Below are 113,940 nucleotides of genomic sequence, written 5' to 3'. Positions count from 1 at the left end.
CCTTCGTTGTCTATGTGTTTGCCCTGCTCATGTCTATCGTCTACTACGTGAAGCAGTCCCAGGTACTGCTTAGAGATGAGCCTGCGCGTGAGCTGGTTGGCTCCGGTGGGCCCAATGTGGCCACGGGCGTCGAAAAGCAGCAGCCTAATCCTTCGGCTGAGAAGTTTGCGGGTATGACCCAGTCCCTGATCTGGCTGGCTATTATTATCCACGCTGCCTCGGTGGTGCTGCGCGGGATGTCCGCCTCCCGTTTCCCTTTCGGCAACCTGTATGAGTACGTCGCGATGGTGACCCTCGTTGCCATGTCCATCGCTGCCTGGGTGATTCAACGGCGCGAGCTACGAGCTATGTGGCCGTGGGTGCTCACCCCGGTCATTGCATTGCTGTTCTACGGTGGCATGAAGCTCTACGCGGAATCTGCGCCAGTTGTCCCCGCACTACAATCCTTCTGGTTCCCGATCCACGTCTCCACAGTGTCCATCGGCGCTGGTGTGGGCATGATCTCCGGCATGGCGTCCTTGCTTTACGTGCTGCGTATGTATCAGCCGAAAGGCTCGGAAAAGGGTTTCTTCGGTGCGATTGTGCGTCCGCTGCCATCGGCGAAGACTCTTGACGGCCTCGCCTACAAAGCCGCAGTCTGGGCGCTTCCGATATTCGGCCTTGGTGTCTGCCTGGGTGCCATCTGGGCGGAATCTGCCTGGGGGCGTTTCTGGGGCTGGGACCCCAAGGAGACCATCTCCCTGGTCACCTGGATCCTCTATGCCGCCTACCTCCACGCCCGTGCGACCTCCGGCTGGAAGAACACTGCCGTAGCGTGGATCAACATCGTGGCCTTCGGCATGATGGTGTTCAATCTCTTCTTCATCAACATGGTCGTGTCCGGCCTGCACTCCTACGCAGGGCTAAACTAGCGACACAGCCGGGGCGGCGGGACTGGTGCACCGCTGCTAAAATTCGTACCCATGTCTACTGACTGACTAGTTTTCACCTACTTGCACGGCGGTCCACGGATTCCCCGCGCCGAAGAAGCATCGCTGAAGGCGCGATTTTAGTTTTCAGTTTCCTGATTTTCTTTTTTGGCTTGATGATCACGCTTGATCTATAGAGGCGCAATGGTCTGACCAGGTCAGTGCATGGACGGCCTTCATCGCTTTCCTTCCTGCACTCTACTTAGCCACACGTCTCGGTGGCGGTAGGAAAGTTCGGCAGCTCCTCGACATCACCGGTCGCTTCAACTGGCGAGCAGCGCTCCGCGCTCTTACAGTGACTCTGCCGGTCGCAGTGCTCGTTTATGTTGGGTGCGCAATTGCTTTTGATCCTTCCGAAACTCCGGAGGTAGGTTTACTTGCGCTGACCCTGTTATCTGCCCCAGTGATGGCATGGGCGGAGGAGCTAGTCTTCAGGTCATCGGATACTGGACATCTAACCGGTGGGTGGCGTTCCTTCTTCCTGTGCCACTCTTTGCCCTTATCCACGCGCCAAGCAACGTCGTACCTTGGCTGGGCTATCTAACTTCGGGTTTGTGCTTTGCGCTGGTAGCGATGTTCTCGCAAGGAATTGCTGCTTCTACTGTGCTCCATTTTGTTTCTAAAATGACGTTGATCTTGTTAAGCACAGTCATGGATCTGGAAAATCAGGGGAACGTCTCCCTGATTCTTATCAAGAGTCTGCTGCTTGTCAGCGTTACTGCGCTATTCTGTTGGCGCGAAGTCCAAAGCCGCGGCGCAGACCGCTGAACATTGATGGTTCATTACACTAGGTAGCCATGCGCATAGTGGTAACCGGCGGCGCCGGCTTCATCGGATCCAATTTTGTTCACCGCACTCTGGCCCAGCGCCCAGACGCGAACGTTACGGTCCTGGATGCCTTTACCTATGCAGCCAATCCTGCGAATCTGGACGGTCTGGATATTGAGGTTGTGAAAGGGGACATCACTTCGGACGTCGATAAGCTTCTTGCTCGCGCCGACCTAGTGGTGCACTTCGCTGCCGAAAGCCACAACGACAATTCCCTGCGGGACCCGATGAAGTTCATCAAGACCAACGTCGAAGGCACCGCGAACCTGCTGCAGGCCGCCGCGCGTTACGACGTCCGTTTCCACCACATCTCCACGGATGAAGTCTTCGGCGACCTGGCTCTCGACGATCCAGCCCGCTTCACCCCGACCACACCCTATAACCCGAGTAGCCCTTATTCGGCTTCGAAGGCTGCCAGCGATCACCTGGTGCGGGCGTTCGTGCGGTCGTTTGGGCTGGCGGCGACGATTTCCAACTGCTCCAATAACTATGGCCCGCGTCAGCACCCGGAGAAGTTCATTCCGCGGCAGATCCTTGGACTATTGGCCGGAGAAAAGCCTCGGCTGTATGGCGACGGCTGCAACGTCCGGGACTGGATCCATGTGGATGACCACAACGATGCCGTGTGGCACATCATTGAGCAGGGTGAAATCGGCTCGACATATCTCATTGGTGCTGATGGGGAACGCTCCAACAGGCAGGTCGTAGAAGCATTGAATGCAGCTTTCGGGCGGGAATCCGGCGATTTTGTACACGTGAGTGACCGGCCGGGGCATGACCGACGATATGCAATCGATCCTTCTTCTACGCGGGCTCTCGGGTGGCGAGCGGAGCGGTCTTTCGCGGAAGGCCTAGCGGAGACCATTGATTGGTACCGGGATAACCCGACCTGGTGGGCCGGTTCGCGTGCGGAGGCAGAGCAGGCCTACGCGAAGATTGAGCGCGTATTAGACTAAGACCCATGTTGCGCGCGATTGCAGATATCCCCGGCCTATTCGTCTCCGAGCCGAAGGTCATCGTCGATGAGCGGGGCGCCTTTAACGAATGGTTCAAGGCGTCGGAGTTCGAGGAAGCGTTGGGATTCCCCTTTGATCTACAACAGTCCAACATCTCCACCTCCAAGAAGGGCGTGCTGCGCGGGTTCCACTTCGCCGACGTACCGCCGGGGCAGGCGAAGTTTGTCTCCTGCCTGAGCGGCGCGATCCTCGACGTGGCGGTGGACGTGCGTGTCGGCTCGCCCACCTACCTGAAGTGGGCGGCCGTGGAGCTGACCGCTGCGAACCGCAAGAGCCTTTACCTGCCGGTCGGCATCGCCCACGGCTTCTTGGCACTGGAGGATTCCACCGTCGCGTACCTGACCTCGGCGGAGTACCGCCCGAACACGGAGCACGGTTTCGATCCCTTCGACCCGACCGTCGGGGTTGAGTGGCCGGAGGCGGACTATATCCTTTCCGAGAAAGACAAGACCGCGCCCGCCCTTGCGGATGCTCCGCTGCCGTCCTTTGAGGCATGCGAGGAATACGAAAACATGCTGCGTGACGGTTGGGCGCTCGCCAACATGGAAGCCGGCGCGTGAAGGGCATAATTCTCGCCGGCGGCACTGGCTCCCGGTTGCGCCCGATTACCCTCGGGCTTTCTAAGCAACTGGTTCCCGTCTACGACAAGCCGATGATCTACTATCCCTTGTCCACACTGATGCTGGCCGGCATCCAGGACATTTTGATCATCACCACGCCGGAGGATCGCCCACAGTTTGAGCGCTTGCTTGGCGACGGCTCCCAGTTCGGCATCCGCTTGACCTTCAAAACACAGGATGCTCCGCGTGGCTTGGCGGAAGCTTTCATCTTGGGCGCTGAACACATCGGTGATGATTCAGTGGCGCTGGTGCTTGGGGACAACATCTTCTATGGGCCGGGCCTGGGCACGCAGTTGCGACGCTTCGAACACATCGATGGTGGGGCAATCTTTGCTTATTGGGTCGCAGACCCGAGCGCCTATGGCGTGGTGTCCTTTGATGAGCGCGGTCGGGCGACTGGCTTGGAGGAAAAACCAGCTGATCCGAAATCCAACTATGCGGTTCCAGGTCTGTATTTCTATGACAATGACGTGGTGGAGATCGCGCGGACACTGGAACCGAGCGCGCGCGGGGAACTAGAGATCACGGACATCAACAATGTCTACTTGGAACGGGGCAAGCTGCAGGTGCAGGTGCTGCCGCGTGGTACGGCGTGGTTGGACACCGGAACGGTGGATATGCTGATGGCTGCGGGGGACTATGTTCGGGCCATTGAACAGCGACAGGGACTTAAGATCAGCGCACCAGAAGAAGTGGCGTGGCACATGGGGTACATCACCGATGCGCAGCTGCAGGAGCGGGCACGGGAACTCCAGTCCTCAGGATATGGGGACTATCTGCTACAGGTGCTTAATCGCTCCTGATTCGGCTGCCGGCGGCGCGGTTTGCCGCAGGGGAATTGTTCCGGTTCCACTGGCCGTTTTCATCCACCCAGTGTGATTGGCCGCTCCATTTTTCAATATGGGCTCCGAACCAGTCGTCGTCGACAAGGCGGTGGTGTTTGCGGCAGAGCAGGGCAAGGTTGTTGAGGTCGGTACGCCGGTTCTTCGACCAAGGGTGAATATGGTGGACATCGCATCTACCGGCGTGCACATCGCAGCCGGGGTATTGGCAGACCAACTCTTGGGCGATCAGCGCGATCCGCTGCCAGAAGTTTGCGTGCCGGCCACAGTGGTAGAGGGTGCCTGCGGCTCCCTTAGCGTCATGGACAACGATGTAATCGGAGACCCGGTCGCCAGCGAGCATCTCGATGTCGAAGAGCGAGAGATCAATGTCAGTGTTCGTGGCGAACTTGGTACGCCAATCCATCTCGTCCGAAGTGGTCGCCGAAATGATGAGGGAAGCGTGCCCAGTGTCGGAGATTCGTTTGCTGCTGGCCATCTTGAGTACTTCGGCGAAAGCATCAGCGTTGCGTTGATCTACAGTACGTAGATCATCCGCGTCACTGTGGTCGGCGGCATGCTTGAAAGCGATATCCATCAGCGAGCGCATCAAGGCCGCGGGAGCTGCAGGCAGGTAGCCGTTCAACCGGCAGCCCCCGTGCTCGTCCTGCGAATGGAGCCGCAGCTTGCGTTGCCGAACTGCCTCAAAGGGATCCTTGGACAGGCGTTCGTTTTCCCGGCGGACGAGCTCACGCGTGTATTTGAGTGTTTGCCACGGGCTGTAGTCTTCTGCCGCATCGGCTGCCAACTCGTAGATGGCATCTCTGCGGGTGGAGGCTGCAGATAGCTGATGGAGGGCGCCGAGGATGTTGTCCTGGTGGGCTACTGGAACGCTGTCTCGCCAATCATGCTCCGAGCGCAGCACAGTTACCCGGGCTTGATCTCTCGGGACTCCCGCGCTGCAGAGCTCGTGCACCTCATGCCCCCGTGCTAACTGTGTTTCCAGTCGTGCAATTTTTTCCTTCAGGTCAATGAGATCAGGGAAGTTGGAAAGGTCGGTGGCGTCGTTAAGCGCTGCATCAATAGCCACTGCTGCCGAAACGATATGGCTCATGCTTTCCCCCTGTTCTACCTCCTATTTTACCTCAAAAAATATAGAACACAAGAGCTAAAGCAGATTTGGTGGAAAGCAGTAAACGCACTCGAATAGAACACTCGAACTAGTGAAGTGGCCTACTTGATAATGTCTGAGGCAAGGGTCTCAATGCACGTGAATAGTCGCTCGTTGACGCTGTATTGCGCCCACTTGCCCTGTTGTTCACGCTTGACCAAATTGACCGCGATGAGCTTCTTCATGTGATGCGTGACGGTCGGTGCGGATACCCCGAGAGCTTCGGAAAGCTCCAGGCCGCACACGTTTTCACACCCCTTTTGGGCCACCAGGTGGAGGAGTCGGAGTCGAGTGGGGTCAGCCAGCGCCTTAAACACGTCCACGATGTGGTCGAAGTCAGGGTTATCAGACACTGGGCGAAGCTCACCAACATTGTTAGTGGTATTGAGCGGATTCATGGCGGTAGCCAGTGTTGTCATATTTAGATCCTACTGTGGAAATGTCTGCGAAAAAGAATCGATCAAGCAGGATCTAAGGTTCGCGCTCATCTTCCGGGCGTTGTTCCTTTTCACGCCGACGCTCTTCTTCGCGGCGCTGCTTAAAGCGCTCCTTTTCCAAACGCCATAGGAAGTCTTCGTCGTCGTCCGGGCCCTTAATCATCGGAGGCTGTGGACGCTGCTGCGCACCACCCAAAGCGGTAGGGGCGAAGGCCTTCCATAGCAGCACGACGGCAGCCACGATCAAAAGGAAAAGTAACAGGCGTCCCATCGGATAACTCCCTACCGCGCCTCTAGTATGGTCAAAGCTGTGACTGCAGAAGAAAGATCCACAACCGGAGAGCCAACTCTCGACAGGGATTTGCGCAACCGAGCCTGGCGAGACATCGCACTATATGGGCTTGCACGCCTGGCGCTGTTCGTCGTGCTCACCCTTATTATTCAATACACGGCCTACTTTATCGGAGCGCCTGTCCCGCTGCTAATTTCCTCCCTGCTGGGCCTCTTGCTGGCATTCCCGCTGTCCATGTTCGTATTCAAGAACCTGCGACTACGTGTCAACGATGAAATCGCGCAGTGGGATACCCAGCGGAAAGCGCACAAAGCTTGGGTGAAAAAGGAACTATCCGAACGCTAACGCCAGCCCGGTCAACACCGACCAAGCCAGCATTGCCCGGCCCGTGAGCCCTAAAACGGGAATCAAGGCGGGGCCCGTCGCTCCCGAGCGGATGGGCTGCGAGGCTGGGATCAATAGGGCAAATGCCAACACTCCGGCCAATGCCCACGGGGTGGCTAATGCGGCCAGAACTACCGAAGCGAGCAAAGGCAAGCTCGCGAGAAAGAGCCACAGCCTCCGCGTTCCCGCATCCCCGAGGCGGACGGCGAGCGTAATCTTGCCGGCCTCGGTGTCCGAAGGGATGTCGCGCAGATTGTTGGCCAAGTTGACGGCCGCAGAGATGGCTCCGACGGCAATCGACGTCGCAAAGCCAGCCCAACTGACGCGGCCCGCCTGGGTGAACTCCGTACCGCACACCGCCACCAGACCGAAGAACGTAAACACCGCCACCTCGCCGAGGCCCCGGTAACCATAGGGGTTCTTCCCGCCGGTGTAGAACCAGGCAGCCACAATGCACAGCGCGCCGATAACGATGAACCACCATGCTGAAGCCAGCGACAACGCAATTCCAGCAACCGCGGCGACGCCGAAGGAGAGAAAAGCCGCGCGCTTAACGGAAGCCGGCGCCGCTAGCCCGGAACCTGTCAGCCGCAACGGGCCAGTGCGGTCTTCATCGGTGCCTTTGATGCCGTCAGAGTAATCATTGGCGTAATTCACACCGATGATAAGCGCCCAGGACACCACAGCTGCGAGCAGCGCCCGCCACCAACTGAAACCCCCATGGTAGGCAGCAGCGCCGGAACCGGCGATGACCGGCGCAAACGCATTAGCCCACGTGTGCGGGCGGGCGGCTTCCCACCAGTCGGAAGCGGTTGCGGAATGAGAATCATGCATGGCTTCTATCATGCCTGCCCCCTGGCAGCCAGGCAGCGTTGAGGGGTGGGTTTCGGGTCAAAGCGGTAGGGTGAGAAAAATATCAGCACTAAAAACAGTTAAAGGACGTGGCGCCAGTAATGATGTGGGTTGGATACGTAGTTGGGCAGATTGCCAGCTTTTTCCTGACGTGTTTCCGCATCATTCCGCTGTGGCTCGCGAATCATCTTTCCCGCACTAGGATCCCGCAGGAAGGCGAGGTCATCATTTCTTTGACCACGCATGGCAGGCGACTCAGCAAGGTGTATCTGACGCTGGAGTCGATCGCTCGGGGCTATGTGAAAGCCCCGATAGTGCTGTGGCTCGACGAGCCTGACTTTCATAGCGAGTACCCCGAATCCCTGCAGCGCCTGATTAAGCGTGGACTGCAGGTCAAGTGCTCGGATGGGCGTTATGGGCCGCACACTAAGTACTGGGGGCAGTTTCGCGAAGTAGTCGGTAGTGGCAAGCTCGTCGCGACAGTCGACGACGACATGATCTACCCCGAATGGTTTTTGCAAAACCTGCTGTTCATCGGCGAGCTGCGCAATGACGTGGTGATCGCTTACCGGGCGCACCGCATTGAACTGCGAGATGGCGCAATGATGCCCTACGCAAAATGGAGTGCTGTAGACACGTGCAACGCTAGCTACCTGCATTTTGCTACCGGAGTGTCGGGAGTGCTCTATCCGCCGACGTTCATCTCTTATGTCGTCGACAAGGGCGATGAGTTCATGAAGCTCACCCCACGCGCTGATGATGTGTGGCTGCATGTTTGCGCGCTACGCTCAGGGCACCCAATTCGTCAGGTGTACGCCCAGCCGCGCCACTTCGCAGTCATCCCGTCCACACAGGTTGGGGCGCTAGTAGTGGGAAACACCCTGATGGGTGGCAATGATGAGCAGATCAAAAAGGTGTACACGGAGCAAGACGTACAGCAGCTGCGCGAAAGCTCTGCGCAGGAGGACTAACCCAGCAGGCGTTCGACCTTCTTTCGGTCCACCTTGCCAGGCCCGATCAGTGGCATCTCATCGAGGTGGAGCAGCTGCCGTGGCAGTTGCCAGCGCTGTAAGTCATCGAGTCCCTCAATCACCCCGGCTGGGGAGAGGTCGCCTGTATAAGCTGCCACGATTTGCTGACCAAGTCGCGCATCCGGCACGCCCACCACACACGCGCCAGTTACTCCAGCAACGTTGAGCAGAGCTTCCTCCACAACCTCGGGGTGGATCTTGAGTCCGCCGGTGATGATGGCATTATCGAGCCGCCCGGTCACTTTCAGAATGCCATTGTCCAGTACTCCGGAGTCCGAGGTGGAAAACCAGCCTGGTTCGGCGAAGGCTTCATGATCCGGGGCGTTCCGGTAACCTGCTGCGATCATCGGCCCACCGAGGTGAATCCTTTCGCCAACGAGGCGGATGTGCGCGCCGGGGATCGCGCGCCCGTTGTATACGCAGCCCCCGGCAGTCTCGGAGGATCCGTAGGTAGTCACCACGTTGATTCCCAGCTCGCGAGCCGCGCGCAGCGTATCTTTGGTCACCGGCGCGCCCCCTACCAGCACCGCGTCGAAAAGTCGCAGTGCCTCGATGCCCTGGAGGTGCTCCATTGCTTTGGTGAGCTGATTCGGGACCAGAGAGGTGTAGCTACGGTCCCCGGTCCGTGCGAGTTCATCAGCTGCAACGGCGAAGTCGGTGAGGTCAAAACCTTGGCTGACATCCTGGTAAGAGGGTTCGATCCCAGCGATCAGGCTGCGTACCAGTACCTGAATGCCCGCGATGTGGTGTGCCGGCAAAGCTAGGTGCCACTGTCCCGCGCCCCCGAGGAACTGGTGGGTCGCATCGGCCGAACTGACAAGGTTCACCGGGGTCAGCTGGGCACCCTTGGGCACGCCTGTGCTGCCGGAGGTGGCCATGACCAGTGCGGTAGCTGTGATCGCTTCGCCAGCGCGTTGCGACGCCCGGAGCGTCGCCTGCCTGCCAAGATCCTTCTCCGGCAGCGGCAGCAGCGATCGCTCACCCGCGATGGCGCTTTCCAGGGCATCAAGAACAGGGAGAGGATTGTCTGCCGGGATGACGAGGGGCTCGAGGATCTGGGTGCTCACCGCTCCAAGTTTAGGCTGTGGCTGTATTGTCCTTCGCAGCTACCTGGGGACTGTTTCGGTTAACGTTGGGTAACATTTGTGAATTTGACCTATAAAGGCAGGAAATTTCCAGCGTTGGCCCAGCTAATGGAACTGGCGGTTCGAGCTAAAACCCCAGGTACGTTACCTGTTTGTGACGTATCAAATGTGCGTGAGGAAATAGCTAATCCTATTGTGGAATGTGATCTGTGGCGCAATGTCCGGATAAGTCCGGAACATCTGTACGTCACCCTACAAAAGGAATAGTTGTGCTTAAGAAGTCCATTAGTATTGCAATGGCATTCGTTGGAGTGGTGGTCGGTGCCGGCTTCGCGTCGGGGCAGGAAGCCATCCAGTTCTTCGCGGCTTTCGGAGGCTACGGCATCGCTGGCGCAGTGATCGCAGCGATCCTGCTGTCCATCACCGGCATGATCGTGCTGAAGTTCGGTTCCTTCTTCTTGGCGAACGAGCACACGGCGGTCTTTAACAAGGTGACCTATCCGGTTTTGGCTAGGCTTCTCGACGTCGGCATCATGCTCACTCTCTTCTCCGTCGGATTTGTCATGTTCGCAGGTGCAGGTGCCAACTTGGAGCAGCAATTTGGACTGCCGATGTGGGCGGGCGCGCTCATCATGTTGGTATTGGTGATTGCTACCGGATTCCTCGACGTAGACAAGGTGAGCCAAGTAATTGGCGCCTTCACGCCCTTCATCATTATCTTCTTGGCCTTGGCCATGTTCTTCGCGCTCCGCGACGCTCCGGCGGACCTCAGTACTCTCCAGCCGTACTCCGCGCAGGTGGAAACCGCCTTGCCGAACTGGTGGGTCTCCTTCGCGAACTACGTCGGCTTCACCATCATCGTGGGTGCCTCTATGTGCATCGTTATCGGCGGCGCACACTACGACACCAAAGCGGCTGGTTGGGGCGGACTCATCGGCGGCGTGATCTACGGCGTCCTCCTGGTTGGGCTGGTTGTCTCCCTGTGGGTTTCCCTGCCGATCGTGGGTAAAGAGGACATGCCGACCCTCGCGTTGGTTGACCACGTCAACCCGATGCTCGGCAACATCATGGCAGTGGTCATCTACGGCATGATCTACAACACCGCTATCGGAATGTTCTACTCCATGTCGCGTCGCATCACCGCCAACAAGCCAGAGAACTTCCTCAAGGTGTACATCGCGATGAGCTTGATCGGCTTCGTCCTCAGCTTCGTCGGCTTTAAGACTCTGGTCTCCTTCCTCTACCCGCTCCTCGGCTACCTGGGCATACTGCTTATTGTGGTGCTGCTGGCAGCCTATGCACGCGGGCGCTCGCGCATCGACGCTGAAATCGAGCGTCGTGACACCATGCGCTCCCTTGTGGCGCGCAAGCTGCATCCAGGAAAAGTGTTCACCAAGAAGCATGCCCGCAAGCTGAAGAAGGTGGTGGCAGAATCCCCTGCGGAGGAAGACTCCCTGCGGGAGACCATCGTCCTGGATGTTGCGCAGGAACTGGTCGAGGATGAGTCGGTCGATTTCACTGAAGAGCAGGCCGAAGAAATCCGGGAGCAGCTGGCTGATGAAACCTCAAAGGAAGTTGTAGTTGAGATTGCGGAGGGGGACTTGCCGTCGAAAAGCACGGAGCCCCCAGCAGGTTCGCACCGTCCGCTCGCCAAGCACTAATAGTAGTAAGGGAACTCTGACCAGTCCGGATCCCGCTTCTCCAGGAAGCTGTTCTTTCCTTCCACGGCCTCATCGGTCATGTAGGCAAGGCGGGTGGCCTCACCTGCGAACACCTGCTGACCCATGAGCCCGTCATCGGTGAGGTTGAAAGCAAACTTCAGCATGCGCTGGGCGGTGGGGGACTTGCCATTGATTTCGCGGGCAACTTGGATTGCCTCAGCTTCCAGTTCGGCGTGATCGGCAACGATGTTGACCGCGCCCATGCGCTGCATCGTCTCAGCATCGTAGGTCCGGCCGAGGAAGAAGATCTCGCGGGCGAACTTCTGCCCGACCATCTTTGCCAAGTAGGCGGATCCATAGCCGGCATCGAAGGATCCGACATCAGCGTCGGTTTGCTTGAACTTTGCATACTCACGGGACGCGATGGTGAGGTCACACACTACGTGGAGTGAATGTCCACCGCCGGCCGCCCAGCCATTGACCACTGCGATAACCACCTTCGGCATCGTGCGGATGAGTCGTTGCACTTCAAGGATGTGCAGTCGGCCGCCTTCGGCCTTGGTACGCATCTCATCTACAGTTTCAGCGGTCTCGCCACTAGCGTAGCGGTAGCCGGAGCGGCCGCGAATGCGCTGGTCACCACCGGAACAAAATGCCCAGCCGCCATCCTTTTCAGAAGGTCCATTGCCGGTGAGGAGAATGCTGCCAATATCGGGTGTGCGCCGGGCGTGGTCAAGTGCGCGGTAGAGCTCGTCCACGGTGTGGGGGCGGAAAGCATTGCGCACTTCGGGACGGTCAAAAGCAATGCGGACGATGCCGTCGGCACGCTTCGTGCCAACATGGCGGTGATACGTGATGTCGGTGAGGTCCTCGAAGCCCGCTACGGGCTGCCATTGGGTCGGGTCAAAAGGATTGCTTGTCATGGTGTCCACTTTAGGTCAGGGAGGTTCCTGGCTTGCCGCGGGAGCATCCCTGCCATCGTGACCCCCTCTATCCGAGGCGGGGATGCTCCCGCGGGTAGTGTGTGTCAACCGGCGAATCCCCCAATCTCGCCTGCCGGCCGACGATGCAGCAACGCGAAACCCCCGTTTTTCGCGTGGCATCGGCTCGGCGGATATCTGCGCTGAACGCTGCGTGATGCCTGTAACCAGTATCACCGGGCTATTACTTTCAGATCGGGGCTGCCTGAAAAGTTACAACGATGTTATTTAAAAAAGGATTGCGGAGCTGCGCAAATTTGGGCTATCAGGCTGCATTGTTCAACAATGTTCCCGGGGTAGTGTTGGAGTTCATTCCCCTTAACGGGTGTGGTGCGGGGTGTGAAGTTGAAAACATGTGAAAATGGTGGACATGACAATAGATGCGCATCCAGCCGACCAACACGACATCATCAAAGTGCGTGGTGCCAGGGTAAACAACCTGAAAGATGTGGACGTAGACATCCCGAAGCGTCGCCTGAACGTGTTCACCGGTGTCTCCGGTTCCGGCAAATCGAGCTTGGTGTTCGGGACTGTAGCGGCGGAGTCGCGCCGGCTAATCGACGAAACTTACTCCACTTTCATCCAGGGATTTATGCCGACCCTGCCGCGTCCTGAGGTTGATTCCCTGGAAAACCTCAGCCCAGCGATAGTTATCGATCAAGAGCGCATGGGGGCAAATTCGCGTTCGACGGTCGGCACTGCGACCGACGCTCATGCGATCTTGCGACTGCTGTTTTCTCGCCTCAGTGAGCCGCATGTGGGAACCTCGAGTGCGTTTTCTTTCAACCTGCCCGATGGTTGGTGCCCAAGCTGTGAAGGCTCCGGTCAGGCGGCAACGCTTGATGAATCAAAGATCATCGATGAAGCTAAGTCCTTGCAGGACGGTGCTATCAGCGCCCCGGGCCACAGTGTGGGGGAGTGGTACTGGAAGACCTATGGTGAGACCGGACTTTTCAAGACTGATCTCCCCATCAGGGACTTTAGCGAGCAGGACCGAGACCTGTTGCTCTATGCCCCGCAACAGAAGATCAAGGTAGAGGGAAAGAATGTCACTTACGAAGGGTTGATCACTCGCGTCCGCCGGTTGTGGATCGACCGACCGGATCCGCCAAAGGCGAAACAGATTGTGAATTTTGTGGCCGATATTGCCACCACGAGCACCTGCCCAGATTGTGCCGGTTCCCGCCTGAAGCTAGCGGCGCGCACCGCAACCGTGCACGGCAAGACCATCGCCGAGCTTTCCGCGATGCAGGTAGACGAGCTGACCGGATTCGTTGCGGGCCTTGATCTCGCCGTGGGACCAGCCCGCGATAACCTGCTTGGGATTTTGCGCTCCATGGTTGAGATCGGTTTGGGGTACCTATCGCTAGATCGAGAGGCGGGCACCCTCTCTGGAGGCGAAGCTCAGCGGGTGAAGATGATTAGGCATTTGGGTAGCCCGCTTTCCGACGTCACTTACGTCTTCGACGAACCCACCATCGGGCTGCACCCGCACGACATTGCTCGGATGAATTCCCTGCTGCATAACATCCGAGACAAAGGAAACACTGTCCTTGTGGTGGAGCATAAGCCTGAGGTGATCAAAGCTGCTGACAATATTATTGACATCGGCCCTGGCTCCGGTACCGATGGTGGCAACGTCGTGTTTTATGGCACTCCCGCAGAACTGGCTACGTCTGATTCCCTCACTGCGCAGTACCTCAATACCTCCCTCGAACTGGCGCAGCCACGAGTTGCTGCCGGAGAGCTCACAGTGGAGCATGTCTCCCGAAACAATGTGCGCGATGTTGACGTGACGTTCCCACTCGGAGTCCTCACCGCGGTTACCGGTGTCGCGGGTTCCGGAAAATCATCGCTCGTAACCGCCGCCCTGGCGGGGAGAAATGATGTGCTTGTGGTGGATCAATCCGCGATCCGCGGTTCGCGACGCTCCAACCCTGCCACCTACACCGGAATTCTGGACAAGATTCGGACCAAGTTTGCTAAGGACAACGGTGTCAAACCTGCGCTGTTTTCCGCTAACTCGGAGGGCGCTTGCCCAACTTGTAAGGGGTTGGGTGTGGTGTATGTGGACTTGAGCTTTACAGCAGGCGTTTCCACTACCTGTGAGGAATGCGGGGGAAAGCGTTTCAAGGAAGAAGTGCTCCAGTACAAGGTTGCCGGACGAGACATTTCGGAAGTGCTTGACATGTCGGTAGCTCAGGCCGTGGAGGTGTTTCGTGCCGGTGAGGTGAACAAGGTTCTCAAGAGGCTCATTTCTGTTGGTCTGCCCTATCTTAAGCTTGGTCAACCATTGACAACCCTGTCTGGTGGGGAACGCCAACGCCTCAAGCTTGCGGCTAAAATGACTGAAAAGGCCCCGATCATCGTTCTCGACGAACCTACTTCGGGACTGCACCTTGCAGATACCGAAACCCTTATAACGATGATGCATGACTTGGTCGCATCCGGACGAACCGTGATCGCGATTGAACACAACCTGGCCGTCATGGCTGCAGCTGACCACATCATCGATGTTGGCCCCTCGGCAGGCCATGACGGCGGCAGCATCGTGTTCTCCGGCAGTCCAGCGGATATGGTGAAGGCGGATACCATCACTGCGGAGTACCTAAGGAAAGCGACACTATGATTCCGGACCTGTCCGAGCTGCTCGATCGCGTGCACGTCGTGTCACTACCCATGCGTGTGCCGTTCCGTGGAATCACTACCCGCGAAGCTTTGCTGATTGAAGGGCCCGCGGGCTGGGGCGAATTTAGTCCCTTTAAGGAGTACACCGCAGCGGAAGCGAAAAGCTGGTTGGCCTGTGGCCTTGAGATGGCCTACCAGGGGCCGCCACCAGCCCTAAGGGATCAGGTAGAAGTCAATGCCACGATCCCGGCTATCCCGCCTGAGCAAGTCGCCGAGCTATTGGAGCGTTACCCCGGCTGCATGACCGTGAAAGTGAAGGTCGCCGACCAAGGACAGACATTGGCGGAGGATTGCGCGCGAGTGCAGGCAGTGCGTGATGCTCGCCCCGGAGCTCGGATTCGAGTCGACGCGAACATGGGGTGGACGGTTGCTGAGGCAGAAGAAGCCGCTAAGACCCTCGGCCCGCTGGACTACATGGAACAACCGTGTGCGAGTCTGGGCGAATTAGCGGAGCTGCGCAGCAGGCTCACCCGACAAGGAATTTTCCAACGCATCGCGGCGGACGAATCTATCCGCAAGGCGGAGGATCCTTATCGGGTTCTTGAAGCCCGGGCCGCCGACGTCGGCGTGGTTAAAGCTGCCCCCTTAGGAGGAGTGCGTCGCCTCCTCGAAATCGCGGCGCATCTGAAACGCCACGGAATGGATGTCACCGTTTCCAGCGCCCTAGATACAGCGGTAGGCATGAACGCTGGCATTGCGGCCGTCGCGGCGCTCCCGCTTCACGACGACGATGACTTCATTCATGTCCCACCTGCGCCAGCGGGCCTCGGTACATCCACATTGTTCCTAGAAGACGTGGCAGCGCCGCGCGATATCATCGAGGGATTCGTGAGCGCCACACCGGTAACCCCAGATCCGGATCGGATTGCTGCGCTGGTGGCCGACCCAGCGACTAGGGACTGGTGGTTGAGGCGCTTGATCGACGTGCATGCGGAGCTTAGCCGACTGAGCAATTAGGATTGGCAGCTATGAACGCTGTGGATGTTGCATCTCGAGTTGTCGCCGAACTAGTTGCCTCCGGCATGACGGACGTAGTGGCCAGCCCTGGCTCAAGAAACGCGCCACTGCTCATGGCTTTGGCTGATTCTCCCTTGCGGCTGCATATGCGTATCGACGAGCGCAGTGCCGCCTTCTTGGCGCTGGGCATGGCTCGCGTCCAGCGCAGACAGGTTGCGGTAGTGATGACCTCTGGCACTGCAGTGGCAAACACATTGCCGGCTCTCATTGAAGCGCGGCTATCTGGCACCCCGCTGTTGATCCTTTCCGCAGATCGGCCTCGCTATTTCGTAGGTACTGGTGCCAGCCAAACAATCGAACAATTCGGGCTATTTGAGCCATATGCGAAGACCTTTGGGGTGGACGTCGATACGCGCGCGGAAACTGCGGCTGCGACGTTGCGGCGCGCCTTGGCCTACCCGCAGGCTCACGTCAACATTGCTTTCCGCAATCCACTGGTTGGGCCAGCGGTGACAACGGAGGCGGGGGAGCATGCCATCGAGCTACGTGCCGCGGATTGGGGAGTAGCGGACATCGATGTGAGCGAAGATACGCTTGTGATCGCCGGTGACGGAGCCTGGGCGGTGCCGGGTCTGGAAGACGTGCCCACCATTGCGGAGCCGACCGCTCCGGCACCCTATAACCCGATCCATCCGCTCGCGGCCACCGTGTTTTCAAAGGAACAGATTTCCGGCGAAGGGCACGTTGTCAGCACTCGGCCCAAGCAGATCATCCTGGTGGGCCATCCGACGCTGCATCGTGGGGTGCTGCAGCTCGCGCAGGATGCAGATGTGGATATCACCGTGTTGACGCGGACCAAGGACTACCACGATCCCACCGGTGTAGCCCGCCGAGTCGCGTCGCGTCTCAACGTGACGGGTGAGCCAACAAAGCAATGGCTGAAGATCGCTGCTGCGGCTTCCGAACTGGCGGCGGATGCGGTTCGGGATGGGCTGGAAAAGTCCGAAGAATTCACCGGCCTTCATGTCGCTGCCGCCGTAGCCGATACGCTAGCCGTCGGCGACAGCATCCTGATCGGCGCATCAAACCCGATCCGCGACCTCAGCTGGGTCGGAATGCCTTTCGACGGCGTGGCTGCCTATGCCCCGCGTGGCGCTGCGGGTATCGATGGCACAGTGAGCCAAGCCGTGGGTGTGGCATTGGCAACTCAGGCTGCACACCCCACGGAGATTCGAGCCCCGCGTACCGTGGCGCTGATGGGAGATGTGACTTTCCTGCATGACATCGGTGGCTTGCTCATTGGTCCTGAGGAGCCACGCCCAGAAAACCTCACCATCGTGGTGGCCAATGATAACGGCTGCGGCATTTTTGAAACGCTCGAGCAGGGGGCCCCGGATTATCGCGATCGATTCGAGCGCGTCTTCGGTACCCCACATGATGCTCAGCTGGCTGAGCTATGTGCCGGCTACGGTGTGGCCCATACCCAAGTGGAGAGTGTGCCGGAGCTAATAGCTGCGCTCGTCGATGCCACGGACGGTCCGCCGTGCTTCCAAGTGATTGAAGCGAAAACCGGGCGATCCTCGCGTCGTGAACTCCACGAAGCGATCACCGCTGCGGTGGCGTGGTAGTAGCCGTATGAATGTGCATCGTCGGGTGACCCAATTAGTACTTGCGCTGTATATCTGCGCGGTGATTGGTTGCGCCGCCATGGTGCTTGGGCCGCTACTCAACGATCGGGATATCGCGGAGAATCGCGGGCGCGCCCTAGCTCGTGTGACTTCAGTCTCTAGTTTCCGGACTACGGTGGATTACCAAGACGAATCCGGTATCTTTCATACACCCCGCGCTGGCGTGCTCTATCCAGGCGGCCTGGGGGCGGGACAGCGCGTCTGGGTGGAATATTCCAAAAGTAACCCTGAACTGGTCAAAGTGGAAGGGCGTGCCTGGACCTTGGCATTGCTGCCAGCCTTGAGTATTTGGGCGGTTGCAACGGGGATTTTCGCCGCGCTGCTCGCCCTACTCAGCTGGTGGCGTCGCCGCCTTGGGATCACAGTTTAAGCCTGCGCTCAGTGCGAGTCGTTTGCGGGAGGTCTAGGATCTCACACAGTGAGGTGCGAAACGTTCGCTTGAATGTTTCCTAACCTTAACCTTGCGACAAGGTATTGGTGGTTTTCAAAGGAGAGTATTGCTCACATGCGAGTAGCGATTGTGGCGGAGTCCTTTCTTCCAAACGTCAACGGCGTAACCAATTCCGTGCTGAGGGTGTTGGAACACCTTAAGCGTGAGGGGCATGAGGCGCTGGTTGTTGCCCCGGGCGCACGAGACTTTGAAGAAGAAATTCCGGATTACCTAGGTTTTGAAATCTTCCGCGTACCCACCATCATGGTGCCTCTGATCAACTCCCTGCCGATCGGCATTCCGATACCGGCAGTTACCCAGGTACTGCGGAACTTCCAGCCGGACATCATTCACTTGGCATCCCCATTCGTCCTGGGTGGGGCAGGAGCGCTCGCTGCACGACAGCTCCGCATACCTGCCATCGCGATCTACCAGACCGATGTCGCCGGCTTTGCCACCAAATACAAGCTCACCCCGTTGGCGGCAGCTAGCTGGGAATGGACCCGCACTTTGCACAACATGTGCCAACGCACCCTCGCCCCATCCTCAGTGACAATCGCCGAGTTGGAGTCACACGGCATCAACGAGATTTACCACTGGGGCCGAGGCGTGGATACAGAGCGCTTCCACCCTGGGAAGCGCTCCGAAGAGCTGCGTACCGCGTGGGATCCCACGCGCTCAAAGCGTATCGTCGGCTTCGTGGGGCGCTTGGCTGCAGAGAAAGGCGTGGATCGGCTGGTCTCTCTGGCGCATCGGGAAGACCTGCAGCTAGTGATAGTCGGCGATGGCCCCGAGCGTTCCAATTTGGAGAGGTTGCTTCCCACCGCAGTGTTCATGGGGGCACTCGGCGGCGAAGAACTATCCAGGGCTTATGCCAGCCTTGATCTGTTTGTGCACACCGGCGAGTTTGAGACCTTTTGTCAGGCTATTCAGGAGGCGCATGCTTCCGGGGTGCCCACCATTGGGCCTCGTGCTGGCGGGCCGATCGACTTGATCACACCAGGCGTCGATGGTGATCTGCTAGAGGTAGCAACATTCTCCGCAGATCTTCCGGCTGCTGTGGACACTATCCTGGATCCGCGACGCTATGACCGCTACGCTGCGGCCTCTCTCAACAGTGTGCGCTCGAAGAGCTGGGAGAGCCTGTGTGAGCAGCTCCTCAAGCACTACGACGAAGTTATCGAGCTTTCCAAACGCGTACCGCTGACCTTCTTTGGGCCACGGCCAGAGCTGCCGCTGTGGGCTGCGAAAGCACTAGGCGCACGCATTCACTAGGAGCGCGTTCCGCTAGTCTGAAGAGCGTGGCTAAAAAAGGAATCAAGGCAACGCTGGACAAGCAACCAATCGACGTCGCGCGGATGTTTGACCAGGTGGGCAAAAACTACGATGTGACAAACACGGTGCTTACCCTGGGGATTGACTCTTATTGGCGTCGCCGTACCCGGGAGCGTCTCGCGCTTAAGCCGGGCGAGCTGGTCTTGGACTTGGCCGCCGGCACCGCGGTGTCCACGGTTGAACTGGCAAAGTCGGGTGCGGACTGTATTGCTTGTGATTTTTCTCTCGGTATGCTGGCAGCTGGCCAGCATCGCGACGTGCCGAAGGTCGCGGGTGATGGCATGCAGCTGCCCTTCCCGGACAACACTTTCGATGCCGTCACCATCTCCTACGGTCTCCGCAACATACATGATCATGAAGCCGCAATCCGGGAACTGGCGCGAGTTACTAAACCAGGGGGCCGCCTGGCTATTGCCGAGTTTTCCACGCCAATCGTGCCAGTATTCTCGCAGGCCTATCGACTCGTATTGCGGGTGCTGCCAGCGATTGCGCGGGCTGTTAGCTCGAATCCAACGGCCTACGAATACTTAGCGGATTCCATCCGCGCTTGGCCCGAACAAGCAGCCCTGGCGCGCAAGATCAATGCCAACGGCTGGGAGAACGCAGGCTGGCAGAATCTCACCTTCGGTATCGTTGCTCTGCACTCAGCGAAGAAACCCGCCGCTTAGCTCCATAACGGCGCCGCGCCCCGCGTGCCTGTGAGGACGTGCCCGGCCCCTCGCCATACCCGGGCCACTACATCGCGGTCGGCCTCCGTGACGAGATTGCCCATCAGGCGCGCCGCTGAACGCATGATGATCGGGGTGCGCAGCCCCAGTGGGCCCACCAGCGGCAGGAACTGTGGGTACGTTAGCGCGCGCGCCAAGGTGCGCGCGAGGAGGAATGCCTCGCCGTAGCGTTCCCGCAACTGAAATGGCCACAGCAGGGTGAAATCCTTCTCTGTGCTGCATAGCTGTGCTGCCATGGCGGCGGTTTCAAGCGCGTAGTCGATGCCTTCCCCGTTGAGCGGATTCACGCAGGCTGCGGCATCGCCGATGAGGAGCCAGTTGGGGCCGGAAACCTGTGACACGGCACCTCCCATCGGGAGCAATGCGGAAGCTACCTTTGTGGGCTCGCCCAGCTGCCACTGTGTTCGCACTGAGCTGGCGTAGGAGTGTAGAAGCTTCTTAGTGTTGACCTTTGCTGGTCGCTTGTCTGTGGAGAGCGCGCCACAGCCCACGTTTGCTTCTCCTGTGCCGAGTGGGAAGATCCAGCCGTATCCAGGCTGGGCCACGCCGCTGTCATCGCGCAGCTCCAGGTGAGAGTGAATCCACGGTTCTTCAGAGAATGGCGTGGAGCAGTAGGACCTAGCGGCGATGCCGTATACCTCTCCGCGGTGCCACTGGCGTCCAAGCAGCTTGCCGAAGGTGGAGCGGACGCCGTCTGCGACAACGACGTGGCGGGGCCGCACCTGCTTCTCGACGCCCTCGTGCAACACCGTCACGGAACTAATACGGCCGCCTTTGAGCACCGGAGCCTCCGCCTGTGCCCCCAGCCACGCGGTGACGGATTCTTGGGCGAGCGCATGTTGCAGCAACAGGTGGTCGAAGTCAGTGCGTTTGCAAGCGGAACCGATCTGCCCGAACTCTGAGTCTGGCCAGGGCGCGGCCACTGAACCACCGAAACCATGCAGCTTGAGACCATGCGAGGTGTAAGTGGCGGCGAGTTGCTCCGCCAGGTGCATTTGGCTTAGCTGGTGCATAGCGCGCGGAGTGAGGCCATCGCCGCAGGTTTTGTCGCGCGGGAACTCTTGGGCGTCGATAAGCAGGACGCTCAGGCCGCGTTGGGCCGCGAAGAACGCTGCGGCGGAGCCAGCGGGGCCGGCGCCGATGATCAACACATCCGGGGTGAGGGAAGAAGTCACACACCCATTGTGGCAAGGAGCGCGAAGAAACACTCACCCGGGGTGTGTATGCGAGAATTGTTTGAGCTACCGTATAGAGCTAACTAGTCATTTTCTGACCCCACACCGTTAGGGGCAGCGACCAAGATCGAGGACAGCGACCAATGAGCAACGGCCAGGCCTCCGCGCCGACCTCTGGCTATCAGCCAGAACAGCTAGTCACTCAGGTGACCGCGGCGGATGGAAACGTCCCACAGATATCGCTAGGGGATCCAGAGCTTAGTGAAGCTGTGTCGAAGGGCCTTGCCCAGGTTGAACAGCTGCTTCAGGATGAGCTCTCCCGTGGCGAAGACTTCGTTATTGACAAGGTGCTCCACCTTACCGAGGCCGGTGGCAAGCGTTTTCGCCCCATGTTCGCCCTAATTGCGTCCCAATACGGTGTGCGCCCCGGCTCCGATGATGTTATCCAGGCTGCCACCGTGGTGGAAATGACCCACCTGGCGACCCTCTATCACGACGACGTGATGGATGAAGCCGACAAGCGTCGTGGCGTGGATTCCGCAAACGCCCGCTGGAACAACTCGGTAGCAATCCTCGCCGGCGACATTCTGCTGGCCAACATTTCGCGCATCATGGCCAACCTGGGTGTGGAAACCGTTGCGCACTTCGCGGAGACGTTCCACGACCTAGTAACTGGGCAAATGCGGGAGACCGTGGGGGCGCGTGGTGGCGATGAAATCGAGCACTACATGGCTGTTATTCGCGAAAAGACGGGCGTCCTCATCGCATCCGCTGGCTACCTCGGGGCATTGCACTCTGGGGCACCTGATGAGATTCGGGATGCGCTGTATCGCTACGGCTATGACATCGGCATGGTGTTCCAGATTGTGGATGACATCATCGATATTTTTTCCGACTACACCCAGTCTGGCAAGAACCCCGGCACCGACCTGCGCGAAGGCGTGTTCACCCTGCCAGTGCTCTACGCACTTGCGGAGCAAACCTCGGTCGGCGAGCAGCTGCGAGCCAAACTCACCGGGCCCATCGGTGAAGACGATGCTTTGCTCACTGAGGTGCTGGCGCTGCTGGAGCAGTCCACCGGCCGCGAGCGGGCGCTTGCCGACGTCCATGCGCTCCTCAACAATGCTGAAGAGCAACTCGCACTGTTGCCGGCTGGCCCGGCCACAGAAGCATTAGCGACATTGGCGCGTATGACCGTGGCTCGTGTCGGCTAGTTTAAGGTTGTTGACCAGCTGATTTGCTCTTTGGTGTGGGGTTCATAGTAATGTATCTATCGCACCTTGGTGCATGCCAGATTGCCCGAGCGGCCAAAGGGAGCGGATTGTAAATCCGTCGGCATTGCCTACGTTGGTTCGAATCCATCATCTGGCACCAAGTAAGAACCCGCCTGACTCACGTGTGAGGGAGGCGGGTTTTGTGTTTCACGCGCTCGGTGATCATGATTTCACCATCATGATTAACTGAGTGGCGGCGTGTTTGGGATCGAGGTAGCACGACTGCCACTCTCACAATCATCATCGTGAAATCATATTCGCCGAGTGATGTGAAAAACTAACCCTGACCACCTGATTTGTGTTAGCGCAAACAATGCGGTTATTCTACTCAAGGCTTCAACGAGAGCAGGCAGGTAATACTGCCACGGCACAAGAAGAAGCTGTGCCCCCTTAGCTCAGTCGGCAGAGCGTTTCCATGGTAAGGAAAAGGTCGACAGTTCGATTCTGTCAGGGGGCTCTGTTCTTTTTCTAGGCTTCAGGCCTTAGGAAGATGAACGTGGCGGTGTAGCTCAGTGGTAGAGCAAACGACTCATAATCGTTGTGTCGCGAGTTCAATTCTCGCCATCGCTACCGAGACTGGAAAGAATCTGTCCTTGCGCCGAGCGCAGGGACTATTTTTGCAAGGTCTCAACGCTAAGTCACCTTGGTGGCTGCACCTGATGGTTTGAAATCGGGGCGGCGTAAGCTAAAGTGGTTCCGTACTGCTCATCAAGAGTGGTGCATGAAGGGGCGTAGCTCAATTGGCAGAGCAACGGTCTCCAAAACCGTAGGTTGCAGGTTCGATTCCTGTCGCCCCTGCAAGGAAACCTTCATTGGATCAAGGAGCTTAAGTGACTGAAGATCGTCAGCCAGACAATGTGGCGGCAGCTGCTCGCCCAACTGGTAAGCGTCAGCTCACTGGGGCATCCACCTCTTCCACGCAGGTTGCGGCTAAGAAAGCTGCGCGCAAGGAAGCGGATAATGAGAAACTTGGCGGTGGCGTCGTAGCTTTCATGCCTGAAGTAGGCACGGAGCTGAAAAAGGTCATTTGGCCGACCGCCAAGCAAATGGCCGTGTACACCGCTGTGGTGTTTGTGTTTCTGATCCTGATGACTGCCCTCGTATCAGGGGTAGATTTCCTCGCAGGCCTCGGAGTTGAGAAAGTCCTCGTTCCGTAGTTAGAATCTAAAAAGACTTAAAACATCCCGCCGATATCCCGCAAGGGTACGGCGGGATAATTTATTGCATGAAGCCGCGCGGTAGGATGGTTGGAAGGCCAGACCCGCTGAACTTAACTTGGAGCGAAAGTACACAATGAGCGACGAATTTACGCCTGAGGCTGACGTCAACACGGACCTGAACGAGGCAGCCCAGGTTGCCGACGAGAAGGAGCAGGCTGCCGACGCCCAGCTCGCACAAGCCGCTGAGGCTCTGGGTGACACTGAAGGCTCTGCAGAGGACATCGCGCTGGCAGAATACAAAACCCGCTTGCGTGCCTATGTGCGCGAGCTGAAGAAGCTGCCCGGCCAGTGGTACATCATCCAGTGCTACTCCGGTTATGAAAACAAGGTGAAGACGAACCTCGACATGCGTGCTCAGACGCTTGAGGTAGAAGACTCCATCTACGACGTTGTTGTTCCTATCGAAGAAGCAACCGAAATTCGCGATGGCAAGCGCAAGCTGGTCAAGCGCAAGCTTCTTCCGGGCTACGTATTGGTGCGCATGGACATCAATGACCGCTCTTGGTCTGTGGTGCGCGATACCCCAGGTGTTACCTCCTTCGTTGGCAACGAAGGCAATGCGACCCCTGTGAAGCACCGCGACGTGGCTAAGTTCCTTATGCCGCAGACCGCACCGGCCGAGGGCGACGCCGAGGCTAACAACGCCGAAGGTGAAAAGGTCATTGCGCAGCCGATCTCCGATTCCGCCAAGGCTCCACAGGTTGACTTCCAGGTGGGCGAAGCTGTCACCATTCTCACAGGTGCCCTCGCATCGGTTTCCGCGACCATCTCTGAGATCGACGCTGAAAATGGCAAGCTCCAGGCATTGGTCTCCATCTTTGGTCGCGAGACCCCAGTCGAGCTCACATTTGACCAGGTGGAGAAGATCTCCTAGCACTGGATTTCTTGCAGCCCGCCGTCGAAAAGCGCAATTTGTTTCGAGGGCGGGCTGTGGCGTAGGGTAGTACCTCGCGCGTCTATTCTGATGCGCTCACATTCATCTCCCCGGTGGCTTGGTAAGGCCAGGCATCCGGACGCAATCACAGCAAGCATCGAAGGCTGTGATTATGCGGTACCACGGAAAGTAGGTAATTCGATGGCTCCGAAGAAGAAGGTCACTGGCCTCATCAAGCTCCAGATCCAGGCGGGCGCTGCTAACCCAGCTCCTCCAGTTGGCCCAGCACTTGGTGCGCAGGGTGTCAACATCATGGAATTCTGCAAGGCTTATAATGCTGCAACTGAATCCCAGCGTGGCAACGTTGTTCCTGTTGAGATCACCGTTTATGAAGACCGCTCCTTCACCTTCAAGCTGAAGACCCCTCCTGCTGCAAAGCTGCTGCTGAAGGCTGCTGGCCTGCAGAAGGGCTCCGGCGTCCCGCACACCCAGAAGGTTGGCAAGGTCACCATGGATCAGTGCCGCGAGATCGCCACCACCAAGAAGGAAGACCTCAACGCTAATGACGTCGAGGCAGGCGCAAAGATCATCGCCGGCACCGCCCGCTCCATGGGTATCACCGTCGAAGGCGCTTAATTCGCAGCACTAACCGTGGAAGGGCCAGCTTACGGCCCGTTTCACCACAATTTTTCGCAAAGGAAAAATCCAAATGAGCAAGAACTCTAAGGCATTCAAGGCTGCTGCCGAGCTTATCGACGCCGGCCGCATCTACTCCCCAATCGACGCTGCAAAGCTCGTCAAGGAGACCTCCTCTAAGAACTACGACGCTTCTGTCGACGTTGCTATCCGCCTGGGCGTAGACCCACGCAAGGCTGACCAGCTGGTCCGCGGCACCGTAAACCTGCCACACGGCACCGGTAAGTCCGTTCGCGTTGCAGTCTTCGCTGCAGGCGAAAAGGCTACCGAAGCTGAGGCAGCAGGCGCAGACATCGTTGGCACCGACGAGCTGATCGAGCAGATCAACGCAGGCACCATCGACTTTGACGTCGCAATCGCCACCCCAGATCAGATGGCAAAGGTCGGCCGCGTAGCTCGCGTCCTCGGCCCACGTGGTCTGATGCCTAACCCTAAGACCGGCACCGTCACCAACGACGTAGCTAAGGCTATCGAAGAAGTCAAGGGCGGCAAGATCTCTTTCCGCGTCGACAAGGCTTCCAACCTGCACGCTTTGATCGGCAAGGCTTCCTTCGATGCTGAGAAGCTGGCTGAGAACTACGGCGCTCTCATCGACGAGATCCAGCGCCTCAAGCCTTCTTCCGCAAAGGGCATCTACATTCAGAAGATCACCCTTTCTTCCACCTCGGGCCCTGGCATCCCAGTTGACCCATCGGTTCAGAAGAACTACGCAGGCTAGTCTTTAGCTGATCCGCGCTACCGCCATTCCCTTACTGGGGGAGGCGGTAGTTTTCGTTTTGGGCAAAAGTAGTTTTCCTTGCCTTGCGGCGAATTTGCGTGGATTTGCTCATAGGCAATGGACGTTCTGCAAATGTTTCCGATTTGTTACTCACTGTTTTGAGGTGCAGAAACATGTCGAACCTACATCGAAATACTTAGTCCCGCCTAAAAGATACGAGGACACGGGTTAGCAACCTTGCTAATGTGTCGCTTGCGTGAAAAATTAAATGACTGACGTTTCAACTATTTAGGATTAACCAATGACCACACCGCAGAACCCGTTCAATGGCGACAACAACAACTCGGGCCAGGGAGACGCAACACCATATGGTGGCGCCTCCTACGGTCAGGATGCAACAGGTGCGGCTAACAACAACGCCTATGGTGCCGCAGGTAGCTACCCAAATGCTAGCTACGCAAACCAGCAGCCAGCGGGCGAGCGTCCCCAGAATTACCTGGTGTGGGCGATTCTCTCCACCGTCTTGTGTTGTCTGCCAGCGGGCATCGTGTCCATCATTTTTGCCACCCAGGTGAACAGCAAATACGACCAGGGGGATTATGCAGGCGCTCTTGCATCCTCTAAGAAGGCCAAGAATTGGGCCATCATCTCCGCTGTAATCGGCGTCATTCTGATCATCATCAGCATCATCTTGCAGGTTGTTGCAGGCGGCCTCGCCGGTTACGATACATCTTCGATGTAATTTGAAATCTCTCGCAGCTCATCCAGTAGCGCCGCTGTTAGTAGGGGGTGTTGCGGTGTGTAGCTGCATGGCCATCGCGGCTGCAGACCCCGCCACTCCAGGCGGGGTCATTCCTGTTTGCCCTACCAAAGCCCTCCTGGGTATCAACTGTCCTGGATGCGGTTCAATGCGCATGATCCAGTGCATCTCACAGCTGAGGTTTAATGATGCGCTGCGGTACAACGCACTCGGTTTTCTGTTCGTCCTGCTTCTGGCCTGGAGCTGGGGGGCGTGGATGCTGAGAACCCGCGGCTATATGGTCGCAGACTGGTTGAACTGGCGTTTTGCGCCACAATTCGTGCTCCTGTTGACCATTGCCTGGTTTGTCATTCGGTTGCTCCCATTCGAGCCGTTCCTGCATCTCAGGGTCTGAATTTGTTTTTGCAGTATTGGGAAGATAAAGTATCCCAAGAAGTTTGAAACGTCGCGATGCGGCGTATCTCAAGTTTCACCGAAGACCGTCGGTCACCTTCCAACAGGAAGGTCGAAGGAGTTCTTAACCGGAACCGGCCCACGCAGGAGTAACTAGAGTCCATCCTCAAGTAATTGAGTGTTGTGCCCTGTGCTCTTGCACGGGGCTTTTCTTATGGGAAAGCCTCGGCGGACAACGTTCATATACATGAGGAAGGAGGCGAAGTAATGGCAAACGCAAAGAACACTGCTGCTCTGGCAGAGCTGAAGGAGAAGTTCGAAGGTGCTAACTCGATCGTTTTGACCGAGTACCGCGGTCTAACCGTGGCACAGACCACCGAACTGCGTCGTGCTCTGGGCTCTGATGTTCAGTACTCCGTCGCCAAGAACACCATGATCAAGCTGGCTGCTAAAGAAGCTGGCGTTGAAGGTCTTGATGATCTCCTTACCGGTCCTACCGCTGTTGCCTTTATCAAGGGCGAGGCTGTAGATGCTGCTAAGGCACTGAAGAAGTTCGGTGGCGACAACAAGGCATTCGTGGTCAAGGGTGGCTACATGGATGGTAACGCTCTGAGCGCAGCTCAGGTCGATGCTATCGCCGAGCTGGACAACCGAGAGACCACTCTCGCGAAGCTGGCAGGCGCCATGAAGGGCAACTTGGCAAAGGCTGCAGGCCTGTTCAACGCTCCTGCTTCCCAGGTCGCACGCCTCGGCGCTGCGCTGCAGGAAAAGAAGCAGGGCGAATAATCTGCTCCGGCAGATTCGCATTTAAACCACATACTTCACCACCGGCCCTTCACTACTAGGGCTGACAAACGAAAGGACTTGCCATCATGGCTAAGCTCACCAAGGACGAGCTCATTGAAGCTTTCAAGGAAATGACCCTCATCGAGCTCTCTGAGTTCGTTAAGGAATTCGAAGAGGTCTTCGAAGTTACCGCTGCTGCTCCAGTTGCAGTTGCTGCTGCAGGCGCTGCAGGCGGCGAAGCTGCTGCTGCAGAAGAGAAGGACGAGTTCGACGTCGTTCTCGAGGACGCTGGCGCAAAGAAGATCGGCGTTATTAAGGCTGTCCGCGAGCTCGTCTCCGGCCTGGGCCTGAAGGAAGCTAAGGAGCTCGTTGAGGGCGCACCTAAGGCTATCATCGAGGGCGCAAACAAGGACGACGCTGAGGCTGCAAAGGCTAAGCTCGAAGAGGCTGGCGCAAAGGTTACCCTCAAGTAATCTCGCTTTAACTTCGCATTACCCGCTGTCCCTGGTTTCAGGGCGGCGGGTTTTGTCTTGCCTTTTGGTTTTGTGGACTATTGCTTCCTCGGGAATGGCGTGAGGCGGGGAGTGGGGCCCTGCCAAGATCCGACTTTCATATTTCGACCACAGCACTTCACACTCCGCACTGTCCTGGGCAAATGCAAACGCTCCCAGCTGAAAGTCGGATCATGAAAGTCGGAATTCGGCGAAAACCAAGGCCAGCCCGTCTTTGTGGAATCAAGGGCCGCGCTGTCAGCATTCCATTGCGCAAACCCCGCCACGTGTGGTTCGACATCCCAAGTAGCCCAGGTAACATGTTCAGCATGCTTCCTAAGTCCCGAATTTTTTCCGCGCTTCTAGTGGGCCTGGGTGCCATGCTGCTTGCGTGGGGACTGCTCTCTCCCTTTTTCCTGCATTTTGACGGCAGGATGCCACTTGACCTGCGAAACACCACTTTCACGTTGCAGGATGAACAGGCAAAGACTCGCATCCCGCAGCAGGAGCGGACGGTGACAGCACCTGTTACTCGTCAGTATCACGCGGAGTTTATGGATCCGGTGGATACGAATTCGGTTACGGCGCGGATCGGCGTGAGTACGCTGCGCGAAAGCAATCAGGCGGATCTGGATCGACTCATTGAGGCGAGCGTGTGGAGCTACCGGCTGGATCGCTACACCGGTGATGCTATGACGGAGGCCACGATGTCGGACCAGCCGGCGAGTGCCGCTAAGCAGGTGCCGGTTGATTCGTTGTGGGTGAAGTTTCCGGTGAAGTCCCAGCAGACCACATATCAGGTTTTTGACGTCACCTTGCGCAAGCCGGTTGCGGCTGAGTTTGCTGAGGAGATGGAGATCGACGGGCGCACTGTCTATCGCTATCGGCAGAATATCGAGCCGACTAACGTCGCGATGAGCTATGCGGGCCCGTTTAATACCATCACGCTCCCGGACGGGGAAAAGGCCTACCTGTTCCATTCGGGTACCCGAGACTATTTTGTGGACCAGAAGTCTGGCCTCGTGGTGGACATCCATGAGCAAATCGACGACTTCTACGGTTCGCGCTCCGGCGAGAAGAAAGAGCAGCAGTTGCTTTTCGACGGCCAACTGAGCGAAGAATCCCGTAGTCAGATGCTCGCTCAGGCAGCGGACATCAAAGATGGATCGGTTGCGAGAATGCTGAATTGGGTGGCGATTGGGGCCGGCATGCTATTCCTTGTCATTGGTTTGGCAGGGGTGTTTGGCATCTTTAAACGCCGGAAAAACGTGACGGGCAGAGCCTGACTTGAGGCGTGTCTGATGTGCGTGCTTGGATGCTGTGTTACAGTGCCCGCAACGCATTCGGATTGCAGCACCACAAAGGTTGAGCGTTCGCCTTTACTTCCAGCGGTTTCTGATATAGGCTGTTTCTTTGCACTGGAATCTTTGGCCAGTTTTTTAGAAAGACCTTGACAAGCGGAACTAAAAAGCCGATTTGACAAGGTCATTCCGTGCTATCTGGATGCGAGTTGCGTTCAGGGCTCGAACTGGCTGATTCCTTAAGCAGACCGAATGCTCAAAGTAAGTGATTAGCGCCCTTTACCCACTTTAGGGGTGCTAGTTGCGTGAGGTGCTGGAAGGACGCATCTTGGCAGTCTCCCGCCAGACCAAGTCTATGGCCGAAATCCCTGGAGCTCCGAAGCGATACTCGTTCGCTAAAGTTACGGAGCCAATCGAGGTCCCTGGTCTTTTGGACCTTCAGCTCGAATCTTTTGCATGGCTCGTCGGCACGCCGGAATGGCGTGAGCGTATGCAAGCAGAAGTCGGCGAAGGCCAAAAAGTAACCAGCGGTCTCGAAGACATTCTTGATGAGTTGTCCCCGATTCAGGACTACTCCGGAAATATGTCGCTTTCCTTGTCTGAGCCTCGTTTTGAAGAGGTTAAGCACTCTATTGATGAGTCCAAGGACAAGGACATTAATTACTCCGCGCCGCTGTACGTCACCGCGGAATTCGTCAACAACGAAACCGGTGAGATTAAGTCTCAGACCGTTTTCATTGGCGATTTCCCGATGATGACGAACAAGGGCACGTTCATCGTCAACGGCACCGAGCGTGTCGTTGTCTCCCAGCTGGTGCGCTCCCCAGGCGTGTACTTCGATGAGTCCATCGATAAGTCCACCGAGCGTCCGCTGCATGCTGTGAAGGTGATTCCTTCTCGTGGTGCATGGCTGGAATTTGACGTCGATAAGCGCGACACCGTTGGTGTGCGTATTGACCGCAAGCGTCGCCAGCCGGTGACCGTCCTGCTGAAGGCTTTCGGCTGGACCACCGAGCAGATCAAGGAGCGCTTCGGCTTCTCCGAGATCATGATGTCCACCCTGGAGTCCGACGGTGTGAGCAACACCGACGAGGCACTCCTGGAGATCTACCGCAAGCAGCGCCCAGGCGAACAGCCTACCCGCGACCTTGCGCAATCTCTGCTGGACAACTCCTTCTTCCGTGCGAAGCGCTACGACCTGGCGAAGGTTGGTCGCTACAAGATCAACCGCAAGCTAGGACTTGGCGGCGACCACGACGGTCTGATGACGCTGACCGAAGAGGACATCGCCACCACCATCGAGTACCTGGTGCGTCTGCACGCCGGTGAAACCTCCATGACCAGCCCAAACGGCGAAGTCATTCCGGTGGAAACCGACGACATCGATCACTTTGGTAACCGTCGCCTGCGCACCGTTGGCGAACTGATTCAGAACCAGGTTCGTGTTGGCCTGTCCCGCATGGAGCGCGTCGTTCGCGAGCGCATGACCACGCAGGACGCTGAGTCCATCACGCCTACCTCCTTGATCAACGTTCGCCCGGTTTCTGCTGCGATTCGTGAGTTCTTCGGAACTTCGCAGCTGTCTCAGTTCATGGACCAGAACAACTCCCTGTCGGGCCTGACGCACAAGCGTCGTCTGTCCGCACTGGGCCCAGGTGGTCTGTCCCGTGAGCGTGCTGGCATCGAAGTGCGAGACGTGCACCCATCTCACTACGGCCGCATGTGCCCAATTGAGACTCCAGAAGGCCCGAACATTGGTCTGATCGGCTCGCTGTCTTCCTACGCCAAGGTCAACCCATTCGGTTTCATCGAGACGCCATACCGCAAGGTAGAAAACGGCGTGCTGACTGATCACATCGATTACCTGACCGCGGACGAAGAAGACCGCTTCGTGGTGGCGCAGGCCTCCACGTTGTATGACGAGAACGGCAAGATCACTGAAGATCGCGTCGCAGTTCGTCTGAAGAACGGCGATATCGAGGTCGTACAGTCCACTGATATCGACTACATGGACGTTTCTCCTCGTCAGATGGTTTCCGTGGCAACCGCCATGATTCCATTCCTCGAGCACGACGACGCTAACCGTGCCCTCATGGGTGCGAACATGCAGCGTCAGGCTGTGCCACTGGTTCGTTCCGAGGCCCCATATGTGGGCACCGGTATGGAAAAGCGCGCCGCTTATGACGCAGGCGACCTGGTCATCTCCAAGAAGGCCGGCATTGTAGAGAACATGGCTGCGGACTTCATCACCATTATGGGTGATGACGGCATCCGTGACACCTACATGCTCCGCAAGTTCCAGCGCACTAACCAGGGCACCTCTTACAACCAGAAGCCTCTCGTTGACATGGGTCAGCGTGTGGAAGCTGGCCAGGTGCTCGCAGACGGTCCTGGTACCGCCAATGGTGAAATGGCCCTCGGTCGCAACCTGCTCGTGGCATTCATGCCATGGGAAGGCCACAACTACGAGGACGCTATCATCCTGAACCAGCGCCTGGTGGAAGATGACATCCTGACCTCGATCCACATCGAGGAGCACGAGATCGATGCTCGCGACACCAAGCTTGGTGCCGAAGAGATCACCCGTGAGATCCCAAATGTTTCTGAAGACGTGCTCAAGGATCTCGACGAGCGTGGCATCGTCCGCATCGGCGCCGACGTCCGTGACGGCGATATCCTCGTGGGTAAGGTTACGCCGAAGGGCGAGACCGAGCTGACCCCTGAAGAGCGCCTCCTGCGCGCCATCTTTGGCGAGAAGGCCCGCGAAGTCCGCGACACCTCCATGAAGGTGCCACACGGTGAGACCGGCAAGGTCATCGGCGTGCGACGCTTCTCCCGCGAGGACGATGACGACCTCGCGCCAGGTGTCAACGAAATGATCCGCGTCTACGTGGCACAAAAGCGCAAGATCCAGGACGGCGATAAGCTCGCCGGCCGTCACGGCAACAAGGGTGTCGTGGGCAAGATCCTGCCGCAGGAAGATATGCCATTCATGCCTGACGGCACCCCAGTGGACATCATCCTGAACACCCACGGTGTGCCTCGTCGTATGAACATCGGCCAGGTTCTGGAAGTCCACCTTGGTTGGCTCGCAGCTGCGGGCTGGCACGTTGACCCTGAGGACATCAAGAACGCCAAACTGTTGGAGACCTTGCCAGAGGAGCTCTACGACGTTCCGGCTGGTTCGCTCACCGCAACACCAGTGTTCGACGGTGCTTCTAACGATGAACTGGCAGGTCTGCTGGCTAACTCGCTGCCAAACCGTGACGGCGAAGTCATGGTTAATCAAGACGGCAAGGCAGTGCTGTTCGACGGTCGTTCCGGCGAGCCATTCCCGTACCCAGTCTCTGTCGGCTACATGTACATCTTGAAGCTGCACCACTTGGTTGACGAGAAGATCCACGCTCGTTCCACCGGCCCTTACTCCATGATCACCCAGCAGCCACTCGGTGGTAAAGCCCAGTTCGGTGGCCAGCGCTTCGGTGAAATGGAAGTGTGGGCGATGCAGGCATACGGCGCCGCCTACACCCTGCAGGAGTTGCTGACCATCAAGTCTGATGACGTGGTTGGTCGTGTGAAGGTCTATGAAGCCATCGTGAAGGGTGAAAACATCCCTGACCCTGGCATTCCAGAGTCCTTCAAGGTGCTCCTCAAGGAGCTGCAGTCGCTGTGTCTTAACGTGGAGGTTCTCTCCGCCGATGGCACCCCGATGGAGCTCGGCACCACCGACGACGACGAGTTTGACCAGGCCGGTGCCTCCCTCGGCATCAACCTGTCCCGCGACGAGCGTTCCGACGCCGACATCGCGTAGCTCACGGTCTTTGCCGCTTTTCGACGGCCACTGGTTTGCACACTGTGGCCGTCGAAAAGCGAAAAGGCAAACACGCATTAGTTCTTTAGAAACCCAAGACATTTAGGGAAAGGGAGTTACGTGCTCGACGTCAACTTCTTCGACGAGCTCCGCATTGGGCTCGCCACTGCCGACGACATCCGTCGTTGGTCCAAGGGCGAGGTCAAAAAGCCTGAGACCATCAATTACCGTACTTTGAAGCCAGAGAAGGACGGCTTGTTCTGCGAGCGCATCTTCGGTCCAACGCGTGACTGGGAATGTGCCTGTGGCAAGTACAAGCGAGTCCGCTACAAGGGCATCATCTGTGAGCGCTGTGGCGTTGAGGTCACCAAGTCCAAGGTGCGACGTGAGCGCATGGGACACATTGAGCTCGCCGCTCCGGTAACCCACATTTGGTACTTCAAGGGCGTTCCGTCCCGCCTGGGCTACCTGCTGGACCTCGCTCCAAAGGACCTAGAGCGCATCATCTACTTCGCTGCCAACATCATCACCAGCGTTGATGACGAGGCACGCCACAATGACCTGACCACTCTGGAAGCAGAAATGCTCCTGGAGAAGAAGGACGTTGAGGCAGACATGGAGTCTGAGATCGCCGACCGCGCGCAAAAGCTGGAGGAGGACCTTGCTGAGCTCGAAGCAGCAGGCGCCAAGGCTGACGCACGCAAGAAGATCCAGAACGCGGCTGAAAAGGAAATGCAGCATATCCGCGAGCGCGCAGAGCGAGAGATCGCCCGCCTCGAGGAAATTTGGCAGACCTTTGTCAAGCTTGCTCCAAAGCAGATGATCATCGACGAGACCATCTACACCGAGCTCGTTGACCGTTACGAGGATTACTTCACCGGTGGAATGGGCGCTGAGGCGATCCAGAATCTCATCCGGGGCTTCGACCTCGATGCAGAAGCTGAAGAGCTGCGCACCATCATCAACGAGGGCAAGGGCCAGAAGAAGATGCGTGCCCTGAAGCGCCTGAAGGTCGTCGCGGCCTTCCAGCGCTCTGGCAACGATCCTGCTGGCATGGTGCTTGATTGCATCCCTGTGATCCCGCCAGAGCTCCGCCCAATGGTGCAGCTCGACGGTGGTCGCTTCGCAACCTCCGACCTCAACGACCTCTACCGTCGTGTGATCAACCGCAACAACCGTTTGAAGCGCATGATCGACCTGGGTGCCCCAGAGATCATCGTCAACAACGAAAAGCGCATGCTGCAGGAATCTGTGGACGCGCTCTTCGACAACGGTCGTCGTGGACGTCCGGTCACCGGACCGGGCAACCGACCACTGAAGTCCCTGTCTGACTTGCTGAAGGGCAAGCAGGGTCGTTTCCGTCAGAACCTGCTCGGTAAGCGCGTGGACTACTCCGGTCGTTCCGTTATTATCGTCGGCCCACAGCTGCGTCTCCACGAATGTGGTCTGCCTAAGCTGATGGCACTGGAGCTGTTCAAGCCATTCGTGATGAAGCGTCTGGTGGAGAACGATTACGCCCAGAACATCAAGTCCGCCAAGCGCATGGTGGAACGTCAGCGTCCAGAGGTGTGGGATGTGCTGGAAGAAGCCATCTCCGAGCACCCAGTGATGCTGAACCGTGCACCTACCCTGCACCGCCTTGGCATCCAGGCCTTCGAGCCTGTGCTGGTGGAAGGTAAAGCTATTCAGCTGCACCCGCTGGCCTGTGAAGCATTCAACGCCGACTTCGACGGTGACCAGATGGCAGTTCACCTGCCACTGTCCGCCGAAGCGCAGGCAGAAGCACGCGTGCTGATGCTTGCCTCGAACAACATCCTGTCTCCGGCATCCGGTAAGCCACTGGCTATGCCACGTCTGGACATGGTGACCGGCCTGTACTTCCTGACCCTAGACAAGAAGGAAGACGAGTTCGGCGGCCAAGGCGCTTACCAGCCAGCAACCGCTGACGGTCCTGCCCAGGGTGTTTACTCCTCGATGGCAGAAGCCATCATGGCCTATGACCGCGGTGTACTTGGGCTGCAGGCTGAGATCAAGGTGCGTATTTCGCACCTGCGTCCGCCAGCAGACTTGGAAGCTGAGCTCTTCCCAGAGGGTTGGAACAAGGGCGACCGCTGGTTGGCCACCACCACCCTTGGCCGCATCATGTTCAACGAGCTGCTGCCATGGAACTACCCATACCTTGAGGGCGTTATGGTCCGTAAGGGTGGTGGCAGTGACAAGATCATGCTCGGCGACGTCATCACTGACCTTTCCGCGCGTTACCCAATGATCACCGTGGCGCAGACCATGGACAAGATGAAGGACGCTGGCTTCTACTGGGCAACCCGTTCCGGTGTGACCATCACCATGTCCGACGTTTTGGTGCTGCCGAACAAGGACGAAATGCTGGACCGCTACGAGGCCGAGGCCCGTACGATCGAGACCAAGTTCCAGTTCGGTAAGCTCACCGCCCGCGAGCGCTACGATCGCCTGGTTGAACTGTGGAAGGACGCCACCGACGAAGTCGGTAAGGCAGTCGAGGAACTCTACCCAGATGACAACCCGATTCCTATGATCGTGAAGTCCGGTGCTGCAGGTAACATGCGTCAGATCTGGACGCTTGCTGGCATGAAGGGCATGGTTGTGAACTCGAAGGGTGACTACATCACCCGACCAATTAAGACCTCCTTCCGTGAAGGCCTTACGGTGCTCGAGTACTTCAACAACTCTCACGGTTCCCGTAAAGGTCTGGCCGATACCGCGCTGCGTACCGCAGACTCCGGCTACCTGACCCGTCGTCTGGTCGACGTCGCACAGGACGTTATCGTTCGCGAAGAAGACTGTGGCACCCGCCAGGGCGTCCGCGTACCAGTGTCCGAGAAGTCTGGCGATAAGTTTGTGCGCCATACCCTCGTGGAGACTTCCGTTTCTGGTCGCGTGCTGGCAGCTGATGCCACCAACGCAGCCGGCGAGGTTGTCTTGCCAGCGGGCACTGACCTGGGCGAGCTTCAGATCGACGCGCTTGTCGACGCCGGTGTGGAAATGATCAAGGTTCGCTCCGTGCTTACCTGTCAAACGCCTACCGGTGTATGTGCGAAGTGCTACGGCAAGTCCATGGCCTCCGGACATCAGGTAGATATCGGTGAGGCTGTCGGCATCGTTGCTGCACAGTCCATCGGTGAGCCTGGTACTCAGCTGACCATGCGTACCTTCCACCAGGGTGGTGTCGGTGGCGACATCACCGGCGGTCTGCCACGTGTGCAGGAACTCTTCGAGGCCCGCGTTCCTAAGAACCGCGCCCCGATCGCTTCTGTCGCAGGTAAGGTACACCTCGATGATGAGGGCAACTTCTACACCCTGACGATCGAGCCAGAAGACGGCTCGGACAATGTTGTGTACGAGAAGCTCTCCAAGCGTCAGGGCTTGGCGATGATCAAGGTGCCAATGGAGTCGAATCCAGACGCCATGATCGAGCGCACGCTGCGTGAAGGCGACCGCGTCGAGGTGGGCGACCGCCTCCTGCGTGGCCCAGCCGATCCACACGACGTGCTCGAGGTCCTCGGTCGCCGTGGAGTGGAGCAGCACTTGATCGACGAAGTGCAGGCCGTGTACCGCGCCCAGGGTGTGGCTATTCACGACAAGCACATCGAAATCATCATCCGTCAGATGCTGCGTCGCGGTACCGTCATCGAATCCGGTTCTACCGAATTCCTGCCGGGTACCCTTGTTGATCTCTCCGAAGCAAAGCGCGCCAACGCCCAGGCAATCGCCGACGCTGGTCAGCCTGCCGAGCTGCGTTCCGAGATCATGGGTATCACGAAGGCTTCGCTGGCAACCGAGTCGTGGCTGTCTGCGGCTTCCTTCCAGGAGACCACCCGCGTGCTTACCGACGCCGCAATCAACAAGCGTTCGGATAAGCTCATTGGCCTCAAGGAGAACGTGATCATCGGTAAGCTAATCCCAGCTGGTACCGGTATCTCGCGCTACCGCAACATTTCGGTCAAGCCAACCGAAGCAGCACGTAACGCCGCGTACTCGATCCCAACCTATGGTGATTCGATTTACGGCGATGACGGCTACGGTGAGTTCACCGGTGCCTCCGTGCCTCTGGATGAGACTTACTAGTCTCCTTCTGCGGTCTGCATAACAATCAGCCCCGCTAGTCATAACTCCCAGTGGGTGGGAGCGACTAGCGGGGCTGATTCTTTAGCTAAAAGAATGTTGGCGCTGAATCTCAGATGCGGGGCACTCGCCTCACATCCACGCCACCCATGAGTGCGAGGCCCGTTATTCGCACGGTCGGGGCATCATGTGGGATATCAGCCATTGCTAGGCGAACCTGCTTGTCATCGATGACCCCAAAACCGCCCATGAGCGCAACGCCGTCGCAAATGATCCGAACGTCTTCTGGAACAATAATGTCCACACCACCCATAACAGCGAAGGCGTTGATGGTTACCTTTTGTGCGGCAAAGCGAGCCTGGCGCAGGTCCAAAGAGGTACCACCCATGACTGAAATCGACAGGTGGCTTGGAGCTATGGTCCACACACCCTTCTTTTCGGTGCCGGACATCAGCGCAACACTGAAAGAGTTTCCGGCATCACCAGCGCTAATGGGCTGCCGACTTGGCACCACTGCGTGCGTCTGGGGGACAGCAACTTCACGCCCCAAGAACAACTCCGGATTGGGCATGAGATCTTGTAGGGGAGTAGCAAGCTCATCTCGGTAAGTTGCACTAGTAACTGCGTGTGAGCGTTCGTCGAACTCGGCGAAATTCAATTGCCCGTTCGTCATCGCCTCACTGAGGTAGGCAAGAACCTTGTTGCGTTCGGCATCGGTGGCACGGATTCGAGGGTTGTTCATAACCCTAAGTCTATGCCGGGCTGCCGGACTATTTCTCGCGTGTGTCCTGCCCGGTGCCCGGGTTGTTCAGTACGACGAGGGGAATCAAAACCTCGTTGGCATCCTGGTGAAACCAATTCTTGACGATGGTTAACATTGCTTTTGCCTCCTTCGAGGTAGTTCGGTGTTAGAAACGATAACACCAGAATAGCAAAGAATTAACGCCTTGTTAACCGTTTGTTCACTGTACTTCATTTCGGTGCCAAATAAGTCGACCCCAAAGTGGTGGAAAACTACTGCCTTGGCGATCCAAAAGATGCCCACTATCACGGCTGCGATGATGATTCCGAAGATCACTACCGAGAGTGCGCGCTGCACGGGGGTGGCATCCTTCGTGTGTGTCACGCTGCCGTCCTCGTTGATCACGCCCGTGCCGGAGGCGAAGCGAATCCCCAGCGCAAACAGGGCGGGCAGTCCCGCGCCGAGCACTAGGCCACCCAGCAGTACATTGAAGATATCGGCGAGCATAGTCTGAAAGCTCATGGCTACTTGCCTTCCCAATCGGCGTTGACGTTAGAGGCGTTCACCGGCTCCTTAAAGGAGCGGATGAGGATGGCCGTGGTCATAGCCAGCAGCACTGCGAACGCGGCGATGATGCCCACCAGCTCAGTGGACAGTGCCCCCACATAGTGGGCGATGGCCCAACACAGTGCCCCCACGGCGGCGGCAGCGGGCAGTGTAATGACCCAAGCGATGGCCATTCGTCCCGCCACACCCCAGCGGACCTCTGCCCCGGAACGGCCCAGTCCCGTGCCCATGATCGAGCCCGTAGCAACGTGCGTGGTAGACAGTGCCATACCAAAGTGAGAGGAGGTCAAAATGATAGCGGCAGAAGACATCTCCGCGGCCATGCCCTGTGGCGGATCGATCTCTACCAACCCTTTGCCCAGGGTGCGAATCACGCGCCAACCGCCGGTGTACGTGCCAGCGGCAATGGCAATGGCACAAGCTGCCTTGACCCATAGCGGGACCTCGGCGGCGGCGTCGATATGCCCGGTGGCGATGAGCGCGAGCAGGATCACGCCCATGGTCTTCTGGGCGTCGTTTGTGCCGTGGGCCAGGGATACAAGGGCTGCCGAGCCGATCTGGCCCAGGCGGAAGAAGTGGTTCTTGCGTTCCTCCACCACGTGGTTCGTCAGCTTGTATACGATCCAGGTGCCCACGGTGGCCACGGTGCCCGCCACTACGGGGGCCGCGATCGCCGGAATGGCCACCTTTGCTGCCACTCCGGACCACAGCACGCCGTCCATGCCCAGTGATGCGACGGCGGCACCGATGAGGCCGCCGAACAGGGCGTGTGAGCTAGACGAGGGGAGCCCCAACAGCCACGTGAACAGGTTCCAGGTAATCGCGCCGATCAAGCCAGCGAAAACTACGATAAGGAGCTGGTGCGCGTCGTAGCTATCGGCGAGGTTAAAGCGCTTCAGGTCCACGATGCCCTTGGCCACGGTAGCTGCCACTTCCACCGAGAGGAACGAGCCGACCAGGTTCAGGCCAGCGGACAGCATTACGGCCGTTTTCGGGCGCAGTGCGCCCGTTGCGATCGAGGTCGCCATGGCGTTGCCGGTGTCGTGGAAGCCGTTGGTGAAGTCAAACACCAGGGCCGTGATGATAACAATGAGTAGGACGATTAATTCAGTCACAAGATTCCAGCGTGCAGAGTTGGGAGAGGTGTGAACCTATTGGCAACGCCGAGTTCACCCTTAATTAACCTCTAATGTTACAACCTCGCGCGCGAGGAAATGTAACGCAGGCGGCCAACTGCACTATTGGTGAGGAAATTCGGCGCGCCGAATGGGCGTTTCCTGGCGTCGAAAAGCGTGGCGGAAGCGTATAGGGGAGCGGTTTTTGTTTTTGGATGCGGGTGGGGTAAGGTTTGCTATCAGTCCCACGTCTAGATGGTGGGAGCCCAACTTTCCCAGTAAGCCAGCGAGAGCGGCTGACTGGGTTACGCACGTTTAAAAACGAACCGCGCACCTGTTGGGCTGTGAACGAGAACAATTCAATCTTCGGTCGGCCGCTAGGCCAAGACGGCCGACTTATACAGAAAGACGGTTCATGCCAACTATTCAGCAGCTGGTCCGCAAGGGCCGCCACGACAAAACTGCCAAGGTAGCTACCGCGGCACTGAAGGGATCTCCTCAGCGTCGTGGCGTGTGCACCCGTGTGTACACCACCACTCCAAAAAAGCCTAACTCTGCACTGCGTAAGGTTGCCCGTGTGCGCCTGACCTCCGGCATTGAAGTTTCTGCCTACATCCCAGGTGAGGGCCACAACCTCCAGGAGCACTCCATGGTGCTCGTTCGTGGTGGTCGTGTGAAGGACCTCCCAGGTGTTCGCTACAAGATCGTGCGCGGCTCCCTCGACACCCAGGGTGTCAAGGACCGCAAGCAGGCACGTTCCCGCTACGGCGCAAAGAAGGGATAAGAGGAATGCGTAAGGGAAAGGCTCCAGTACGCCCGGTCGTCAAGGACCCGGTATACGGCTCTGAAACTGTTACCCAGCTGGTTAACAAGGTGCTGCTCGACGGCAAGAAGTCTACCGCAGAGCGCATTGTGTACAACGCGCTTGAGGCTTGCCGCGAGAAGACCGGCACTGACCCAGTGCTGACCCTCGAGAAGGCACTTGGCAACATCAAGCCAGACCTCGAGGTTCGCTCCCGCCGTGTTGGTGGCGCTACCTACCAGGTTCCTGTTGAGGTTCGCCCCGGCCGCGCTAACACCTTGGCACTTCGTTGGTTGGTTAACTTCACCCGCCAGCGCCGTGAGAACACCATGGTTGAGCGTCTTGCTAACGAGATCCTCGATGCCGCAAACGGCCTCGGTGCTTCCGTGAAGCGTCGCGAAGATACCCACAAGATGGCGGAAGCAAACCGCGCCTTCGCGCACTACCGCTGGTAATAATTGCGTTAAGAAATGGCCCCGTCGCCGACAATCCCGATGCTGGCTCCTGCAAAGGTCCGCAGCGCGGCGACTCATCGGTACGGGGTCATATCTGTATCTAAGTCCACTGCGGGCACTACAAACCGAAACTTCGGGCTGTAATTCGCGAGAAATAGTGGCAGAATTAACCGAGTACATATATTCATCGGCGGATTTGGTGACCTGATCGCTACCCAGCGAAATATCCGGCACCAATAACGCCCACAACTGACGAGTTGGGGAACCACTGTGGCACAAGAAGTGCTTAAGGACCTGAAAAAGGTTCGCAACATCGGCATCATGGCGCACATTGATGCTGGTAAGACGACCACCACTGAGCGTATCCTGTTCTACACGGGTATTAACCGCAAGGTTGGCGAGACGCACGATGGCGCATCGACTACCGACTGGATGGAGCAGGAGAAGGAACGCGGCATCACCATTACCTCCGCTGCTGTTACCTGTTTCTGGCACGATAACCAGATCAACATCATCGATACCCCGGGCCACGTTGACTTCACTGTTGAGGTTGAGCGCTCCCTGCGCGTCCTCGACGGCGCAGTTGCTGTCTTCGACGGCAAGGAAGGCGTTGAGCCACAGTCCGAGCAGGTGTGGCGTCAGGCTGCGAAGTACGACGTTCCACGTATCTGCTTCGTGAACAAGATGGACAAGATGGGTGCGGACTTCTACTTCACCGTGCAGACCATCATCGACCGCCTTGGCGCCAAGCCTTTGGTTCTCCAGCTTCCTATCGGTGCTGAAGATGACTTCGACGGCATCGTTGACCTCGTCGAGATGCGGGCATTGACCTGGCGCGGCAAGGTTGAGGTCGGTGCCGACACAACCATCGAGGAAATCCCAGCCGATCTCGTCGATAAGGCTAACGAGTGGCGCGAGAAGCTGCTCGAAGCAGTTGCAGAGTCCGATGAAGCTCTCATGGAGAAGTACTTCGGTGGCGAAGAACTCACCATCGAGGAGATCAAGGGCGCCATCCGCAAGATGACCGTCAACTCTGAGGTCTACCCAGTTCTTTGTGGCACCGCATACCGCAACAAGGGCGTACAGCCACTGCTCGACGCCGTTATTGACTACCTGCCTACCCCGCTGGACATCGGCGAGGTTCACGGCCACAAGGTGAACGACGAGACCGTCGACTTGATCCGTAAGCCTTCTGACGAAGAGCCATTCTCTGCTTTGGCATTCAAGATTGCTGCACACCCATTCTTCGGCAAGCTGACCTTCGTCCGTGTCTACTCTGGCATGGTTGAGCCAGGCGCTCAGGTGATGAACTCCACCAAGGGTAAGAAGGAACGTATCGGCAAGCTGTTCCAGATGCACGCCAACAAGGAGAACCCTGTTGACGCAGCACACGCTGGTAACATCTACGCCTTCATCGGCCTGAAGGACACCACCACCGGTGACACCCTCTGCGATGCAAACGATCAGATCATCCTCGAGTCCATGGACTTCCCGGATCCGGTTATTGAAGTTGCCATCGAGCCTAAGACCAAGGCAGACCAGGAGAAGCTGGGTACTGCTATCCAGAAGCTCGCGGAAGAGGACCCAACCTTCACCGTGAAGCTTGATGAAGAGACCGGCCAGACCGTCATCGGCGGCATGGGCGAACTTCACCTCGACGTTCTTGTTGACCGCATGAAGCGTGAGTTCAAGGTTGAGGCTAACGTTGGTGCTCCTCAGGTTGCCTACCGCGAAACTATTCGTAAGGCAGTTGAGAACCTCGACTACACCCACAAGAAGCAGACCGGTGGTTCCGGCCAGTTCGCAAAGGTCATCGTTTCCATCGAGCCTTATGCTCCAGAGCTGGAAACCCTGGAAGAGGGCGAGTCCCCGATCTACAAGTTCGAGAACGCCGTCACCGGTGGCCGCGTGCCTCGCGAGTACATCCCGTCTGTGGACGCTGGTATCCAGGACGCCATGCAGTACGGCTTCCTTGCTGGTTACCCACTGGTCAACATCAAGGCAACCCTCGTAGACGGCGCATACCACGACGTTGACTCTTCGGAAATGGCCTTCAAGATCGCCGGCGCTCAGGTCCTCAAGGCTGCCGTCGAAAAGGCAAAGCCAGTTCTGCTGGAGCCTTTGATGGCCGTTGAGGTCACCACTCCAGAGGAGTACATGGGTGACGTTATCGGTGACCTGAACTCCCGTCGTGGCCAGGTCAACGCAATGGAAGATCGTTCCGGCGCAAAGGTCGTCAAGGCCAAGGTTCCACTATCTCAGATGTTTGGTTACATTGGTGACCTGCGTTCCCGCACTGCGGGCCGCGCAAACTTCACCATGATCTTTGATTCCTACGCGGAGGTTCCAACCAACGTTGCGGCTGAGATCATCGCTGAGCGTAACGGCACCAAGTAATCCCAGGTCAAGTGTTCGTGGAGGGCTAGTTTTGCCAGAACAATTAGCCCTCCTATAATGCGAATGAGCCAATGAGTAGTGGCCTGCTGAGCACCCGTTTGAACGGTTGTTGAGTTGGCCATTACTCTAGGCAAAAGCTAGGAGTACTTGAAAGGTTTGTTTTCTCAGGCCTTGGACCCTAGTATCATGTAACTGGCAGAAATAAAGCCGTGTGCTTCCTCACCTTAACTGCGGGGGAGGTGCATGGATACAAACCACCAAATGTGGCTGCGAAGGTCGTAGCCACCATGAAGTCCAGGAGGACATACAGTGGCAAAGGCGAAGTTCGAGCGCACGAAACCGCACGTAAACATCGGCACCATCGGTCACGTTGACCACGGTAAGACCACCACCACCGCGGCTATCACCAAGGTTCTGGCTGACGCTTTCCCTGAGCTCAACCAGGCTTTCGCTTTCGACGCCATCGACAAGGCACCGGAAGAGAAAGAGCGTGGCATTACGATTAACATCTCCCACGTTGAGTACCAGACCGAGAAGCGCCACTACGCACACGTTGACGCTCCAGGCCACGCCGACTACATCAAGAACATGATCACCGGCGCAGCTCAGATGGACGGCGCTATCCTCGTCGTTGCTGCTACTGATGGCCCAATGCCACAGACCCGTGAGCACGTTCTCCTCGCTCGCCAGGTTGGCGTTCCTTACATCCTCGTTGCTCTGAACAAGTGCGACATGGTTGACGATGAAGAAATCATCGAGCTCGTTGAGATGGAAGTTCGTGAGCTGCTCGGTGAGCAGGAGTACGACGAAGAGGCTCCTATCGTTCACATCTCTGCTCTGGGCGCCCTGAACGGCGAGCAGAAGTGGGTTGACTCCATCCTCGAGCTCATGCAGGCTTGTGATGATTCCATCCCAGATCCAGTACGTGAGACCGAAAAGCCATTCCTCATGCCTGTCGAGGACATCTTCACCATTACCGGTCGTGGCACCGTGGTTACCGGTCGTGTTGAGCGTGGCTCCCTGAAGGTTAACGAGGAAGTTGAAATCCTCGGTATCCGTGAGAAGTCCACCACCACCACCGTTACCGGCATCGAGATGTTCCGCAAGCTGCTCGACTACACCGAGGCTGGCGACAACTGTGGTCTGCTGCTTCGTGGTATCAAGCGCGAAGACGTTGAGCGTGGCCAGATCGTTGCTAAGCCAGGCGCTTACACCCCTCACACCGAGTTCGAGGGCTCTGTCTACGTTCTTTCCAAGGATGAGGGCGGCCGCCACACCCCATTCTTCGACAACTACCGCCCACAGTTCTACTTCCGCACCACCGACGTTACCGGTGTTGTGAAGCTTCCTGAGGGCACCGAGATGGTTATGCCTGGCGACAACGTCGACATGTCCGTCACCCTGATCCAGCCAGTTGCTATGGACGAGGGCCTGCGCTTCGCTATCCGCGAAGGTGGCCGTACCGTTGGCGCTGGTCGTGTAACCAAGATCAACAAGTAGTAACTACTTGATGCTCAGCGCTTAGGCGCAAAACACAAGGCGTGGCCCGTAACCATCATGGTTACGGGCCACAGCCTTGTTTCTAGCGAGTCTTACGTTCGACTGGAGCGAAGTGAAGCTGGAATGCGAGCGCGATGGAATCGTCCTGCAGAGCTGCAGAAATGTCCTTCTGGGATTGCTCGGCATGTGCTATCAGTGCGCGCAGAGGGGCGCTGGGCTCTGCATCCACTTTGATGATCATCACTCGTTGACCATGGTCCCTCCGCACCACATCACGAGTGCGGATTACGCCCGGGACGATTTTGAAGCTAGTTGCTACCGCTGCTGCTACTTCGCTTAAGTCGACCTCAATCGCTCCAGCAGAGTTGGAAGCTACGGTGGCTACCCGGCGAATCCGATTACGTTGGAAGTTTCCGACGATAATCCATGCGGCCAAGAAGAACAGCACAATGCCGGCCATGGCGACAGCTGGCAAGAACCACGCGTGTCCAGGGATCGTGCCCCAGGCATGCGGCTGCAATAGATCGACAAACCTTTGCGCCACCGGATAATTCAGGTACAACCCTATGGATAGCATTCCGGCAAGAGTAAGAAGCAGCCCGACTGCGCAAACAAATACGCGGTCGAGGACATCAGTTAACGTATTCATCGATCTTCTCCATTCCGCGGGGAAGTGCGCAGCACCAACTGGGGTACCGTAGCCAGTTCCGCAATCAGCGGAGTGATGCTGGCGGAGACGCGCTCAGTGACATCATCGTCGTGACTGCTACAGGTGATAGTGACGGTGACGGTAGTGCGGGTGACATAGGTAGAGGCACGTCGGACCCCAGGTACCTTCTCTGCGGTCGCAGTGCATTGTCGTGCAATGTCGACATCACGAATCCAGATGTTGGCAGCTGAGGCAACTGCTCGGTGAGTCTTTCGCCGCGGCTTGATACCGATTGCCACCAGGACTAATCCGAGCAGCAATGCGAAGATGCCGGCGTAGAGCATCCAGTCTTCATAGGTGGCACGTCCGATGATCTCAAAGACTGGAACTAGCCAGCTTTCTAGCTGCGTTCCTGTACGTTTGGTCCACAACTCGCGGGCCGCGACGAAAGCCAACCCCAGGAGACTGAAACTGAGCAGCACTGCGACCCACCGCGCGGCTGGATGTGAACGCGGAATGTAGTTCTTCATCGCTGGCCTCGAATCTTAACTGGAATCGGAACCAGTGCAGGCAGCTGGAGATCTTCACGGTCGATGCGCCGGCTGGTAGAAATTACCGGGCCCACCACAACATTGCAAGTATCCACCTTTAATCCGGCCAATACTCGTACATGCTCGATGATCGTGCGTTGTACGGCGGCAGCTACCTCATTAACGGGACTAGGCCAGGTCACTGCGATGAAAACCTCGGCGCTCATGGCGGTGGCAGTGTCATCGAGTTGGACGTCGCAGCGTGGAAAGGCTCTGCCCGTGAGCCGCCCCATCCCAGTAGAGAAACTGACAGTCCCGGGTACTGAGTCCACTGCGGCCTCTACGATCTTGGTCAGCGCGCGTTCGGTAACAACTACAGACATCAGCCGCGACGTCCCCGTCCGATGTTGTCCCACGCGCTACGAAGATCAATGATGCCGTCGAAATGCGCTCCGATAGCTGCGCCGATCGCGGAAAACAGCAGGGCCCAAAATAGGCCGAGCCAACCGCCGAGAATCAGCGCGAAAGCACAAGCGAGCCCCAAGAAAAGGCCAGTGCGTAAATTAGTTGGCATGGTGGGGTCCTTAGTCGATATCGCCGATAGTTACGTGAACTGGGAGGTTGCTCAGGGGCTGTGTGGCGGCCACGATGACGTTGCCAAGCATGCGTAGATCGCCTGCATCGCGCGTGGCGACGACGTGGATTTCCAAACAGTGGTCGGTGACCCGCACACCCGGGACACGCTCGCCGGGGTAGAGCAGTGCGACCTCCCCGAACAAGCCGGGATGCATGTCGTGCACACCCGGAATGCTGCGGACAATGCTGAGCAACTCCAGCGCGGCTGCCTTGGAAAGCTGCGCTGACATCTATTTGACTCGCGGAGGACTGGTCGGTTCCTCGGAATCCTCCTCGTCCCGGGCGAGGAAAATGTCATGGACCGTAATATTTACTTCAGCCACCTCGAGACCTGTCATACGCTCGAGCGCAAGGATGACATTGCGTCGAATTGCTTCGGCAAGCTCGTGGATGGCTACGCCGTATTCGGCAACAATGGCAATATCAACGGCTGCCTGTGTGGCACCAACTTCCACAGAGACGCCCTGTTGCATATTGGTTCGAGATCCGGGAATGTTCTCTCGAAGCGCGCCGACCATGCGGGCAGTTCCGCCGCCGAGCGCATGAACCCCGGAAACCTCACGAGCGGCCATACCGGCGATTTTAGAAACAACCACATCTTCGATCTGAGTGCGACCGCGACTGTCTGGCGTGGGTACTGGCAATGCTTCGGACATGTCGATGTCTCCTCTAGGTAAAAACAGCAGGTCTCACTCAATCCTAGGTGCATTTTCATCTTTGGGAAATGCTGATTGTGTACTTGCTAACATTTCCTGCGGACAGGGCTTGTATTTTTGTTTCCTGCGTGCTTTACTAGTCAGGTTGCTTTAACAACGCGTTAATTCTGTGTGTCTAACACCGGAGATCGTGATGGTAGGGCAAACATGAACTTCCTTCTTAAAGGTGGGAGGTTGTTCGTACTCTGGAGCCCGGCTCAGGAGTGCGGAGGACCGAAGCATGAAGGGGCATGGCAAATAAACAGCGGCAGTCGGCAAGGAACACGCTTATCGCGAGATAAGATCCCTTCCACTTGATGAAGATGCGCAGAGTATGGCGTGGATAACACGGTGCTTTCCTCTTCAGTTCAAGGCCCGAGATGCAGGTGCGTTTGCAATGCAACTTCGTCTCTTCGGACCTTAACTAGTAAGTCAAGTAACTGGCGTTGGACGCCAAGCCCCAACAGGCTCGGACAACGTTATAGAGAAATCAGCGATTCCCACCGCTCAAGAATTGATGTGGGACAGCGAGGAAGAGGATAAGCGTGGCGGGACAAAAGATCCGCATTAGGCTCAAGGCCTACGACCACGAGGCGATCGACGCATCTGCGAAGAAAATCGTCGAGACGGTCACCCGTACCGGTGCCCGCGTTGTCGGCCCTGTGCCACTGCCTACTGAAAAGAACGTTTACGCCGTTATTCGTTCTCCACACAAGTACAAGGACTCTCGTGAGCATTTCGAAATGCGCACTCACAAGCGTCTGATTGACATCCTCGACCCGACGCCGAAGACGGTTGACGCGCTCATGCGCATCGACCTTCCGGCTAGCGTCGACGTGAACATTCAGTGATCGACGGAAATACTTGGCGGAGAATAGATAATGAGTGAAAACGAAGTAAAGGGCATTCTGGGCACCAAGCTCGGCATGACCCAGATCTTCGACGAGGATAACCGCGTAATTCCGGTAACCGTCGTCGAAGCTGGTCCATGTGTCGTAACCCAGATTCGCACCGTTGAAACCGATGGCTACAACGCCATCCAAATCGCCTTTGGCGAAATCGACCCACGCAAGGCAAACAAGCCTGCTGCCGGCCACTTCGGCAAGGCTGGTGTCACCCCACGTCGTCACGTAACCGAAATCCGCATGGATGATGTTTCCGGTTACGAAGTTGGCCAGGACGTCACCGTTGACATCTTCGAAGGCATCACCTTCGTTGACGTCACCGGCACCTCCAAGGGCAAGGGCTTCGCTGGTGGCATGAAGCGCCACGGCTTTGCTGGCCAGGGCGCATCCCACGGTAACCAGGCAGCTCACCGCCGCGTCGGCGGTATTGGTGCTTGTGCTACCCCAGGTCGCGTCTTCAAGGGCACCCGCATGGCAGGTCGCATGGGTAATGACCGCGTCACCACCCAGAACCTGAAGGTTCAGAAGATCGACGCCGAGGCAAACCTCCTGATCATCAAGGGTGCTATCCCTGGTGTTCGCGGTGGCCTCGTAACCGTTAAGACCGCAGTGAAGGGCGGTGCACACGCATGACCAATCTAAAGTTGGACGTCCACACCGCTGACGGCAAGACCTCCGGCACGGTTGAACTACCTGCCGAGATCTTTGACCGCGAAGCATCTGTTGCTCTCATGCACCAGGTTGTCAACGCACAGCGCGCAGCTGCTCGCCAGGGCACCCACGCAACGAAGACTCGTGCGATGGTCTCCGGTGGCGGCAGGAAGCCGTTCCGCCAGAAGGGAACCGGTCGCGCTCGTCAGGGCTCGATCCGTGCTCCACACTTCGCTGGCGGCGGCATCGCGCACGGCCCACAGCCTCGCAACTACGAGCAGCGCACCCCTAAGAAGATGATTAAGGCTGCACTGTACGGCTCCCTGTCTGACCGTGCACGCAACGATCGTATTCACGTGGTAACTGAGCTCGTACCGGGTCAAACCCCATCTACGAAGTCTGCACGTGCATTCCTCGAGCGTCTGACCGAGCGCAAGAACGTACTCGTCGTCCTCGGCCGTGAAGACATCACCGCATGGAAGAGTGTTAACAACCTCCCAGGCGTACACACCCTGGCAGCTGATCAGCTGAACACTTACGACGTCCTCAAGTCTGATGACATCGTGTTCTCTGTTGAGGCTCTTAACACCTTCATCGACCGCGCTACCGGCGCGGCCAAGGAGGAGGCTAAGTAATGGCTACCATCGCAGATCCACGCGACATCATCCTCGCACCGGTCGTATCTGAAAAGTCTTACGGCCTCATGGAGCAGGGTCAGTACACCTTCCTGGTGGCTCCTTCCTCCAACAAGACTGAGATCAAGATTGCTATCGAGCAGATCTTTGGTGTCAAGGTTGCTTCCGTTAACACCATCAACCGTGAGGGCAAGCGCAAGCGTACCCGCACCGGTTATGGTCAGCGTAAGTCCACCAAGCGCGCCATCGTCACCCTGCGCGAGGGCAGCGATCCAATCGACATCTTCGGCGGTTCCGCCTCCTAAGCGGCGGCGGAAAGTTAAGGACCAGAAAAACTATGGCTATTCGTAAGTACAAGCCGACAACCCCGGGTCGCCGCCAGAGCTCCGTTTCGATGTTCGAGGAGATCACTCGCTCGACTCCGGAGAAGTCTCTGCTGCGCCCGCTGTCCAAGTCGGGCGGCCGTAACGTACACGGCCACATCACCACCCGTCACAAGGGTGGCGGACACAAGCGTCAGTACCGTGTCATCGACTTCCGTCGTGCAGACAAAGACGGTATCACCGCTAAGGTCGCTCACATCGAGTACGACCCAAACCGTACCGCTAACATTGCTCTCCTTCACTTCCGTGATGGTGAGAAGCGATACATCATTGCTCCTAAGGGCCTGAAGCAGGGCGCTATCCTCGAGTCCGGCGCAAACGCCGACATCAAGGTTGGCAACAACCTGCCACTGCGCAACATCCCTGCTGGTGCAACCATCCACTGCGTGGAGCTGAAGCCAGGTGGCGGTGCCAAGATGGCCCGTTCCGCAGGTACCTCCATTCAGCTGCTCGGTAAGGAAGGCACGTACGCAATCCTGCGTATGCCGTCTTCTGAAATCCGTCGCGTTGACATTCGTTGCCGTGCAACCGTTGGTGAGGTCGGCAACGCTGACCAGATCAACATCCGTTGGGGCAAGGCCGGCCGTATGCGCTGGAAGGGCGTTCGCCCAACCGTCCGTGGTGTCGTTATGAACCCGGTCGATCACCCACACGGTGGTGGTGAAGGTAAGACCTCCGGTGGTCGTCACCCAGTTTCTCCTTGGGGTCAGCCAGAGGGTCGTACCCGCAAGCCAAACCGTCCGTCCGATCGCCTGATCGTTCGTCGCCGCCGCTCCAACAAGAACAAGAAGCGCTAAGAGGAGGTAGAAAATGCCACGCAGCCTTAAGAAGGGCCCGTTTGTCGATGAGCACCTCCTCAACAAGGTCGACGCTCAGAACGAAAAGGGCACCAAGCAGGTCATCAAGACCTGGTCTCGCCGCTCCACCATTCTCCCTGATTTCATCGGTCACACCTTCGCCGTCCACGACGGTCGCAAGCACGTGCCGGTATTCATTGATGACTCCATGGTTGGCCACAAGCTCGGCGAGTTCGCACCAACCAAGACCTTCAAGGGTCACATCAAGGAAGACAAGAAGGGACGTCGATAAGCGATGAGTGACCAAATCACCACCGCCCGCGCGACCGCGCGCTTCGTCCGGGTCACCCCGATGAAGGCACGCCGCGTCATCGATCTCGTTCGCGGCAAGACCGTGTCCGAGGCAATGGCTATCCTGAAGTACGCCCCACAGGCTGCTGCAGAGCCAGTTGCAAAGGTCGTTGCATCCGCAGCAGCAAACGCTGAGAACAACTTCGGCATGGAGCCACGCACCTTGGTCATCTCTGAGGCATACGCCGATGAGGGACCAACCATGCGTCGCTTCCAGCCACGTGCTCAGGGTCGCGCATTCATTATCCGTAAGCGCACCAGCCACATCACCGTGGTTGTTGAGAGCCAGAAGGAAGGGGCCAAGTAGTGGGCCAGAAAATCCATCCACACGGCCTACGCTTGGGCATTACTTCCGACTGGAAGTCCCACTGGTACGCCGACAAGTCTTACTCTGACTACATCGCAGAAGACATCAAGATCCGCGAGTTCCTCGCTAAGGGCCTCGACCGCGCCGGCGTTGCCGACGTCGTCATCGAGCGCACCCGCGATCGCGTCCGCGTTGACATTCACACCGCCCGCCCGGGCATCGTGATTGGTCGTCGCGGCTCCGAAGCTGACCGCATTCGCGGTGAGCTGGAGAAGCTGACCGGCAAGCAGGTCGCACTCAACATTCTTGAGGTCAAGAACATCGACGCTAACGCTCAGCTGGTGGCACAGTCCATCGCCGAGCAGCTCACCAACCGTGTGGCATTCCGTCGCGCTATGCGCAAGGCAATCCAGGGCGCAATGCGTCAGCCACAGGTCAAGGGCATCAAGGTTGTATGTTCCGGTCGTCTCGGCGGCGCCGAGATGTCTCGCACCGAGCGCTACCATGAGGGTCGCGTTCCGCTGCACACCCTTCGCGCCGAAATTGACTACGGTACCTACGAAGCTCACACCACCTTCGGACGCATCGGCGTCAAGGTGTGGATCTACAAGGGTGACGTTGTTGGTGGCCGTCGCGAGTCCGAAATGAACGCACCAGCTGCCGGCCGTGGCCGCGGCGATCGTCGCGAGCGTCCACGTCGTGGTGGCCAGCGTCGTCAGCGTGCAGAGCAGAAGCAGGAGGGCTAAGAATGCTTATCCCTAAGCGCGTCAAGTACCGCCGTCAGCACCGCCCACACCGCACTGGTGTTTCCAAGGGTGGCAACCGCGTTACCTTCGGTGATTACGGCATCCAGGCTCTCGAGCCTGCCTACATCACCAACCGTCAGATCGAGTCCGCTCGTATCGCCATCAACCGCCACGTCAAGCGTGGTGGCAAGGTATGGATCAACATTTTCCCTGACCGCCCACTGACCCAGAAAGCACTCGGCGTGCGTATGGGTTCCGGTAAGGGTGGCGTGGAAAAGTGGGTCGCCAACGTCAAGCCAGGTCGCATTCTCTTTGAGATGAGCTACCCAAACGAAGAAACCGCTCTCGAAGCGCTTCGTCGTGCTGGCCAGAAGCTGCCTTGCAAGGTCCGCATCGTTAAGAAGGAGGACCAGTTCTAATGGCATCTGGTATCCCTGCACACGAGCTCCGCGAGCTCAATGCTGAAGAGCTGACCAACCGTCTGAAGGAAGCCAAGGAAGAGCTCTTCAACCTGCGCTTCCAGATGGCAACCGGCCAGCTGACCAACAACCGCCGCCTACGCGTGGTCAAGCAGGACATTGCCCGTATCTACACGGTTATCCGTGAGCGCGAGCTGGGCCTGTCCGTTGTCCCGGGAGCTGAGGCTTAATCATGAGTGAGGCAACTGTGAACAACACTGAAAAGAAGGAAAAGGGCGGCCGCAAGGTTCGTACCGGCTACGTTGTTTCCGACAAGATGACTAAGACCATTGTCGTCGAATTGGAAGACCGTAAGCAGCACGCACTGTACGGCAAGACCATTCGTTCCAACTCGAAGGTCAAGGCTCACGATGAAGAGGAGATCGCCGGCATCGGTGACCTCGTCAAGATCGAGGAGACCCGTCCGCTGTCTAAGGACAAGCACTTCCGTCTCGTCGAAATCGTCGAGAAGGCCCGCTAGTCTGGCCGAGTTATCAGCTCCACTCAGTGGAGTGTGGTAATTCAGCAAGGGCAAGCCCCAGCCAAGTTTTTGGCCGGGGCTTGCCCTTTTTGCACGTCTACGACACTCTTCCCAACAATACTGAGCAAACAAGGGGGTAGGGTAAACCCTGATATTTGTCAGGGTTTGTTGAATCTATTTTTCCGTAGCTCCTATTCTTATAATATTGGCTACCAGAAACTATACAAAGGAATCGCGGAAATGCGGAAAAAGCTCGTTGCAGGCATCGCAGCGTTGGCCGTCGTTGGCGGAGGGGGTGCCTGGGCTGCTGCTTCAATGCTGGGCAAAGATTCCTATCCCGCGATCGCGGCCTCTGAGGTCAAAGAGGTAGAGAAGAAGGACGTGGTGGCCAAGGTCGCGACTACGGGCGAAGTCATGGCGGACAAGTACACCTCGGTGACTACGCGTCTGACTGGGCCAGTGCTAGAGCTGAAGGTGCGCGCAGGCGACAAGGTACAAGCGGACCAAGTCCTCGCCCGCATGGACACCACAGAACTCCAGCGTCAGGTCGAACTACAAGCTGCGCAGCAAGCGGAAGCAGCCGCAGCTGCTCAACAACAACTCGCTACGGCTCAAAATGCGTACCAGCAGTCGCGGGACCGCTACCAGATGGGCATGAACCCGGAGATCAACAGCGCTACGGCTGCGCTGCGCCAAGCTGACTCCGAACTAACCTTGGCCCAGAAGCAATATAACGACCTGCAATCCGACCGCCTCCAAGGCGCAGATCCGCGCATCGCTGAACAAGACCGGGCTCTCGTCGCAGCGCGTGACGAGAACCGAGATGCTGCTATCGAGCTTGCCCGGATTACTGCGACCACAATCTACGGGGTACTGGTGGAAGATACCGCCTCGCCGGTGGCAACCCTAGACATGGCGACTGCCGAGGATCGCCTCGACCGAGCTGAGCGCGACGCCGACCTCAAGCAGCAAGAAATGCAGCGCACCCTCGTGGCAGTGGATCGAGATCTCGCGGTAGCACAAGCCAAGGTCGCGGATGCTGCGGCGGCGCAACAAGAAGCTGAGTTGGCCGTGGAGTCCGCTCGACTCGCCACCCTGCAACAAATCGACGCCGAGAGAATCGCCGCTGAGCAAGCCGCGGCGGGGGTGGACGCAGCCGGTGCTAGCCAATCAGTTACTTCGCGACACATGCAGGTGGATATGTCAGAGGCTGAGGTGCGTGCACCGCATGCCGGGGTGATCTCAGAGTTGGGCGCGATAGAAGGAGCGGCCCCTGAAGGCGTGCTGCTTACTGTCGCCGATACTGATCGGCTCACCGTGACGGCGAAGGTGAAGGAATCTGAGGTCGGCAAGCTTAAGGCCGGCGACGAAGTCACGTTTACTACGCCGGCAACCGGGGATAAGAAGTTTAGTGGCAACGTGGTCCGGATTTCCCCGGTAGCGCAGACTCCACAGGCGGAAGGCGAGAAGCAGCCGAGTCAGAAGGCAGAGTTCCCGGTCGAGATCGCAGTAACCGGGGACAAGGAGGGACTCCGGCTCGGAGCTAGCGCGAAGCTGCAGATTGTCGTCGATAAGCGCCCCCAAGCTCTCGCCGTGCCGCGGGAAGCCGTGATCAAAACCGAGACTGGTCATGACGTGCTCATCTTGGCGGAGGAGTCAGATGCCTGGCGGGTCAAGCGAGTCCCGGTGGACCTGGTCACAGAAAGCAACTTTGATGCGGTGATCACAGGGCTAGAAATTAAAGCTGGCACCAAGGTGGTGACGTCGGTAAGTAAGCACGAGGCGGACGTCGATAAGCTCGTATCGATTGAGGGGTAGCGCGATGACGCACCTCATCGACTTACGCGGCATCGTCCGCACTTTCAACGCCGGGCTTGACAGTGAATTAACCGTGCTGCACGGGGTGGATTTTCATATCGATCCGGGGGAGTTCGTGGCGGTGATTGGTGCCTCGGGATCCGGTAAATCGACACTGATGAACATTGTCGGGATGCTGGATCGCCCCACTGCAGGCAGCTACAGTTTCGACGGCGTGAACGTGCTGGAATCCGACGACGATGAGCTCGCGCGCTACCGGAGCGAAAACATCGGCTTCGTCTTTCAGAACTTCAACCTCATCGGAAGGATTGACGCCCTGAAAAACGTGGAGATGCCGATGATGTATGCCGGAGTCAAGGTCAATCAGCGACGTGAACGCGCACAAGAGCTACTAGAAATGGTGGGGATGGCAGACCGCATGGGGCACCTGCCGAATCAGCTTTCTGGTGGGCAGAAGCAGCGCGTAGCTATTGCCCGGGCATTGGCGAACAACCCGGACCTCATCCTGGCTGATGAACCTACCGGTGCGCTCGACACCGCGACCGGAAGGATGGTCATGGACCTGTTCCATGAGCTCAACCAGGAACATGGGACAACGATCGCCTTTATTACGCACAACCCCGAGCTTGCGGCAGAAACACAGCGCACCGTCATGATGGTCGACGGCAAAATCATGGCGGCGGAGGACGAGACAACCGATGTCCATTAGAGAGGCCATTTCGCTAGCGCTCGGCAGCCTAAAGACTGCGAAAATGCGCTCCATGCTGACACTGCTCGGCATCATCATCGGCATCGCTTCCGTGATTACCATCATGACGCTTGGCCACGCCCTCAAAACCCAGACTTTCGGAAGCCTGGCTGCATTCGGGGCGAGTGACCTGTCAGTCTCCGTGACCCAGCGCAGCGAAGCTGCGGAAGAGGAACAAAACTACTTCAACGAAGCCGTGGCCGACCCGGATTCCCTCATCACCGAAGCACAAGTCGAGGCGCTCCGAGAACATTTCGGGCCGCAGATCAGTGGCGTCGGGATCGGTAACCCCAGCTATCAGCGAGGTGAAGTACACCGCCTCAGCTCCATTGGAGCCAGCCTTGCTGCGAAGGACCAGAAAGTGTCTTTGGCTCCCGTGAACGCAGATTTCCTGTGGATGAACAGCGTTGATATCGAAGCGGGACGCCCCATACTGGAGCAAGACCTTTCAGAGGAGCGGCATGTAGCGGTGATCTCGCCCGAAGTCTCCGATGCGCTATTCGAAGGCGATGCGAATGCTGCCTTGGGCTCCGAAATAGAGTTCACCGCTGAGGGTGAATCGCAGGTGTTCAACGTGGTGGGAGTGGCGAAGAAAGCGAAGCAAGGGCTGCTAGTCGGCTCGATGGAAACCGCCTCTGTATATATTCCTTATGCTTTGCTGCCCGCAGAAGTTGATTCGGATTCGGGGGTCCTGACGCCCGACGCGTACTCCAGCATCAGCGTTCGGGTTGCCGGGACTGGTGACAGTAATCAACTTAAGCAGGATATCCAGTCCTACTTCGATCAGCTTTATGAGAGCAATGATGACTACCGGGTCAAAGTGTCGGACTTTGGTAGCGAACTGGAGTCTGTCAATAGCGTGCTGAACTCGATCAGCATGGTGGTAGCGGCTATCGGTGGCATTTCCCTCCTCGTTGGTGGCATCGGCGTCATGAACGTCATGCTCATCACCGTGACTGAACGTACCCGAGAGATCGGCGTGCGGAAGGCCCTTGGGGCGCGCCGTCGGGACATCAAATGGCAGTTTGTGATCGAGGCGATGATTATCGGACTTGTCGGCGGAATGATTGGCGTGGTGATCGGTTCCGTATTCGGCATGATCGGTGCCCAACTGTTGGGTACTTTCGTGTTCCCTCCGCTCGGCGTGGTGCTGGTATCGCTGTTGTTCTCGCTGGCTACCGGCCTGTTCTTCGGCTACTACCCCGCAGCGAAAGCTGCGCGGCTGAACCCGATCGATGCCTTGCGCTACGAATAGCTCGCCTAGACTCAGGGGAGTGAAAGACCCCACTCGAATACCAAAACTGCTCGGCCAGGTTCAGGACCTATGGGAGGCGCTGCCGCAGCTCGACTTTGCCGACCTGCTCCGGTTACTGGACAACAGTGGCGTGGGTGGCTTGGATGATGCGGACGCGGCAGAGGCACTCCAACAGCTCTGCCAGCGCTATCCGCGCACCGTGCAGCACACTTCGGTGGCAGTGACGGTGCGAACACAAGAACATCTTCTTAGCCTAGATGCAGAAACCGTGGTTGTTCGAAGTTCTCACGCGCGCGCAGCGCAACGCCCCGTGACTTGGGCCTTGGACGAGGTCATCAAAGCTGAGGTGGGTGCACCGCTCATCCTGAGGGACACCACAGGAATACGCCGCCGCTTCGGGGTAGTCGAGCAGATCCGCCCGCTTATCGACGCCCCTAAACTTTCACTTACCCACTTACCAGCACTCGACCGACGCACGCTCGGCGAAGATAGCTTCGTGGTGTCCTGCGAAGGCGACGTCACGGTTTCGCTTGCCCACGCGCTGCGGACGTTTCACCAGCAGCGCCGCAACACCACCATGACTGAATTGCCGTGGGACTTAGTACTCCCCACCGCAGTGGGAGAGCAGCTGGTGGTGCAGCTGCGCGATGGCGGTGGCAACGTGGATTTAGGCCGGATCACGGCCATCACACGGGCGTCCTAGACGGCTAACTCGCAGTGGCAATGGCGAGCTGCTTGTGGAAGTCGAGGTAGCGGCTCCGGACGTCGAGCAGCGGTGCGGTGACCTGCTCTGCACTAAGCTCCTGCACTTCGCGACGCAGCGCCCTGCGGGTCCGTGATTTGATACCCGCACCGATCGCTGCGCCAAACACCGCGGTGAACAGGCCGAGCAGTATGCCCAGGAGGAGACCTCCCGCGATGAGTAACGTCGGCAGCGGCCAGCCCTCAATGTGAGGGATGAGGGGGCCGTCAACCAGTGGGTCAATGAGCCCAGGGAAGAAGGCTACGGCCAGGTACCAGCCGATGCCAGCCAGAGCAGCGAGCAAAGCAAGCCACTGTACGAAGGTGAACAGCCCCCAGACCTTGCTGGGCTGTGCGGGCAGCTCAGTACGGGCAGCGGTGCGGTCGAGTTGCTCGGGCAGCGCCTCGATAATGTCCTCAGTGCGATCCGAGATCTGGTTTGCCCACCGTTCTGGCAATCCGCTGGCTACCGACGTAGCGTATTCGCGCACGCCCCGGTTGGCTACCGCGCGCCGGGATGCGTCGATAGGCGGGAGCGAGCTACGGTGAACGCCGACCTCATCGGACTTCTCCTGAAGGCCGAGTCTACGCAGCGGGTCTGGGCGAAGCCGCAGCATCCACGAGGTCAGCAGCCACCCCGTTTTGAGGCCGAGGCGCTTCCGGTATGCGGCTGCGGTGACGCCGGAGATGTATTCGGTACCAGCGGCCTGAGCGAGGGCATCATCCAGGGCCTTCTTCTCAGAATCGGTGACCTTCTTTAGCTTCTCACTCCCCAGCAGTGGGGCTGTCACGGCAGCTATGTCTGCCTCCAGGCGCGCCGTCTGGGCGGAATGCGCGGAGGCAACCTTTGCGATGGCGCCCCGGATGTCTGCCACGCCGGCGCCCGTCTTGGCGCTCGTGGCAATGACTTTAACTTTCTGCAGCCCGTCTTCCACTAGCAGTTGCTCCAAGGATTGCGAGACGGGACGCAAATCCTCCGGGCGCAGTTTGTCTGACTTGTTGAGCACCGCTAGTGTCACCGAGCTGTGCGCGGCATGAGGCCGGATGAAGTGATCATGAATGATCGTATCCGCGTACTTTTCGGGATCGGTGACCCAGACCAACACATCAACTTGGCCAGCCAAGCGGCTAGCGATCTCTCGGTGGATCGGCTCCACGGAGTCAAAGTCGGGCAGATCCAGCAGGATCAGCGGACCCGCATCGCGTGCGAAATCCCCACTGCGATTGCGACGGTCCTCCACCTCCAACCAATCGAGTAGCTCTTCAGCGCCTTCGGGATGCCACACCGCCGCCAGGGGAGAGGAGGTAGTAGGGCGCCGCGCAGCGGTCTTACCTAGGTCTTCCCCAACGACGGCATTGAACAAAGAAGTCTTGCCGGAGCCGGTGGCGCCGAAAAAGCCCACGACAGTATGGTCCGCGGACAAGGCACGACGCTGCGCCGCACTATCGATGACGTGCCTGAGAGCCTCTTCCTCTGCAGGGCTGAGCATGCCTTGGGCGAGTTCAGCCGCGGTTTCTAAAGCCGCCAGGCGCTGGCCTAAGGTTGCCTTGGACTTGAAAACACCCATGTCTTAGGCACCTGCTTCCGCATTAGCGTGGTCGCGGGCCACGGTGAGGTCTTGTGAGCTCGAGCCACGCACAAGGTCGTCAGTAACCTCGTAATAACGGCTACGCTCTGCCCCGAACAACGTTTCAATGCGACTATCCAGGTCAGTGCGGGCGTGCTTGGCCATCCGCCGCACAGCGTCCTCACCAAAGATCGTCTCCAACATCTTTTGGCCGAGCACTGCGGAGCCGCCAGCGATCGCGATCTCGCCTCCAGTCAGCCCAGCGGTAGAAGCAAAGACAACCAGCATCAGCGCTACGGTGACCACATTGAGCCCCAAAGACATGATGCGGGCCTGCATCCGTTTGTCGCCCGCGCTGTTTTGAATAGTGTCCACGAGGCTTGCCTGCCAGTCGCGTACCAGCTGGGCAGTAGCCTCTGTGATGTCGGCGCTGGCATGAGCCAGCTCTGGGCTTGCCGACGCCCGCAACTCCGGAGTCGCAGTACCCAGATGAGACCAGCTGCGCGTCGCTGCAGTTTCTGCGGCATCCACGACGACCGCATGCAACCCGGCTTCAATTTCAGTCTCCACTTCCCGCACCGGCGCCGGCTTGCCAGTGAAGAAGCTACCGAGGCGATCCACTGACAGGGAATACCACCGTTCCATGGTTCGGAAGGCATCCGAGGTTCCCACGAAGTCTTGCCAGCGCTGCATAACCTCTTTGCGCAGCAGATTGCCGTCCTGGGTGGCATCAATCACCTGGTCGCGGGCGCGTGCATAGGTGTCATCGATGGCGCCGTCGAGCTGGGCGGCGAATTCTTCCTCACGCGCCTTAATCTCAGCGAGCCCGGTTACCTTTGCCGTGATCTGTCCAACCACGCCTTGCACCGTCTTCGCTGCCATTGCTCTGCGGGCGACAGAATCCGCAGCCAGCTGCGCCAAATGATCGCGCAGCGGAGCAACAAGGTCGAGTGCAAGCAGCCCAGAAAGATGCTCAACATAGGGTACCGTGATGAGCTTCGAATCACCGAGCTGGGCGTCGAGCATCATGCGCCGGAGATCCTCCGGGACAGTCCGCATCGCTTCCTCGTCGACCCGGTTGAGCACCACTATGACCTCGATGTTGCGGGATGCCGCATCGTGCAGGAAATTCCAAACCAGCTGATCTGCGTACCGCGCCGGGGTGGTGACAAAGATCCACAGGTCCGCCGCCGCAAGGAGCTGCGAGGCGAGGGCCCGGTTCTTATCATCGATGGAATCGAAGTCGGGGGCGTCGAGAAGCGCGAGGCCCGGCCGCAGAGTCTCGGTGGTTACGGTGCGTAGTGAGGTGGCGGTGGGATTCGCAGCAGCCGCGCCGTGTTCGCGGGCGAGGCCTGGTAAAACCTGTCCAGCGGCGAACCACTCGGCATCCTCCGGATTGGCCACCAGAACCGGTTGGCGGGTAGTCGGCCGGATCGCGCCGGAAACACTCACTTGCGAGCCCACAACGGCGTTGACCAGCGTCGATTTTCCGCTGCCGGTGGAACCGCCGATCACGGCAAGTAGCGGTGCATCGATGTTTGTCAGCCGCGGCAGAACATAGTCGTCTACCTGGTGGACGAGGGCCTGGGCAGTCTCCTGCGCGGAAGGTTCCAACACGAAGGTGGTGTCGGAGAGTACGTCGCGCAGCTGAGTGACTGAGGCGGAAGTGTGCTCGATCATTTCTCTATTGTTCCACTGTTTAGGCGCTGCCGGTGTAAATCGTGCAAAGACTCAACACGGTGAGAAGCGCAGGAGGGGCCTTAGGTTTGTCGATAAGACTTGAAGCACGCAATCGCAGTCAGCAGAGCGGCAGGGATCCACGTAACGGGTGACAGCGCCACAGTGAGGAAGCCAATCACTGCAATGATGCTGGACATTAGAGACAGGTCGCGCGCCGGCGACGGCAGTACCGCGAGAGTTCGTGTCAACTGCAACACGCCGACCATGGCGGGGACGGCGAGGAGCTGCGAAATGACCCAATCCTGTGAGAACGGGTACAAAGAGCAGAGCAGCCAACACGGCCCTGCCAGCGCGTAGCCGAGAAGGAACGCTAGCGGCCAGGGGCTTTTCGCCGCAGCGGAGGCGTGCTTAGTGAAGCGAGTTGAAGTTGCCGCGAAGAGCGCAACACCGAGAGCGAATACGGTGAACAGAGCGTAATGGATGTGCAGGCCAGGAGAAAGCACGTCATCACCCGGATCCATGGTGTCAAGGGCCGCGATGATCCACAGCAAAATCCCAATGACTGCACTTAGGGAGCCAAGAATGCGGCTGGAAAGCAACTCGCTGCGGTAACACGCTAGGCCGATAACAGCACACGTGACGAGCCCTAGGATTGCCACCAATGGTGTTCGGGTTGGCAAAAGAAAAACGAAACCAAGAATCAGCAGACTAAACCAGCCTGCGATCAGCATCGGCCCCGGCGGAACTGAGTTCAGAAGCTTTGAATTGAACATAACTCCGCTACTCTTCGCGTGCCGAGCGTTCTTGCCGGCCCCGGCGCCAGGGGCGCAGCTCGAACGATTCAACGACCGCAGCAGCAAAAGTACTGAGTAGTGCCAATTCGCTACCAAAAAGCCCGAAGAAGGGAATGGCCCCCAGCATGCATAGCACCGCGCCAATGGTGGACAAGATCTTCGCGTGCGGGTTGTGCTTGACGTTAGTGGCCACCAGCAACTGGATGCCGCCGATGAAAACGGGCACCAGCAGCAATGGGATGAACCAGTCCTGGAGAGCCGTATCTAACGCCTGGTTTGAGTATCGGTACCACGTGAAGGCCTGAGCTGCTAGCTGCAAAGCCAGGAACAGTGCGGCCCAGGTGAAGCGGTATTGTGCCCGCTCTAGCCACGGTTGGACAATCGCTCCGAACAATGCAAAGGCTGTGATCACAAATCCCACAACGGCCAAAAGACCAGTGATGTTGATGACGGGATCGCCTGGTTCTGAGGTGAGCGCAACAAGCAGCCAACTGCCCCAACCTGGCAAATTGAGCAGAGAACCGACGATCGCTAGCGCCTTGGGTGTTCCCACCGTGTGCTTGCGGTATACGCTGAACAGGACTACGGCAGAGCCGAGTAAGGCTAGAACGCTGGGGACAATGAGACGTGCCGGCCAGGAGAGGCCAAATCCGCTGCCGAGGAAAACTAACGCAGCGATCGCCTGCAAGGTGAGGCCGGCTAGCAGTAGGCGATAGGTCATAGCTTTAGAGCTTAGCTGGCGTGGAAAGCTTTATCGGAAACACGGATTTTGAAGCGAAACTCCAGCGTGTTAGGCTACTTCAGTTGCACAACCCGCGAGATCCATAATCCCAGCTTTGGCTAAGGAAATGGGCCCGGAACTTTTTCGTGTTTTACCTTGTGCAACACCGACCGCGTGCGCTCGGGACGGAAATCCGGCGCACATCAAGTTTCAACCAGGTCAGGAGACCCTAGTGATTCAGCAAGAATCGCGTCTGAAGGTTGCCGATAACACCGGTGCACGTGAAATCCTGTGCATCCGCGTTCTCGGTGGCTCCACTCGACGCTTTGCTGGCATTGGCGACGTCATCGTCGCTACTGTCAAGGAAGCTGCCCCAGGCGGCAACGTAAAGAAGGGCGAGATTGTCAAGGCAGTCATCGTCCGCGCCAAGAAGGAAACCCGTCGCGCAGACGGCTCCTACATTCGCTTCGATGAGAACGCTGCAGTTCTCATCAAGAACGACAACGAGCCAAAGGGCACCCGTATCTTCGGCCCAGTCGCTCGTGAGCTTCGTGACAAGAAGTTCATGAAGATCGTTTCTCTCGCACCGGAGGTGATCTAACCCATGAAGATCCATAAGGGCGATAACGTACTCGTCATCTCCGGCCCAGACAAGGGCGCAAAGGGCAAGGTCATTCAGGCTTTCCCAAAGACCAACAAGGTCATCGTTGAGGGTGTCAACCGCATCAAGAAGCACGTTGCTAACTCCGCACCAGAGCGTGGCGCAGAGTCCGGCGGCATCGTGACTCAGGAAGCCCCGATCCACGTTTCGAACGTCATGGTTCTCGACGCCGACGGCAACCCAACTCGCGTTGCCTACCGCGTAGACGAGAACGGCAAGCGCGTTCGTATCTCGCGTAAGAACGGGAAGGACATCTAAAATGAGCGAAAACTACACTCCGCGTCTCAAGACCCGTTACCGCGAAGAGATCCGCACCAAGCTGAATGAAGAGTTCTCCTACGAGAACATCATGCAGATCCCTGGCGTAGTCAAGGTTGTTGTCAACATGGGTGTCGGCGACGCCGCTCGTGACTCCAAGCTGATCAACGGCGCACTCGAAGACCTCACCCTGATCACCGGTCAGAAGCCAGAGCTTCGTCGTGCGAAGAAGTCCATCGCTAACTTCAAGCTTCGCGAAGGCATGCCAATTGGCGCTCGCGTTACCTTGCGTGGCGACCGTATGTGGGAATTCCTCGACCGTCTGCTGACCGTCGCCCTCCCACGTATCCGCGACTTCCGTGGTCTCTCCGACCAGCAGTTCGACGGCCACGGTAACTACACCTTCGGCCTCACCGAGCAGACCATGTTCTACGAAATCGATGTTGACAAGGTCGACCGCCCACGCGGTATGGACATCACCATCGTCACCACGGCTACGAACAATGACGAAGGCCGCGCGCTGCTGCGCGAACTGGGCTTCCCATTCAAGAAGCCAGGCCAGGCTGAGCACTAGCCTTTCTCGGTTCTAAACCCGCTACCTTGTTTTAGGTAGCGGGTTTTCTGCTGGGATAAGAGGATTCTAGCGGCTTAGAAGGCTGCGACCATGATTTCGCCCCCATGATTTTGTGAATGGTCGTTCAGAATGCTGACTAGTAGCGCTCTTGTTACCTGCAAAATCATGGGGGCGAAATCATGATCGTGTTGTCGCCGACTGGTGGGTGGCTATCGGATTCCGTCGACGCGTAGAAGAGAGTACAGAATTGGCTCACTACCGCCATGTGATATGCCTGAGACAGAAAACGGGCGAGGTCTAGTGGAACTGCTCTTCCTCAGTCGAGCCCTTCAGGGCAGCAGTGGAGGTATTTGGATCCACGGTGGTGGCGATCTGATCGAAATAGCCTGCGCCCACTTCGCGCTGATGCTTGACGGCGGTGAAACCACGCTCTTCGGCAGCCTGGAACTCGCGGTTCTGCAGGTCAACGAAGGAGGTCATGCCTTTGCGGGCGTAGCCGTGAGCCAGATCGAACATGCCGTAGTTGAGGGCATGGAAGCCAGCCAGGGTGATGAACTGGAACTTGAAGCCCATGGCGCCGAGTTCGCGCTGGAACTTGGCGATGGTGGCGTCGTCGAGGTGCTTGGACCAGTTGAAGGATGGGGAGCAGTTGTAGGACAACAGTTGGTCTGGGTATTCGGACTTGACGGCTTCAGCAAACTTCTTGGCGAGCTCCAGATCCGGGGTGCCGGTTTCCATCCAGATCATGTCGGCGTAAGGCGCGTAAGACTTCGCACGTGCGATACATGGTTCGATGCCGTTCTGAATCTTGTAGAAGCCTTCTGCGGTGCGTTCGCCGGTGATGAATGGGCGGTCGCGCTCGTCGACGTCGGAGGTGATGAGGGTGGCTGCTTCGGCGTCGGTGCGGGCGATCACCACAGTCGGGGTGTTAGCAACGTCGGCTGCTAGGCGGGCAGCGTTCAGGGTGCGGATGTGCTGCTGGGTTGGGATGAGGACCTTGCCGCCGAGGTGACCACACTTCTTCTCGGAAGCGAGCTGGTCTTCCCAGTGGGTGCCAGCGGCACCGGCAGCGATCATTGCCTTCTGGAGCTCGTAGACGTTCAGCGCTCCACCGAAGCCGGCTTCGCCGTCGGCGACGATCGGAACGAGCCAGTCTTCAACGGTAGTGTCACCCTCGGCGCGTGCGATTTCGTCGGCACGCAGTAGCGCATTGTTGATGCGGCGAACGACGTTAGGGACGGAGTTTGCTGGGTATAGGGACTGGTCTGGGTAGGTGTGCCCGGAAAGGTTGGCATCACCTGCGACCTGCCAACCGGAGAGGTACACCGCCTGCAGTCCAGCGCGTACCTGCTGGACAGCCTGGTTACCGGTCAGTGCGCCGAGTGCGTTGATGTAGGAATCATCCTTGCGGCTGACCTTTTCCCACAGGATCTCGGCTCCGCGACGCGCAAGCGTGTGCTCTTCGACGACGTTGCCCTGCAGCTCAGCTACCTGCTCGGCAGTGTAGTCACGGCTGATGCCTTCCCAGCGGGGGTTGGTGTCCCAATCCTGCTGGATCTCGGCTGCGGTACGTGGCTTGCCTACGTTGCTCATGGGATTAGCTCCTTAGTGTGTGCAAAAGGTGGGGTGTCGGAGCTGTTGGATCTCCAGAAAGGGGAGTGTGTTGCTCGACATGTCCCCAAGCATGTGTGATTTAGGTCTCGCCGTCAATGGCTTTGCGGGGTTAAGATTTGCTTGGGGGTGGGAGGGGGTTTTGTGAAAACTGCAAAATGTTAGCTTGCAAAGTTCTCTGTGACTTTGATCTCAAAAACGGCGCGGCCTGCAGGGATTGCGGGCGTATTTTGCAAACGTAGGACGCTGAGAGGACGTGAAATGAATCACTACTGTTGTAAATTTGTAAAGTTGGTAAAGGGGTAGTTTTCAAAATTTCCTTCACTTTGTGATGGGCGTCACCTAGGGTGGCTGTTACCTCGCTAACACACTTCCACTCCGGCTCGCTGCCGGATCAGCGAAGTTTGTGACGGACCAACCAAACATCGAAAGCTTCCCGAGGAGTAACCATGAGCGCGCCCATCACGATTGATTTCCAGGAACCGCACACCGAACGCGTAGAAATTGGTGGCATGAACGTCGCCCGTGTGCTGTATGACTTTGTCAATGCGGAGATTCTGCCTCACGTCGGCAAGGATGCGGACCACTTCTGGAGTGGATTTGGCCGCATCGTGCGCGACTTCACCCCTCGCAATAAGGAGCTGCTTGCCAAGCGCGATGAGTTGCAAGCCAAGCTCGATCGGCACTACGCCGAAAATCCTGGTCAGCCAGATCTTGCGGAGCATGAAGCATTCTTACGCGAGATCGGTTACCTGGTAGCACAGCCCGATCCGCAGCCAATTCGTACCGCAAACGTCGATGAGGAAATAGCCAGCATTGCAGGCCCGCAGCTCGTGGTTCCTGTCCTGAATGCCCGCTTTGCCCTCAATGCTGCGAATGCTCGCTGGGGTTCCCTCTACGACGCCCTATACGGAACTAACGCTATTTCTGAAGAAGGAGGCGCTGAGAAGAAGGGCGGCTACAACAAGGTTCGCGGTGACAAGGTCATTGCGTGGGGTCGAGACTTCCTCGACCGGGCAGTGCCTCTCGACGGCATTTCCCACAAAGACGTAGAGAAGTACAAGATCATGAGCGGCGAGTTCGTCGCAAAGGCTAAGGGCGATGAATACCGCCTGAAAGATTCCAAGGCGTACCGCGGCTTCCGGGGCACCATCGATCATCCGGAATCCATCCTGCTACGCAACAATGGTCTGCACATCATCCTGGAGCTGGACCCGATGTCCCCAATCGGCTCCACCGACCCGGTTGGCATGAAGGATATCATCCTGGAATCCGCAGTCACCACCATCATGGACTTTGAGGACTCCGTCGCCGCCGTCGATGCAGAAGATAAGGTGCTTGGCTACCGCAATTGGCTGGGTCTGATGGATGGCACTCTCACTGAGGAGGTCACGAAGGGTAACGAGACCTTCATTCGTGCGCTGCACAAGGACCGCATGTTCATGGGGCGCAATGGTGCGGAGATTCGACTGCATGGACGTTCCCTGCAGCTGGTTCGAAACGTAGGCCACCTGATGACAAACCCTGCGATCCTCATCGATGGTGAGGAGATCTTTGAGGGCATCATGGACGCCATCATCACCTCGGCCGCCGCCATTCCGGGAATGGAAAAGCGCAACCAGCTGCGCAATTCACGCACCGGTTCCATCTACATCGTGAAGCCGAAACAGCATGGTCCAGAAGAAGTAGCATTCACGAATGAGCTTTTCGGTGCCGTCGAGCGACTGCTCGAGCTGCCAGAATTCACCATCAAGGTTGGCGTGATGGATGAGGAGCGTCGTACCTCTGTCAACCTCGACGCCTGTATCCAGGAGGTTGCGGATCGCCTGGTATTCATTAACACCGGATTCCTGGATCGTACCGGCGATGAGATCCACACCTCCATGAACGCGGGCGCCATGGTGCGCAAGGCTGACCTGCAGACTTCGCCGTGGAAGCTCGCCTATGAGGACAACAACGTTGATGCGGGCATTGCGAACTCGTTGCCGGGCAAGGCTCAGATCGGCAAGGGCATGTGGGCAATGACCGAGCTCATGGCAGAGATGTTGGCTGCGAAGGGAGGCCAGCCACGCGAAGGTGCGAACACGGCATGGGTGCCATCTCCAACGGGAGCTACCCTCCATGCGACGCACTACCACGAGGTCAACGTGGCGGCGGTGCAGGAGCAACTGCGTAGCGACGGCCGTCGCGATGCATTCCACGACCTGCTCACGGTTCCGGTCGCACCAACTACGGGCTGGTCCGAGGAAGAAAAGAAGGAGGAACTGGACAACAATTGCCAGTCCATCCTGGGCTACGTGGTGCGTTGGGTCGAACAGGGCGTCGGATGTTCTAAAGTGCCGGATATCCACAACGTGGACCTCATGGAAGACCGTGCCACGCTGCGTATTTCTTCTCAGCTGCTGGCCAACTGGCTGCATCACGGCATCGTGACTGAGGAACAAATCGTTGACTCCCTGCAGCGCATGGCTGTGGTCGTCGATAAGCAGAACGAGGGTGACGTCACCTACCAGCCGATGGCCGCGGATTACAACGAATCCATCGCCTTCCAGGCCGCCAAGGATCTGATCCTGCTGGGGACGAAGAGTCCGGCGGGCTATACCGAGCCGATCCTGCACATTCGCCGTCGCGAGTTTAAGGCGAAGAATGCTTAAGTTTGCGCAGTAAAAGAGCCGGTCTGAGATTATCCCCAGGCCGGCTCTTGGGCTTAATTGCTCATAGCTGCATGGACCGCGCGGAGCATTGCAATGCGCGTTGCGATGTCGGAGTCCTTGGGTACTTGGATCTTTATTCCTCGGTAGGCCTCTGCCCCCTTCGCTGCGCTGCAGAATTCGGCCACTGTACTTGGTGTCATCCAGCTCGATGGTTCGTCAGTGCTGAGCGGTAGGTGTGCATCGGCCCATGCCGGGCCGTACTGAGTGGCATCGGGGCCAGCTCCGGAACACATGATGCCGCCCAACAGTCCGGACTCCCTTAGCTGGTTCACCTGCTTTGTGGGCTGATCGGTGTTGTGTGATTCCACCACGCTGCGTCCCCAGTTGATCGTGATCGGGGTCTTGGTATCGGCGCATGCTGCGATTTCCTCTTCGAGAGTGAGGAACTCCTTTTCTCCGGGGCCGATTCCATCATGGGCATCGCAGTGCTCGACGATGAGGGTAAGACCGAGGCTGGTCGCAATCGGAACTAGCTCAGCGAGAGACTCACTCAGTGCATTGCAGAGGGGAGTGTGGCTCGGTGCAGAGTGAACCGCTACCCGAGAAATGGTTTGCTCGCCGGTGGCTTCGTTGAGTTGGGCTGCCTTCTGCAAGACCTGGGTGGCAAAAGTCACGCCCTCTGCTCGGCCGGTCGGATCGCCGGAAGCAATTCCGAAAAGGGGATTGTTTCCCAGCGTTTTCATGGTGCCTGGGATTGCGGTGACGATGCAGCCGCGGAATCGACCAGATAGCTGCTCGGCCAGCCAGCCCCAGTCTGGGTCGGGTGCAAACGCTGTGCCGAGCCAAGGGACCTCGATGCCAGTGACGAAACCGGAGTCCGCGAGCGCGTTATAAAACTGTTCGCTTTCTACCTGTGTCGTCGGCATAGCGGCGTAGGCACCCACAATGTATTCAGGGATACTAGTCATGCCTTAAAAGTTTAGTCCTCTGAGCGCCTTCGTTCTTCGGCGGCAAAAGTCTCTGGGATCACCCAGGCAAATTGGTTTAGGAAGCCTGGTTCTGTGAACCTCAGGTAGTCCTGCCCGTGTAGCGCGACCTTGTAGATTTCATTTTCGCGAGGAAAAGCGCAGTTCTTGAGGAAGCTGCGGCCCACGCCAATCTGGTACCCCGCCAGTCCGGCCTTTTCTTTGTGAGTCCAACAGCGGAAACCGCGGTCGCTGAACTTGTGCGGGATGCTCACGGTTTTGAAGTAAGTGAAAGACAAAAAGAACAAGGCCAAAGTGATGGTGAAGTTAACGGGCCCGTCAGTATTCCATTCGGTGATTTTGTACACATAACAGAGGTTGATTCACCAGCTGACCATGCTTAGGGCAAAACCGCCCACAGTGAATACTGAATTGATGAACGAGCAAACGCCCAATGGCAGACTGACGTCTTTCAGATGAATGCCCCAGAGCTTGTGGGCTTCCAGCTCGCGAACCGCCAGTGACATTTCAGTGGGCGAGTTGGGGCGCCAGTGTATGTCATCGGAGTTGCCTTTGCGAAGCATCTCGATGAACTGACGGACGAAAGGGGAGTGGATGGCGGTCGTGTTAGAGAGGAAGAACTTGCCCTGCTGATCTTAGGTTAAGATGCCGAGCTGGCGGAGTCGAAAAAGCATGACCCAAATAAAGTTGTGTCGTCCACCGCTGAGTATCGCTATGGCCTCTGGAGATAGGCGGGGGATTTGTATGTGGTCCACGCTGCGACGGTTTTCTACAACCCACGCCAGCTTGCCGAAAGTAGAAGTAAGTACCATGCCCAGCAAGCAAGCGACATAGATTGCGTTGACCGAAAACAAAAACTCAATATCTGACATCCTTTGTCCCTCTTTATACGTCTTTTGCACGTGAAATGTGCGCGGGGATAGGAATGTTCCCAGCTGAGCGCCATTAACCGCCCCTTAGGGGTAAACGGCGTTTTCTATCACACTTTTGCTTCCAGTGTGACCCACCTCTCCGTATGGTGTGCTTTAGAACACATCAATCTGCGTGAGGAGAAGCTCCATGGTTAATACTGTCCCGCACTTCATCGGCGGCAAGAAGGTCGAAGGCTCTGCCGAGCGCACGGCCGACATCATGAACCCATCTACCGGCCAGGTCCAGGCCAAGGTCCGCCTGGCGAGCAGCGTAGAGGTCAATCAGGTCATCGAGAACGCTGCCAAGGCCCAGATCTCCTGGGCAAAGACCAACCCACAGAAGCGCATCCGCATCATCATGAAGTGGATCGCCCTCATCAACGAGAACATCGATGAGATTGCCGCCACCCTGTCCCTCGAACACGGCAAAACCCACGAGGACGCGAAGGGCGACATCATCCGTGGCACCGACGTCCTCGAGTTCGCCCTCGGTGCGCCGCACCTGCTCAAAGGGGAATACACCACCTCTGCTGGCACCGGCATCGACGTGTACTCCATGCGCCAGCCGCTCGGCGTGGTCGCAGGCATCACCCCATTCAACTTTCCGGCCATGATCCCACTGTGGAAGGCCGGGCCGGCGCTTGCTTGTGGAAACGCCTTTGTGCTCAAGCCATCCGAGCGCGACCCATCCGTCCCGGTTCGCCTGGCGGAACTCTTCATCGAGGCCGGCGGCCCGGCGGGTGTGTTCAACGTTGTCCATGGTGACAAGGGTGCCGTAGACGCGATCCTCGATTCCGAGATTATCCAGGCCGTCGGTTTCGTCGGTTCCACCCCGATCGCGCAGTATATCTACGAGCGCTGCGCAGCAACTGGCAAGCGTGCCCAGTGCTTTGGCGGTGCGAAGAACCACGCGCTGATTCTCCCAGACGCGGACATGGATCAGGTGGTTGATGCCCTCATCGGTGCTGCTTATGGCTCCGCTGGCGAGCGCTGCATGGCCATCTCCGTAGCTGTTCCAGTAGGAGAGGAAACCGCTAACGAGCTGCGCAAGAAACTGGAAGAGCGTATTCCAGAGCTCAAGGTCGGCCATTCTCTCGACCCACAGGCTTCCTACGGTCCGGTCGTCGCGCAGTCCGCCCTTGAGCGGATCGAAAAGCTGATCGGCGAGGGCGAGGCTGCGGGTGCTGAGCTGGTTATCGACGGCCGTGGCAAGGGAGCCACCGACGAGGAATTCAACGGCGAATCCCTCCAGGATGGCTACTTCATCGCCCCAACTCTCTTCGATCACGTCACCCCAGAGATGTCCATCTACACCGAGGAGATCTTCGGCCCAGTGCTCACGATCGTCCGTGCAGACACTTTTGAAGAAGCCATCAAGCTGCCAAATGAGCACGCATACGGCAATGGCGTAGCCATCTTCACCCGCAATGGCGGTGCCGCCCGCGAATTCGCTGCCCGCGTCCAAGTAGGAATGGTTGGAATCAACGTGCCAATCCCAGTGCCAATCGCCTACCACACCTTCGGTGGCTGGAAGGCCTCCGGCTTCGGCGACCTCAACCAGCACGGGCCGGACTCATTCCGCTTCTACACCAAGACCAAAACAGTTACCTCGCGCTGGCCATCCGGCACCGCCACCGGCGCAGACTTCTCCATGCCACAAATGGACTAGAAAGGAACCCACATGAGCACCATTGCATTTATCGGACTCGGCAACATGGGCGGCCCTATGGCCCGTAACCTGGTGCAGGCCGGACACACCGTCCGTGGCTTTGACGTCATGGAAGAAGCTAAAACCCAGGCGCGTGCTAACGGTATTGAGGTATGTGACAGCGCAGCTCAAGCCGCAACAGGTGCGCAGGTCATCTTCACAATGTTGCCAAATGGCAAACTCGTGGACCAGGTGTTGGAGGAGGTGTTGCCGTCGACAAGCGGCAGTGTGCTCTTCATCGACAGCTCGACCATCGCCGTCGACGAGGCCCGTGCAGCAGCGGCCAAGGTTGAGTCGCAAGGACACCGCTTTGTTGACGCCCCGGTCTCTGGTGGCATAGTCGGCGCTGATGCCGGCACACTAGCCTTCATGGTTGGTGGCACAGACGAAGCCTTCGCCCAGGCACGCCCAATCTTTGACACGCTCGGAAAAGCGGCAACCCATTGCGGCGCGATTGGCGCAGGTCAAGCGGCTAAGGTATGCAACAACATGATCCTTGGTGTGCACCAAGTTGTCCTCGCGGAAGCCATGGTGCTCGGAGAACGGCTCGGCCTCAACCCGCAGGCGTTTTTCGACGTCGTGTCCAACTCCACCGGTGCCAGCTGGGCGCTGACCACCAACTGCCCGGTCCCGGGCCCCGTGCCCACCTCTCCTGCGAACAACGATTTCAAGCCCGGCTTCGCTTCCGCGCTCATGAGCAAAGATCTGAACCTGGCTAAGAAGGCCTTGGAGGAAACTGGGACCTCGGCGGTGCTCGGGCAGGCGGCCTGCGCTTTCTACCAGGAGACGGTGGACGCAGGCTTCGGTGACAAGGATTGCTCCTACGTCATTGAGCTGGTTCGTGACCGTTAAGGATCTTTTGGACAAGACCCGCGTAGTAGTCCGCGAGATCGGCGGGTGGGAACTCCTGGAAATCGGTATCGCCCACCCGTCGCATGAGCGATAGCCCCGTGAGCAGCGCCATTGCCGCCTGTGCTCTTAGCTGGGGTGCTGGCTGCGCATGCGGGGCCTCCTCTCGGATGCGTTTTTCCAACACCGACAGGATGTCCCTCTTGATGCGCTCGCCGATTGCGCTCAAAGACTTTTCTGAACCGTCAGTCACGGTCATGGTTCGAATAATTGAATAATGCGCGGTGGTCGGGGCCGTCAAAGTCTCATGGATGGAGGTCTGGCCTAGCTGCTCGAACGGCCCCTTAAACAAAGCCGCTGCGCTTGCGGAGAAATCCACCGTGAGTTCAAACAAGTTTTCCTTGCTCTGGAAGTGTTTGATGATCAGCGGCGCACTCACCCCGGCAGCACTCGCAATGTCTTTCAAAGACACCTGGGCAAAAGTGTGCTCGCTGAAAAGCTTCCGTGAGCACTCCATAATGCGCATCTTGGTGTCCGACGGGGGATTCGCCGCATGCCGCGCATTCTTGCGTTCCGTCATTTTTCCACTCCCGGTTACGGCCCCTTAACGATCGGAGCTTTTCATGGTTATCCCGATGATAGGCATTTTTCTCTCACTTATTGTGCTAATTGTGTTGGCGTATCGCGGGCATTCGGTGGTTATTGCCGCTCCGATTGCGGCGCTACTGGCCACAGCACTTTCTGGGGCGCCGCTACTGGCCACCTATACCCAAATTTTCATGCCAGCACTGGGCAAGTTCATTACTAACTACTTCCCGCTCTTCCTCACCGGCGCGATCTTTGGCCGTCTGATGACGGTATCCGGCCTTGCACATGACCTAGCCCAAGGAATCTCTAGGGCCTTTGGTCCGAAGCGGGCGATGGCTTCCACAGTCCTCGCCACGGCCCTCCTTACGTATGGCGGTGTGAGTGCCTGGGTGGTGGCATTTACCATCGTGCCGATCGCCACGGCACTGTTCAAAGAAGCCGGGATTCCCAAACGACTAATGCCAGCGGCTATTGCGTTTGGCACCATTACTTTTGCTATCGCCGCGTTGCCGGGCAGCCCCCAGGTACACAACGTGATTCCAACCAAATACTTCGGTACCACGTCATATGCTGCGCCCGCGCTTGGGCTGACGGGCACCGCATTGATGCTCGTGCTCGGCATGGTCTGGTTGGAGTATCGAGTTCGCTCACTGCAACGCGCCGGGGAATTCTATGAACCGGAAGGCGGCTCCACATCAAATGCCGTAGCTCTGAAAGAACTCGAGGATGCTGAGGGCGGGCACGCTGATCTACCAGCTCACCGGGGTCCCGGCAGCATCACGCTCCGTGGCTTCCTGGGATTCATTCCTATTGCGGTTGTGGTGGCAATGAACTACCTGTTCATCTACGTGATTTCCAAGGAGCTTGATTTCAGCTACTTGGCGGAAAAGAAGTTTGGTGCCGTCAAACTGGATTCTGTGTTGGGCACGTGGTCGGTGACCGTCGCGCTAGCTACAGCAATCCTTGTCATTTTTCTCATGCGCCCGGGTCTATTTGCGGTATTCATTACCGGTTTGGGTGAGGGAGCACGATCGGCGATTCTGCCGGTGTTCACCACCGCCAGCGAAGTGGGTTACGGCGCTGTGATCGGCTCACTCGCCGCTTTCACTGTGCTTCGCGACGGCGTATTCTCTGTCGCGGATAATGCCCTCATCGTCGGGGTGATTTCTACCGGCGTCATCGCGGGTATCACGGGATCCTCCGCGGGCGGCCTGTCTATGACCTTGGAAACCTTCGGTGCGGACTTGGCCCGCATGGCAACTGAACAAGGGATTTCTATGGAGGCAATGCACCGCATCATGGCGATGGCCTCTGTGAGTTTCGATTCCTTGCCCCATAATGGCGCGGTACTGACCATGCTGTTGGTCTGCGGGATGACCCATAAACAGTCCTATAAGGACGTTGCGATGGTGACCGTGGTCATCCCGATCGTGGCCGTCACCGCGCTGCTTCTCGGCGTCACTGCCCTGGGATAGTTGTTGGCAATTGAGCTGCTCGGGCGAGCAAAGATGCGGCAGGGGAAATCCGGTGGTGAGGGGCGCGAAGAAGCGCAAGCAGTACCCAGTGCAGAGATTTGGGAAACGCTCGTGTTATGCGGTAGTGTTGCGCGTTGGACTTAAATCGTTGCTCTTTGGCATGCCCAAATAGGCGAACTTAAGTACCACTTGTACATTTTCCACCTACTTTGTTGTAGGCCCCCCGCCCAATGCGTCCAGCAAATTCTAAGGCAGCGAGCTCCCTAACTATTGAGTTAGGTGAGCGGCAGTGGCCGGCTAGTTAGCTGATAACGCCGGGTGGGAAGGGAACCGCAGCGAGAAAGGCATCAAGGTCACAATCCTATGACCATGACTGATCCAATTGCAGACATGCTGTCGCGTGTGCGCAACGCTAACCACGCGTACCACGACTCTGTGTCCATGCCTTCTTCCAAGTTGAAGGCAAACATCGCTGAGATCCTCAAGCAAGAGGGCTACATTGCTGGCTATGCCGTTTCTGACGAAAAGGTTGGCAAGACCCTTAAGCTAGATCTCAAGTACGGTCCATCCCGTGAGCGTTCCATTTCTGGCGTTCGTCGCGTGTCCAAGCCTGGCTTGCGCGTTTACGCTAAGTCCACCAACCTGCCAGAGGTTCTGGGTGGCTTGGGTGTGGCAATCATTTCCACTTCCCAGGGCCTCCTGACCGATCGTCAGGCTACCGAGAAGGGCGTAGGCGGAGAAGTTCTCGCCTACGTCTGGTAAGGGAGGATTGACATATGTCGCGTATCGGTAAGAACCCAATCGCAATCCCATCCGGCGTTGAGACCAAGATCGATGGTCAGAACATCGAGGTCAAGGGCCCTAAGGGCACCCTGTCTTTCGAGCTGCCAGCTCCGATCACCGTTTCCGTTGAGGGATCCGAGATCGTCGTCGCCCGTCCGGACGACCAACGTAAGAACCGCGCTCTGCATGGCCTGTCTCGCTCCTTGGTAAACAACCTCGTTGAGGGCGTTACTAAGGGCTACACCATCAAGATGGAAATCTTCGGTGTCGGCTACCGTGTGCAGCAGAAGGGCCAGAACCTTGAGTTCGCCCTGGGTTACTCTCACCCAGTTCTGATCGAAGCTCCAGAAGGCATCAAGTTCGCTGTTGATGGCAACACGAAGTTCTCGATCGAGGGTATTGACAAGCAAAAGGTCGGACAGATCGCTGCAATCATCCGTCGTCTGCGTAAGGATGACCCTTACAAGGGTAAGGGCATCCGCTACGAGGGTGAGCAGGTCCGTCGCAAGGTCGGAAAGACGGGTAAGTAATGAGCAACGAGAACAACGCAACCAAGCGCCTCCCAGTAGGCAAGGACATCTCCTCTCGTCGTCGCGAGGCTCGTGCCCGCCGCCACTTCCGCATCCGCAAGAACCTGCGTGGCACTGCCGAGACTCCACGTCTCGTCGTGCACCGCACCTCTCGCCACATGCACGTGCAGATCATCGACGACCTCGCAGGTCGTACCTTGGCTGCAGCTTCCACCATGGAAGACGCAGTGCGCGCATTTGATGGCGACAAGAAGGCACGTGGCGCCGAGGTTGGCAAGCTCATCGCTGAGCGCGCCAAGGCTGCTGGTATCGAAGCTGTGGTCTTTGACCGTGGCGGCTACCAGTACCACGGTCGCGTCGCCGCTTTGGCCGACGCTGCACGTGAAGGTGGTCTGAAGTTCTAATGATCACCGCAACCATGAACATCAACGGAAGGATCGCGTAATGCCGGGACGTGAACGGCGTAACGGCGGACGCTCCGCCGACGAGAACAACAACAGCAACAACAACAGCAACGAGCGCAACGAGCGCCGCGGTCGTGGCCGTGATCGTGATGATCGCCGCAACCAGCAGCAGGACGAGCGTTCGCAGTACATCGAGCGTGTTGTAACCATCAACCGCGTGTCTAAGGTCGTTAAGGGTGGTCGTCGCTTCAGCTTCACCGCTCTCGTCATCGTTGGCGACGGCAAGGGCATGGTTGGTGTTGGCTACGGCAAGGCCAAGGAAGTTCCAGCAGCTATCCAGAAGGGTGCAGAAGAGGCTCGCAAGAACTTCTTCCGCGTTCCAATGGTCGCTGGCACCATCACTCACCCAGTCCAGGGCGAAGCTGCAGCAGGCATCGTAATGCTGCGCCCAGCCGCTCCTGGTACCGGTGTTATCGCTGGTGGCGCTGCACGTCCAGTTTTGGAATGTGCTGGCGTTCAGGACGTCCTGTCCAAGTCCCTCGGTTCTGACAACGCTATTAACGTTGTCCATGCAACCGTGGCTGCGCTCAAGCAGCTGGTTCGCCCTGAAGAGGTCGCTGCCCGCCGTGGCAAGACTCTCGAAGAGGTCACCCCAGCCCGTATCCTGCGCGCTCGCGCAGTAGCAGCTCAGGAGGCTTAAACAATGGCCCTCAAGATTACTCAGGTTAAGGGCATCGTTGGTGCCAAGCAGAACCAGAAGGACTCGCTGCAGACTCTCGGCCTTCGTAAGATCCACCAGTCCGTCGTGCGACCTGACAACCCTCAGGTGCGCGGTCTGATCAAAGTGGTTCGTCACATGGTCGTCGTTGAAGAAGTAGCGGGGGAGTAGGTAAACAATGAGCGAACCAATTAAGCTCCACGACTTGCGCCCAGCACCGGGCTCAAACAAGGCTAAGACCCGCGTTGGCCGCGGTGAAGCATCCAAGGGTAAGACTGCAGGTCGCGGTACCAAGGGTACCAAGGCTCGTAAGCAGGTTTCGGCCTCCTTCGAAGGTGGCCAGATGCCACTGCAGATGCGTCTGCCAAAGCTGAAGGGCTTCAAGAACCCTAACCGCGTCGTTTTCCAGGTGGTAAACGTAGCGGATCTGGAGAAGGCCTTCCCTAAGGGCGGCGACGTCACCATTGCTGAGATCGTCGCAGCTGGCCTGGCTCGTAAGAACCAGCCAGTCAAGATTCTTGGCAACGGCGACCTGAGCGTCAAGCTCAACGTCACCGCAACCAAGTTCTCCAAGTCTGCCAAGGAAAAGATCGAAGCCGCTGGCGGCTCCGTCACCGAGGCTTAAGAACTTAAAGCACGAACGGCTCCTTCCCTCTTGCAGGGAGGGGGCCGTTTTTGCATGCCGGTCCGGGATGAATCCTTATCCACAGTCTCGCGCTGCATAGCAGTTATCCACAGCTGCGCCCCTAGGGGCGTCGCATAGCGGCACCGAAAGCGGTATCACTGTTGGCAAATGACTAACAGGGGGAATGATGGAGCGAATTAAAGCCCGGGTACGCAAGCTGCTGAATCAAGCCATAGATCGGCAGGGTACCCCGGAGGGGGACGTGTTCTATGAGAAGGCCTTTCAATTGCTGGCGCAGTATGGGCTGGACCGCAGTGAACTAGAGGCCGATGATGGCGCTGTTATGGTCCGAGAGTTTCCTATCACCGGCAATTATTCCGCTATGCAAGCGCGCCTACTGCTCTCGATAGCGGAAGTTCTCCATTGTGTTGGGTTCAATATTGGCCTGCGGCCGTCGCGAATCGCTTCGGTTACTCTCTTCGGCATGCCTCGGCACCTAGACAGAATCGAGCTGCTCTATTCAATCTTGCGGCTGTCCATGCTGAGCGGTGCCCAAAGAATCGACAGCACCATGGGCCTGGTCAGGGCACGTAGATCCTTTATGGCCGGGTTCGTCGCGCGCATAAGTCAGCGGTTGGCGGCAGCGGAAGCAGAGGCGTCGGACAGTGCGCAGGCTTATGCGCTAGCGCTTATCGACGACCGTACCCGCGCGAACCAAGTCCAAGCGGAGTTCTTGCGACAGCAACAGCTCCAGCTCTCGCAGCACCGCAGCCGGCAGCAGGTGGATCCCAGGGCGTATCGGCAGGGAACTATTGCCGGAGATGGTACAGATATCGGGCAAACCGGGGTTGCTGGTATGCGAGCCATTGGCTGAAGCTTCACCCAAAGCTAGCGTGCCAGCCCATCGCAGGCACCGATGACAATCGCTCCGGTTCCCCGGTCAAGCGTTGGCTGGAGGAGTGGTGCAAAAGCCGGATTGTGGTTGTCGCAAGCTCAAAGGGGGGCTGATGAAAGTGCATAAAAGGCTTCGCTCTCAGGGCGGGTGCCGTCCAAATCAACGAGAATCGCTTGTACTGGAGCCGTTTTGCGGTCATTTTGTGCGCCCTCCAGAGCTCTGTGAACGCTGTTACAGCACTGGATACCGAGCGGTGACAAGGAGTCTAAAATTCTAGCCAGCTTCCGGCTGTCCGCAGCGGAAGACTGTGGTTTGTGAACAATGCTCCAATGCCAATGCGCTGCTGAACCTCTTGCCTGTGGGGTGCATTTGCCAGGTACCTAGCCCGCCTGTTGGGGTGCGTCCAAGGGTGAAAAATGTGTGGGGAAATTCTCTTGAGGCCTAAACACTGGTAAAGTTGCCGTGTTGAATCTCTGTCGCGCCTCTCAGCGCGTGGCGTTCCTGAACTTAAATACACCGTCTCCCTTGATTCCCCTTGCGGGCAGGGGATGCTTGGAGGATATGTGTCCGCCCTTATTGCAGCATTCAAGGATGTGGATCTTCGTAAGAAGATCTTGTTTACCTTGGCGATGATCATCTTGTACCGCATTGGTGCGCAGATCCCTTCGCCAGGCGTTGACTACGCTTCGATTGCTGGCCGTCTGCGTGAGCTGACAAACGACCAGAACAGCGTCTACTCGCTGATCAACCTGTTCTCAGGTGGCGCGTTGTTGCAGTTGTCGATTTTTGCCATCGGCATCATGCCGTACATCACGGCGTCGATTATCGTGCAGTTGCTCACCGTGGTGATTCCGCACTTCGAAGAGCTGAAGAAGGAAGGCCAGTCCGGCCAAACCAAGATGACGCAGTACACGCGTTATTTGACGGTAGGCCTGGCTCTCCTGCAATCTTCGGGCATCACCGCACTGGCAGACCGTCAGCAGCTGCTCGGTCAGGGCATCGAGGTGCTTAAGGCGGATCGAAACGTTTTCGACCTGATCCTCCTTGTGTTGACGATGACCGCAGGCGCTGTGCTTGTGATGTGGATCGGTGAGCTCATGACCGACCGTGGCATCGGTAACGGCATGTCTTTGCTCATCTTCGGCGGCATTGCAACTCGCCTTCCTGCCGACGGCATGAACATCTTCCGTTCCTCGGGGCCGATGGTGTTCTCCCTGGTCATGGTGGCTGTGGTTATCCTCGTGGTTGGCGTGATCTTCATTGAGCAGGGACAGCGTCGTATCCCCGTGCAATATGCCAAGCGCATGGTCGGACGTCGTCAGTATGGCGGCACCTCCACCTACCTGCCGCTGAAGGTTAACCAGGCTGGCGTTATTCCAGTGATCTTCGCGTCCTCGCTGATGTATGTGCCGGTGCTCATCACACAGATCGTGAACTCTGGCTCCACTGCAGTGCCGGATAACTGGTGGCAAAGAAACGTCATCCAGTACCTCCAGACGCCGTCGTCTTGGCAGTACATCCTCGGCTACTTTGCGCTGATCATCTTCTTCTCCTACTTCTACGTTTCGGTCCAGTACGACCCGAATGAGCAAGCAGACAACATGAAGAAGTACGGCGGATTTATTCCGGGTATTCGCCCGGGCCGTCCGACGGCCGAGTACCTTGGATATGTAATGAATCGTCTGCTGTTTGTCGGTTCGTTGTACCTCGGTGTTATTGCTGTGCTGCCGAACATCATGATGGATCTTGGTGTGAACTCCGGTGCAGCGAACTCAACGCCATTCGGTGGTACTGCTATTTTGATTCTCGTTTCTGTTGCACTGACTACGGTAAAGCAGATTGAGAGCCAGCTCCTCCAAAGCAACTACGAAGGATTCCTTAAATGAGACTCGTACTCCTCGGCCCTCCGGGCGCAGGCAAAGGTACCCAGGCCGCTATTCTCTCCGAAAAGCTCGGCGTGCCACACATCTCCACTGGCGACCTGTTCCGCGCCAACATCGGGGAAGGTACCCCTCTTGGCGTTGAGGCAAAGTCTTATATTGACGCTGGCAAGCTGGTTCCGACTGATGTCACGGCCCGCATGGTGGAATCCCGACTTGCAGAAGAAGATGCTGTGAATGGTTTCCTCCTCGACGGCTTTCCACGCACCGTCGAACAAGCAGACATTCTCGAGTCCCTTTTGGCGTCGAAAGGCGCGCAGCTCGACGGCGTTGTGAACTTCAAGGTTTCTGAGGACGTCGTTGTCGAGCGCATGCTTGCGCGTGGTCGTGCCGATGACAACGAGGCAACTATTCGCACCCGCCTTGGTGTGTACCGCGATGAAACTGCGCCTCTGATCGATCACTACGGTGACAAGATCATCACCATCGAGGCAGAGGGTAGCGTTGAGGATATCAACGCCCGCACAATGGAAGCTCTGGGCAAGTAGCGCCCGCTCCATAGAAAACCGGTTGCTTGAGTTTCCAAGCAGCCGGTTTTTAACTTTTGAAAGCAGAAAATGGGATTTCGTAAAAAGCAAAAAGTAATCGCCGCCAAGACCCCTATGGAACTTGACGCAATGCAGGCCGCCGGTGAAATCGTTGGCCGCACTCTCCAAGCTGTGAAAGCCGCAGCCAAACCAGGCATGAGCACTCTGGACCTGGACCGTATTGCCGAGGATACGATTCGCTCCGCAGGGGCAATCCCTACCTTCCTGGGATACCAAGGTTTCCCAGGTTCCATCTGTGCTTCCGTCAACGAAGTGATCGTGCATGGGATACCTAACGCCGAGACAATCCTGTGCGAAGGCGATCTAGTCTCGATTGACTGCGGCGCCACCTTTGAAGGGTGGGTAGGGGACTCCGCGTGGTCTTTTGGCATCGGTGAGGTCGATGAGGACGTCGACAAGCTCAACCGCGCCACTGAGTGGGTGCTCATGGAAGGTCTCAAAGCCATGGTCCCTGGTAATTACCTGACTGACGTCTCCCATGCGTTGGAAGTGGCTACGCGCAAGGCAGAACAGAAATTTGGCGTAGATCTTGGCATCGTCGATGGCTACGGTGGCCACGGTATTGGGCGAACCATGCATGAGGAGCCCTACCTTGCTAATGAGGGAAAGCCGGGCCGCGGACCTATTATCCAAGAGGGTTCCGTGCTTGCGATCGAGCCAATGCTGACCCTGGGTACGGAAGATTCTGCCGTGCTTGACGACGACTGGACCGTGGTTACCCTCGACGGATCGTGGTCAGCACACTGGGAGCATACGGTAGCTGCTACCACCGGGGGGCCGCGGATTCTTACCCCAAGATTCTGAGAAAATTCATATAATATCGTCATACAATTGGCGGTTTTCTAGCTGAAAGCCCTATACTTCTGCACTATGAGTAAGCACCGCAAGCCTTCTGTATTCAAGCGTCGCGCGGGAATCGCCGCATCCACCGCTGTGGCCGCTTCCGCCATCTTGGTGCAGCCGGCATTCGCCGCGCCGGCACTACCGGCTGTAAATATCCCAGGATCCTCTGACATGCAGTCTGGCTCCTCCGATGCGGCAGCCGAGGCAGCCTGGAATGCGCGCAATGCTGTGTACAACTCCACCGCTGGCCTGCCACCGGCACAACGTGATGCGCTTCGCAAGGCTGCTGATGACAACTTGCGAGTTCACTTCCCAGGTCTGCTTGAGTCTAAGCTGCCACAGCCAGCTCCGGCACCAGCCCCAGAGCCAGCTCCAGCACCGGCTCCGGCACCAGCCCCAGAGGCTCCGCAGATTGACCGTGGCTCTTGCCCGCCACAGGCACGTGCTTGCCTTGATAAGGCAGGCAACCGTGCATGGTTGCAGCACGGTGGCGAGGTTACCTATGGCCCCGTTCCGGTATCTCATGGTGCGCAAGGGTATGACACTCCTAACGGAACGTTCAGCGTCACCCGTAAGGTGAAGGACGAAATTTCCTACGAGTTCAATAATGCTCCGATGCCTAACGCGGTTTACTTCACCAACAATGGCATCGCGTTCCACTCGGGTCGGATTGACTGGCTGTCGCATGGTTGCGTGCACCTGCGCCATGAGGACTCTGCAGCGTTCTTCAATGACTTGCAGGTCGGCGATATGGTCTACGTGTACTAGTCATCGCTCGGATTTTCCGCGACTCCGCCACAACTGGGAACAGTTGGGCGGAGTTTTGCTTTTGCTGGCAGCGGCAATCCTTTTTGCAAAATACCAGGTGCGCACTGTAAGCTGTCCCATTGGTGTGTGTACACGTGCACATGCCCGCGTTTCGCATCTCGCGGAAGTGAAAACTACCAGGCATTTTGCACTTGGGAATGTCAGGGAAAGTGGAGGATATGGCTAAAGAAGGCGCTATTGAGGTTGAAGGCACGATTGTTGAGCCTTTGCCAAATGCAATGTTCCGTGTCGAACTCGACAATGGTCACAAGGTACTTGCACACATCAGTGGCAAGATGCGTCAGCATTACATCCGTATCCTTCCTGAGGATCGTGTCGTAGTGGAGCTTTCTCCGTACGATTTGACCCGCGGTCGCATTGTCTACCGCTACAAGTAAATAATCATTCGCCTTCACACTCCAGGCGCACTGCAGTTCTGCTGAATTCTTTTAGCGGATGTGCGCTTCATCTACCTCTGGTTACGGTGGCCGGAGCCCTGTGTTTGCGTAGCCCACTTCCCGGCATATCCGTCCGGGTGAAGTGCTATGAGACGGGGACGAGTGTGGAGAAAACCACCGCAACAACCGGAAAGGTACGTACCACATGGCACGTCTAGCTGGTGTTGACCTCCCTCGCAACAAGCGCATGGAAGTCGCACTTACCTACATTTACGGCATCGGCCCAGCCCGTGCTGCCAAGCTGCTCGAAGAGACCGGAATCTCTCCTGACCTGCGCACCGACAACCTCTCTGATGAGCAGATCGCTGTTCTTCGTGACGTTATCGAAGCAACCTGGAAGGTGGAGGGTGACCTCCGCCGCCAGGTAGCAGCCGACATCCGTCGCAAGATCGAAATCGGCTCTTACCAGGGTCTGCGCCACCGCCGTGGCCTCCCAGTTCGTGGTCAGCGCACCAAGACCAATGCGCGTACACGCAAGGGTCCTAAGAAGACGATCGCCGGAAAGAAGAAGTAATCATGCCTCCTAAAGCACGCTCTGGCGCGCGCCGCACTGGCCGTCGCGTCGTAAAGAAGAATGTGGCGCAGGGCGCCGCATACATCAAGTCCACCTTCAACAACACCATCGTGTCCATCACGGACCCATCCGGTGCTGTCATCTCTTGGGCTTCCTCTGGCCACGTCGGATTCAAGGGCTCTCGTAAGTCCACTCCGTTCGCTGCTCAGATGGCTGCCGAGAATGCTGCTCGCAAGGCTATGGAGCACGGTATGAAGAAGGTTGACGTCTACGTCAAGGGCCCAGGCTCTGGACGTGAGACCGCTATCCGTTCCCTGTCCACCGCGGGGCTTGAGGTCGGTTCTATTACTGATGTCACCCCACAGCCACACAATGGCTGCCGTCCGCCTAAGCGCCGTCGCGTTTAATCAGGGAAAGGAAGCGTAACAAACAATGGCTCGTTATACCGGCCCTGTAACCCGTAAATCCCGCCGCCTCCGTGTCGACCTCGTCGGCGGAGACATGGCATTCGAGCGTCGCCCTTATCCTCCGGGACAGGCTGGCCGCGCTCGCATCAAGGAGTCTGAGTACCTCCTCCAGCTGCAGGAGAAGCAGAAAGCTCGCTTCACCTACGGTGTCATGGAGAAGCAGTTCCGTCGCTACTACGCCGAGGCTAACCGTCGCCCAGGCAAGACCGGCGAAAACCTCATGGTCCTGCTCGAGGCTCGCCTCGACAACGTTGTCTACCGCGCTGGCCTCGCACGCACTCGTCGTCAGGCACGCCAGCTTGTTTCTCACGGTCACTTCACCGTGAACGGCAAGAAGATCAACGTTCCTTCTTTCCAGGTTTCTCAGTACGACATCATCGATGTTCGTGAGAAGTCTCGCAAGATGATCTGGTTCGAAGAGGCTCAGGACAACCTCGTCGACGCAGTTGTGCCAGCATGGCTGCAGGTCGTTCCGTCCACCCTGCGCATTCTCGTGCACCAGTTGCCAGAGCGCGCTCAGATCGACGTTCCTATCCAGGAACAGCTCATCGTCGAGTTCTACTCGAAGTAATCTCCGTGAGCGCTACCAAATTTGGTGGCGCACACAAAAAGTCAATACTTGCCTATCGACGTCAAATAGCGGGCGTCACACAAGGAGAAGTTCATGCTCATTTCACAGCGTCCTACCCTTACCGAGGAGTACGTAGACGAGGCACGCTCCCGGTTCATCATCGAGCCACTGGAGCCAGGCTTCGGTTACACCCTGGGTAACTCGTTGCGTCGTACCCTGCTGTCCTCTATCCCGGGTGCAGCAGTGACCAGCGTCAAGATCGATGGTGTCCTCCACGAGTTCACCACCATCAACGGTGTGAAGGAAGATGTTTCTGACATCATCCTGAACATCAAGGGCATCGTGCTGTCCTCTGACTCGGATGAGCCAGTGGTCATGTACCTGAGCAAGACCGGTGAAGGTGTTGTTACCGCTGGTGACATTCAGCCTCCAGCGGGTGTGGAGATCCATAACCCGGATCTGCACATCGCAACGCTTAACGAACAGGGCCGTTTGGAGATCGAGTTGATTGTGGAGCGCGGCCGCGGCTACGTTCCTGCCACCTTGAACACCAACACGAGTGAGATCGGCCGCATCCCTGTGGACCAGATCTACTCCCCAGTTCTCAAGGTCAGCTACAAGGTAGAAGCTACTCGTGTTGAGCAGCGCACCGACTTTGACAAGCTGATCATTGACGTTGAGACCAAGAACTCCATCTCCGCGCGTGACGCTCTAGCTTCCGCAGGCAAGACCCTAGTTGAGCTGTTCGGCCTCGCTCGCGAGCTGAACACCGCTGCCGAGGGCATCGAGATCGGTCCATCCCCACAGGAGACCGAGCACATCGCTGCTTATGGCATGGCAATTGAGGATCTGAACTTCTCTGTTCGCTCCTACAACTGCCTGAAGCGCCAGGAGATCCACACCGTTGGTGAACTCGCAGAGTGCACCGAGTCGGACCTGCTGGATATCCGCAACTTCGGTCAGAAGTCCATCAACGAGGTCAAGATTAAGCTTGCGGGCTTGGGCCTGACCTTGAAGGATGCTCCGGAAGACTTCGATCCAACCCAGATCGAAGGCTACGACGCTGAGACCGGCGAATTCATTGACTTTGATCCGGAAGATTCCGAGTAAGACGCCCTAAGGCCCTGTTTCAGGGTCTGCGCTCACATACCTGTACACGAGGAGTACATCAATGCCTACCCCTAAGAAGGGCGCCCGTCTCGGCGGTTCGGCTACCAACCAGAAGAAGATCCTTTCTAACCTGGCTGCTCAGCTGATCGAGCACGGCGCAATCAAGACCACCGATGCCAAGGCAAAGGTGCTGCGTCCATACGTAGAAAAGCTCATCACCAAGGCTAAGGCCGGCTCCGTGGCGGATCGTCGCAACGTTGCAAAGCTCATTACGAACAAGGAAGTTGTTGCTTACCTGTTCAACGAGCTGGCTCCAAAGTTTGACAGCCGTGAGGGTGGCTACACCCGCATCATCAAGCTGGAGAACCGTAAGGGCGACAACGCCCCTATGTCCCAGATCTCCCTCGTTCTTGAGGAGACTGTTTCTGCCGAGGCATCCCGCGCAACTCGCGCTGCTGCTTCCAAGAAGGCTGAAGAAGAGACCGCTGTAGTCGAAGAGGCTCCAGAGGTTGAAGCTGAAGTGGCTACCGACGCTGTTGCTGAGGCAGAAGCTGTCGAGGCTGAAGCTGAGGAGAAGGAAGAGAAGTAATTCTCTTCCTGCTAGGCCCGTACCCCACTGGGGTACGGGCCTTTACCTTTTCAATGGCCAGCTAGAATGATCTTCATCATGACATCCAAAAGAATCCGCATTGATGTTGCGTACGACGGTACTGATTTCCACGGCTGGGCTCGGCAGCTTCCAAAGGAGGGCGAGCCGGAGTTGCGAACTGTCCAGCAGGTGCTCGAAGACACGCTGCGGATGATTCTGCGGGAGCCACTAGTTCTCACCGTGGCTGGTCGCACGGATGCCGGTGTGCACGCTCGCGGCCAAGTCGCGCACTTTGATGTGAATGAACAAGCTCTGCAACAGCGTTCGATTGAAGGGGATCCAGCTCGTCTTGTACGTCGATTAGCGCGCCTGCTGCCGGAGGATATCCGCGTCAGCGCCTGTCAATTCATACCTGACACCTTCGACGCCAGGTTCTCCGCGTTGCGGCGCCACTATGTATACCGGGTCACCACGGACCAAGCAGGGGTCCTGCCGACGCGGGCCCGGGATACTGCTTCGTGGCCTAAGCCAGTTGACCTAAAGAAGATGCAGGAGACTGCGGATGCCTTGATTGGCCTTCACGATTTTGCTGCGTTTTGTAAGTACAAACCAAACGCCACCTCAATCCGAGACCTCGAGCGCTTCGAATGGATAGACGCATCTACCCCTGAAGAGCCGTACCTTTACGAAGCACACGTGAGCGCTGATGCCTTCTGTTGGTCCATGGTTCGCTCTCTAGTCGGCACATGTTTGGCGGTGGGCGAGGGGCGCAGAGACGCAGAGTTCGCACCGCGGCTCCTTGGTATGGATCAGCGCTGTTCGGAGATCCCTGTCGCAGCAGCGAAGGGCTTAAGTTTAGTTGCGGTGGATTATCCTGCTGAGGGGCAATTGGGGGAGCGGGCCGAAGCCACTCGAGAAATGCGAACTCTTGCCGATAACTAGTCGTGCCTTGCCATGAAAAAGGCAGCGCATGCCCTAAGCTGATTTAGGTCAAATGGGCGGAAGATTGAAGGCGGTCAACAATGGGAATGGTTAGCGCGGCAGCAGTAGCAGTTGCGGTATTTACCATCCCCGGTTTGGTTGTCTCGTGGCTCTCCGGTGTGCGCGGGCAATGGTCGATTGCTGCCGCATTGCCAACCACCTTTGGTATCTATGGCCTGGCCGCATGGTTCTTCGGCCTCACACCGATCCGCTTTGAAGTGGTCTCGGTAGGGATCTTTAGTGCTGTGCTGGTGGTCCTGGCGCTACTGTGGCGCTTGGCATTTGTTGCCTTTGGACGCCGGCGGCGTAAGCAGTCTGAAGTTTCAGCTCCGCTGGATGGTGATGGCGACGCTGTTGCCGTCGAAAAGCCCAAGCGGGACTGGCGCAGGGGTACGTTGCTGGATGAATACTGGCTGATCCCAGGGCTAGGAATGCTCGCTGGCGTGGCGCTCATCGGCGGGCGGTCTTTGGAGCTGCTCAATAAGGCAGCCCGCAAGATGGATAACATCATTCAAGGCTGGGATGTGCATTGGCATGCCAGCACTGTGAGATACATCGTGGAGACGGGTATCGCATCGCCCACGCGCATGGGCGACCTGCAAAATACTGAAACGCAGGCGAAGATGTATTACCCGACCGCGTGGCATGCCGGCGCGGGGCTCGTAGCCGACCTAGCAAACATTTCTCCTATCGCTGCCACAAATCTAACGGGGCTGCTGGTGCCCGCGATCGGTTTTCCGATCTCCGTGGGGCTCATCGCGTGGCGACTAGTCGGGAGACGGGGGCTTACAGCACAGATTGCCGCTGGATTGGCGCCCATCATCGTCGGCGGAATCCCAGTGCTGTACTGGATCGGTCTGTACGTTGGCGCATGGCCCTATGTTGCCGCAGTTTCCGTATCTGGGATTGTGCTCGCGCTGTTCATGTCAGTGCCCTATTTCCCGATTCGTAGCTTTGTGGCTGCGCTGGCATTCATCGGCATGGTACAGCTGCATCCGTCCGCGGCGACTATCGTCGTGCTCGGCTTGGCGCTGTGGTGGCTGCTGTATTTGGTGTGGGTCCCCGCGCGGAAGCCGGGCAGCTTTAAAGGTCATGTTGGTTGGCGGTTCCGCGACCTAGCGTTGCTTGGGGCGACTGGCCTGGTTGGTGTGATTGCGCTGCTGCCGCAGATTCTGATCGGGGCGGAACAGTCTGAAGAGGTGAAATCCTTCACGGCTACCGAAAATCTTTCCCTCACCGAGGCGTGGCGGGCTGCGATCTTCATGAATACTCGCCACGCGCCAACTTTCGAACTCAATGTGGTGCCGTGGATCTGGCTCGCGCTGTTTGGCGCTGTCGCTCTGCTGGTTTGGCGTCGCAACCTGTGGGCGCCGACGTTTTGGTTCCTCAGTGTCTGTTGCACCGTTAACTCGCTGCGCCCGTTCGGTGATCCTTGGGGTAAGTGGCTCGGGGCGGTCGGCGCACTCCACTACAACACCGGACACCGCTTGATCATGCCGGCGGCGCTCTTCGTAGTTGCCGGGGCTGCAGTCGCGCTTGCCGTGCTCATCCGCCTCATCGCCCTTGCGCCTCTGAAGAAGTTCGCGGTGGTGTCTGCGGTGGTTTCCATTCTCTTGGCCGGTGGCGCTGGATTCGTGATCCAGAAGGTAGTCCGTACCGGGATCGAGCCAGGCTCAGCCTGGGCAATCAATGCTGCGCGTGATGACCGGCTGGTCAACGGCAGGGATGTGAAGGCCTTCGATTGGCTCGCCCAGCAACCGCATGCTTATGAAGGGGCGATCTTCACTAACCCTGATGAAGGCTCTGGCTGGATGTATGCCTACAACCGGTTGCCGGCCGTCTTCAAGCATTATCTCTGGCCGAATACCACGTTGGAGTCCGCCACTAACCGTCTCTTCTGGCACCCTATGCGGTTGGGGCAAGGCAACTTCGACAACATGGACGAAGCCAACATGGTGGATACCGCAGCTCAGGAACTGGGTGTCAATTTCATCTACATTTCGCCGCCACATTTCTGGCACTTCCAAATACCTCGCCCTGATTTTGAGACTGGTTTGATCCATACTCCTGGTGTGACGCCGGTGTACAAGGATCATGAGGTGATCATTTACGCGGTCAATGCCGAGTTCAGCGACGAAGAGATCTTAAAGATGCGGGCCCCTGGCAATTCGCCAGAGGAACTGCCATCGCTTGTGACCAAGGAAGAAGCAGGCAAGGCGACCTCCTATGAGGATGCCAATGAACCCTACATCCACCGTCCGACGGTTCCGAACCGTGGCCGGGATTCCCACTTCGAGTGGCTGACTCAGCGAAATGAACTATCTGACATGGCTGACGAGGGAGTGAAGACCGGCGACTCCGTGGCTGCGGAGTTGCAAGATCAGCAGCAGCACTAGTCCTGCCGGTTTGGCGCTAACCCGGTAGGGTGTGAGGCATCGGCCGTTGACAGCAATTGGGGGATTGCTCGGTCGTGTCTTTTCTGGGGGTATTGCCGATGAGTTCGGTACTGCTAGCGACAACCAAAGCCCAGGTCAGTGGGCACAAGTTTCTTACTCGACGCGTGGAACACGGCGTAGTGTTGGGTGACATCCGGATGATTTCGGATCCGCTCGGCGCGCGCCGAAGAGCAGCGCTCTTTGGACTGATCGGCACTGCAATTATCGCGGCCGGCTCCGGTGCGCTGGCCATCTTTGCGCCGCAGGTAGATCCGGGCGATGCCAACATCGTGCGTGCCGAGTCCGGTGGGATGTACGTGCGACTGCCGGCTGAGCAGGAGGCAGTGCTGCACCCAGTGGCGAATCTTGCCTCAGCGCGCCTGATCTTAGGCAGCCCAGAGGAAGCAGCGAAAGCCTCAGATAGCGTGCTTGGCGATGCCCCGAAGGGAGTTCCGGTGGGCATCCCGGATGCGCCGGGCATCATTGCGCCGCACCCACAGCCAGCCCACGATTGGAGTGCGAGCCACAGTGGTGGCGCGGTCACGGTAGTTGCAGGGCAGGCGCCGCCAGCGCTTATCGACGGTCATGGCGTCCTCGCGCGCAGTGACGGCCGCACCTGGGTAATCACGGCTTTTGGCCGGGCGGAGTTGCCCGCCGAGGATTCTCCCTTAGGGCGTAGTCTCCGGCGTCGACTAGGGATTACTCCCGATACCCCGATCTGGGAACCTCCGGCCGCAGTGCTCTCCGCGGTAACTGAGTTGCCTCCCTATCGGGAGATCGCGGGGACGTTGCTAGTAGGCAAGGATGAGTACTGGCTTGAACAGCCCAAAGGTCTGGTACCACTGAGCGAGCTGCAGTATCGGATCGGCCTTGATTTGGGCCTTGAACACCGCGAATTGGCTGCTAGCGAGTTGAGCAGCTTCCCGGATAGTGTTCGATCTGTGGCGGAATTGCCCGTTTCCCCGGTGCAGTGGCAGCGCCCAGAGCACGTGTGGGTGCGAGGTGACGGCAAGATCGCACTGGCAGCTGCACCGCCTGCGGGAATTCAGCTGTCGGGGGATAGTGCAGCTCATGCTTACTCGGGGCCGACAATAGGCGGAATTGGAGTGGATACGGGACATGGCACCGTCATCGTGACGGAACATGGCCGTGTCCACCGTGTGGCCACTCCTGTGGATGCTGCTGCGTTAGGGATCGTGGAGCCCCAATCTGCCCCATGGGCGATCCTCTCCTTGCTGCCGGAAGGAGCGCCCTTGAGCCACAAGGATGCGCTCCGCCCGACCTATTAGCGGGCTGCCCTAGAGACGGCACAGAACAAGGTGGCCGCCACGATTCCCAGGCCTAAAAGAGCGATGGACACCAGGATCGCGCGGTTGCGCACTGCTTGAGAACTCGGCTTCGGGGCGTCAATTGCAACGGGGTGTGGAGCTGAAGCACTGAGCAATTGGGACATTGCTGAGGTAGGGGAGAGATCACCGGTACCAGGACTTGCTGCTGCCCGGACACGTGCCCGGGTTTGCGCCGCAGTATCGCTTGGATAGCGTTGTTTCAATTGTGCTACTACGCCAGAGACCACTGGTGCTGCAAAGCTGGTGCCACTAAAAGGGGACTCCCCGCGTGAAGTACGCATGGCGGCAGCGAAGGTTCCGTCGCGGGGCGAGAGCCCAACGGGCACTGTGCCGGGGGCAGAAACCACTTGGCCTTTGACCGGCAGTGAGTAATCAGCCAGCTGATAGGAATCCTGCGCAGCGGATACCGCTAGGACGCTCTCCGAATGCGCTGGGTAGGCGACGGAGTCCGCTGGGCACTGCGGGCTGATGTTTCCGGCAGCGGCTACGACTACCGCATTCAATTCCTCAGCCCTGGACAAGGCATCATCGAGGATTCGGGTATCCAGCGATGCCTGCGCGCTGGCAGGGACACAAGAGGCAAGGGAGACGTTGATAACCTGTGCGCCGAGGTCTAGTGAGCGGTGGATTGCCGCTGCGAGGGTAGCGATCGTTCCCGCAGCCTCTTGTGGTGCAGCCTGGGAACGAAGGTAGGAGCTGCTTTGCCGTATCGCGATGATTTCTGCATCGGGTGCAATCCCCAGCAGGCCGTCTTGAAGCGCGGGATCAGGCTGTCCGGCGATGATGCCGGCAACGATGGTGCCGTGCCCATCGCAATCTTCTAAAGCACCTTGGTTGCCACCAGCCGGATGAATGAGGTCTGCTCCTGGTATGACCGTGCCTAACCGCGGATGTGGAGCCACTCCGGTGTCAATCACCGCGACCTTGAGGCCGTTGCCAGTGGCAAAACGGTGGCTGAGTAAGAGCTCTTCGGCAGGAGGTCCTTTCGGTGCGGCCCCAGGCATAGGCTTCGGACATTCTTCAGGTAGCGGATCAGCGTGGGCAGGTAGTGGCAGGAAGAACAGCGCCAGCCCTAGGAATACAAGCTTGCGCATCAGCCGAGCCCCCGGATGGCTGCGAAGACGCCTGCAAGATGAGCAGCCAAAGGAAACGCGGCAGCTAGGGATAGCGCCTCGAGCTTTTCCAGCCAGTTGAGTGCTGTCGGTGGCAAATCACGCACACGCGCCGCCCACAAAGGAGCAGACATTGCGGCAAGTGCAATGAGAATGACTACCAGCACGCCCCCTGTTCCTACCCGCAGTCCCGACAGGGTGGCAGACACGAGTCCGGCAAGAAGCCAAAGCCACAACCCCCACATCGCTGGGGCGCTGCGGTGGCGGGTGGCATGTAAAGCCACCGTGGCTACACATACGATGCTTAAAGCTAGGGCGAACCCCGGCTGTTCGCTGCGCCAACCAATGCAGATCACCGCGATCGCCGCTGCGGTTCCTGTCCCGAGGCAGATGCCGTCGAGAATGTCGGTGGCTCGTTGTGCCCGGTGTTCTGGATTTGGGATCGATTGGTCGGCCACCTTGAGATCTTGGCCAGCGGAGGGCAAACGTGGCACAGTCAGTCCCGCGAGCGCAGTGCTCAGACTAGGCGAGAACAACACCAGCGTCATAGAAGCCAGAATCGCGCATGCTGCCGCGGCCGTCGCATCGCTGACGAAGATCGCCCCGAGGGCAGCGGAAAACATGATGGCTATGAAGCTCGCGAGCCCTGCCAGCACGAAGATCGCAGGGCGAGCCAACCACGTCAACCCGATGCTCATACCTAAGCTTCCGAGTAGGGCGGAGATCGCCGCCCAGCCGACTTCTTTCGGAGTGCTGGGAGTAGCGTGGCCCACGCTCAATAGCCAGCAGCTGATCCCTGCAAAAGCCGATGACAGAATCGTCAGGGTATTGATTGCACAGCGCTCCAGCAGCGACGAGATGAAACGCAGCCACACAGTGACTGAAGCTGAAACCAAGGTCAATAGTATGAACAGCACGGAAACTGGCACCGTCGGCATTGTGGAATGCCACGCCAGGACTCCGAGTGAAAGCAGTCCGATCGTGGCGGCGCTGGTAGCAAGACCGAAAGGTTGGAAATTGATTCTCAAATCGCCGAGGGATTCCGCCGCGTCTTTTCGCAGAACTGGCTCTATGTCCTGAAATGGGGACAGCACAACGATGGCGCCTTGAGAAAGCCCCAGGTGACCTAGCGGAACTGCATGATCTATTTCTTGCCCACCTGCTGTGCGGGCCATCCATGGCACGGAGATCACCGGAGCGGATGCCAGATCTAGAATCTCCGGTAAAGCCTCCGCCAGCGATGAAGAAGCTGGGACAGAAACATCCACGGAAGTAGGTGAATCTTCGGCCGAAAGGCTGCTGAGCTCAATACGAAAACTCAGACGTAGTGATCGTTCGACATGGGTGTACGCCAACGTCATTGTGTTATCCCCCTAATTGGCACGGCAAAAGCTGTGGCGCAGTCAACCCCCTTGACAACGCCAGCGCAGCACATTGTGACTGCGGACACGAACAGCATGGCTTAAACTGTCTGCTGTGTCCACTTGAAGCTTCGGGGGAAGCGTGGATCGCAAACGGCCAAAGACCATCGGGGGGAACCTATGACCGCAACTTCACTTGAGCACGGCTATCCAGCTGCAGCTGCTACAGAAATGGACACTGACCAGTATGTTGTCCATCCGATGACGCTGGCGGAGCGGGAGCCTGCACCACCAATGCCGAGCGGAACGCTCGCTACCGAAAAGATTCCGCCCGTGGCCAAACCGCAGCCGCTGCCACTAGTGCGGATACTGATGCCGGTGCTGATGATCGTCATGGTTGGCGGCATGCTGATGTTGATGCTCAACAGCGGGGGAGACCCGCATCCGATGATGTTGATGTTCCCGGTGATGATGCTTGTCAGTATGGCCACGATGTTCGGAGCATCACCCGGGGACGATATTGATGAAACCCGGCGAGCCTATCTGCGTCATCTGGGTGCCGTACGTGCGGCGGCATTGCGGAATGCGCAGGCCCAGCGGGCCGCTGAAGTACACAAACACCCGGATCCTGCGCAGCTATGGGCGTCGATAGGCGGGCGACGCATGTGGGAACGGCACGCCGATGATCCCGATGCCCTCGAGGTAAGAATTGGGCTGGGGAACACCGCTTTGTGCACCCCGGTGACAGTGGCGGATTCCGGCGCGCCCGAGGATCTTGATCCTGTGTGCGCGGTGTCGCTGCGGCACACAGTCCGATCCGTCGGGTCCGTGCCGGAAATGCCCGTGGCAGTGCAGCTCCAGGCCTTCCGATTTATCGGGCTCGGTGGCGCTCTCGCGGAAGAACTAGCACGGGCCCTCTTGCTCCAATTGGCGTTCCACCATGGCCCGGATTGTGTCGGATTAGTAGTCAAGGCAGGCACGATGCCGTGGACGAAATGGCTGCCGCACACGCAGGACCCCGACAGTGCGCAGTATCGCATCCTCGTGGTTGACGCTGACTCTGCGACGCAGGTCGACTTGGATGACCCGCGCTGGACCACCATCATCGGTATTGGAGTGCATCAACATGCTGTGTTGGGGGAGCGGGCACTCAGCGAAGGGCTCTTTCTCACAGTCGGTGCAGATCAGACGCACACACTCACCGTGCATACGGAGGGCGGGTTGGAAGACATCGGTGTTGCGGACCTGCTCCGACCCGAGGTAGCCCTCCATGCGGCCAGGTTGCTGACTGCTTATCGACGCCCGATGCGCTCCGCCTCCCGCGCTCTAGACTTCCTCGGCCTCCATGGCATCAGTGATGCCGAGCACGTGCCCCCAACTGCGCTGTGGTCGCGAGGCGGCCGCACTCTACAACAGCGTCTCAACGTGCCGATTGGCGTCACCGCCTCCGGGGACCCCTTGTATCTTGACCTTAAGGAATCCGCACATGGCGGAGTGGGGCCACACGGGCTGTGCATCGGGGCGACGGGTTCGGGTAAAAGTGAGCTGCTAAAAACCCTTGTGCTCTCCTTAGCACTTACCCATTCCCCGGATGAGCTGAACTTTGTGTTGGTGGATTTCAAGGGTGGCGCCACCTTCCTCGGGCTAGAAGAGCTGCCGCATACTTCAGCGGTGATCACGAACCTCGCCGAGGAAGCCAGTTTGGTTGAGCGGATGCATGACGCGATCAGTGGTGAGCTGAATCGGCGGCAGGAGCTGCTGCGTTCTGCTGGCAATTTTGCCAATGTGCATGATTACAATCAGGCCCGAAGTAAAGATAGGCCCGAGTTGCCTCCACTTCCGGCCCTGGTGATTGTGCTGGATGAGTTTTCCGAGTTGCTCGGCCACCATCCGGATTTTGCGGATCTGTTTGTAGCTGTGGGCCGGGTGGGACGCTCCTTGCAGATTCATTTGTTGCTTGCCAGTCAGCGTCTTGAGGAAGGCAGGCTTCGTGGCCTGGACTCACATCTGTCCTACCGAATCGGGTTGAAGACCTTCTCTGCTTCAGAATCACGGCAGGTCCTCGGTGTAACCGATGCGTATCAGCTGCCCGCGCAGCCTGGTGCCGGCTTCATTAAGACAACTGCTTCCGAAGTCACCCGGTTCCAAGCGAGCTATGTTTCCGGTCCTGTTCCCGTACGCGCAGAGTCGCCGCAACAGAGTTCGGGAGGGGTGCGCCTGTTCAATAGCTGGGAGGACTTAGCGACGTCGGAATCCGAGAGCTACATCTTGGATAGCTCTCGGACGGTGCTTGGTGTGCTCGCGGACGCGATTATTGCGGCAGGCGCTACAAGCGGGGCGCGGGCACACCAACTGTGGTTGCCCCCGCTGCCCGCAAGCTTGCCGTTGGCGGGAGTTGCAGATCAAGTAGGTCAGCTGCATGCTGCGATCGGCATGGTGGATAGGCCATATCTGCAGAGTCAAGATCCTTTCGTGGTTGATCTCAGCGCAGGTGCTGGTCATCTCGCAGTGTGCGGCGGGCCGCGCAGCGGTAAGACTAACGCGCTGCGCACTCTGATGCTTTCGTTGGCCGCTACGCACAGCACCGATTCCATTCGGTTTTATGTGCTGGATCTCGCGGGGACGGAGCTCGGACCCGCCGCAGCGATGCCACACGTGGCGGGCATCGCGCACAAGAATGATCCTGAAAAGGTACGTCGCATCGTCGATGAGGTTCGGGGCTTTCTTGAGTGCACGGAAGATCGACACACCTTCTTGTTAGTGGACGGTTGGCATGTGGTGGCCGCCGATTTCGAGGATCTCTACGATTCCTTTGTCGCCATCGCCGCAGACGGGTTGGCCGCCAGAGTCCACCTTGCGATCAGTACGCCTCGTTGGACGCTGATTAGGCCCGCCATTCGCGATTTGTTGGGGACTCGCATTGAGCTGAAGCTTGGAGAGCCAATGGATTCCTTGATCGATAGGAAAGCGCAGCAAAAACTCCCAGAGAAGCCTGGTCGGGGCCTGACTCCGGAAGGTGAGGCGATGCTGCTGGCGCAGTCCACCAACCAGGACATCGGCCATGTCATCATTGCTGCCAGGCAGCAGGGCTTCGCGCCGGTGCCGAAGCTGAAGCAGTTGCCGGAGCGATTGGCTATCACAGCGCTCGATGCTGGCGCGCCGGGCATTCCCTTCGGTATTGGTGGTCCGCAGCTGGGAACCTTGGGGTGGGATTGGCAGGAGTCACCGCATCTGCTGTGTATTGGCGGTCAAGGCGCGGGTAAGTCAGCGTTCTTGCGCGTGGTGGCGTTGGGCGTCGAGAAGCTGGGGCGAGCATCGGCCCGCCTCGTGGTGTTGGATCCGCGCCGCACGCACCTCGATACCTTTGCCCCAGACATGGTGGCGGCCTATGGCGCAACACCGGATGCCGTCTCGCAGACGGTCGCGAGCACGGTGGCCACGCTACGCACGCGGCTCCCCGGTCCGGAGGTGACAGCGCAGCAGCTCAAGGAGCGGTCCTGGTGGGAAGGGCCGGAGATTTTCGTGCTTATCGACGACACCGAACTCCTCCCGGAAGGGGCCCTGCAACCCCTGGTAGAACTTATCCCGCATGCCCGTGACATCGGGTTGCATGTGGTGCTGGCGCGCAAGGCAGGTGGCATTGGTAGGGCGTTGTACAGCCAATTCTTCGCGGCGCTGCGCGACAGCATTCCGGGTGTGTTGCTGCTGGATGCGGATCCCGAGGAAGGAAGGATCTTCGGGATTAAGCCGACGAGGCAAATACCGGGGCGTGGTCAATGGCAGGTGCGTGGCACCACGGTGGGTGCCTGCCATGTTGCCTTTGTTAAGCCGGAGGGGGAAGCCTGATGTCACCGATCAAAGTTACGGTGTTGGAAAATGCCACCATTTTCGAGGCCGAGGAACAAATACATCGTTATGACCTGCCGAGTTCGGGAATTTTGGCCGGCTGGGCAGTGGCTGCCGTCGTCGACCAAGTCAAGACGATTGCCGATGCTCGCTGGCCAGATATTGAGGTAGCGGTGGCGGGAAATCAGCGCGCGATTGAGGTGCTGACCCGCACCCTTTTGAATAAGGGGGTCGCGGCTTATGACGCAGAGGCGCTGGAGGAGGACAAGACAGTCGAGGAAGAGCTGCCGATTGAGCGCCCGACTAAGGGGCGCCGGAGGCTAGCCACACCTATGCCGAGCCTTTTCCATGTGCTCTTGGCGGGTGTCATTCTGACCGTGTTGGGGATTAGTTGGTGGGGAATGGGCGCGATGCCGGAGGGGAGCGTGGCGGCGGAGCGGCCGGCGTCGACAAGCGATATGCCAAGCGCATCACCGCCCTCCTCGCCTGAGGGAGGCACAGTAGTGACTGAATACGATCGCGTCCGCATGCAGTTGCCAGTTGGGTTTGTACTGGCGCCACGGGAGGATGGCCTGCTCGTTGCGACCGGCCCAGATCCAGAGTTGCGGGTTATCGTTGCGATCGATCCAACTTTTGGGATTGATGCGGGCAAGGTGCGTACGGAAATCGCGGCGATGGTGGCGGATGATCCACTGCTGACCGAGCAACCGAATCGGAATATACGTCCCGCCGAGCCCACTGTGGAGTACGTGGAGGATCCGGGGGATGGTTCCCGGGTGGCGTGGGTGGCGTGGGTTGCCACGGGGCATCAGTTCTCAGTGGGCTGCCACAGTAAAACAGAGCTCACTGTTTCACAGCGCGCGACCTGCAGGATGGCAGTAGAAAGTCTGCAATTCAAATAATTTTTGGATTCAATGCAACCTTTTTGGGGTCTGCGACAGTCTAAACATAATGAGGGCAAAAACAGTTTGGCCTCGCGAATTTCATTCAACACTTGCTCGTTCGGGGAGGGGCGACAATGACTCAAATGTTTAGGACCGAAGCCGATGTCATGCTGGCGGCTGCCGGCCGCGTTGACGGCACCAACAATGAGGTCCAGGGGGAGATCAACCGCCTACGTGGCGTGGTGGACGGGCTGCGGGGCAGCTGGGCAGGTAACGCCCAGGTCAGCTTCGACGGGCTGATGAACCGTTGGAACACGGCGGCCCGCGACCTACAGGAGGCGCTGCAGGCGATTTCAGACAACATCCGCGGCAACGCTAAGAACTTTGACGGCATGGAGGCCGAAAACGCCAGTGCCTTCAGCAACATCGAAGCACAGGGCCTCGCGCTCTAACTCACATAAGGGGGAATCATGGAAAGCGTAATCAAGTACCAGTTCGGCGAGATCGAGTCCGCAGCCGCTGACATCAACTCCACGTCCGGCCGCATCAATTCGCTTCTCGACGGCCTGAAGCAGCAACTCCAACCAATGGTGGCAACGTGGGAGGGCGAATCGGCAGCAGCCTATAACGAGGCCCAGGCCAAGTGGGATCGCTCTGCCGCTGAGCTCAACACGATTCTGGCTACAATCTCCAACACTGTCCGAGACGGTAATGATCGCATGAGCGAGATCAACCGAATGGCCGCAGCTAGCTGGGGCTAAAACTCAGTACACCACTTGTTTCCGTGTTAGCGGAACTTCGCAGTACGCACTGGATACGCTCGCTGTGCATCTATTGGCGCCGCGCGCTCTGGATTTTCATCTTCTCTTCGTTGTGGAAGGCGAAGTGAAGATGGGATGAGCGCGGGGCGTTTTCCTACTCTGTTTTTGTTCTGTTCTAACTCAATGCTGAACATAACTCGTCATAGCGCCTAGCAGTCTATTTGGGTTACAGTGGCCTACCTCGGACGTAGCCAAGAGAGCTAATGCTGCTCCAGAAGGTGCGATTTTCATTTCGCTCCTCACATGCTTTATGCTTGTGTGTCTGTGTGTGCAGTCTCCGTTTGGGGACATCAACTGTTCGGGTCTCCACCGGCCGCCGAATCAGCTTGAATGCGCGCGCGGATTGGCTGGCAGTTACTAGACAGACTTATAAGGAGTCATTTTGTCTACTTTCCACCCTAAGAGCGGTGACATTACCCGCAAGTGGTACGTCATCGACGCCACTGACGTGGTGCTGGGTCGCCTGGCTGTTACGGCAGCTGACCTTTTGCGCGGCAAGCACAAGCCATACTTCGCTCCTAACGTTGACTGCGGTGACAACGTCATCGTCATCAACGCTGACAAGGTGCACATCTCTTCCAACAAGCGCGACACCGAGTTCCGTTACCGCCACTCCGGTTACCCAGGTGGCCTGACTAGCATGACCCTTGGTCGTTCTTTGGAACTGCACCCAGAGCGCGTCGTCTTCGAAGCTATCGAGGGCATGATGCCGCACAATAAGCTGACCCGCGCTTCCGTAAAGAAGCTGCACGTTTTCGCCGGCTCCGAGCACCCATACGCTGCTCAGAAGCCAGAGACCTTCGAAATCAAGCAGGTGGCACAGTAATGACCGAACAGAACGTAACCGAGAACCAGGATCTTCAGGCTGACGCTGCAGACATCGCTGCTGCAACCGCTGCTACCGAAGAGTTCACCAACACCATTGGTGACGCAATTGCTCCTGAGGCCACTGAAGAAGCTGCTCCGGCTGCTCCTATCGAGATGGACGGCCCAATCCAGACCGTTGGTCGCCGTAAGCGCGCCATCGTTCGCGTCCGCATGGTTGCTGGCTCCGGCCAGTTCCTCTGCAACGGTCGCACCCTGGAAGAGTACTTCCCGAACAAGCTGCACCAGCAGCTGATCAAGGCTCCACTGGTCCTCATCGACCGTGAAGGCCAGTTCGACATCATCGCTAACCTCACTGGTGGCGGCCCAACCGGCCAGGCTGGCGCTATGCGCCTCGCGATCGCTCGTGCGCTCATCGCGTACAACCCAGCTGATCGTGCAGTCCTGAAGAAGGCTGGCTTCCTCACTCGTGACGCTCGTGCCGTTGAGCGCAAGAAGGCTGGTCTGCACAAGGCCCGTCGCGCACCTCAGTACTCCAAGCGTTAATCACTTTTCGCTTCGCGCTACGCCGCTTCTGCTTCATGCAGGGGCGGCGTTTGCCGTTGTAGGGCGAACAGAATCGCGATAACCCCGAAAGCTCAGACACGAAACCGCCGACCCGAGAAAATTCTCAAAGGGCGGCGGTTAAGCATGTCGGTAGTAGCGCTTAATCCAGAATCACACCGAAACGGTGCATCGTCTGGGACACGGCTTGCTCCTGCAGGAAGCCGAGGAGCTCGCGACGGCCGTCGGCAAGCAGCGGCCCTTCGGTGAGGAACGAGCCCGTTTCGGCGGCCGCACGGTGCAGCTCGGCAGGTGCCTCGCCAAAAACACGCACGCGTGACGACGCCGGCAGCTCCCATGTGCTGAGGCGTCGTAGCGGCACCCCGGTGAGCATGCTCATGATTTCCAGTCGTAGTTCCTCGCGCGGAGAAAGCTCTGCAGCATAGTAGAGGTACTCAGGAGCCGGCACGTAGCGGAATACGTTGGACTCGCAGCGCAGGGCAGAGCGATCGTGCTCCAGGCTGAACTCCGTTGCCCAGGCGTGCGCGTCCGACTTCGCAGCTAGGGTTACCCAGGCGGCGTCCTCCGCACTGAGGTTGCTGGCCTGTAGCTTCCGGGAGATCTCTGGGCTGAGCGTGGCATCTGCTGCGGAGTCGATGTCTTCCCACGTACCAAACTGAGTGACATAGTTTGGGCCACCGGCCTTGGCTCCGGGGCCAATGGCTGAGTTCTTCCAGCCGCCGAAGGACTGGCGCTGCACGATGGCGCCGGTGATACCACGGTTGATGTAAGCGTTGCCTACTTCGACGTGACCTCGCCAATACTCGATCTCTTCTTCATCCAGGGAATGCAGTCCTCCGGTAAGCCCGAATCCGGTAGAGTTCTGCCATTCGATGGCCTCTTCTAAGCAGGAGGCGTACATGATGCCGGTGACGGGACCGAAGCACTCGGTGGTGTGGAACCAAGACCCGGGTTGGACATTGTCTCGAATGCCTGGTGTCCAGAGATCTGGCTCGATTTCCTGTGGCTCGAGGAGCCAGGATTCCCCCGGTTCGAGCTGGGTGAGGCCGCGTTTTAGCTTGTCGTCTGGAGCACCGATGAGACCGTTCATGGTGGTAGAGATGTCGGTGCCGCGGCCGACACGGAGGGTGGACACGGCGTCGATAAGCTGATTCTTAAAGCGACCGCAATCGCCGACCAAGATCAGCAGCGAGGCCGCGGAACACTTCTGGCCGGAGTGACCGAACGCGGATTTGTAGGCGTCCGCGACGGCCAGATCTGGGTCGGCGTGCGGCGTAATGACCATCGCGTTCTTACCGGAGGTTTCCGCGTACAACTTCATCTCTGGTCGCCAGGAACGGAAGAGTTTGGCGGTATCGGAAGCGCCGGTGAGGACCACCGCATCAACGTCTTCGTGGGAAATCAGGCGCTTGCCCGCTTCCGCTTCATTTGCATTGACCAGTTGCAGCAGGTCCTCGGAGATGCCGGCTTCTCGCAAGGCTGCCACCGCAACCTCGGCGCAGCGTAGCGTCTGCGGCGCGGGCTTGAGAATGACCCGCGCGCCGGCCGCGATTGCGGCGAATACGCCACCCATCGGGATGGCGACTGGGAAATTCCACGGCGGAGTGATCACCACGACATCATAGGGAGTGAAGCGTTCGTCGAGTTCCGCGCCACAGTGCGCATAATAGGTGGCAAAGTCGATCGCTTCGGAGATTTCCGGGTCTGACTGATCGACAGTTTTGCCCGCCTCATGCGCCATGACGGCGATCAGGTCGCCGCGGTGGCGGGCCAGCGCATCAGCCGCATTGTGGAGCAGCTCAAGCCTGTTTTCTGGGGTGCGGGCCTGCTTCGCGCGGGACACCGCGCGGTCAATCTCTGCGGGGTCAGTGACCAGGGGGGAGATACAGGGTCCTGGAGCTGCTGCGAGGTGACGCAATGCCCAGTCTCGATTTGCGCGCAGCGTCGGATCGGTATCTGGTTCATTGCGGAAGTCACCCCGAGAGTAGCGCGCTCCTTCTTCGGTGTTGCGGTCCTGGGTGCGGCGAGGTCGGTCTGAAACCTGCCAACGGTCCGCCACAGCAGCGAGAAAGGCCTGCCGCTGCCCGTCTGTATCGCCCACAGCTTGGGCATGAAGGAAGTTCTCGGCGGAGCTGTTTTCCTCTAGGCGGCGTACCAGGTAGGAGACCGCCACATCAAAGTCCTCGGCACGAACCACGGGGGTGTACAGGATTTCCTCGCCAATAGCCGGTGCCATGCCTTGAAGCATTTCCAGGTCGATTTGGCGTTCGACACCGCGTTCTGCGGCGAGCTCGCGTGCGAAAGCAATGCTGAAGAGATTGTGGCTGGCTACGCCGACGCGCACGCAGTCCGCGAATTCTGGTTGCAGAATGTAGTCCAGTAGGCGGTAGTAGTTGGCATCTACCTCGTGCTTGGTGGCATAGGGAGCCTGCTCCCAGTCATGCAGCTCCGCTTCCACTCGTTCCATGGAGAGGTTAGCGCCCTTAACCAGGCGAATCTTAATGTTCGGCCCAGTGCCATCTGAGCTGCGACGCTGTTCGAAGCGCTGTTTAGCAAAGGCGGCAACTTCCTCGAGCGCGTGGAACGAGTCCGGTAGGTAGGCCTGCAACACGATCCCGGCCTCGTAGTTGCCGAACTCTTCCTCTGCCAGCAGTTCGGTGAACAGGCGCACAGTGAGGCGAAGGTCCTTGTACTCTTCCATATCGAGGTTGACGAATACCTCGTTATCCCGTGCCTCGCGGTACAGCGGACGGAGTCGCTCCTTGAGCAACTCCAGGTTGCCTTCCATGTCCCATGGGTTGAGTTGCGCGGCGATGGAGGAGGCCTTGATCGAAACGTAGGACACCTGCGGGTTGCGAATCAGCTCAATGGTGTCGCGCAGTCTCTTGTCCGATTCCTTCTCGCCCAAAACAGCTTCGCCCAGTAGGTTGAGGTTTAGCTGGATCCCCTGCTCGTTGGCTTCTGTGAGCAGCTTCTCGAGCGCAGGCCCGTCGGCGTTGAGGATCAGGTTTCCTACTAGCTGGCGAAAGCGCGCCTTGGCGGCGGGAATGACCACTGCCGGCAGCAGTGGTGCAATTTTGGTTCCAACCTGGAACAGGAGGCGGTCAGCTCCCTGAATGAAGCCGGGCGGGGTGGGCATATCTCCGAGAGCCTTGGCGGCAGCTGCGTTATCAGCTGGGCGTGCGACGCGGTCGACAAATCGCATCGTGAAGTCAATGCCACCGTCATGGCGGACCATGTCTGCCACTGCGTTGTCGTTGTGTGTTTCGTTTTGCCACTTGGTTGCTTGCTGCTCGGCACGGTGGATGACGTTGGATAATGGCTCGGTCATGAGGACACTTTCTGTGGTCTGAGTTGCTAGGGGTGAAGGCGGTTCAGGCTACGGGCAAGTTGGCGCCCACCATACCGAAAAGGTCTTTCGGATCGTCGGGGTCAGCAACCAGGTCTAGGGACTGTTGTAGGTCGGTTCCAGCAGTGGCATCGCGGAGGTAGCGCAGCGCTGAAAAGTCTGAGATGGCAAAACCTACGGAATCGAAGATCGTGATCTGTTCGGCTGAGATACGCCCTGGTTTCCGATTAAGGAGTACCTCCCAAAACTCGACGACTGGGAAATCCGGTGCCATCTGTTGAATCTCACCTTCGATTCGGGTCTGTGGGGTGAATTCCACGAAAACATCGCCGCGGGTGAGGATCTCAGCCTCCAGCTCGGTCTTCCCAGGACAGTCGCCACCGATAGAGTTCAAGTGCACTCCGGGCCGGACGTCTGCAGAGTGGAGCACAGTATTGTGAGCCTTGTCGGCGGTGCATACAGTGATGATGTCAGCGCCCTGGACGGCTTCAGTGGCGCTAGTGGCAGCATGAATCCGGAAGCCTAGCGGCTCAAGGTTTCCGCGTAGCTTCTCGGTCGCCGCGGAGTCGATGTCATAGACGCGCAGTTCTTCGATGCCGAGCACGCCGCGGAACGCTAAGGACTGGAATTCAGATTGGGAACCCGCTCCGATGAGGGCCATGGTGGTGGATTCTGGGCGAGCTAGCCTTTTGGCGACCATCGCGGACACCGCCGCAGTACGCAGTGCTGTGAGCAGGGTCATTTCAGCTTCAAAGGTGGGGTAGCCATTATCGACGTCGGCAAGCACCCCGAACGCAGTGACCGTCTGGAATCCGCGTTCTGGGTTGCTTGGGTGACCGTTGACGTATTTGAAGGAGTATTCCTCGCCGTTTGAGGTTGGCATCAGCTCGATGACACCGAAGGGGGTGTGGCTGGCAACGCGCGGGGTTTTGTCGAAGCGTTGCCATTGGGTGAAGTCATGTTCCAAGTAGTCCACCATGTTGCTGATGATCTTTTCCACGCCTTCGCGCTGGATCCAACGAACCATGTTGGCTACGTCTACAAACTGAGTCATTGTTGTCCTTTCACCTGGTGGGGTTAGTTTTCTTCAGCGGGGTGCAGGGTAACCTCCGCCTTGTCGACGCCGAGTGCTTCGGCTTTCGCAGTGAGATGTTCATCCTTGACCTCTGCCACGCGTTTGCGCACGAATCTCCAACCGATTGCCAGCGCAGGCCAGAACAGTAGGGAAGCAGCTAGTGTCCACGTCCCGATCGGGTAGTCAAAAGCCATCAACACGATGACGCAGGCGAGGAAGGCAAGCGTGAGATAGTTGGTGAAGGGGGTCAGGTGTGCCCGGTAATGCGGGCGTTCATACAGCCCCTTCTTGGTCATAGCGACAAACTTCATGTGGCTGAGTGTGATGGCGGCCCAGCCGGCCATGGTGCCAAGGGCGGCGAGATTCAGGACGATTTCAAATGCCTGGCTTGGCACCACGTAGTTCAGGACTACACCAAATAGGGCCACGATCGTTGTCAGTAGTATGCCGCCGAAGGGCACGCCTTTCCGGGTCAATTTGCCGGCGATTTTTGGTGCGCAACCGGTCAGCGCCATTGAATGCAAGATTCGTCCCGTGGAGTACATTCCCGCGTTCATCGAGGAAAATGCCGCCGTGATCACCACTAGCTGTGTCAGGGGTGCCGCAGCGTCGACGCCGATGGAAGCGAAGAACGTTACAAAGGGAGACTCGTCTGCGGAGTACGCAGTGTAGGGCAGCAGCATGCACAGCAGTAGTACCGAGCCGAAGTAGAACACTGCGATGCGCAGCATTACGGCGTTGATGGCACGTGGAATTGCTCGTTCCGCATCTTTAGTTTCTCCTGAGGTGGTGCCCACCAGTTCAATACCTGCGTAGGCAAAAACCACTCCCTGCACCACGATCATTGCTGGGATGAGGCCGTTGGGAAAGAAGCCTCCGTTGTCGGCGATCAAATGGAATCCCGGATCGGTGCCATTCGGAGATCCAAAAAGAACGAAGTAGCTTCCTACCAGCAAGAAGATGACTAGCGCCGCAATTTTGACGATAGAAAACCAGTATTCTAGTTCGCCGAATAGCTTCACGGAGACCAGGTTCAGCGCCAGTACTGCAAGGACTACTAAGAGGGCGGAGAGCCATTGCGGGACGTTGTTGATCCACTGCGAATATTGCCCAAACCAGCGGAAATAGATGGCGATTGCGGTGGCATCGGCGACGGCTGTCATTGCCCAGTTGAACCAGTACAGCCAGCCGGTGGCATAGGCGGCCTTCTCCCCGAAAAACTCTCGGCTATAGGATACGAAAGAGCCAGAAGATGGGCGATGCACGATGAGTTCACCCAGGGAACGCAAGATCAGGTAGCCGATGAATCCGCAGATCAGATAGAGGATTGCGAGTGAAGGGCCCGCTTGCTCTAATCGGCCACCGGTGCCGAGGAACAGTCCGGTTCCCATGGCAGAGCCGATGGCGATCATTTGAAGTTGTCTACCAGAAAGCCCCTGTTCGAGGCCTTCAGATTCTACGGCGAATGGGTCGTACGCCGCGTCTCCTCGAGGAGACTTCTTTCGTATTAACTTTGCCAAATCCCCACCTTAGATAGTGTTGTTTCACTCATGAAGGCAAAACTATGATGTGGGACACGTATTGCGCAACCATTGCTTTCTGGGGGTTGTGCATAACATGCGGTGGGACATATATGTATCGTCGCGCCTTGTTGGCAAACACTATCTATAAGGCGAGGTTTTGGCTGGCTGGAAGCTTACGCAGTGGTGCATAATTTCCGGTTGGGCGTGACTGGATTGTTATCAAAAGGTGCGCTGAAGCTGTGGGCTGGGCTCCGATGCACGTCTCATTTCCGCGCCGAAGGGGAGGTCTGGGAAGTGGGTTTTGGGCTGCCACACCTCATAATTCTTCAGTTCTTGGGCAGTTTTCTTAGGGCAGGTCTGCATAATGGAAAGTATGACTCGACTATTTGGTACCGATGGCGTCCGCGGACTCGCGAATGAAACCCTGACTGTCAACCTCGCTCTCCGCCTTGGGCAAGCTGCAGCGGAAGTGCTTACGAAGGAAAACCGCACCTCAAAGCGCCGTCCAACTGCTGTTGTTGGCCGTGACCCGCGTGTCTCTGGTGAGATGCTGGCCGCAGCACTGGCCGCAGGTATGGCCTCACGCGGTGTCGACGTACTCCGAGTGGGAGTACTTCCGACGCCAGCTGTTGCTTATCTCACCGATGACTATGGTGCCGATATGGGTGTCATGATCTCGGCCAGCCATAACCCAATGCCCGATAACGGTATTAAGTTCTTCGCCTCCGGCGGACACAAGCTTGCCGACGAGGTTGAGGATGAAATCGAAGCCGTCATGAACTCGATGAGCGACCACGGCCCTACCGGTCATGGCGTCGGACGCGTCATTGAAGAGGCTCCGGATGCGCGGGAACGGTACCTGAGCCACTTGGCCTCTGCGATCAAGACTGACCTGAAAGGCATCAAGGTCGTGGTCGACTGTGCCAATGGCGCCGCCTATGAGGTAGCTCCGATGGCTTATGGCGCAGCTGGCGCTGAGGTCATCGCGATTCATGACAAGCCAAACGCCTACAACATCAACGATAGCTGCGGCTCTACTCACATTGAGCAGGTTCGCCAGGCCGTCGTAAAGCACGGCGCTGACCTCGGCCTTTCCCACGACGGTGACGCAGACCGTTGCCTCGCAGTCGATGCAGAAGGAACCGTGGTAGACGGTGACCAGATTATGGCGATCATTGCCCTGGCAATGAAGGAAAACAACGAGCTGCGCAAGAACACCTTGGTTGCTACCGTGATGTCCAATCTTGGTCTCATGCTTGCTATGAAGGAGGCCGGAATTGAGGTCAAGACGACGAAGGTGGGCGACCGCTACGTCTTGGAAGAACTGCGGGAAAACAATTTCTCCCTGGGTGGCGAACAGTCCGGCCACGTTGTCATTCCTGATTACGGCACCACCGGTGATGGCACTCTCACAGGATTGTGCCTGATGGCTCGTATGGCGGAGAAGAAGCAGTCGCTGAAGGAACTAGCCACCGCAATGACTGTGTTGCCACAGAAGCTCATCAATGTCCCTGTCACTGACAAATCGGTTATCGAGGGCGATCCTCGTGTCATTGCTGCCATCCAGGAAGCAGAACAGGAGTTGGGTGAGACCGGCCGCGTGCTCTTGCGTGCATCCGGAACTGAGGAGATCTTCCGAGTCATGGTCGAAGCAGCTGATGCCGATACGGCAGTTCGGATTGCCGGTCAGCTTGCGGCAGTTGTAGCTGCGGTTTAACAAAAGTTTCCCGGGATAGGGAACCATTTGCCCCCTTGTGTCAGTCAAAACTAGTGAAGGGGTTTTCACTTTTTGACAGTTCACAAGGGGGATTTTTGTGTTCAATTTGAGCCTGGATGTCGGGCAAACTTCGAAAATGATCGGCGATCTAATCGCAGGAACCGAGCAGGAAATAGCAAAGCAGCGCAGCGTTTCGCCATCCTTCGCGATTTTCGCAGCCGGGCGTGACTTCGCTGCGCATGGGGCTGCATTAGACGAAATGTTCCGGTCCTTACACGCAGCCAATTTGGATCGCATGCTGCGCACGAACATGGTCGCTAACTCGGCGCTCGCAGAGGTGGAACACATGGCCAAGGCCGATCAAGCTGGCGCCACAGTCATCGCTGGCATCGGTGTGGAGGGCAAGTAATGGCGAAGAAGAAAAAGGGCACAGACGCTGCCGCCTCGCTTTACGACGACGCCGTTGAGGCACTCCGCAACGCCGCCGGCGGCGACTGGAAAGGGCCAGCACAGCCCCCAGAGCAGGTCAAAGATGCAATCGAAAGCACCAAAGGGCTGGATACGGATGTGCTGCGTGAGTCAGCAGATGACCTCGTCGGTGGTGGCAAACCGGATTCCATAAAGGGCAAGGGGTTGCTAAAGCAGCTGGGTGGCATGCTGATGGGCGTGATCTCCGGGCTCATCATCGATGAAATCTGGAGTAAAGCTCAGGAGTGGTTCGAAAACGACGAACAAAACACTGAGCTGAGCAACTCCGTGTCCGAAGCGGCCGAGTCCATTGACAAGGTCACTGCTGAATCTTCCCAAGCTAACGAAATGGTCTGCGATTCGACCAAGAGCCAAATCCAGCAACTATGTGCCTTGCTGGCAACAATCGATAAGACGAAATTTCCGGATGAGTATGAAGGAGTTTTGCGCAGTGCGGATGGATTAATCAACGAATGTGCGTCCAGCGTGGTCGGCATCTCCAACGATCGTGACCGCTGCATAGCGGACATTTTCAACCAGATCCTGGAGTGTGGTGCACAGATCTGCAATACAGAGTGCACCCCGCTTCCTGCTGCTTGTGACGCACCGCCAGCGGCTCCACCAGCGCAAGAATGCGAAAGTACACCGGCAATGCCTACGGCCCCGGCAACCTCAACTGGAGGTGGGGGAGGTGCCGCACCGGCCCCGACTCCCGCACCTACTCCAAGCTCGCCAGCACCTGCACCAGTAGAACCCTCTCCGCAGCCTGCGCCGCCGGTAACTAAGCCGGTGACCCAGGGCTGCCCGGAGGAACCGGTAAAAAAGCCTGCGCCGCCGGTAACTAAGCCGGTGACCCAAGACTGCCCGGAGGAACCGGTAAAAAAGCCTGCGCCGCCGGTAACTAAGCCGGTGACCCAAGACTGCCCAGAGGAACCGGTAAAGAAGCCTGCGGTAGACGCCTGCCCGGAGGAGCCGGAATCGGAATGTGAAGACAAACCTGAAGACACCTGCGAATCTTCAGATGCGATGAGCGGACTCACCGCTGTCTTGGGTATTGGCGTTGTTGTCGCCGTGATCGGGGCGATCGTAGTGGCAGCTGAAGAGTTCCTACAAGTTCCAGAGCCTCCAGTCCCGGAGCCCGCACCGGAACCGGCGCCACCTGCCCCAGTTGAACCACCGCCACCGCCGAAACAGAATGTCCCTGAACCACCGCCACCGCCGAAACAGAATGTCCCTGAACCACCGCCACCGCCGAAACAGAATGTCCCTGAACCACCGCCACCGCCGGAACCTGCCCCTGAGCCAGCCCCGGCACCAGAACTAGTCGGTAGCGGTGTCGGAAGCACTGGCCAGGCCAGGAAGGTGGGGGCGTGGTGAAACCCGACTTTGATGTCGTGATGGATCGTTTTCGTGCCCGCGCCGCTCAGCGCATGGCGGAGTTCGAAACTGAATTAGAGAAGTCTCAACGCGTGAGCATGCGTGCTCAGGAACGGGCGTCGAAAAGCGAAACACCGCAGCGACGCCCTAGACAGGAGCGTACTGCTGCGGTGCAGTCAGTGCTGAGAAGACCGCGCTACTAACGAGCGGACTCTGCCACCTTGAGTCGAACCCCCGAGGCGTCGAAACCAGTTACCTTTTTGGCGGTCGCAGTAGCGTCCGAGAACGCAGAGTATTTGTTCTGGTTATCAAGGCGGTGGAGCAGGAACCCAGTCAGGAGGCCACGGGCGATCTGTTGCGCTGTGCCTTGTGGTCGGCCGAGTCCAAGTGCCATTCGCCCCAGTGAGAACTCGGTGAAACCCTCTTGGGTCGCGCCATCAATCTCACGGTAAATGCAGGAACCTGCCCAGTTTGCTGCTACCTGGACCGGATTGCCGGTGGCTACAAAATCGCGGTCAGGCTCACCGAGGATAAAGCCTGGAGTGGACACATTGCGGGCGGCTTCCTCATTGGATGGTGAAGTTACCGACGGGTACAGCGCAGCTACCGCATTCAAATGGTCGCGGCCTGCGGCTGCCAGGATGGCGCAACCAGCGCCCATACCGTGTCCCACGAGGCCGATTTTTCCGGGAGCAACAGAAATATTGCCAGTGCCGAGTTTGACACCCGTGAGAATCTGCAGGGCAGTTTCAAGGTCCGAGGCAAAACCGCGGTGATTAGGCAATACACCCGACTCGGTGCTTGGTGCGGCTACCACGATGCCCCAAGAGGCCAAGTGACGCAGCGTCGCATGGTAACGCTTGATGTCCGTTGACCAGTCGTGCCCGAATGCTACTGCGGGCAGTCCGTTACCCTCAGCCGGGGTGTAGATCTTGCCCGGCAAGCCGGCATATTCAAGATCGCCGACCAGAACGCGGTGCGGTCCTCGGGAGGAAAGTTTGCTTAGGTGTTTGTTCAGTTTCTCAGCCACAATCCCCAAGGATAGTGGAAACTTCCACCTGAGATGTCGCTGCCATGAGGCAAACATGAGACAAAACTGCGTCAAAGCACTGTCAAATTGCTGAAATTCAATAGCTAGCCGAATTTTTTATTGCGGTTGACTAACGCTAGTGAGCGCTTTTACCCCTAAAATAGACCGCATGTGTGGAATCGTAGGATATGTAGGAAATCAACAGGGTCTATCCGTAGCTGTCGAGGCGCTACGTCGAATGGAATACCGTGGCTATGACTCTTCGGGAGTAGCCGTGGCCGATGGTAGCGGTGCTATCAACGTCGTTAAGCGTGCAGGCAAGCTTGCCAACCTTGAGGACAAGATTAGTGAAGTTGGGAAGGAAACTCTTTCCGGCACTACTGCGATTGGTCACACCCGGTGGGCAACCCATGGTCGTCCAACCGACCAGAATGCGCACCCGCATGTCTCTTTCGATAACAAGGTGGCAATTGTCCACAACGGCATCATTGAGAACTTTTCCCCTCTGCGTGCTGAATTAGAAGCACAGGGGATTGAACTGAAGTCAGAGACCGACTCCGAAGTGGCCACCCACTTGTTGGCGCTGGCTTACAACGAAGGGGAAACCGCGGGCGACTTCAAGGCATCCGCCATGAAAGTTCTGAACCGCCTCGAGGGCGCATTCACGCTGCTGTTCACCCACGCCGACCATGCGGGTACCGTGATCGCTGCTCGCCGTTCCACCCCGCTGATCGTTGGCGTGGGCGAGGGGGAAATGTTCCTCGGTTCCGACGTTGCCGCATTCATCGAGCACACCAAGGAAGCCATCGAGCTCGGCCAGGACAGCGTTGTCATCATCACCGCTGACAGCCACGAGATTCTCAACTTCGACGGCACCCCGGCCGAAGGCAAGCAGTTCACCATTGACTGGGATCTCGCTGCCGCAGAAAAAGGCGGCTATGACTCCTTCATGATGAAGGAAATCTTCGAGCAGCCAGATGCTGTACGTGACACCCTTGTTGGACACTTCGTTGACGGTCGCGTAGTTCTCGACGAAGACAACATTTCCGAGCGTGATCTGAAGTCCATCAACAAGGTCTTCGTCGTCGCCTGTGGCTCTGCATACCACTCCGGTTTGCTGGCTAAGTACGCAATCGAGCACTGGGTACGTATCCCGGTTGAGATTGAGGTTGCCTCTGAATTCCGCTACCGCGACCCAGTACTGGATGCCAACACCCTTGTTGTCGCGGTATCTCAGTCGGGTGAGACCGCTGACACCCTGGAAGCCGTGCGTCACGCAAAGACACAGGGCGCAAAGGTGCTGGCTGTCTGTAACACCAACGGCTCTCAGATCCCACGCGAATCCGACGCTGTTTTGTACACTCACGCTGGACCAGAAATCGGCGTTGCCTCCACTAAGGCATTCTTGGCGCAGGTGGCCGCGAATTACATTGTCGGCTTGGCGCTAGCTCAGGCCAAGGGCACTAAGTACCCCGATGAAATCAAGGAGATCTGGGAGAACCTCGAGGCTATCCCAAACAAGATTTCTGAGGTCCTGGGATGCGAAGACCAGGTTATGGAGATCGCCCGTACCCTCGGAGCAATCCAGACCATGCTTTTCCTTGGACGTGGCGTAGGCTTCCCAGTCGCGTTGGAAGGCGCTCTGAAGCTCAAGGAGCTGGCCTACATTCACGCTGAAGGCTTCGCCGCTGGTGAGCTCAAGCACGGCCCGATCGCCCTGATCGAGGATGACCTGCCGGTTGTCGTCGTCGTGCCGTCCCCTCGTGGAGTGAAGGTCTTGCACTCCAAGATCGTCTCCAACATTCAGGAGATCCGTGCCCGTGGCGCGAAGACCATCGTTATTGCTGAAGAGGGCGATGATGCCGTGGAGCCATTCGCAAACTGGCTGATCCGCATCCCACAGTCCTCCACGATCATGCAGCCACTGCTGGCTACCGTGCCGCTGCAGTTCCTCGCAGCAGAGATCGCCCGCCAGTGCGGCAACGAGGATATTGATAAGCCTCGCAACCTGGCTAAGTCTGTGACCGTGGAGTAATTGCTCCTGCTGGGCCGCCCCTGTTTATGCCGTGTGAACTGCTCCCCATTAGTTGGACTGAGAAATCAGTTTCCGACTAGTGGGGAGTTTTTCTTTTGAGAGCACGAAGTTCGTTGAGTCAGGTACAGCGGGAGCAGCTCGTTGAGTTATTTGAACAGGGGCTGGGCTATAAGGCGGCAGCCCATCGTTTAGGGGTTAGCCCCTATCCGGTGAAGAGGCTTGCCCGCCGGTTCAAGCTTCATGGCAAGCTATGCCTTGTGGAGAAGCCAACCAAGCAGCAGTATTCCTTTGAGGTGAAGAAAGACGTCGTTGATCGATTCAACGCTGGCCAGTCCATGATGGAACTCGCCAGGGAATTTGGTTTGTCTTCGGATCAACTGGTCAAGGATTGGGTTCGTGCGTGGCGTGCCGG

115 protein-coding genes and 4 tRNA genes (1 of these 119 only partly in view) are annotated in these 113,940 nt (G+C 57.9%); 88 read left to right on the top strand and 31 right to left on the bottom strand.

Features of this window, described 5'->3' with window-relative positions; all coding sequences use genetic code 11:
• The 5 genes from ccsB to rfbA all read left to right on the top strand — a co-directional run.
• Positions 1-911 carry the 3' portion of a c-type cytochrome biogenesis protein CcsB gene (gene ccsB / locus WG936_RS03120; protein WP_339564361.1) on the top strand. The gene continues 52 nt to the left of window position 1, outside the view, so the window shows 911 of its 963 coding nt (coding positions 53-963); its start codon lies beyond the left edge, outside the window; its stop codon occupies positions 909-911.
• A gap of 468 nt (positions 912-1,379) precedes the next feature.
• Positions 1,380-1,736: a CPBP family intramembrane glutamic endopeptidase gene (locus tag WG936_RS12245; RefSeq protein ID WP_445227782.1), complete on the top strand. Its 357-nt coding sequence runs from the start codon at positions 1,380-1,382 to the stop codon at positions 1,734-1,736.
• A gap of 29 nt (positions 1,737-1,765) precedes the next feature.
• Positions 1,766-2,752 carry a dTDP-glucose 4,6-dehydratase gene (gene rfbB / locus WG936_RS03115; RefSeq protein ID WP_339564360.1) on the top strand — a complete coding sequence of 329 codons (987 nt, stop codon included), beginning with the start codon at positions 1,766-1,768 and terminating at the stop codon, positions 2,750-2,752.
• 5 nt (positions 2,753-2,757) lie between these two features.
• Positions 2,758-3,372, top strand: a complete 615-nt coding sequence (rfbC, locus tag WG936_RS03110; RefSeq protein ID WP_339564359.1) for a dTDP-4-dehydrorhamnose 3,5-epimerase — start codon at positions 2,758-2,760, stop codon at positions 3,370-3,372.
• Entirely contained in the window at positions 3,369-4,235 is an 867-nt protein-coding gene (gene rfbA / locus WG936_RS03105; RefSeq protein ID WP_339572083.1) for a glucose-1-phosphate thymidylyltransferase RfbA, read from the top strand. The genes rfbC and rfbA overlap by 4 nt, the downstream gene beginning before the upstream one ends.
• On the opposite strand, the gene WG936_RS03100 is transcribed toward rfbA, so the two are convergent.
• From WG936_RS03100 to WG936_RS03090, 3 genes are all read right to left on the bottom strand, one after another.
• Complete coding sequence (locus WG936_RS03100) at positions 4,222-5,367, bottom strand: HNH endonuclease signature motif containing protein (RefSeq protein WP_339572082.1); 1,146 nt, start codon at positions 5,365-5,367, stop codon at positions 4,222-4,224. The two genes, rfbA and WG936_RS03100, sit on opposite strands and share 14 nt — an antisense overlap.
• 119 nt (positions 5,368-5,486) lie before the next feature.
• Positions 5,487-5,843: an ArsR/SmtB family transcription factor gene (locus WG936_RS03095; RefSeq protein WP_339564356.1), complete on the bottom strand. Its 357-nt coding sequence runs from the start codon at positions 5,841-5,843 to the stop codon at positions 5,487-5,489.
• Positions 5,844-5,895: 52 nt separating this feature from the next.
• A complete protein-coding gene (locus WG936_RS03090) occupies positions 5,896-6,132 on the bottom strand; it encodes a hypothetical protein (protein WP_339564355.1) in 237 nt (78 codons plus the stop codon).
• A gap of 39 nt (positions 6,133-6,171) precedes the next feature.
• Between WG936_RS03090 and WG936_RS03085 the strand changes: the two genes are divergently transcribed.
• The gene (locus tag WG936_RS03085; protein ID WP_445227781.1) at positions 6,172-6,498 is read left to right on the top strand and encodes a DUF4229 domain-containing protein; all 327 of its coding nucleotides are present in this window, start codon (positions 6,172-6,174) and stop codon (positions 6,496-6,498) included.
• Here WG936_RS03085 and WG936_RS03080 read toward each other — a convergent pair.
• The gene (locus WG936_RS03080; RefSeq protein ID WP_339572081.1) at positions 6,484-7,371 is read right to left on the bottom strand and encodes a 1,4-dihydroxy-2-naphthoate polyprenyltransferase; all 888 of its coding nucleotides are present in this window, start codon (positions 7,369-7,371) and stop codon (positions 6,484-6,486) included. The two genes, WG936_RS03085 and WG936_RS03080, sit on opposite strands and share 15 nt — an antisense overlap.
• 122 nt (positions 7,372-7,493) lie before the next feature.
• On the opposite strand from WG936_RS03080, the gene WG936_RS03075 reads away from it, so the two are divergent.
• The gene (locus WG936_RS03075) at positions 7,494-8,360 is read left to right on the top strand and encodes a glycosyltransferase (protein ID WP_339564421.1); all 867 of its coding nucleotides are present in this window, start codon (positions 7,494-7,496) and stop codon (positions 8,358-8,360) included.
• Here WG936_RS03075 and menE read toward each other — a convergent pair.
• Positions 8,357-9,487: an o-succinylbenzoate--CoA ligase gene (gene menE, locus WG936_RS03070; RefSeq protein ID WP_339564352.1), complete on the bottom strand. Its 1,131-nt coding sequence runs from the start codon at positions 9,485-9,487 to the stop codon at positions 8,357-8,359. The two genes, WG936_RS03075 and menE, sit on opposite strands and share 4 nt — an antisense overlap.
• A 287-nt stretch (positions 9,488-9,774) precedes the next feature.
• On the opposite strand from menE, the gene WG936_RS03065 reads away from it, so the two are divergent.
• Entirely contained in the window at positions 9,775-11,166 is a 1,392-nt protein-coding gene (locus tag WG936_RS03065; RefSeq protein ID WP_339564351.1) for a YkvI family membrane protein, read from the top strand.
• Here WG936_RS03065 and WG936_RS03060 read toward each other — a convergent pair.
• Complete coding sequence (locus WG936_RS03060; RefSeq protein WP_339572080.1) at positions 11,163-12,089, bottom strand: 1,4-dihydroxy-2-naphthoyl-CoA synthase; 927 nt, start codon at positions 12,087-12,089, stop codon at positions 11,163-11,165. The two genes, WG936_RS03065 and WG936_RS03060, sit on opposite strands and share 4 nt — an antisense overlap.
• 427 nt (positions 12,090-12,516) lie before the next feature.
• Here WG936_RS03060 and WG936_RS03055 point away from each other — a divergent pair, with 427 nt between their 5' ends.
• The 6 genes from WG936_RS03055 (at position 12,517) to WG936_RS03030 (ending at position 19,912) form a co-directional block, all read left to right on the top strand.
• On the top strand, positions 12,517-14,775 hold the full coding sequence (locus WG936_RS03055) for an excinuclease ABC subunit UvrA (RefSeq protein ID WP_339572079.1): 2,259 nt from the start codon (positions 12,517-12,519) through the stop codon (positions 14,773-14,775).
• Entirely contained in the window at positions 14,772-15,791 is a 1,020-nt protein-coding gene (locus WG936_RS03050) for an o-succinylbenzoate synthase (RefSeq protein ID WP_339572078.1), read from the top strand. The genes WG936_RS03055 and WG936_RS03050 overlap by 4 nt, the downstream gene beginning before the upstream one ends.
• Before the next feature lie 11 nt (positions 15,792-15,802).
• Positions 15,803-17,419 carry a 2-succinyl-5-enolpyruvyl-6-hydroxy-3-cyclohexene-1-carboxylic-acid synthase gene (menD, locus tag WG936_RS03045; protein WP_339564347.1) on the top strand — a complete coding sequence of 539 codons (1,617 nt, stop codon included), beginning with the start codon at positions 15,803-15,805 and terminating at the stop codon, positions 17,417-17,419.
• A gap of 7 nt (positions 17,420-17,426) precedes the next feature.
• Entirely contained in the window at positions 17,427-17,849 is a 423-nt protein-coding gene (locus tag WG936_RS03040) for a DUF3592 domain-containing protein (RefSeq protein ID WP_339564346.1), read from the top strand.
• Positions 17,850-17,984: 135 nt separating this feature from the next.
• Positions 17,985-19,184 carry a glycosyltransferase family 4 protein gene (locus WG936_RS03035; protein ID WP_339572077.1) on the top strand — a complete coding sequence of 400 codons (1,200 nt, stop codon included), beginning with the start codon at positions 17,985-17,987 and terminating at the stop codon, positions 19,182-19,184.
• A 41-nt stretch (positions 19,185-19,225) separates the two neighbouring features.
• On the top strand, positions 19,226-19,912 hold the full coding sequence (locus WG936_RS03030) for a demethylmenaquinone methyltransferase (protein ID WP_339564420.1): 687 nt from the start codon (positions 19,226-19,228) through the stop codon (positions 19,910-19,912).
• Here the strand turns inward: WG936_RS03030 and WG936_RS03025 are convergent.
• Complete coding sequence (locus tag WG936_RS03025; RefSeq protein ID WP_339572076.1) at positions 19,909-21,147, bottom strand: geranylgeranyl reductase family protein; 1,239 nt, start codon at positions 21,145-21,147, stop codon at positions 19,909-19,911. The two genes, WG936_RS03030 and WG936_RS03025, sit on opposite strands and share 4 nt — an antisense overlap.
• Positions 21,148-21,290: 143 nt before the next feature.
• On the opposite strand from WG936_RS03025, the gene WG936_RS03020 reads away from it, so the two are divergent.
• The 16 genes from WG936_RS03020 to WG936_RS02945 all read left to right on the top strand — a co-directional run bounded on the left by WG936_RS03020 (position 21,291) and on the right by WG936_RS02945 (position 37,575).
• On the top strand, positions 21,291-22,361 hold the full coding sequence (locus WG936_RS03020) for a polyprenyl synthetase family protein (RefSeq protein ID WP_339572075.1): 1,071 nt from the start codon (positions 21,291-21,293) through the stop codon (positions 22,359-22,361).
• Positions 22,362-22,436: 75 nt separating this feature from the next.
• Positions 22,437-22,521 (top strand) — tRNA-Tyr (locus tag WG936_RS03015).
• A 284-nt stretch (positions 22,522-22,805) separates the two neighbouring features.
• Positions 22,806-22,878 (top strand) — tRNA-Thr (locus WG936_RS03010).
• 41 nt (positions 22,879-22,919) lie between these two features.
• Positions 22,920-22,991 (top strand) — tRNA-Met (locus tag WG936_RS03005).
• A gap of 155 nt (positions 22,992-23,146) precedes the next feature.
• Positions 23,147-23,219 (top strand) — tRNA-Trp (locus WG936_RS03000).
• Positions 23,220-23,251: 32 nt separating this feature from the next.
• On the top strand, positions 23,252-23,578 hold the full coding sequence (gene secE, locus WG936_RS02995) for a preprotein translocase subunit SecE (protein WP_339564342.1): 327 nt from the start codon (positions 23,252-23,254) through the stop codon (positions 23,576-23,578).
• Between the two features lie 136 nt (positions 23,579-23,714).
• Entirely contained in the window at positions 23,715-24,515 is an 801-nt protein-coding gene (gene nusG, locus WG936_RS02990) for a transcription termination/antitermination protein NusG (RefSeq protein ID WP_339572074.1), read from the top strand.
• Between the two features lie 201 nt (positions 24,516-24,716).
• Positions 24,717-25,151, top strand: coding sequence for a 50S ribosomal protein L11 (gene rplK, locus WG936_RS02985; protein WP_339564340.1), 435 nt, complete (start codon positions 24,717-24,719; stop codon positions 25,149-25,151).
• A 73-nt stretch (positions 25,152-25,224) separates the two neighbouring features.
• Positions 25,225-25,929, top strand: coding sequence for a 50S ribosomal protein L1 (gene rplA / locus WG936_RS02980; protein WP_339564339.1), 705 nt, complete (start codon positions 25,225-25,227; stop codon positions 25,927-25,929).
• A 301-nt stretch (positions 25,930-26,230) separates the two neighbouring features.
• Positions 26,231-26,671: a CD225/dispanin family protein gene (locus WG936_RS02975; RefSeq protein WP_339572073.1), complete on the top strand. Its 441-nt coding sequence runs from the start codon at positions 26,231-26,233 to the stop codon at positions 26,669-26,671.
• Positions 26,672-26,738: 67 nt separating this feature from the next.
• Positions 26,739-27,083 (top strand): DUF2752 domain-containing protein, encoded by a 345-nt coding sequence (locus WG936_RS02970; protein WP_339572072.1) that lies wholly within the window; start codon positions 26,739-26,741, stop codon positions 27,081-27,083.
• Positions 27,084-27,349: 266 nt separating this feature from the next.
• Entirely contained in the window at positions 27,350-27,868 is a 519-nt protein-coding gene (rplJ, locus tag WG936_RS02965; protein ID WP_339564336.1) for a 50S ribosomal protein L10, read from the top strand.
• Positions 27,869-27,954: 86 nt separating this feature from the next.
• Positions 27,955-28,341, top strand: coding sequence for a 50S ribosomal protein L7/L12 (gene rplL, locus WG936_RS02960; RefSeq protein ID WP_339564335.1), 387 nt, complete (start codon positions 27,955-27,957; stop codon positions 28,339-28,341).
• 347 nt (positions 28,342-28,688) lie between these two features.
• Positions 28,689-29,645, top strand: a complete 957-nt coding sequence (locus tag WG936_RS02955) for a DUF3068 domain-containing protein (protein WP_339572071.1) — start codon at positions 28,689-28,691, stop codon at positions 29,643-29,645.
• Positions 29,646-29,970: 325 nt separating this feature from the next.
• Complete coding sequence (rpoB, locus tag WG936_RS02950; protein ID WP_339564419.1) at positions 29,971-33,471, top strand: DNA-directed RNA polymerase subunit beta; 3,501 nt, start codon at positions 29,971-29,973, stop codon at positions 33,469-33,471.
• A 120-nt stretch (positions 33,472-33,591) separates the two neighbouring features.
• A complete protein-coding gene (locus tag WG936_RS02945; protein WP_339564333.1) occupies positions 33,592-37,575 on the top strand; it encodes a DNA-directed RNA polymerase subunit beta' in 3,984 nt (1,327 codons plus the stop codon).
• A 109-nt stretch (positions 37,576-37,684) separates the two neighbouring features.
• Here WG936_RS02945 and WG936_RS02940 read toward each other — a convergent pair whose 3' ends face one another.
• The 3 genes from WG936_RS02940 to WG936_RS02930 all read right to left on the bottom strand — a co-directional run bounded on the left by WG936_RS02940 (position 37,685) and on the right by WG936_RS02930 (position 39,996).
• On the bottom strand, positions 37,685-38,314 hold the full coding sequence (locus WG936_RS02940) for a DUF1707 SHOCT-like domain-containing protein (protein ID WP_339572070.1): 630 nt from the start codon (positions 38,312-38,314) through the stop codon (positions 37,685-37,687).
• 129 nt (positions 38,315-38,443) lie between these two features.
• Positions 38,444-38,836, bottom strand: coding sequence for a hypothetical protein (locus WG936_RS02935; protein ID WP_339572069.1), 393 nt, complete (start codon positions 38,834-38,836; stop codon positions 38,444-38,446).
• 2 nt (positions 38,837-38,838) lie between these two features.
• Complete coding sequence (locus WG936_RS02930; RefSeq protein ID WP_339564330.1) at positions 38,839-39,996, bottom strand: inorganic phosphate transporter; 1,158 nt, start codon at positions 39,994-39,996, stop codon at positions 38,839-38,841.
• A gap of 415 nt (positions 39,997-40,411) precedes the next feature.
• Here WG936_RS02930 and rpsL point away from each other — a divergent pair, with 415 nt between their 5' ends.
• The 4 genes from rpsL (at position 40,412) to tuf (ending at position 45,150) form a co-directional block, all read left to right on the top strand.
• Positions 40,412-40,780 carry a 30S ribosomal protein S12 gene (gene rpsL / locus WG936_RS02925; RefSeq protein WP_339564329.1) on the top strand — a complete coding sequence of 123 codons (369 nt, stop codon included), beginning with the start codon at positions 40,412-40,414 and terminating at the stop codon, positions 40,778-40,780.
• 5 nt (positions 40,781-40,785) lie between these two features.
• Positions 40,786-41,253, top strand: a complete 468-nt coding sequence (gene rpsG, locus WG936_RS02920) for a 30S ribosomal protein S7 (protein WP_339564328.1) — start codon at positions 40,786-40,788, stop codon at positions 41,251-41,253.
• Positions 41,254-41,523: 270 nt separating this feature from the next.
• Positions 41,524-43,650 (top strand): elongation factor G, encoded by a 2,127-nt coding sequence (fusA, locus tag WG936_RS02915; RefSeq protein ID WP_339564327.1) that lies wholly within the window; start codon positions 41,524-41,526, stop codon positions 43,648-43,650.
• Positions 43,651-43,959: 309 nt separating this feature from the next.
• Complete coding sequence (tuf, locus tag WG936_RS02910) at positions 43,960-45,150, top strand: elongation factor Tu (RefSeq protein ID WP_339564326.1); 1,191 nt, start codon at positions 43,960-43,962, stop codon at positions 45,148-45,150.
• An 82-nt stretch (positions 45,151-45,232) separates the two neighbouring features.
• Here the strand turns inward: tuf and WG936_RS02905 are convergent, their stop codons facing one another.
• Genes WG936_RS02905 through WG936_RS02880 form a run of 6 tightly spaced genes read right to left on the bottom strand, consistent with a single transcriptional unit; the run spans position 45,233 to position 47,621 of the window.
• A complete protein-coding gene (locus WG936_RS02905) occupies positions 45,233-45,799 on the bottom strand; it encodes a hypothetical protein (RefSeq protein WP_339564325.1) in 567 nt (188 codons plus the stop codon).
• Positions 45,796-46,329, bottom strand: coding sequence for a DUF6286 domain-containing protein (locus tag WG936_RS02900; RefSeq protein WP_339564324.1), 534 nt, complete (start codon positions 46,327-46,329; stop codon positions 45,796-45,798). The genes WG936_RS02905 and WG936_RS02900 overlap by 4 nt, the downstream gene beginning before the upstream one ends.
• On the bottom strand, positions 46,326-46,712 hold the full coding sequence (locus WG936_RS02895; RefSeq protein ID WP_339572068.1) for an Asp23/Gls24 family envelope stress response protein: 387 nt from the start codon (positions 46,710-46,712) through the stop codon (positions 46,326-46,328). The genes WG936_RS02900 and WG936_RS02895 overlap by 4 nt, the downstream gene beginning before the upstream one ends.
• The gene (locus tag WG936_RS02890; RefSeq protein WP_339564322.1) at positions 46,712-46,903 is read right to left on the bottom strand and encodes a hypothetical protein; all 192 of its coding nucleotides are present in this window, start codon (positions 46,901-46,903) and stop codon (positions 46,712-46,714) included. Before WG936_RS02890 ends, WG936_RS02895 begins: the two co-directional genes overlap by 1 nt.
• A 10-nt stretch (positions 46,904-46,913) precedes the next feature.
• Complete coding sequence (locus WG936_RS02885) at positions 46,914-47,195, bottom strand: hypothetical protein (protein ID WP_339564321.1); 282 nt, start codon at positions 47,193-47,195, stop codon at positions 46,914-46,916.
• Positions 47,196-47,621, bottom strand: a complete 426-nt coding sequence (locus WG936_RS02880) for an Asp23/Gls24 family envelope stress response protein (protein ID WP_339564320.1) — start codon at positions 47,619-47,621, stop codon at positions 47,196-47,198.
• 584 nt (positions 47,622-48,205) lie between these two features.
• Between WG936_RS02880 and rpsJ the strand changes: the two genes are divergently transcribed.
• The 15 genes from rpsJ (at position 48,206) to WG936_RS02805 (ending at position 57,898) form a co-directional block, all read left to right on the top strand.
• Positions 48,206-48,511, top strand: coding sequence for a 30S ribosomal protein S10 (gene rpsJ / locus WG936_RS02875; protein ID WP_003848085.1), 306 nt, complete (start codon positions 48,206-48,208; stop codon positions 48,509-48,511).
• Between the two features lie 30 nt (positions 48,512-48,541).
• On the top strand, positions 48,542-49,198 hold the full coding sequence (gene rplC, locus WG936_RS02870; protein WP_339564319.1) for a 50S ribosomal protein L3: 657 nt from the start codon (positions 48,542-48,544) through the stop codon (positions 49,196-49,198).
• Positions 49,195-49,851: a 50S ribosomal protein L4 gene (gene rplD, locus WG936_RS02865; protein ID WP_339564318.1), complete on the top strand. Its 657-nt coding sequence runs from the start codon at positions 49,195-49,197 to the stop codon at positions 49,849-49,851. The genes rplC and rplD overlap by 4 nt, the downstream gene beginning before the upstream one ends.
• Positions 49,851-50,156: a 50S ribosomal protein L23 gene (gene rplW / locus WG936_RS02860; RefSeq protein ID WP_339572067.1), complete on the top strand. Its 306-nt coding sequence runs from the start codon at positions 49,851-49,853 to the stop codon at positions 50,154-50,156. The genes rplD and rplW overlap by 1 nt, the downstream gene beginning before the upstream one ends.
• Before the next feature lie 32 nt (positions 50,157-50,188).
• On the top strand, positions 50,189-51,031 hold the full coding sequence (rplB, locus tag WG936_RS02855) for a 50S ribosomal protein L2 (RefSeq protein WP_339564316.1): 843 nt from the start codon (positions 50,189-50,191) through the stop codon (positions 51,029-51,031).
• A gap of 13 nt (positions 51,032-51,044) precedes the next feature.
• Complete coding sequence (gene rpsS, locus WG936_RS02850; RefSeq protein ID WP_339564315.1) at positions 51,045-51,323, top strand: 30S ribosomal protein S19; 279 nt, start codon at positions 51,045-51,047, stop codon at positions 51,321-51,323.
• Between the two features lie 3 nt (positions 51,324-51,326).
• Positions 51,327-51,689: a 50S ribosomal protein L22 gene (rplV, locus tag WG936_RS02845; RefSeq protein WP_339572066.1), complete on the top strand. Its 363-nt coding sequence runs from the start codon at positions 51,327-51,329 to the stop codon at positions 51,687-51,689.
• Positions 51,689-52,435, top strand: a complete 747-nt coding sequence (gene rpsC, locus WG936_RS02840; protein ID WP_339564313.1) for a 30S ribosomal protein S3 — start codon at positions 51,689-51,691, stop codon at positions 52,433-52,435. Before rplV ends, rpsC begins: the two co-directional genes overlap by 1 nt.
• A gap of 2 nt (positions 52,436-52,437) precedes the next feature.
• Positions 52,438-52,854, top strand: a complete 417-nt coding sequence (rplP, locus tag WG936_RS02835) for a 50S ribosomal protein L16 (protein WP_339564312.1) — start codon at positions 52,438-52,440, stop codon at positions 52,852-52,854.
• Positions 52,854-53,084, top strand: coding sequence for a 50S ribosomal protein L29 (gene rpmC / locus WG936_RS02830; RefSeq protein ID WP_339564311.1), 231 nt, complete (start codon positions 52,854-52,856; stop codon positions 53,082-53,084). The genes rplP and rpmC overlap by 1 nt, the downstream gene beginning before the upstream one ends.
• Positions 53,085-53,086: 2 nt before the next feature.
• The gene (gene rpsQ, locus WG936_RS02825) at positions 53,087-53,374 is read left to right on the top strand and encodes a 30S ribosomal protein S17 (protein WP_339564310.1); all 288 of its coding nucleotides are present in this window, start codon (positions 53,087-53,089) and stop codon (positions 53,372-53,374) included.
• 240 nt (positions 53,375-53,614) lie between these two features.
• The gene (locus WG936_RS02820) at positions 53,615-55,192 is read left to right on the top strand and encodes an efflux RND transporter periplasmic adaptor subunit (protein ID WP_339572065.1); all 1,578 of its coding nucleotides are present in this window, start codon (positions 53,615-53,617) and stop codon (positions 55,190-55,192) included.
• Positions 55,193-55,196: 4 nt separating this feature from the next.
• The gene (locus WG936_RS02815) at positions 55,197-55,901 is read left to right on the top strand and encodes an ABC transporter ATP-binding protein (RefSeq protein WP_339572064.1); all 705 of its coding nucleotides are present in this window, start codon (positions 55,197-55,199) and stop codon (positions 55,899-55,901) included.
• A complete protein-coding gene (locus tag WG936_RS02810) occupies positions 55,891-57,195 on the top strand; it encodes an ABC transporter permease (RefSeq protein WP_339572063.1) in 1,305 nt (434 codons plus the stop codon). Before WG936_RS02815 ends, WG936_RS02810 begins: the two co-directional genes overlap by 11 nt.
• 19 nt (positions 57,196-57,214) lie before the next feature.
• Positions 57,215-57,898, top strand: a complete 684-nt coding sequence (locus WG936_RS02805) for a hypothetical protein (protein WP_339572062.1) — start codon at positions 57,215-57,217, stop codon at positions 57,896-57,898.
• Between the two features lie 4 nt (positions 57,899-57,902).
• Here WG936_RS02805 and WG936_RS02800 read toward each other — a convergent pair whose 3' ends face one another.
• The 4 genes from WG936_RS02800 to WG936_RS02785 form a co-directional block, all read right to left on the bottom strand.
• A complete protein-coding gene (locus tag WG936_RS02800) occupies positions 57,903-59,504 on the bottom strand; it encodes a GTPase family protein (RefSeq protein WP_339572061.1) in 1,602 nt (533 codons plus the stop codon).
• A gap of 3 nt (positions 59,505-59,507) precedes the next feature.
• Positions 59,508-61,184 (bottom strand): dynamin family protein, encoded by a 1,677-nt coding sequence (locus WG936_RS02795; RefSeq protein WP_339572060.1) that lies wholly within the window; start codon positions 61,182-61,184, stop codon positions 59,508-59,510.
• Between the two features lie 80 nt (positions 61,185-61,264).
• Positions 61,265-61,957: a hypothetical protein gene (locus WG936_RS02790; protein ID WP_339572059.1), complete on the bottom strand. Its 693-nt coding sequence runs from the start codon at positions 61,955-61,957 to the stop codon at positions 61,265-61,267.
• Positions 61,958-61,964: 7 nt separating this feature from the next.
• On the bottom strand, positions 61,965-62,699 hold the full coding sequence (locus tag WG936_RS02785) for a hypothetical protein (RefSeq protein ID WP_339572058.1): 735 nt from the start codon (positions 62,697-62,699) through the stop codon (positions 61,965-61,967).
• A 232-nt stretch (positions 62,700-62,931) separates the two neighbouring features.
• On the opposite strand from WG936_RS02785, the gene rplN reads away from it, so the two are divergent.
• From rplN to rplE, 3 genes are read left to right on the top strand one after another with little or no spacing between them, the layout of a single operon-like run.
• Entirely contained in the window at positions 62,932-63,300 is a 369-nt protein-coding gene (gene rplN, locus WG936_RS02780) for a 50S ribosomal protein L14 (protein WP_339564301.1), read from the top strand.
• A gap of 3 nt (positions 63,301-63,303) precedes the next feature.
• Positions 63,304-63,618 carry a 50S ribosomal protein L24 gene (gene rplX, locus WG936_RS02775; RefSeq protein ID WP_339564300.1) on the top strand — a complete coding sequence of 105 codons (315 nt, stop codon included), beginning with the start codon at positions 63,304-63,306 and terminating at the stop codon, positions 63,616-63,618.
• A 1-nt stretch (position 63,619) separates the two neighbouring features.
• On the top strand, positions 63,620-64,192 hold the full coding sequence (rplE, locus tag WG936_RS02770; RefSeq protein WP_339564299.1) for a 50S ribosomal protein L5: 573 nt from the start codon (positions 63,620-63,622) through the stop codon (positions 64,190-64,192).
• A 297-nt stretch (positions 64,193-64,489) separates the two neighbouring features.
• On the opposite strand, the gene aceA is transcribed toward rplE, so the two are convergent.
• Positions 64,490-65,785, bottom strand: a complete 1,296-nt coding sequence (gene aceA / locus WG936_RS02765; RefSeq protein ID WP_339572057.1) for an isocitrate lyase — start codon at positions 65,783-65,785, stop codon at positions 64,490-64,492.
• Between the two features lie 467 nt (positions 65,786-66,252).
• On the opposite strand from aceA, the gene glcB reads away from it, so the two are divergent.
• The gene (gene glcB / locus WG936_RS02760) at positions 66,253-68,457 is read left to right on the top strand and encodes a malate synthase G (protein WP_339572056.1); all 2,205 of its coding nucleotides are present in this window, start codon (positions 66,253-66,255) and stop codon (positions 68,455-68,457) included.
• Between the two features lie 53 nt (positions 68,458-68,510).
• On the opposite strand, the gene WG936_RS02755 is transcribed toward glcB, so the two are convergent.
• The 3 genes from WG936_RS02755 to WG936_RS02745 all read right to left on the bottom strand — a co-directional run bounded on the left by WG936_RS02755 (position 68,511) and on the right by WG936_RS02745 (position 70,315).
• Entirely contained in the window at positions 68,511-69,425 is a 915-nt protein-coding gene (locus tag WG936_RS02755; protein WP_339572055.1) for a DUF4862 family protein, read from the bottom strand.
• 11 nt (positions 69,426-69,436) lie between these two features.
• On the bottom strand, positions 69,437-69,790 hold the full coding sequence (locus WG936_RS02750; RefSeq protein WP_339572054.1) for a hypothetical protein: 354 nt from the start codon (positions 69,788-69,790) through the stop codon (positions 69,437-69,439).
• A 288-nt stretch (positions 69,791-70,078) separates the two neighbouring features.
• The gene (locus WG936_RS02745; RefSeq protein WP_339572053.1) at positions 70,079-70,315 is read right to left on the bottom strand and encodes a hypothetical protein; all 237 of its coding nucleotides are present in this window, start codon (positions 70,313-70,315) and stop codon (positions 70,079-70,081) included.
• A gap of 187 nt (positions 70,316-70,502) precedes the next feature.
• Between WG936_RS02745 and WG936_RS02740 the strand changes: the two genes are divergently transcribed.
• Both WG936_RS02740 and mmsB read left to right on the top strand, forming a co-directional pair.
• Positions 70,503-72,023, top strand: coding sequence for a CoA-acylating methylmalonate-semialdehyde dehydrogenase (locus tag WG936_RS02740; protein ID WP_339572052.1), 1,521 nt, complete (start codon positions 70,503-70,505; stop codon positions 72,021-72,023).
• Positions 72,024-72,035: 12 nt separating this feature from the next.
• Positions 72,036-72,914 carry a 3-hydroxyisobutyrate dehydrogenase gene (gene mmsB, locus WG936_RS02735; RefSeq protein WP_339572051.1) on the top strand — a complete coding sequence of 293 codons (879 nt, stop codon included), beginning with the start codon at positions 72,036-72,038 and terminating at the stop codon, positions 72,912-72,914.
• Here the strand turns inward: mmsB and WG936_RS02730 are convergent.
• Positions 72,889-73,491 carry a TetR/AcrR family transcriptional regulator gene (locus tag WG936_RS02730; protein ID WP_339572050.1) on the bottom strand — a complete coding sequence of 201 codons (603 nt, stop codon included), beginning with the start codon at positions 73,489-73,491 and terminating at the stop codon, positions 72,889-72,891. The two genes, mmsB and WG936_RS02730, sit on opposite strands and share 26 nt — an antisense overlap.
• Before the next feature lie 43 nt (positions 73,492-73,534).
• Between WG936_RS02730 and WG936_RS02725 the strand changes: the two genes are divergently transcribed.
• From WG936_RS02725 to eccB, 21 genes are all read left to right on the top strand, one after another.
• Positions 73,535-74,974: a GntP family permease gene (locus WG936_RS02725; protein ID WP_445227925.1), complete on the top strand. Its 1,440-nt coding sequence runs from the start codon at positions 73,535-73,537 to the stop codon at positions 74,972-74,974.
• 363 nt (positions 74,975-75,337) lie between these two features.
• Entirely contained in the window at positions 75,338-75,736 is a 399-nt protein-coding gene (gene rpsH, locus WG936_RS02720) for a 30S ribosomal protein S8 (protein ID WP_339564290.1), read from the top strand.
• A 14-nt stretch (positions 75,737-75,750) separates the two neighbouring features.
• Positions 75,751-76,287, top strand: a complete 537-nt coding sequence (gene rplF / locus WG936_RS02715) for a 50S ribosomal protein L6 (RefSeq protein WP_339564289.1) — start codon at positions 75,751-75,753, stop codon at positions 76,285-76,287.
• Positions 76,287-76,691 (top strand): 50S ribosomal protein L18, encoded by a 405-nt coding sequence (rplR, locus tag WG936_RS02710; protein WP_339572048.1) that lies wholly within the window; start codon positions 76,287-76,289, stop codon positions 76,689-76,691. Before rplF ends, rplR begins: the two co-directional genes overlap by 1 nt.
• 40 nt (positions 76,692-76,731) lie before the next feature.
• A complete protein-coding gene (gene rpsE / locus WG936_RS02705; protein WP_339572047.1) occupies positions 76,732-77,391 on the top strand; it encodes a 30S ribosomal protein S5 in 660 nt (219 codons plus the stop codon).
• Positions 77,392-77,394: 3 nt separating this feature from the next.
• Positions 77,395-77,580, top strand: coding sequence for a 50S ribosomal protein L30 (gene rpmD / locus WG936_RS02700; protein WP_339564286.1), 186 nt, complete (start codon positions 77,395-77,397; stop codon positions 77,578-77,580).
• A gap of 7 nt (positions 77,581-77,587) precedes the next feature.
• On the top strand, positions 77,588-78,034 hold the full coding sequence (gene rplO / locus WG936_RS02695) for a 50S ribosomal protein L15 (protein ID WP_339564285.1): 447 nt from the start codon (positions 77,588-77,590) through the stop codon (positions 78,032-78,034).
• Positions 78,035-78,218: 184 nt separating this feature from the next.
• The gene (locus WG936_RS02690; protein ID WP_339564284.1) at positions 78,219-78,908 is read left to right on the top strand and encodes a DUF2786 domain-containing protein; all 690 of its coding nucleotides are present in this window, start codon (positions 78,219-78,221) and stop codon (positions 78,906-78,908) included.
• A 584-nt stretch (positions 78,909-79,492) separates the two neighbouring features.
• On the top strand, positions 79,493-80,815 hold the full coding sequence (gene secY, locus WG936_RS02685) for a preprotein translocase subunit SecY (RefSeq protein ID WP_339564283.1): 1,323 nt from the start codon (positions 79,493-79,495) through the stop codon (positions 80,813-80,815).
• Positions 80,812-81,357, top strand: coding sequence for an adenylate kinase (locus WG936_RS02680; protein ID WP_339564282.1), 546 nt, complete (start codon positions 80,812-80,814; stop codon positions 81,355-81,357). Before secY ends, WG936_RS02680 begins: the two co-directional genes overlap by 4 nt.
• 69 nt (positions 81,358-81,426) lie before the next feature.
• Entirely contained in the window at positions 81,427-82,221 is a 795-nt protein-coding gene (gene map / locus WG936_RS02675) for a type I methionyl aminopeptidase (RefSeq protein WP_339572046.1), read from the top strand.
• A 66-nt stretch (positions 82,222-82,287) separates the two neighbouring features.
• Positions 82,288-83,028, top strand: coding sequence for a L,D-transpeptidase (locus WG936_RS02670; protein ID WP_339572045.1), 741 nt, complete (start codon positions 82,288-82,290; stop codon positions 83,026-83,028).
• A 218-nt stretch (positions 83,029-83,246) separates the two neighbouring features.
• Positions 83,247-83,465, top strand: coding sequence for a translation initiation factor IF-1 (gene infA, locus WG936_RS02665; protein WP_339572168.1), 219 nt, complete (start codon positions 83,247-83,249; stop codon positions 83,463-83,465).
• 205 nt (positions 83,466-83,670) lie between these two features.
• A complete protein-coding gene (rpsM, locus tag WG936_RS02660) occupies positions 83,671-84,039 on the top strand; it encodes a 30S ribosomal protein S13 (protein ID WP_339564279.1) in 369 nt (122 codons plus the stop codon).
• Between the two features lie 2 nt (positions 84,040-84,041).
• The gene (rpsK, locus tag WG936_RS02655; RefSeq protein WP_339564278.1) at positions 84,042-84,446 is read left to right on the top strand and encodes a 30S ribosomal protein S11; all 405 of its coding nucleotides are present in this window, start codon (positions 84,042-84,044) and stop codon (positions 84,444-84,446) included.
• A 25-nt stretch (positions 84,447-84,471) separates the two neighbouring features.
• The gene (gene rpsD, locus WG936_RS02650) at positions 84,472-85,077 is read left to right on the top strand and encodes a 30S ribosomal protein S4 (RefSeq protein ID WP_339564277.1); all 606 of its coding nucleotides are present in this window, start codon (positions 84,472-84,474) and stop codon (positions 85,075-85,077) included.
• Between the two features lie 93 nt (positions 85,078-85,170).
• Positions 85,171-86,187 (top strand): DNA-directed RNA polymerase subunit alpha, encoded by a 1,017-nt coding sequence (locus tag WG936_RS02645; protein WP_339564276.1) that lies wholly within the window; start codon positions 85,171-85,173, stop codon positions 86,185-86,187.
• A gap of 61 nt (positions 86,188-86,248) precedes the next feature.
• Positions 86,249-86,776 (top strand): 50S ribosomal protein L17, encoded by a 528-nt coding sequence (gene rplQ / locus WG936_RS02640; RefSeq protein ID WP_339572044.1) that lies wholly within the window; start codon positions 86,249-86,251, stop codon positions 86,774-86,776.
• A 78-nt stretch (positions 86,777-86,854) separates the two neighbouring features.
• Positions 86,855-87,718, top strand: coding sequence for a tRNA pseudouridine(38-40) synthase TruA (gene truA / locus WG936_RS02635; protein WP_339572043.1), 864 nt, complete (start codon positions 86,855-86,857; stop codon positions 87,716-87,718).
• Between the two features lie 80 nt (positions 87,719-87,798).
• Positions 87,799-90,153 carry a DUF6541 family protein gene (locus tag WG936_RS02630; RefSeq protein ID WP_339572042.1) on the top strand — a complete coding sequence of 785 codons (2,355 nt, stop codon included), beginning with the start codon at positions 87,799-87,801 and terminating at the stop codon, positions 90,151-90,153.
• A gap of 98 nt (positions 90,154-90,251) precedes the next feature.
• Positions 90,252-91,481, top strand: coding sequence for a type VII secretion protein EccB (gene eccB / locus WG936_RS02625; RefSeq protein WP_339564272.1), 1,230 nt, complete (start codon positions 90,252-90,254; stop codon positions 91,479-91,481).
• Here eccB and WG936_RS02620 read toward each other — a convergent pair.
• Both WG936_RS02620 and eccD read right to left on the bottom strand, forming a co-directional pair.
• Complete coding sequence (locus WG936_RS02620) at positions 91,478-92,635, bottom strand: S8 family serine peptidase (protein WP_339564271.1); 1,158 nt, start codon at positions 92,633-92,635, stop codon at positions 91,478-91,480. The two genes, eccB and WG936_RS02620, sit on opposite strands and share 4 nt — an antisense overlap.
• On the bottom strand, positions 92,635-94,014 hold the full coding sequence (eccD, locus tag WG936_RS02615) for a type VII secretion integral membrane protein EccD (protein ID WP_339572041.1): 1,380 nt from the start codon (positions 94,012-94,014) through the stop codon (positions 92,635-92,637). Before eccD ends, WG936_RS02620 begins: the two co-directional genes overlap by 1 nt.
• A 180-nt stretch (positions 94,015-94,194) precedes the next feature.
• Here eccD and eccCa point away from each other — a divergent pair, with 180 nt between their 5' ends.
• From eccCa to rpsI, 6 genes are all read left to right on the top strand, one after another.
• Positions 94,195-97,860, top strand: a complete 3,666-nt coding sequence (gene eccCa / locus WG936_RS02610; RefSeq protein ID WP_339572040.1) for a type VII secretion protein EccCa — start codon at positions 94,195-94,197, stop codon at positions 97,858-97,860.
• Positions 97,860-98,762 carry a type VII secretion-associated protein gene (locus WG936_RS02605; RefSeq protein ID WP_339564268.1) on the top strand — a complete coding sequence of 301 codons (903 nt, stop codon included), beginning with the start codon at positions 97,860-97,862 and terminating at the stop codon, positions 98,760-98,762. Before eccCa ends, WG936_RS02605 begins: the two co-directional genes overlap by 1 nt.
• Positions 98,763-98,878: 116 nt before the next feature.
• Entirely contained in the window at positions 98,879-99,196 is a 318-nt protein-coding gene (locus WG936_RS02600; protein ID WP_339564267.1) for a WXG100 family type VII secretion target, read from the top strand.
• Between the two features lie 18 nt (positions 99,197-99,214).
• A complete protein-coding gene (locus WG936_RS02595) occupies positions 99,215-99,505 on the top strand; it encodes a WXG100 family type VII secretion target (protein WP_339572039.1) in 291 nt (96 codons plus the stop codon).
• Positions 99,506-99,947: 442 nt separating this feature from the next.
• Positions 99,948-100,391, top strand: a complete 444-nt coding sequence (rplM, locus tag WG936_RS02590; protein WP_339564252.1) for a 50S ribosomal protein L13 — start codon at positions 99,948-99,950, stop codon at positions 100,389-100,391.
• Positions 100,391-100,936 (top strand): 30S ribosomal protein S9, encoded by a 546-nt coding sequence (gene rpsI / locus WG936_RS02585; protein WP_339564251.1) that lies wholly within the window; start codon positions 100,391-100,393, stop codon positions 100,934-100,936. Before rplM ends, rpsI begins: the two co-directional genes overlap by 1 nt.
• A gap of 160 nt (positions 100,937-101,096) precedes the next feature.
• On the opposite strand, the gene WG936_RS02580 is transcribed toward rpsI, so the two are convergent.
• Genes WG936_RS02580 through WG936_RS02570 form a run of 3 tightly spaced genes read right to left on the bottom strand, consistent with a single transcriptional unit; the run spans position 101,097 to position 106,790 of the window.
• Entirely contained in the window at positions 101,097-104,285 is a 3,189-nt protein-coding gene (locus WG936_RS02580) for a bifunctional proline dehydrogenase/L-glutamate gamma-semialdehyde dehydrogenase (RefSeq protein WP_339572038.1), read from the bottom strand.
• A gap of 43 nt (positions 104,286-104,328) precedes the next feature.
• Entirely contained in the window at positions 104,329-105,357 is a 1,029-nt protein-coding gene (locus tag WG936_RS02575; RefSeq protein ID WP_339572037.1) for an ornithine cyclodeaminase, read from the bottom strand.
• Positions 105,358-105,380: 23 nt separating this feature from the next.
• Entirely contained in the window at positions 105,381-106,790 is a 1,410-nt protein-coding gene (locus WG936_RS02570) for an amino acid permease (RefSeq protein ID WP_339572167.1), read from the bottom strand.
• A 484-nt stretch (positions 106,791-107,274) separates the two neighbouring features.
• On the opposite strand from WG936_RS02570, the gene glmM reads away from it, so the two are divergent.
• From glmM to WG936_RS02550, 4 genes are all read left to right on the top strand, one after another.
• Positions 107,275-108,618: a phosphoglucosamine mutase gene (gene glmM / locus WG936_RS02565; protein WP_339572036.1), complete on the top strand. Its 1,344-nt coding sequence runs from the start codon at positions 107,275-107,277 to the stop codon at positions 108,616-108,618.
• Between the two features lie 136 nt (positions 108,619-108,754).
• Positions 108,755-109,027, top strand: a complete 273-nt coding sequence (locus WG936_RS02560; protein WP_339572035.1) for a hypothetical protein — start codon at positions 108,755-108,757, stop codon at positions 109,025-109,027.
• Positions 109,027-110,463 (top strand): hypothetical protein, encoded by a 1,437-nt coding sequence (locus WG936_RS02555; protein ID WP_339572034.1) that lies wholly within the window; start codon positions 109,027-109,029, stop codon positions 110,461-110,463. The genes WG936_RS02560 and WG936_RS02555 overlap by 1 nt, the downstream gene beginning before the upstream one ends.
• The gene (locus WG936_RS02550; protein ID WP_339572033.1) at positions 110,457-110,666 is read left to right on the top strand and encodes a hypothetical protein; all 210 of its coding nucleotides are present in this window, start codon (positions 110,457-110,459) and stop codon (positions 110,664-110,666) included. The genes WG936_RS02555 and WG936_RS02550 overlap by 7 nt, the downstream gene beginning before the upstream one ends.
• Here the strand turns inward: WG936_RS02550 and WG936_RS02545 are convergent.
• The gene (locus WG936_RS02545; protein WP_339564244.1) at positions 110,663-111,493 is read right to left on the bottom strand and encodes a dienelactone hydrolase family protein; all 831 of its coding nucleotides are present in this window, start codon (positions 111,491-111,493) and stop codon (positions 110,663-110,665) included. The two genes, WG936_RS02550 and WG936_RS02545, sit on opposite strands and share 4 nt — an antisense overlap.
• Before the next feature lie 169 nt (positions 111,494-111,662).
• Between WG936_RS02545 and glmS the strand changes: the two genes are divergently transcribed.
• On the top strand, positions 111,663-113,528 hold the full coding sequence (gene glmS / locus WG936_RS02540; RefSeq protein WP_339564243.1) for a glutamine--fructose-6-phosphate transaminase (isomerizing): 1,866 nt from the start codon (positions 111,663-111,665) through the stop codon (positions 113,526-113,528).
• A 95-nt stretch (positions 113,529-113,623) separates the two neighbouring features.
• Positions 113,624-113,940: helix-turn-helix domain-containing protein (locus tag WG936_RS12240; RefSeq protein ID WP_445227924.1), on the top strand; the 317-nt coding region annotated here is incomplete at its 3' end.

The organism is Corynebacterium sp. H127, assembly GCF_037482665.1.
In the GTDB taxonomy this organism is placed as follows: Bacteria; Actinomycetota; Actinomycetes; order Mycobacteriales; family Mycobacteriaceae; genus Corynebacterium.
The sequence above is the reverse complement of the archived record's forward strand: the minus strand, read 5'-3'. Positions and strand labels throughout refer to the sequence as shown.

Excerpts from the sequence above, each read along its gene's own strand:
- WG936_RS12245 (WP_445227782.1), top strand. The coding sequence starts at position 1,380 with ATGGGCGGAGGAGCTAGTCTTCAGGTCATCGGATACTGGACATCTAAC.
- rfbB (WP_339564360.1), top strand. The coding sequence starts at position 1,766 with ATGCGCATAGTGGTAACCGGCGGCGCCGGCTTCATCGGATCCAATTTT.
- rfbC (WP_339564359.1), top strand. The coding sequence starts at position 2,758 with ATGTTGCGCGCGATTGCAGATATCCCCGGCCTATTCGTCTCCGAGCCG.
- WG936_RS03100 (WP_339572082.1), bottom strand. The coding sequence starts at position 5,367 with ATGAGCCATATCGTTTCGGCAGCAGTGGCTATTGATGCAGCGCTTAAC.
- WG936_RS03095 (WP_339564356.1), bottom strand. The coding sequence starts at position 5,843 with ATGACAACACTGGCTACCGCCATGAATCCGCTCAATACCACTAACAAT.
- WG936_RS03090 (WP_339564355.1), bottom strand. The coding sequence starts at position 6,132 with ATGGGACGCCTGTTACTTTTCCTTTTGATCGTGGCTGCCGTCGTGCTG.
- WG936_RS03080 (WP_339572081.1), bottom strand. The coding sequence starts at position 7,371 with ATGCATGATTCTCATTCCGCAACCGCTTCCGACTGGTGGGAAGCCGCC.
- WG936_RS03075 (WP_339564421.1), top strand. The coding sequence starts at position 7,494 with ATGTGGGTTGGATACGTAGTTGGGCAGATTGCCAGCTTTTTCCTGACG.
- WG936_RS03060 (WP_339572080.1), bottom strand. The coding sequence starts at position 12,089 with ATGACAAGCAATCCTTTTGACCCGACCCAATGGCAGCCCGTAGCGGGC.
- WG936_RS03055 (WP_339572079.1), top strand. The coding sequence starts at position 12,517 with ATGACAATAGATGCGCATCCAGCCGACCAACACGACATCATCAAAGTG.
- WG936_RS03050 (WP_339572078.1), top strand. The coding sequence starts at position 14,772 with ATGATTCCGGACCTGTCCGAGCTGCTCGATCGCGTGCACGTCGTGTCA.
- menD (WP_339564347.1), top strand. The coding sequence starts at position 15,803 with ATGAACGCTGTGGATGTTGCATCTCGAGTTGTCGCCGAACTAGTTGCC.
- WG936_RS03040 (WP_339564346.1), top strand. The coding sequence starts at position 17,427 with ATGAATGTGCATCGTCGGGTGACCCAATTAGTACTTGCGCTGTATATC.
- WG936_RS03035 (WP_339572077.1), top strand. The coding sequence starts at position 17,985 with ATGCGAGTAGCGATTGTGGCGGAGTCCTTTCTTCCAAACGTCAACGGC.
- WG936_RS03020 (WP_339572075.1), top strand. The coding sequence starts at position 21,291 with ATGAGCAACGGCCAGGCCTCCGCGCCGACCTCTGGCTATCAGCCAGAA.
- nusG (WP_339572074.1), top strand. The coding sequence starts at position 23,715 with ATGAGCGACGAATTTACGCCTGAGGCTGACGTCAACACGGACCTGAAC.
- rplK (WP_339564340.1), top strand. The coding sequence starts at position 24,717 with ATGGCTCCGAAGAAGAAGGTCACTGGCCTCATCAAGCTCCAGATCCAG.
- rplA (WP_339564339.1), top strand. The coding sequence starts at position 25,225 with ATGAGCAAGAACTCTAAGGCATTCAAGGCTGCTGCCGAGCTTATCGAC.
- WG936_RS02975 (WP_339572073.1), top strand. The coding sequence starts at position 26,231 with ATGACCACACCGCAGAACCCGTTCAATGGCGACAACAACAACTCGGGC.
- WG936_RS02970 (WP_339572072.1), top strand. The coding sequence starts at position 26,739 with ATGGCCATCGCGGCTGCAGACCCCGCCACTCCAGGCGGGGTCATTCCT.
- rplJ (WP_339564336.1), top strand. The coding sequence starts at position 27,350 with ATGGCAAACGCAAAGAACACTGCTGCTCTGGCAGAGCTGAAGGAGAAG.
- rplL (WP_339564335.1), top strand. The coding sequence starts at position 27,955 with ATGGCTAAGCTCACCAAGGACGAGCTCATTGAAGCTTTCAAGGAAATG.
- WG936_RS02955 (WP_339572071.1), top strand. The coding sequence starts at position 28,689 with ATGCTTCCTAAGTCCCGAATTTTTTCCGCGCTTCTAGTGGGCCTGGGT.
- WG936_RS02940 (WP_339572070.1), bottom strand. The coding sequence starts at position 38,314 with ATGAACAACCCTCGAATCCGTGCCACCGATGCCGAACGCAACAAGGTT.
- WG936_RS02935 (WP_339572069.1), bottom strand. The coding sequence starts at position 38,836 with ATGAGCTTTCAGACTATGCTCGCCGATATCTTCAATGTACTGCTGGGT.
- rpsL (WP_339564329.1), top strand. The coding sequence starts at position 40,412 with ATGCCAACTATTCAGCAGCTGGTCCGCAAGGGCCGCCACGACAAAACT.
- rpsG (WP_339564328.1), top strand. The coding sequence starts at position 40,786 with ATGCGTAAGGGAAAGGCTCCAGTACGCCCGGTCGTCAAGGACCCGGTA.
- WG936_RS02905 (WP_339564325.1), bottom strand. The coding sequence starts at position 45,799 with ATGAATACGTTAACTGATGTCCTCGACCGCGTATTTGTTTGCGCAGTC.
- WG936_RS02900 (WP_339564324.1), bottom strand. The coding sequence starts at position 46,329 with ATGAAGAACTACATTCCGCGTTCACATCCAGCCGCGCGGTGGGTCGCA.
- WG936_RS02895 (WP_339572068.1), bottom strand. The coding sequence starts at position 46,712 with ATGTCTGTAGTTGTTACCGAACGCGCGCTGACCAAGATCGTAGAGGCC.
- WG936_RS02890 (WP_339564322.1), bottom strand. The coding sequence starts at position 46,903 with ATGCCAACTAATTTACGCACTGGCCTTTTCTTGGGGCTCGCTTGTGCT.
- WG936_RS02885 (WP_339564321.1), bottom strand. The coding sequence starts at position 47,195 with ATGTCAGCGCAGCTTTCCAAGGCAGCCGCGCTGGAGTTGCTCAGCATT.
- WG936_RS02880 (WP_339564320.1), bottom strand. The coding sequence starts at position 47,621 with ATGTCCGAAGCATTGCCAGTACCCACGCCAGACAGTCGCGGTCGCACT.
- rplC (WP_339564319.1), top strand. The coding sequence starts at position 48,542 with ATGAGTGAAAACGAAGTAAAGGGCATTCTGGGCACCAAGCTCGGCATG.
- rplD (WP_339564318.1), top strand. The coding sequence starts at position 49,195 with ATGACCAATCTAAAGTTGGACGTCCACACCGCTGACGGCAAGACCTCC.
- rplW (WP_339572067.1), top strand. The coding sequence starts at position 49,851 with ATGGCTACCATCGCAGATCCACGCGACATCATCCTCGCACCGGTCGTA.
- rplB (WP_339564316.1), top strand. The coding sequence starts at position 50,189 with ATGGCTATTCGTAAGTACAAGCCGACAACCCCGGGTCGCCGCCAGAGC.
- rpsS (WP_339564315.1), top strand. The coding sequence starts at position 51,045 with ATGCCACGCAGCCTTAAGAAGGGCCCGTTTGTCGATGAGCACCTCCTC.
- rplV (WP_339572066.1), top strand. The coding sequence starts at position 51,327 with ATGAGTGACCAAATCACCACCGCCCGCGCGACCGCGCGCTTCGTCCGG.
- rplP (WP_339564312.1), top strand. The coding sequence starts at position 52,438 with ATGCTTATCCCTAAGCGCGTCAAGTACCGCCGTCAGCACCGCCCACAC.
- rpmC (WP_339564311.1), top strand. The coding sequence starts at position 52,854 with ATGGCATCTGGTATCCCTGCACACGAGCTCCGCGAGCTCAATGCTGAA.
- rpsQ (WP_339564310.1), top strand. The coding sequence starts at position 53,087 with ATGAGTGAGGCAACTGTGAACAACACTGAAAAGAAGGAAAAGGGCGGC.
- WG936_RS02820 (WP_339572065.1), top strand. The coding sequence starts at position 53,615 with ATGCGGAAAAAGCTCGTTGCAGGCATCGCAGCGTTGGCCGTCGTTGGC.
- WG936_RS02815 (WP_339572064.1), top strand. The coding sequence starts at position 55,197 with ATGACGCACCTCATCGACTTACGCGGCATCGTCCGCACTTTCAACGCC.
- WG936_RS02810 (WP_339572063.1), top strand. The coding sequence starts at position 55,891 with ATGTCCATTAGAGAGGCCATTTCGCTAGCGCTCGGCAGCCTAAAGACT.
- WG936_RS02800 (WP_339572061.1), bottom strand. The coding sequence starts at position 59,504 with ATGGGTGTTTTCAAGTCCAAGGCAACCTTAGGCCAGCGCCTGGCGGCT.
- WG936_RS02795 (WP_339572060.1), bottom strand. The coding sequence starts at position 61,184 with ATGATCGAGCACACTTCCGCCTCAGTCACTCAGCTGCGCGACGTACTC.
- WG936_RS02790 (WP_339572059.1), bottom strand. The coding sequence starts at position 61,957 with ATGTTCAATTCAAAGCTTCTGAACTCAGTTCCGCCGGGGCCGATGCTG.
- WG936_RS02785 (WP_339572058.1), bottom strand. The coding sequence starts at position 62,699 with ATGACCTATCGCCTACTGCTAGCCGGCCTCACCTTGCAGGCGATCGCT.
- rplX (WP_339564300.1), top strand. The coding sequence starts at position 63,304 with ATGAAGATCCATAAGGGCGATAACGTACTCGTCATCTCCGGCCCAGAC.
- rplE (WP_339564299.1), top strand. The coding sequence starts at position 63,620 with ATGAGCGAAAACTACACTCCGCGTCTCAAGACCCGTTACCGCGAAGAG.
- aceA (WP_339572057.1), bottom strand. The coding sequence starts at position 65,785 with ATGAGCAACGTAGGCAAGCCACGTACCGCAGCCGAGATCCAGCAGGAT.
- glcB (WP_339572056.1), top strand. The coding sequence starts at position 66,253 with ATGAGCGCGCCCATCACGATTGATTTCCAGGAACCGCACACCGAACGC.
- WG936_RS02755 (WP_339572055.1), bottom strand. The coding sequence starts at position 69,425 with ATGACTAGTATCCCTGAATACATTGTGGGTGCCTACGCCGCTATGCCG.
- WG936_RS02745 (WP_339572053.1), bottom strand. The coding sequence starts at position 70,315 with ATGTCAGATATTGAGTTTTTGTTTTCGGTCAACGCAATCTATGTCGCT.
- WG936_RS02740 (WP_339572052.1), top strand. The coding sequence starts at position 70,503 with ATGGTTAATACTGTCCCGCACTTCATCGGCGGCAAGAAGGTCGAAGGC.
- mmsB (WP_339572051.1), top strand. The coding sequence starts at position 72,036 with ATGAGCACCATTGCATTTATCGGACTCGGCAACATGGGCGGCCCTATG.
- WG936_RS02730 (WP_339572050.1), bottom strand. The coding sequence starts at position 73,491 with ATGACGGAACGCAAGAATGCGCGGCATGCGGCGAATCCCCCGTCGGAC.
- WG936_RS02725 (WP_445227925.1), top strand. The coding sequence starts at position 73,535 with ATGGTTATCCCGATGATAGGCATTTTTCTCTCACTTATTGTGCTAATT.
- rpsH (WP_339564290.1), top strand. The coding sequence starts at position 75,338 with ATGACCATGACTGATCCAATTGCAGACATGCTGTCGCGTGTGCGCAAC.
- rplF (WP_339564289.1), top strand. The coding sequence starts at position 75,751 with ATGTCGCGTATCGGTAAGAACCCAATCGCAATCCCATCCGGCGTTGAG.
- rplR (WP_339572048.1), top strand. The coding sequence starts at position 76,287 with ATGAGCAACGAGAACAACGCAACCAAGCGCCTCCCAGTAGGCAAGGAC.
- rpsE (WP_339572047.1), top strand. The coding sequence starts at position 76,732 with ATGCCGGGACGTGAACGGCGTAACGGCGGACGCTCCGCCGACGAGAAC.
- rpmD (WP_339564286.1), top strand. The coding sequence starts at position 77,395 with ATGGCCCTCAAGATTACTCAGGTTAAGGGCATCGTTGGTGCCAAGCAG.
- rplO (WP_339564285.1), top strand. The coding sequence starts at position 77,588 with ATGAGCGAACCAATTAAGCTCCACGACTTGCGCCCAGCACCGGGCTCA.
- WG936_RS02690 (WP_339564284.1), top strand. The coding sequence starts at position 78,219 with ATGATGGAGCGAATTAAAGCCCGGGTACGCAAGCTGCTGAATCAAGCC.
- WG936_RS02680 (WP_339564282.1), top strand. The coding sequence starts at position 80,812 with ATGAGACTCGTACTCCTCGGCCCTCCGGGCGCAGGCAAAGGTACCCAG.
- map (WP_339572046.1), top strand. The coding sequence starts at position 81,427 with ATGGGATTTCGTAAAAAGCAAAAAGTAATCGCCGCCAAGACCCCTATG.
- WG936_RS02670 (WP_339572045.1), top strand. The coding sequence starts at position 82,288 with ATGAGTAAGCACCGCAAGCCTTCTGTATTCAAGCGTCGCGCGGGAATC.
- infA (WP_339572168.1), top strand. The coding sequence starts at position 83,247 with ATGGCTAAAGAAGGCGCTATTGAGGTTGAAGGCACGATTGTTGAGCCT.
- rpsM (WP_339564279.1), top strand. The coding sequence starts at position 83,671 with ATGGCACGTCTAGCTGGTGTTGACCTCCCTCGCAACAAGCGCATGGAA.
- rpsK (WP_339564278.1), top strand. The coding sequence starts at position 84,042 with ATGCCTCCTAAAGCACGCTCTGGCGCGCGCCGCACTGGCCGTCGCGTC.
- rpsD (WP_339564277.1), top strand. The coding sequence starts at position 84,472 with ATGGCTCGTTATACCGGCCCTGTAACCCGTAAATCCCGCCGCCTCCGT.
- WG936_RS02645 (WP_339564276.1), top strand. The coding sequence starts at position 85,171 with ATGCTCATTTCACAGCGTCCTACCCTTACCGAGGAGTACGTAGACGAG.
- rplQ (WP_339572044.1), top strand. The coding sequence starts at position 86,249 with ATGCCTACCCCTAAGAAGGGCGCCCGTCTCGGCGGTTCGGCTACCAAC.
- truA (WP_339572043.1), top strand. The coding sequence starts at position 86,855 with ATGACATCCAAAAGAATCCGCATTGATGTTGCGTACGACGGTACTGAT.
- WG936_RS02630 (WP_339572042.1), top strand. The coding sequence starts at position 87,799 with ATGGGAATGGTTAGCGCGGCAGCAGTAGCAGTTGCGGTATTTACCATC.
- eccB (WP_339564272.1), top strand. The coding sequence starts at position 90,252 with ATGAGTTCGGTACTGCTAGCGACAACCAAAGCCCAGGTCAGTGGGCAC.
- WG936_RS02620 (WP_339564271.1), bottom strand. The coding sequence starts at position 92,635 with ATGCGCAAGCTTGTATTCCTAGGGCTGGCGCTGTTCTTCCTGCCACTA.
- eccD (WP_339572041.1), bottom strand. The coding sequence starts at position 94,014 with ATGACGTTGGCGTACACCCATGTCGAACGATCACTACGTCTGAGTTTT.
- eccCa (WP_339572040.1), top strand. The coding sequence starts at position 94,195 with ATGACCGCAACTTCACTTGAGCACGGCTATCCAGCTGCAGCTGCTACA.
- WG936_RS02605 (WP_339564268.1), top strand. The coding sequence starts at position 97,860 with ATGTCACCGATCAAAGTTACGGTGTTGGAAAATGCCACCATTTTCGAG.
- WG936_RS02600 (WP_339564267.1), top strand. The coding sequence starts at position 98,879 with ATGACTCAAATGTTTAGGACCGAAGCCGATGTCATGCTGGCGGCTGCC.
- WG936_RS02595 (WP_339572039.1), top strand. The coding sequence starts at position 99,215 with ATGGAAAGCGTAATCAAGTACCAGTTCGGCGAGATCGAGTCCGCAGCC.
- rpsI (WP_339564251.1), top strand. The coding sequence starts at position 100,391 with ATGACCGAACAGAACGTAACCGAGAACCAGGATCTTCAGGCTGACGCT.
- WG936_RS02580 (WP_339572038.1), bottom strand. The coding sequence starts at position 104,285 with ATGACCGAGCCATTATCCAACGTCATCCACCGTGCCGAGCAGCAAGCA.
- WG936_RS02575 (WP_339572037.1), bottom strand. The coding sequence starts at position 105,357 with ATGACTCAGTTTGTAGACGTAGCCAACATGGTTCGTTGGATCCAGCGC.
- WG936_RS02570 (WP_339572167.1), bottom strand. The coding sequence starts at position 106,790 with ATGATCGCCATCGGCTCTGCCATGGGAACCGGACTGTTCCTCGGCACC.
- glmM (WP_339572036.1), top strand. The coding sequence starts at position 107,275 with ATGACTCGACTATTTGGTACCGATGGCGTCCGCGGACTCGCGAATGAA.
- WG936_RS02560 (WP_339572035.1), top strand. The coding sequence starts at position 108,755 with ATGATCGGCGATCTAATCGCAGGAACCGAGCAGGAAATAGCAAAGCAG.
- WG936_RS02555 (WP_339572034.1), top strand. The coding sequence starts at position 109,027 with ATGGCGAAGAAGAAAAAGGGCACAGACGCTGCCGCCTCGCTTTACGAC.
- glmS (WP_339564243.1), top strand. The coding sequence starts at position 111,663 with ATGTGTGGAATCGTAGGATATGTAGGAAATCAACAGGGTCTATCCGTA.